This window comes from Spirilliplanes yamanashiensis (assembly GCF_016863475.1).
GTDB classification, from domain to species: Bacteria; Actinomycetota; Actinomycetes; order Mycobacteriales; family Micromonosporaceae; genus Spirilliplanes; species Spirilliplanes yamanashiensis.
In genome coordinates, this window is sequence record NZ_BOOY01000031.1 from 1 (window position 1) to 113626 (window position 113626).

The following is a 113626-nucleotide window of genomic DNA, read 5'->3' on the forward strand; positions in this document are numbered from 1 at the left end:
CCGTCCGAGATCCGCTCGCGCGGCCCTCGTGCGGGGCACTTCGTCAAACTTACTCGCCGGTTTCTGCGGCGTCAAATCGGGGTTTCCGATCTGTCAATGCGATCTTCGGCGTCGCCCACCACAATGGACGCGGAATTGATCCGCGATCTTTGTCGAGGGCTTCGGCAACTCCGTCCGCCCCGCGAAGGGGCGCCCGGTGCAGTGCCGGAGGAAGACTCTACCCGGTCGGTTTCGCCGCTCTCCGCCGGCCCCCCGCTTCCGCCGGGTGCCGCCGGGGCGCTCCGCCCGGCCGCTCCTGCGCCGGCCGCGAGGGCCGGCGTCGTGGAGCGAGTTAGAAAGTTACGTCGTTGTCAGCTCGACCGCAAACCAGCCCTGGGGCGACGCTCGTCACACCATCGATGCCTGCGGTTCGACCAGAGGTCACCCTAGCAGCTCAACCCCGGCGAAGGTCCGCTTTCCGCGACGCAGCACGAGGAACCGGCCGTGCAGCAGCGAGCTCGCCGCCGGTACCTCTTCCGGGTCGGTGGCGCGCTCGTTGTTGACGTACGCGCCGCCGTCCGCGATCGCCCGGCGGGCCTCGTTCATGCTGCTGACCAGGCCGGCGTCCCTCAGAAGGGCGGCGACGGGCGGCAGCTCACCGCGTACCTCGTGCAGTCCGGTCTCCGCCAGCGCGGCCCGCAGCGTGTCCGCGGACAGCTCCGCCAGCGAGCCCCTGCCGAACAGCGCCTGGCTGGCCGCGATGACCTGGGCGCACTCGTCGGCGCCATGCACGAGCGTGGTCAGCTCCTCGGCCAGGGCGCGCTGCGCCAGCCGCGCGGCCGGCTTCTCGGCCGTGGCTGTCTCCAGCTCGGTGATCTCCTCGCGCGGGCGGAAGGAGAAGTACCGCAGGTAGCGGTTGACGTCCTTGTCGTCGCTGTTGAGCCAGAACTGGTAAAAGGCGTACGGCGAGGTCATCGCCGGGTCGAGCCAGACGCTGCCGCCCTCGCTCTTGCCGAACTTCGTGCCGTCGGCCTTCGTGACCAGCGGGGTCGTGAAGGCGTGGACGGGTCCGGCGCCGCGGCGGCGGATGTAGTCGACGCCCGCGGTGATGTTGCCCCACTGGTCGGAGCCGCCGAACTGCAGCCGGCAGCCGTGCCGCTGGTGCAGCTCGTAGTAGTCGTGCGACTGCAGCAGCTGGTAGCTGAACTCGGTGAACGAGATGCCGCTCTCCAGCCGGGCCTTGACGACCTCGCGGGCCAGCATGCGGCTGACCGGGAAGTGCTTGCCGACGTCGCGCAGGAAGTCGACGACCGACATCGGGCCGGTCCAGTCGAGGTTGTTGACCAGCGTGGCGGCGTTGTCGCCCTCGTAGGTGACGAAGGGGGCGAGCTGGTCGCGGATGCGCTGCACCCAGCCCTCGATGACGTCGACCGGGTTGAGCGTGCGCTCGGCGCTCTCGCGCGGGTCGCCGATCTGACCCGTGGCGCCGCCGACGAGCAGCAGCGGCCGGTGCCCGGCCTGCTGGAGCCGGCGGGCGGTGAGCACCTGCATGAGGTGGCCGACGTGCAGGCTGGCCGCCGTCGGGTCGAAGCCCACGTAGTAGGTGAGCGACCCCGCGTCGAGGTGCTTGCGCAGCTCGTCGGCGTCGGTGGAGTCCTGGATCAGGCCCCGCCAGAGCAGGTCGTCGGTCAGCGTGGGTGCGGCACTGTCGGTCACGCCGCCGATTGTCGCGCATCCCCCCGCAAGGCCCGCACCCGATATCCACAGCCCGGTCCGGGGGTACGCCGCCTGTGGACAACCCGTGCCGCGGTCGCCGGCCGGTGCGAGCATGGCGGCATGACACGACTGGCTGACGTCGATCTCACCGCCGCCCTGCCGAAGAAGGAGGCGACCGCCCGCCTCGACGCGGCGCTCGACCGGCTCCTGCGGCTGCGCCTGGTCCTCGGCGGGCAGATCGGCGCCAAGCAGATCGGCCCGCCGCTGTGCGTCGTGTTCGAGGGTTGGGACGCGTCCGGCAAGGGCGGCGCGATCAAGCGCCTGGTCAAGCCGCTCGACCCGCGGCACGTGCGGGTGGCGCAGTTCGCGGCGCCGACCTACGACGAGAAGCGGCACCACTTCCTGTGGCGGTTCTGGCCGGTGCTGCCCGGCTGGGGCGGCATGGCCGTGCTCGACCGGTCCTGGTACGGGCGGGTGCTCGTGGAGCGGGTCGAGGGCTTCGCCGCGGAGCACCAGTGGAAGCGGGCGTACGACGAGATCGTCGAGTTCGAGCGCACCCTGACGGCCGAGGGCATGATCCTGGTCAAGTTCTGGATGCACGTGTCGCCGGAGGAGCAGCTGCGCCGCTTCGAGGACCGGGCGGCCGACCCGCTGCGGCAGTGGAAGCTCACCGACGAGGACTGGCGCAACCGTGAGAAGCGTGAGGCGTACGAGGCGGCGGTCGAGGAGATGCTCGACCGCACCGACCACCCCCGGGCGCCGTGGACCGTGGTCGCGGGTGACGACAAGCGCACCGCCCGGGTGACGGTGGTGGAGGCGGTGTGCGCCGCCGTCGAGCGGGAGTTCGCCGAGCGCGGGATCGCCGTCGAGGAGCGGGGGGTGATCAGCCCGACGGAGTGACGATGCTCAACCCGGGCCCCCGCCGGCCGATGTTCCGCCGCATGGACCACAGACCCGGCGGGACGGGAGGGGCGCGATGGCACGGCGTGGTGTGCTTCGCTCTGCCCTCCTGGCCGTCCTGGTCGGGCTCGGGCCGGCCCTGCTGCCGACGGTGCACGCGCCGCTGGCCGGGACCACCGGCAACCCGGTGAGCACGTTCGCGGCCGCGGCCAGCTTCCTGCCGGTCGGGACGCTGTCGGCGTGGGGGCTCAACTCCGCCGCCCAGCTCGGGCTCGGCGACACCACCCAGCGCACCACGGCCACACCGGTCGGCGCGCTGACGACGTGGCGGGGCCCGGCCGGCGGCACCCAGCACAGCTGCGCCACCCGCACCGACAACACCCTGTGGTGCTGGGGCGGCAACGGCTCGGGGCAGCTCGGCGACGGCACGACCACGCAGCGCACGTCGCCGGTGCAGATCGCCGGGACGGCCTGGTCGGCGGTGAGCGCCGGGGACACCCACTCGTGCGGCGTGCGCACCGACAACACGCTGTGGTGCTGGGGCGCCAACGGCAGCGGGCAGATCGGCGACGGCACGACGACCTCGCGGCCCAACCCCACCCAGGTGCCCGGTGCGGTGTGGCAGAGCGTGTCCGCCGGGATGAGCTACACGTGCGCGGTGCGCACCGACGCCACCCTGTGGTGCTGGGGTGGCAACAGTGGCGCTCAGCTCGGCATCAACACGTGGAACGAGAGCAGCACCCCCGTCCAGCTGACCGGCACGGGGTGGACCTCCGTCAGCGCGGCCTCGACGCACACCTGCGGCACCCGCACCGGCGGGACGCTGTGGTGCTGGGGCACCAACTACGACGGCAAGGTCGGCGACGGCGCCACCACCGACCGGCTCGCCCCCGTGCAGGTCGCCGGGACGTCGTGGCGGAAGGTCGCCACCGGGTCGCAGCACACCTGCGCCACCCGGTCCGACAACACGCTGTGGTGCTGGGGGCTCAACTCCGGCGGGCGGCTCGGGGACGGCACCACCACCCAGCGCAACGCGCCCGTGCAGGTGGCCGGCACGATCTGGACCGATGTCAGCGCCCACGACAGCCACAGCTGCGGGCTCCGGTCGGACCGGACCGCCTGGTGCTGGGGGGTCAACACGAACGGGCGGCTCGGCGACGGGACGACCACGCAGCGGACCGCGCCGGTGCAGGTGACCGGGTTGTCGGCGACGGGGCTGGGGCACGGCGGACGGGCACAGCACACCCTCGCGATCACTCCGCCCCCGTGACGGCCACGCCCGAGACCGAAGGGCGCGCGGCGTGGCAGCAGCGTCCGGGAGGCTCAGGGGGCCGCAGGTCAGGGCTTGGCGGCCGGCAGGCCCAGGGCCTCGCGGATCGCCGCCTGGACCTCGTCCGGCGACGGGCGGGCGTCGATGTCGTGGACGACCTCCTTGCGGCGGAAGATGTCCAGGACCGGGCGGGTCTTCTGGTGGTAGTCGCGCAGGCGGGCGGCGAGCGCCTCCGGGGTGTCGTCGGCGCGGGTGACGAGGTCGCCGCCGCAGATGTCGCAGCGGCCCTCGATCTCGGGGCGGTCGGCGATGAGGTTGTAGTCCATGCCGCAGTCGGTGCACAGGCGCCGGTTCAGGACGCGGCGGCGGACCTCGTCGTCGGGCAGGTCGAGGTGGATGACGCCATCGATGTCGTAGCTCTCGAGAAAGAATTCTGCCTGGCGGCCGTTGCGCGGGAAGCCGTCGATGACGAAGCCGAAGTTCCAGTCGTGCTGGTCGAGGCGTTCGCGGACGATGGCCTCGACGACGTCGTCGCCGATGAGTTCGCCGGCGGCGACGGTGCGGCGGACCTGGGCGCCCACCTTGGTGTGCTGCTGGACGTGCCAGCGGAAGATGTCGCCCACCGAGATGTGGGTGAGGTCGAGGTCGGTGCACAGCATGGTGCTCTGGGTGCCTTTGCCGCTGCCCTGGACGCCCATCATCACGAACTTGCGCATGCGCCCAACCCTGCCAGAGTCAGGCGGCCGCCGCTCGCAACGGTCCGGGCGCCGGGCGGGCGCCGAGGCCGGTCGGGTCGACGCTCCAGGCGTGGGCGACGCGCATGACGTCGTGCTCCGAGACCAGCACGTCCGGTTCCTCGTCGAGTTTCAGCGGCAGGCCCGCGGCGAGCTCGGCGGGGTCGGGTTCGCCGTGCCAGGCGGTGACGAGCTGGCCCACGTACCCGAAGGCTCTGATCAGGCGGCCGTCGACGGCGCGCTGCCAGCGGTGCAGTTCGGTGACGCGGTGGGTGGCGAACAGCTGCACGTCGGTGTGCAGGCGGGCCGACAGGTCGACGAGGTCGACGGCGACGTCGGGGCGCAGGAAGTAGCGGCCGGCGGCCAGCGTCCAGGGGGCGTCGGCGGCGCCCGCCAGGGGCGGGGTGACGACGACGCGGTCGTCGGTGAGGTACGCCAGGTCGACGCCCTCGCGCCACGGGACCTCGCCGAGGTCGCGCAGGCCGAGCGCGTCGAGCAGCGCCTCCGCCGGGGTGTCGCGTGCCGCGAGCCACGCCTGCTTGCCGCCGAAACCGACCATCGCCTCGCCGTCCATGCCCGGAAGGCTAGCGCGGTGGGCGGGCCGGACCGGTCATCTCCACCCGTAGTGCGCGCGCAGCTGCGCGGCGACGGCCTCGAAGCGGCCGCGTTCCAGGATGGCGCCCTCGCGGCGGATGGCGTCCGCGTCGACGGTGAGGACCCGGTCGAGGCGGATCCAGCTGGGGCGGGCCTCGTTGTCCCAGGCGCCCTCGCCCAGCGGGAACCAGTGCCGCTGGCCGTCCCTGTCGGACTGGCTGGACAGCATGAGCGCCAGCACGTCGGCGCCGGTGCGGCCGACGACCAGCACCGGGCGGTCCTTGCCCTGGGTGGCGTCCTCCTCGTAGGGCACCCAGGTCCAGACGACCTCGCCCGGGTCGGCGTCGCCGTCGAGGTTCGGCTGGTACGCCAGGGAGCGGCCGGCCGTCGCGGCGGCGGGCTGCCGGCCCGGCGGGCGGGGGGCGGGGGTGGTGCGCGGGGGCGCCGGCCGGGGGCCGCGCCGCACCGCGCGCTTGACCGTGCCCGCGATGCCCTTCCAGATGCTCGTCACGCGTCCGCACTCTAGTGCAGCGGCGATCGGGCAGGATCATGGTGTGAGGGTCGAGCGGGTCACCACGCGGGCGGGCATGCGGGCGTTCGTCGACTTCCCGGTGCGGCTGCACCCGGCCGGGCGGTACGTGCCGGCGTACGCCTCGACGATCGAGCACCACCACCGGTTCGCCGAGTTCTACCTGGTGCGCGACGACGCCGGGCGGGTGGTGGGGCGCACCGGGGTGCACCGCGACGACGCGTTCGACGCCAAGGTGGGGCCGCGGCAGCTGTTCGGGCACACCGACTTCGTCGACGACGACGCCGTGCTGGCCGCGCTGCTCGGCGTCGTCCAGGACGCGGCGGCGGGGCGGCCGCTGTTCGGGCCGGTCGCGCTGACGCCGATGGAGACCGGCGGGGTCATCACGTCGGGCTTCCACGAGCGCGGGTTCCTGGAGTCGCCGTGGAACCCCGCGTACTACCCGGCGGCGTACGAGCGGCTCGGGTTCGCCCGCCGGTTCGAGTCCGACACGTGGCTGGTGCCGGTGCGGGGCCCCGACGCCGGGTACGTCTTCGACGACGCCCGGATCGCCGCCGAGGACCTGCGGATCCGGTACGCGTCGCGCGCCGACGTGCCGGCGCTGCTGCCGATGCTGCGCGACCTGCTCAACGACAGCTTCGCCCAGCTCGGGTACGCCACGCCGGTCACGCTGGAGCAGCTGCGGGTGCAGACCGAGGGCCTGGAGCACGTGCTGGACGAGCGGCTGCTGCTGTGGCTGGAGCGCGCGGGCCGGCCGGTCGCGTTCATCGTGGTGGTGCCGGACATCTCCGAGTACCTGATGACGATCGGCGGGCGGCTCGGCCTGCTCAACCAGCTGCGGTTCCTCGCCGTGCGGGGGCGCTACCGGCGCGACGCCGTCCTCATCTCCAAGGGTGTGGTGCCCGGCGAGCAGGGCCGCGGCTACCTGACGCTGCTCGCGCGCGAGCTGCACCGCAACCTGGCGGCGGGCGGCTACCGCTACCTGCGCAGCACGTTCGTGGAGCGGGACAACCCGGCGTCGGCGGCGCAGTACCGGCGCGCGGGCGGGCGCCCCTTGCACGGGTTCACGTTCTACGAGCGGGGCTGACTGCGGGCGGTGTGCCGGCGGTACGCGCTGACCGTCGCATCGCCCGGCACCCAGAACCGCCACGGCACGTCGTGCGCACCCGTCACGCCGACCCGCGGGCCGGCGGCAACCTGCGCCGGCGGCTCCCCCGCGGTCAGCCGCACCGGGGACGCCGGGTTGAGCAGATCCAGCCCGTACGCGGCGCGGTCGAGGCCGAGCGCCCGGCACAGCCGCGCGGGACCGCGCGCCAGGTCGGCGTCGCGCCGGGCGGCCGGGCGGCGTTCCCGGGCCGCCTCGGCGCCGTCGACGACCGAACCCGCGCGCAGCAGCACCGCCGAGGCGACCGCGTCCGGGCCGGTCACGACGTTCATGCACCAGTGCATGCCGTACGTGAAGTACAGGTAGGCGTGCCCTGCGGGGCCGAACATCACCGCGTTGCGGGCGGTGGGGCCGCGGTAGGCGTGCGAGGCGGGGTCGGCGGCGCCCGCGTACGCCTCGACCTCGGTCAGCCGGACGGTGACGCCGCCCGCGGTGAGGTGGCAGCCGAGCAGGCCGCGGGCGACCGCCGCCACGTCGGCCGCGGCGAGGGTGGCGCGGTCCATCGGTGCAGCCTGCCACAGCGCGCCGGGCCCGCCCCGGTACGGGGGCGGGCCGGGCGCGTGGGTCAGCGCGGGACGACCTTCTCGATGGCCCACTCGCGCCAGCCGTCGAGCTTGTCCGCCGCGGCGGCGTGCTGGTCGGCCACCGGGCCCGGGCCCGTCGAGCCCGGGGTGGTGCGGGCGGCCAGGGCCGAGCGGACCGACAGGACCTCGCGGACCGACGGGTCGAGGTGCTCGCTGACGCTCTTCAGGTCGTCGTCGGTGACCTCGTCCAGTTCGCACTCGCGGGCCGCGCACAGCGCCACCAGCTTGCCGGTGATCTCGTGCGCGTCGCGGAACGGCACGTCGCGGCGGACCAGCCAGTCCGCCACCTCGGTGGCCAGCGAGTAGCCGACCGGGGCGGCCGCGGCGAGGCGGTCCACCCGGACCGTCATCGTCGAGATCATCCCGGCCAGCGCGGGCAGCAGCAGCTGGAGGGTGTCGACCGCGTCGAACGCGGGCTCCTTGTCCTCCTGCATGTCGCGGTCGTACGCCAGCGGCAGGCCCTTCAGCATCGTCAGCACCGCGACGAGGCCGCCGACGAGCCGGCCGGACTTGCCGCGGGCCAGCTCGGCGATGTCCGCGTTCTTCTTCTGCGGCATGATCGACGAGCCGGTGGCGAACGCGTCGTCCAGCTCGACCCAGCCGAACTCCTGCGACGTCCACAGCACCACCTCCTCGCCGAGGCGGGACAGGTGCACGCCGATCAGCGCGGTGACGAACAGGAACTCGGCGACGAAGTCGCGGTCGCCGACGGCGTCCATCGAGTTCGCGGCGGGCGCCTTGAAGCCCAGCTCCTTGGCCACCGCGGCCGGGTCGAGCGGCAGCGACGAGCCGGCCAGGGCGCCGGAGCCCAGCGGGCAGGTCGCGGCGCGCTCGTCCCAGTCGCGCAGCCGGTCCAGGTCGCGCAGCAGCGGCTGCACGTGGGCCAGCAGCCAGTGGCCGAACGTGACCGGCTGGGCGTGCTGCACGTGCGTCATGCCGGGCGCCGGGGTGTCGATGTGGCGCTCGGCCTGCTCGACGAGGGCGTCGGCCAGCTCGACCAGGCGGGCGGCGACGCCGCGGGCGTGGTCGCGCAGGTACATCCGCAGGTCGGTGGCGACCTGGTCGTTGCGCGAGCGGCCGGCGCGCAGCTTGCCGCCGAGGGCGCCGAGGCGTTCCAGCAGGCCGCGTTCGAGGGCGGTGTGCACGTCCTCGTCCTCGACGGTGGGGCGGAACGCGCCGGACGCGCACGCCGCCTCCAGGTCGTCGAGCGCGGCCAGCATCTGGCCCAACTCGTCCGGGTTCAGCAGGCCCGCGCCGGCCAGCACGCGCGCGTGGGCGCGGGACGCGGCGATGTCGTACGGGGCCAGGCGCCAGTCGAACTGGACGCTGACGGACAGCCGGGCCAGGGCCTCGGCGGGGCCGCCGGCGAACCGGCCGCCCCACAGCGAGGTGCGTTCGTTCTGCTCACTCACGTGATCAGTGTCCCTGAAGCCGGTTGTCGCGCGCCGCGGCCATCCGCGACGGCAGGCCCCACAGCTGCACGAAGCCCTTGGCCAGCGACTGGTCGAACGTGTCGCCCGTGTCGTAGGTGGCCATGCCGAAGTCGTACAGGCTGGCCTCGGAGCGCCGGCCGGTGACGACCGCGCGGCCGCCGTGCAGGGTGAGCCGCACGTCGCCGGACACGGCCTCCTGCGCCGAGTCGATGAACGAGTCCAGCGCGTACTTCAGCGGCGAGAACCACAGGCCGTCGTAGACCAGCTCGGCCCAGCGCTGGTCGACGCCGCGCTTGAACCGGGCCAGGTCGCGCTCGACGGTGACGTTCTCCAGCTCCTGGTGGGCGGTGATGAGCGCGATCGCGCCCGGCGCCTCGTACACCTCGCGGCTCTTGATGCCGACGAGCCGGTCCTCGACCATGTCGAGGCGGCCGACGCCCTGCGCGCCCGCGCGCCGGTTCAGCTCGGCGATGGCCTGCAGCGGGGTGACGGTCTCGCCGTCGATGGCGACCGGGTTGCCGCGGTCGAACGTGATGACGACCTCGTCGGGGTCGCGCTGCACGGCCGGGTCCTGGGTGTAGCTGTAGATGTCCTCGATGGGGCCGTTCCAGATGTCCTCGAGGAAGCCGGTCTCGACGGCGCGTCCCCACAGGTTCTGGTCGATCGAGTACGGCGACTTCGCCGACACCTCGATCGGCAGGCCCTTCTCCTCGGCCAGGGCGATCGCCTTGTCCCGCGTCCAGGCGAAGTCCCGGGCCGGGGCGATGACCTTGAGCGACGGGTCGAGGGCGCCGATGCCGACCTCGAAGCGGACCTGGTCGTTGCCCTTGCCGGTGCAGCCGTGCGACACGATCGTGCCGCCGTGCTGCTTGGCGGCCTCGACCAGGTGCTTCACGATCAGCGGCCGGCTCAGCGCCGACACCAGCGGGTAGCGGTCCATGTAGAGGGCGTTGGCGCGCAGCGCGGGCAGGCAGAAGTCCTGCGCGAACTCGTCGCGCGCGTCGACGACGACGCTCTCGGCGGCGCCGCAGTCCAGCGCGCGCTGCCGGATGACCTCCATGTCCTCGCCGCCCTGGCCCACGTCGAGCGCCACGGCGATGACCTCGCCGCCGGTCTGCTCGGCGAGGTACGGAATGGCCACGGAGGTGTCGAGGCCTCCGGAGAATGCGAGCACGACCCGCTCGGTCACGGGGAACTCCCTTCCAGTGTTTCATCGGTGGTGACGGCCCACCCGGCGAGCTTCGCCGCGAGGTCCCGCCCGCCGGTGGCCTCGCGGGCCACGACGAGGATGGTGTCGTCGCCGGCGATGGTGCCGGCGACCTCGTACAGTCCGGTGCGGTCCAGCGCGCTGGCCAGGTAGTGCGCGGCGCCCGGCGGGGTGCGCAGCACGGCGATGTTGCCGCTGGAGTCGACGCTGGTGAGCAGTTCGCGCAGCAGCCGCTGCAGGCGGGCAGGCGGCTGCTCGGCCTGGCGCAGCGGCCGGTGGCCGTCCTCCGGGATCAGGTAGCTGCCGCTGACCTTGACGGCGCCCAGCTCCTCCAGGTCGCGCGACAGGGTGGCCTGGGTGACCTGGTAGCCGTCGCCGGCGAGCAGGTCGGCCAGTTCCGTCTGCGAGCGCACGTACGTGTTGCGGATCAGCTCCACGATGCGCGCGTGCCGGGCGGTGCGGGTGCCGGGGCCGGTCATGACCGTTCCAGCAGCCAGGCCAGCAGCGCCTTCTGGGCGTGCAGCCGGTTCTCGGCCTGGTCGAACACGGCACTCTGCGGCCCGTCGAGCACCTCGTCGGTGATCTCCTCGCCGCGGTGCGCCGGCAGGCAGTGCAGCACGATCGCGCCGGGCGCGGCCTTGCCGAGCAGGCCGGCGTTGACCTGGTAGGGCCAGAACGGGGTGAGCCGGTCCTTGCCGTCGGCCTCGTGACCCATCGACGTCCACGTGTCGGTGGCCAGCACGTCGGCGCCGTCGGCAGCCTGCGCCGGGTCGCGCAGCAGCTCCACCGAGCCGCCCGTGCCGGCGGCGATCTGGGTGGCCCGGGCCACGACCTCCGGCGCCGGGTCGAACCCGGGCGGGCCGGCGACCCGCACGTGCATGCCCGCGGTGGCGCACGCCAGCAGGTACGAGTGCGCCATGTTGTTCGCCGCGTCGCCCACGTACGCCAGCCGCCGGCCGGCCGTGCCGCCGAGCCGCTCGCGGATCGTCTGCAGGTCGGCGAGCAGCTGGCACGGGTGGAAGCCGTCGCTGAGGGCGTTGATGACCGGCACCCGCACGTCGGACGCCAGCTCGGCCAGCCGCTCGTCGCCGTAGGTGCGCATGACGATCGCCGACACGTACCGGGACACCACCCGGCCGGCGTCGGCGAGGGACTCGCCGCGGCCGAAGTGGGTGGCCTGGGTGTCGACGATGAGCGGGTTGCCGCCCAGCTCGGCGATGCCGGCCTCGAACGACAGCCGGGTGCGCAGGCTGGCCTTGTCGAAGAACACGGCCACCGAGCGGGGGCCCGCCAGCGGGCGCAGGGCGAACCGGTCGGCCTTCATCCGCGCGGCCAGGTCGAGGACCTCGGCCTGCTCGGCGGGGCTCAGGTCGTCGTCACGGAGCAGGTGGCGGGTCATGAGGCGTCCAGGGCGTCCGGGAGCGCGGCGAGGAACGCGTCCGCCTGCTCGGTGGTCAGGATCAGGGGCGGGGCGAGCCGGATGACGTCCGGCTGGATCGGGTTGACGAGGAAGCCGGCCGCCCGCAACGCCGCCGCGGCCGCACCCGACACCGGCCGGGTCAGCTCGATGCCGAGCAGCAGGCCGGCGCCGCGCACCCCGCGCACCGCCGGGTGGGCGAGGGCCTCGACGCCGCGGCGCAGCCGCTCCCCCACCCGCTTGACGTTGTCGAGCAGGCCCTCGCCGGCGATCGTGCGCAGCACCGCCAGGGCGGCGGCGCAGGCGATCGGGTTGCCGCCGAACGTGGTGCCGTGGGCGCCCGGGGTGAACAGGCCGGCCGCCGGGCCGAACGCCAGGCAGGCGCCGATCGGCAGCCCGCCGCCGAGGCCCTTGGCCAGCGTGACGATGTCGGGCTCGACGCCGTCGGCCTGGTGGCCGAACCAGTGGCCGGTGCGCCCGATGCCGGTCTGCACCTCGTCGAGCACCAGCAGGGCGCCCGCGGCGGTGCAGATCTCCCGGGCCGCGGCCAGGTAGCCGGGCGGCGGCACCACGACGCCCTGCTCGCCCTGGATCGGCTCCAGGATCACCATCGCGGTGTGGTCGGTGACGGCGGCGCGCAGCGCGTCCGCGTCGCCGTACGGCACGTGGGTGACGTCGCCCGGCAGCGGCCGGAACGGGTCGGCCTTGGCGGGCTGGCCGGTCAGCGCCAGCGCGCCCATCGTGCGGCCGTGGAAGCCGCCCTGCGCCGCCACGACGTGGGTGCGCCCGGTGAGCCGGGACAGCTTGAACGCGGCCTCGTTGGCCTCCGCGCCGGAGTTGCAGAACAGCACCCGCCCGGGGCGGCCGGCGAGCGCCAGCAGCAGCTCCGCCAGGGCGACGGGCGGCTCCGCCACGTACAGGTTGGACACGTGGCCCAGGGTGGCGACCTGCTGCGAGACGGCCGACACGATCGCCGGGTGGGCGTGGCCGAGCGCGTTGACGGCGATGCCGCCGAGCAGGTCGAGGTACTCCTTGCCGTCCTCGTCGGTCACGACCGCGCCGGCGCCGCGGACCAGCGCGAGCGGCGGGGTGCCGTAGTTGTCCATCATGGCGTGCTGCCACCGGTCGACGAGCGTCATGCCTGGTCCACCACCATCGTGCCGAATCCTTCCGAGGTGAAGACTTCCAGGAGGGTCGAGTGCGGGACGCGGCCGTCGACGACGTGCGCCGCGGGCACCCCGCCCCGCACGGCGCGCAGGCACGCCTCCATCTTCGGGACCATGCCGGCCTCCAGGCGCGGCAGCAGCTTCGCCAGCTCGTCCGCCGTGATCTGGCTGGTCAGCGAGTCGGTGTCCGGCCAGTTCGTGTACAGGCCCGGCACGTCGGTCAGCACCACCAGCTTGCGGGCGCCCAGCGCCACCGCGAGCGCGCCCGCCGCCGTGTCGGCGTTCAGGTTGTGCAGCACGCCGTCGGCGTCCGGGGCGACCGTCGAGATGACCGGGATGCGCCCGGCGGCGATGAGGTCGTCGACGGCGGACGTGTCCACCTCGGCGACGTCGCCGACCTGGCCGATGTCGACCGGCTCGCCGTCGACCACCGCCTGCCGGCGCACCGCCGTGAACAGCCGGGCATCCTCGCCGGACAGGCCCACCGCGAACGGGCCGTGCTCGTTGATGAGCCCGACCAGCTCGCGGCCCACCTGGCCGACCAGCACCATCCGGACGACGTCCATCGCCTCCGGGGTGGTGACCCGCAGGCCGCCCCGGAACTCGCTCTCGATGCCCAGCCGGCCCAGCATCGAGGAGATCTGCGGGCCGCCGCCGTGCACCACGACCGGCTTGAGGCCCGCGTAGCGCAGGAACACCATGTCGGCCGCGAACGCCCGCTGCAGCTGCGCGTCGATCATCGCGTTGCCGCCGTACTTGATGACGACCGTGGCGCCGTGGAACTGCTCGAACCACGGCAGGGCCTCGATGAGGACGGCGGCCTTCTGGTGCGGGGTCATGGTCACGACGAGTACGCCGAGTTCTCGTGCACGTAGGCGTGCGACAGGTCGGTGGTCCAGATCGTCGCCGACATCTCCGCCTCGTGCAGGTGGACGGTGATGCGCACGTCCCGGCCCGACAGGTCCACCTTGGACCGGTCCTCCGCGGCCGCGCCGCCCCGGCACACCCACACTCCGTTGATGGCGACGTCGACCCGGTCGGGCTCGAACACCGCGCTGGTGACGCCGACGGCGGCCAGGATGCGGCCCCAGTTGGGGTCGTTGCCGAACAGCGCGGTCTTCACCAGGTTGTTGCGGGCCACCTCGCGGCCCACCATCACGGCGTCGGACTCGCTCGCCGCGCCCACCACCTCGATCGCGATGTGCTTGGTGGCGCCCTCGGCGTCGGCGATGAGCTGCTGCGCCAGGTCGTGGCACACCGCGGTGACCGCGGCCGTCAGCTCGTCCTGCTCGGGCTGCACCCCGGACGCGCCGCTGGCCAGCAGCAGCACCGTGTCGTTCGTGGACATGCAGCCGTCGGCGTCGATCCGGTCGAACGTCAGCCGGGTCGCCTCGCGCAGCGCGGCGTCGAGGGCGTCCGGCCCGGCCACCGCGTCGGTGGTGACGACGACCAGCATCGTGGCCAGCGCGGGCGCCAGCATGCCGGCGCCCTTGGCGATGCCGCCGACCGTCCAGCCGTCCGCCGAGGTGTGCACCGCGTTCTTGGCGACCGTGTCGGTGGTCATGATGGCCTCGGCGGCCGCCGGGCCGCCGTCGGCGGTCAGGGCCTTCACCGCGGCGGTGACGCCGGGCAGCAGCCGGTCCATCGGCAGCAGCTCGCCGATCAGGCCCGTGGAGCACACCGCGACGTCGCCCGCGCCGATCAGCGTCGGCTTCGGCGCCCCGCGCAGGGCGGCGGCCACGTGCTCGGCGGTGGCGTGGGTGTCCCGGAAGCCCTGGGTGCCGGTGCAGGCGTTGGCGCCGCCCGAGTTGAGCACGACGGCGCGCAGCACCCGGCCCTTGAGGACCTGCTGGCTCCACAGCACCGGCGCCGCCTTGACCCGGTTGCCGGTGAACACGCCGGCGGCGGTGAAGTCGGGGCCGTCGTTGACGACCAGCGCCACGTCGGCGCCGCCGCTGGCCTTCAGCCCGGCGGCCACGCCGCTGGCCCGGAACCCCTTCGGCGTGGTGATCGTCACGGCGCCACCCCGAACACACTCAGGCCGGTGGTCTCCGGCAGGCCGTACATCAGGTTGGCGTTCTGGACGGCCTGGCCAGCGGCGCCCTTGCCGAGGTTGTCGATCGCGCTGACCACGATGATCCGGCCCGAGTCGACGTCGAACGTGGCCTGCAGGTGGGCCGAGTTGGACCCGGCGGTGGCGGCGGTGTGCGGCCACACGTCCTCGGGCAGCACGTGCACGAACGGGCTGTCGGCGTACGCGGCCTGCAGCACCTCGCGCGGGTCGGCGCCGCCGAGCGGGCGGGCCGTGACCGTGGCGAGGATGCCGCGCGGCATCGGCGCGAGGATCGGCGTGAACGACAGCGACAACGCGCCGGTGGCCTGCTTGATCTCGGGGACGTGCTGGTGCGCGCCCACCTTGTACGGGCTGAGATCGCCCATCACCTCGCTGCCGAGCAGGTGCGTCTTGGCGTTCTTGCCCGCGCCGGAGGTGCCGGACGCCGCCACCACGACCACGTCGTCCGCCGCCGCGATGCCGGAGCGCAGCAGCGGGGCGAGCGCCAGGACGGTGGCGACCGCGTAGCAGCCGGTGCTGGCGACCCGGTCGGCGGCGGCGATGCGCTCCCGCTGGCCGGGCAGCTCGGGCAGGCCGTACGTCCAGGTGCCGGCGTGCGCGCTGTTGTAGTAGAGCTCCCAGGCGGCCGCGTCGGCGAGCCGGTGGTCCGCGCCCAGGTCGACGACCTTGGTGCCCGCGGGCAGCTGGGCGGCGAGCGCGCCGCTCTGGCCGTGGGGCAGCGCCAGGAACACCAGGTCGGCGTCGGCCAGCTCGGCCGGCTCGGTCGCGGTGAGCATCAGGTTCAGCCCGGACAGCTGCGGGTGGACGGCCGCGACGGGCCGGCCCGCCTGGGAGTGCGCCGTCGCGGCGACGAGGTCGAACTCGGGGTGGCCGGCGATCAGGCGCAGGAGCTCGCCCCCCGCATACCCACTCGCCCCTGCCACGGCAACCCGGATGCCCATAACCACCTCCGCATGACTATGCAGACGACCGTATCAACCCCGCGGCGGCCCGGCAAGGCGATAAGGGCCGCGTCACCCTGCTCGGGGGAACGGTGGAGGCGGGGTCGGCCGACCGGCCATTTCCATGTGCGGCGCACCCCGCGGCGCGGCTACGAAGAGCGCATGGCCCACGAGCTGACGTACCCCCTGCTCCCCTGCCCCGACATCGACGAGATCGACGCGTTCTACGCGACGCTCGGCTTCGAGCGCACCTACCGGCAGGTGCGCCCCAACCCGTACGTCGCGCTCCGCCGGGAGGACCTGCACCTGCACTTCTTCGGGATGCCCGGCTTCGACCCCGAGCAGTCGTACGGCACCTGCCTCGTGCAGGTGCCGGACGTGCGGGCCCTGTGGACGGCGTTCGCCGACGGCATGCGCGCGGCGCACGGCAAGGTGCTCGTCGCCGGGCGCCCGCGGATGACCCGCCCCCGCCCGCGCCGCAACGACGGCGGCGTCACCGGCTTCAGCCTCGTCGACCCGGGCGGCAACTGGATCCGCGTCTTCCAGCAGCGCGACGCCGGCACCCCGCCCCCGGCGGACCGGCTGGCCCGCGCCGTGGAGAACGCGGTCGTGCTCGCCGACTCGCACGGCGACCACCGGCAGGCGGCGAAGATCCTCGACGGGGCCCTGGCCCGGGCGGGCGCGGACACCGACCCGGCCGCGCTCGCCGAGGCGCTCGCCTACCGGGCCGAGCTGGCGGAGGTCCTGGGCGACGACCCGGGCGCGGCGGAGCCGCCCGACCGGCGCGGCTAGCCCGCGAACCAAGCCGCGGCGATGCGGCGCGGCCGGAAGCCCAGGGCGGTGTAGACGGCGGCCGCGGCCGGGTTGTCGTGGTCGACCATCAGCGCCACCCGGGGGTGGGCGGCCAGCAGCTCGGCGGTGACGAACGCGCACACCGCGCGGGCCAGGCCCCGGCCGCGCGCCGCCGGGTCGGTCGCCACCCCGGCCAGGAAGCCGACCTCCGGGGCGGACCAGGCGTCGGCGGCGACCGCGCGCAGCCCGCCGTCGCCGCCGCGCAGGCCCGCCCAGCGGCGCACCCCGGCGCCGCCGGGACGGGCGTAGGAGTCCGGCGCGGCGGTCTCCAGCAGGGCGGCCACCTCCGGGTCGTCGGCCGGGTCCAGCCACGCCACGCCGGGCGCCGGCGGCACCGGCTCCGCGGTCGACATCCACCCGAACGCGGCCGCGAACGCCAGCCCCGGCACGACGTCGGCCAGCCGCCGCAGCAGCGCCTCGTCGCCGACCGGCCGGAAGCGCGGGCCGACCTCCGGCAGCACCGCCCGCAGCAGCCCGGCGGCGGCGCGGGCACCGCCGGCGACCGCCAGCCGGTCCCGGCGCGACAGCTCCGGGCAGGCGACCGCCACGGCGTCACCAGCGGCCCAGGCGCGCACGCCGGGACGCAGGCCCTGCGCCGCCCACACGATCAGCTCGTCGCCCCCGGCCGCCGCCGCGACGGCGGCCGGGTCACGCAGCTCCCGCAACGCCTCAGGCGCCCCGCAGGACCGCGCCGAAGCGCGCCGCCGCCGCCGCGACCGCCGCGTCGCGGGCCGCGACCGCCTCCTCGCCGGCGAGGGTGCGGTCCGGGGCGCGGAACGTCAGCTTGTACGCCAGCGAGCGCTTGCCCGCGCCGAGGGCGTCGGAGGCGTACACGTCGAACAGGCGCACCGACTCCAGCAGCGGGCCCGCGCCCGCCGCCAGCACCTCCTGCACCTCGGCGGCCGGGACGGTGGCGTCCAGGACCAGGGCCACGTCGATGAGCGCCGGCGGGAAGCCGGACACGGCGGGGCCGGTGGGCAGGTCCGCCGGGCCGATCGCGTCCAGGTCGAGCTCGGCGGCGCAGGTGCGCCTCGGCAGCTCCAGCGTGGCCAGCACCGACGGGTGCAGCTCGCCGGCGTGGCCCACGACGACGTCGCCGACCAGGATCTCCGCGCAGCGGCCCGGGTGCCACGGGGCCCGCTCGGCGGCGCGCACGCGCACCCGGTCGTCGGCGACGCCGGCGGCGGCCACGACGGTGCGGGCGGCCTCGACGGCGTCGGACCAGCTCGCCGGGCGGCCCGCGCCCCACCAGCCGGCCGGGGCGACGTCGCCGGTCAGCACCACCGCGGCGTGCCACGGCTGGCGCGGCACGGTGGCGTCGGCCGCCGCCCAGTCGGCGTCGCTGGGGCGGTGCGCCACGCCCATCGCGGGGGCGGCCGCCGCCACCAGGCGCGGCTCGAAGACCAGGCCCAGCTCGTACAGGGCCAGGTCGCGGTGGCCGCGGCCCAGGTTGCGGCGCAGGGTGGCCAGCATCGGCGGCAGCAGCGACGTGCGCAGCCGCGGCTCCTCCTCCGACAGCGGGTTGGTCAGGCGCACCGCGGAGCGGCGCGGGTCGTCGGCGGGCAGCCCGAACGCGTCGTCGGCGTCGGCCGGCACGAACGGGTACGACGTGATCTCCACGTACCCCTGCTCGGCGAGCGCGCGCCCCACGGACCGGCGGCGGCGCTGGCCCGCGGTGAGCCCGCGCCCGGCCAGGGCCGGGGGCAGCTCGCTGGGGATGTTGTCGTAGCCGTCGATGCGCGCCACCTCCTCGACCAGGTCGGCCGGGTCGGTGAGGTCGGGGCGCCAGCTCGGCGGCTGCACGGTGAGCACGTCGCCGCCGGTGACGGCGCAGCCGATGGTGCCGAGCAGCTGCACCACCCGCTCGCGGGTGTACGGCACGCCGATGCGCCGGGCGGGCAGCGCGGAGTCGAGCGAGACCGGCGGCAGTGGCCGGACGTTGTCGACGTCCAGTACCCGGCCGTCGGGGGTGCCGCCGCCGTGCTCGACGAGCAGCGCGACGGCCCGCTCCAGCGCGACCAGCGGCAGCTGCGGGTCGACGCCGCGCTCCCAGCGCTTGGCGGCCTCGCTGAACAGCCGGTGCCGGCGGGCGGTGCGCCCCACCATGACCGGGTCCCAGTGGGCGGCCTCGAACAGCACGTCCACGGTGGTCGGCTGGACCTCGCTGGTCTCGCCACCCATGACCGCCGCCAGCGAGATGGGCCCGCTGTCGTCGCAGATCACCATGTCCTCGGCGTCGAGCACCCGGGCCACCCCGTCCAGGGTGGTCAGCTTCTCGCCCGCCCGGGCCCGGCGCACCACCAGCGGGCCGGTGAGCAGCCCCAGGTCGAACGCGTGCATCGGCTGGCCCAGCTCGAGCATCAGGTAGTTGGTGATGTCGACCGGCAGGTTGATGGTGCGGATGCCGGCCGTGGTGAGCCGCTGCGCGATGAACGCGGGCGTGGCCGCCGACGGGTCGACCCCGCGCACGGCGCGCGCCGCGAACCGGTCGCAGCCGACGGTGTCCTCGATCCGCACGTCGTACGCGGGCTCGGGCGTCGCCGCCGTCGCCGCGCCCAGGGCCGGGTCGCGGAACGGGGTGCCGAACGCGTGCGACAGCTCGCGGGCGATGCCGCGCACGCTCAGCGCGTACCCGCGGTCGGGGGTGATCTCCAGCTCGAACAGCACGTCGTCGAGGCCGACGACCGGACGGGCGTCCTCGCCGGGGGTGCCGGAGCGCAGGACGATGATGCCGTCGTGGTCGTCGCCCAGGCCGAGCTCGCGCGCCGAGCAGATCATGCCGTGCGAATTGCGGCCGTAGGTCTTGCGCGCGCCGATCGCGAAGCCGCCCGGCAGCACACCGCCCGGCAGGATCACCACGACGAGGTCGCCCTCGGCGAAGTTGCGGGCGCCGCAGACGATCTCCTGCGGCTCGGGGTTGCCGACGTCGACGGTGCAGAACCGGATCGGCTTCTTGAACCCGGTCAGCTCCTCGATGGTCAGCACCCGGCCGACGACCAGGTCGCCGGTGACCGTGGCGCCCTGGTCGACGACGTCGTCCACCTCGATGCCGAGCCCGATCAGCGCCTGCTCGACGTCCGCGCCCGCGGGGATGTCCACGTACTCCTTGAGCCACGACAGCGGGAGCCGCATCTCAGACCTCCATCCCGAAGCCGCGGGTGAACCGGACGTCACCCTCGAAGAAGTGCCGCATGTCGCTGACGTCGTGCCGGATCATCACCGTGCGGTCGACGCCCATGCCGAACGCGAAGCCGGAGTACTCCTCCGGGTCGATGCCGCAGGCGGTGAGCACGCGCGGGTTGACCATGCCGCAGCCGCCCCACTCCACCCACTGCGGGCCGTCGCGGTGCGCCGGGAACCACACGTCGAACTCGGCGGACGGTTCGGTGAACGGGAAGTAGTGCGGGCGCCAGCGGGTGCGCGCGTCCGGGCCGAACATCGCCCGGGCGAAGTGGTCGAGCGTGCCGCGCAGGTGCGCCATCGTGATGCCCTTGTCGACGACCAGGCCCTCGACCTGGTGGAAGACCGGGCTGTGGGTGGCGTCCAGCTCGTCGGTGCGGTACACCCGGCCGGGGCAGATGATCGCGATCGGCGGGGTGCGCTCCAGCATCGTGCGGGCCTGCACGGGCGACGTGTGGGTGCGCAGCACCAGGCCGGGCACGTCCACGTAGAACGTGTCCATCAGGCCGCGCGCCGGGTGGTCGGCGCCGATGTTGAGCGCGTCGAAGTTCGCCCACTCCAGCTCGACCTCGGGGCCCTCGGCGATCTCGTAGCCCATGCCGACGAACAGGTCGCCGATGCGCTCCTGCAGGGTGGTCAGCGGGTGCCGGGCGCCGCGCGGGCGCCGGTCGGCGGGCAGCGTCACGTCGACGCGCTCCTCCGCCAGCACGCGGGCCGCCTGCTCCGCCTCCAGCACGGCCAGGCGCAGGTCGTACGCCTCCTGCACGCGCAGCCGGGCGGCGTTGACGCGCTTGCCGGCCTCGGACTTCGCGGCGGGCGGCAGCGAGCCGATCTCGCGCCGGGCCAGCGACACCGGGCCGCGGTCGCCCAGGTGCTGCGGCTTCGCGGCGGCCAGCGCGTCCAGGTCGGCCGCGCCCGCGAACGCCTTCTCCGCCTGCGCGACGGCGTCGTCGAGCGCGGCCGGGTCGAGCAGGGCAGCCTGCTTCGGGTCGTACGGGTCGTTGCGGTAGGACATGGTCTCCCTCACACCGGATCAGCCATCGGGCAGTCTACGGAGGCACGGCTGGGCCGCCGCCCGCCGGTCGAGGAAGTGCGCGCAGGAGTGAGGTCAGACCCGGCGCCCGCCACCGGCGGGCTCGATAAACGTGCTCATCGGGAACTCCTCTGCGCTCTCGCCGAAGAGTACAAGCAGACGGCGGCGGCCGCAGCCAGGTTCAGGCTCTCGGCGGCGCCGTGGATCGGCACCCGGACCCGCCGGTCGGCGGCGGCGAGCAGGTCGTCGGGCAGGCCGTGCGCCTCCGAGCCGAACAGCCACGCCGTGGGCGCGGCCAGCTCGCCCGCGTCGGCCAGGTCGTCGAGGTCGGCGTCGCCGTAGCCGGTCGCGGCGAGGATCCGCACCCCGGCGCCGCGCAGGGCGGCGACCACGGCGTGCGGGTCGCGCTCGCGGACGACGTCCACATGGAACAGACTGCCGGCGGACGCGCGCACGCACTTGCCGTTGTACGGGTCGACGGCGTCCCCGGCGAACACCACGGCGGCGGCGCCGGCGGCGTCCGCCGTGCGCAGCACCGTGCCGGCGTTGCCCGGGTCGCGGATCTCCGCCAGGACCGCCGTGAGGCGCGGCGTGCGGGCCACCGCCCGGTCGAGCGGGACGTCGGCCGCCTCGCACACCGCCACCAGGCCCTGCGGCTGCACGGTCCCGGCCAGCGACGCCAGGGCGTCCTCGGTGACCGGTGTCGCGTCGCGGGTCAGCTCCGGGTACCGCTCGAACGCGGCGCCGGTGGCGAACAGCTCGCGCACCCGGGACGCCCGCAGCGCCTCGCGGACCGCCTGCGGCCCCTCGGCCAGGAACCGGCCGGTGGCGTCGCGGTCGCGGCGGCGCTGCAGGCGCCGGGCAGCAACAACCCGGGGCGTTCGTTGGGTGAACACCCCGGGTTCCTGGTGCAGAGCCAAATCAGGCGGCCTGCGCGCCACCGGTGCCCTCGGCCGCGACCGCGGCCTTGGCGACCTCGACGAGACCGGCGAACGCCGGCGCGTCGTTCACCGCGAGATCCGCGAGGATCTTGCGGTCGACCTCGATGCCGGCCAGGCGCAGGCCCTGGATCAGCCGGTTGTAGGTCATGCCGTTGGCCCGGGCCGCCGCGTTGATGCGGGTGATCCAGAGCTGACGGAAGTCGCCCTTGCGATCACGGCGGTCACGGTAGGCGTACTGCATCGAGTGCAGCACCTGCTCCTTGGCCTTGCGGTACAGCCGGGAGCGCTGGCCGCGGTAACCGCTGGCGGTCTCCAGCAGGGTGCGGCGCTTCTTCTGGGCGTTCACTGCCCGCTTGACGCGTGCCATTCAACTACTCCTAAGAAAAGGTGTTCAGTGGCGCGCGTCAGCGGCCCAGCAGCTTCTTGATTCGCTTCGTGTCGGCCTTGGCCACCACGACCGTGCCGGTCATCCGGCGGGTCACCTTGGAGGACTTGCCCTCCAGCAGGTGGCGCTTACCGGCCTGCTCGGCAATGATCTTGCCCTTGCCGGTGACCCGCACCCGCTTGCCCATGCCGGTGTGGCTCTTCATCTTCGGCACTTCGAACGCCTCTACTCTCTGAAAACTGTCACTCGCCGCCGGGGGCGGCGGCCGTCTCGGCCGCCGGCGCCTCGGCGCCTTCCGCGCCACGCGGGGCCTTGGCGGCCACCGCGGCCGCCTTGGTCGCCCGGTGCGGCGCCAGAACCATGATCATGTTGCGGCCGTCGAGCTTCGGCTGCGCTTCCACGAAGCCAAGCTCGGAGATCTCCTCGCTCAGGCGGCGCAGCAGGCGCGCGCCCAGCTCGGGGCGGCTCTGCTCACGACCACGGAACATGATCGTGACCTTGACCTTGTCGCCCGCCTTGAGGAACCGCACCACGTGACCCTTCTTGGTCTCGTAGTCGTGCGGGTCGATCTTCGGCCGGAGCTTCATCTCCTTGATGACCGTCTGCTGCTGGTTCCGCCGCGCTTCGCGCGCCTTCAGTGCGCTCTCGTACTTGAACTTGCCGAAGTCCATGAGCTTGCACACCGGCGGGCGCGCCATCGGCGCAACCTCGACCAGGTCCAGGTCGACGTCCGCTGCCAGCTGGAGGGCGCGCTCCAGCGGGACGATGCCCACCTGCTCACCCTCGGGGCCGACCAGTCGGACCTCACGTGCCCGGATCTGTTCGTTCACGCGTGGTTCGACGCTGATGGGGCCTCCTCTAGCCGTGTTGCCGATTGTCGGTCGACCCCGTCACCCGCGGATGTGCGGGCGACCGGGAAAGCAGAAGGCCCCGGCGCATGCCAGGGCCCGCTCGACCGGTCATCGGCGCCCACGACGGGACGCACAGCCCCTCGCGGGGCTTGACCGGACCCGTCCACTCGAGGTGGCGCCGGGTGGGAGCGAGGGCTCCTCTTTCGCGCCGCGCACAGGGCGCGGCGTGGTCGACAACGGGAAGCCTACCAGGTAGGACACCGGACGGCGAAACGGGTCACCGGTGCCCCGCCCGGGCCACCACCCCGGCCGCTCCCCCGCCGCGGCGCGACGGCTCCGCGACCGCGATCATGCGCCCGCCGCGGCGGAACTCGATGGCGGTGGCCGCGCCCAGCTCGGCGGTGTCCGCCGCGCGGAACCGGTGCCCGAGGGCCTCCAGCTGCGGGCCGTACCGGGCGCGGAACGCCGCCTCGGTCTCGATCTCGGCGCTGTTGCGCTGCGACGCGCGCGGCGCCGCCATCGCCTCCGGCAGGCTCATGCCCAGCTCGTAGCGGTTGACCAGCAGCTGCAGCACGGTGGTGATGATGGTGGCGCCGCCGGGCGAGCCCAGCGCCAGCACCGGGCGCCCGTCGCGCAGGACGATCGTCGGCGACATCGAGCTGCGCGGGCGCTTGCCGGGGCCGGGCAGGTTCGGGTCGGCCGCGGTGCCCTGGGTCGGGGCGAAGTTGAAGTCGGTCAGCTCGTTGTTGAGCAGGAAGCCGCGGCCGGGCACCACCATCGCGTTGCCGCCGGTGGCCTCGATGGTGAACGTGTACTCGACGACGTTGCCCCAGCGGTCGGCGACGGTGAGGTTGGTGGTGCTCGTGCCCCTGTCGGGCGCCGCGGTGGGCGCCGCGCCGGCCGGGCACTGGGCGTAGCGGCCGTCGGGCACGCCGGGCGCGACCGGCTTGGGCAGGGCGCGGTCGCCGACCAGGCAGGCGCGCTCGCGGGCGAAGCCCTCACTGGCCAGCTCGCGCAGGACCCGGCGCGGGGTGTCGTCGCCGACGTAGCGGTTGCGGTCGGCGAAGGCGAGCGCGCTGGCCTCCAGGTAGCGGTGCAGCACCGGGCCGTCGGCCTTCTCGATGATGTTCAGCGCCTCGCTGACGGCGGTGCCGCCGCTGGACGGGGCGGCCATGCCGTAGACCTGCATGCCGCGGTACTCGCTGCGGGTCGGCGCGGGCAGCCGCACCCGGTAGCGCGCCAGGTCGCCGACGGTCAGAGCGCCGGGGCGGATCGGGTACGCCCAGTCCGGGGTGGACTCGGCCGGCGGCCGCTGGACGGTGCGCACGATGTCGGCGGCCACCGAGCCGCGGTAGAACACGTCGACGCCGCGCCGGGCGATGAGCCGGTAGGTGTCCGCCAGGTCGGGGTTGCGCTGGACGCTGCCGACCGCGGGCGGGGCGCCGCCCGGCAGGTACAGCTCGGCGGTGGCCGGGAACTGCGCGAACGCGGCGGCGTTGGCGGCCACCTGCGAGCGGAACGTGGCGTCGACGGTGAAGCCGCGGTCGGCGACGTCGGCGGCGGGGCGCAGCAGGCTCGACAGGGGCCGGCTGCCCCACCGGGCCAGGGCGGCGCGCCAGGTCTGCAGGGTGCCGGGCACGCCGACGGACAGGCCGCTGAACCGGGCCTCGTCGAACGCGTACGGCCGCCCGGTGGCCGGGTCGACGAACAGGGTGCTGGTGGCGGCGGCGGGCGCGGCCTCGCGGCCGTCGATCGTCTCCACCCGGCGGGTGCCGGCGTCGTAGTACACGAAGAAGCCGCCGCCGCCGATGCCGGCGGAGAACGGCTCGGTGACGCCGAGGGTGGCGGCCGCGGCGATCGCGGCGTCGACGGCGTTGCCGCCGCGGCGCAGCACGTCCAGCCCGACGGCGGTGGCCGTGGCGTCGACGGTGCTGACGGCGCCGCCGTAGCCGGCGGCGACCCACGCCGGCGTGGCGCGGTCGGCCTGCGCCGGGACGGCGGGGGCGAGCGTGAGGGCCAGCGTGGCGGTGGCGGCCAGCGCGGTCGGACGGCGGTGCCGCATGACGCCTCCCGGGGGCGGTCGGGGGAAACGCGTCAAGCCTTCCGAAACAGCGCGAAGATCACAAGCTGGCAGCGTGTGCTCACGCAGCGTCGACGGACGCCCGGTGCAGCTCGCGCAGCGCCCGGACGCCGTCGACGGCGTACTGCTTGTCGGTGGCCTGCAGGGCGTGCACCGGCACCGTCTCGTCGTCGGCGAGCTCCAGCATCGCCCACGGCGAGTGCCGGTCGAACCGCACGCCGCGCACGACCGCCCACGGCAGCTGGTAGCCGCCGACGACGTTGCGCACCCGGATGCCCTGGGCGTCCGCCCACACCCGCGGCCGGGTGAAGACCAGCACGGCCAGGCCGCCCAGCACGCCGAGGCCGATCATCGCGCCCTGGTCGCCGGGCCGGAACTGGCCGAACCCGCCGCCGGTGGGGCCGGTCAGGCCGAAGCTGATGAACGTGAACAGCGCGACGATCGCGGCCGCGGCCACCCAGCACACGTAACGGATCTTGCGGGGGCGCAGCTCGACGGGGGCCATGGGACGCAGTCTAGAGCCGGCAGTTGTGGATGTCGGTGACGAGGATGGCGCGGGCGCCCAGGTCGTACAGCTCGTCCATGACGCGGTGCACGTCGGCGCGCAGCACCATCGCCTGCACCGCCACCCAGCCCTCGCGGTGCAGCGGCGACACCGTCGGCGACTCGATGCCCGGGGTGAGCGCGGTGGCCTGGTCGAGCAGGTCGGCGCGCACGTCGTAGGCGAGCATCACGTAGCGCCGGGCGACGAGCACCCCGTTGAGCCGGCGCAGCAGCTGGGCGGCCTGCCGGCTGCCCAGGTCGACGTCGGGCTCGCGGCCGATGAGGATGGCCGACGAGCGCATCAGCGGCTCGCCGACCGTGACCAGCCCGGCCTGGCGCAGGGTGGCGCCGGTCTCGACCACGTCGGCGATGACGTCGGCGACGCCGAGCCGGACCGCGTTCTCCACGGCGCCGTCGAGGCGCACCACCTCGGCCTTGACGCCGGCCTCGGCGAGGTAGCGCTCGACCACCCCGGGGTACGCGGTGGCGATGCGCCGGCCCGCCACGTCGGCGACCGCACCGATAGCCTCGGGCCGGGCGGCCCACCGGAACGTGGCGCCGCCGAAGCCGAGGTCGAGCAGCTCGTGCGCGGGCGAGCCGGAGTCGACCAGCAGGTCACGGCCGGTGATGCCCAGGTCGAGGTCGCCGGACGCGACGTAGGTGGCGATGTCGCGCGGGCGCAGGTAGAAGAACTCGACGTCGTTGACCTCGTCCGCGCAGGCGAGATCCTTGGCGTCGGTGCGCTGCCGGTAACCGGCGTCGCGCAGCATCTGGGAGGCGGGCTGGGACAGGGTGCCCTTGTTGGGCACGGCAATGCGGAGCATGCGACTTCCTCAATCTCGTGACGGGGACAGCGGGCCACCGTCAGAGATGTCGGTACACGTCCTTCAGCTCCAGCCCGGTCGCCAGCATGAGGCACTGGGCCTGGTAGAGCAGCTGGGAGATCTCCTCGGCCGCCCGCTCGGGGCCCTCGTGCTCCGCCGCCATCCAGGACTCGGCCGCCTCCTCGACGACCTTCTTGCCGATGAAATGCACGCCGCGGTCCAGGGCGGCGACGGTGCCGGACCCGGGGGCCCGCTCCGCCGCCTTCGCCTGCAACTCGGCGAACAACTCCTCGAAGGTCTTCACGGACAGCGATCCTGCCAGCCCGGCGCCCGTCGATGCACGCCGGGAGACGGACGTCTCACGCCTTGGCGAACCCGGTGGTGGCCTTCGGCGCGGAGATCGACCGCAGGGTGAGCGCCGCGTCGAGCACCGCCACGGTCGTCTGCCAGCCCTTGTCCTCGACCGAGTCCTCCAGGCCGGCCCGGTCGCGGGCCTGGCCGAGCGACTCGACGGTGAGCACGCCATGCCCGATCGGGGTGCCCTCGTCGAGCGCCACCCGGGTGAGCCCGGCGGTGACGGCGTCGCAGACGTAGTCGAAGTGCGCGGTCTCGCCGCGGATGACCACGCCGAGCGCGACGACGGCGTCGTGGCGGCGGGCCAGGGCCTGCGCGACGACGGGCAGCTCCACCGAGCCGGCGACGCGGTGCACCTCGACGGCGGTGACCCCGCACGCCTTGGCCGCCTCGCGGGCCCGCTCGACCATGTGGTCGACGAGCTCGGCGTGCCAGCGGGAGCCGACGATCGCGACGGTCAGCCCGCCCGCGTCGACGGTGGTCAGGTGCGGATCTCCGAAACCGGCCATGTGCGTTCCTCTCAGGCCTCGGCGACTTCGCCGAGCTCGTCGAACAGGTGACCCATTCTGTCCCGCTTCGTGCGCAGATAGTGCACGTTCTCGGGGTGCGGCCGCACCGGCAGCACCTCGCGGCCGGTGATCTGCAGGCCGTAGCCCTCCAGCCCGGCCCGCTTGGCGGGGTTGTTGGTGAGCAGCCGCATGGACCGCACGCCCAGCTCGTAGAGGATCTGCGCGCCGGTGCCGTAGTCGCGGGCGTCGGCGGGCAGGCCCAGCTCCAGGTTCGCGTCGACGGTGTCCAGGCCGCGGTCCTGCAGCTGGTACGCCTGCAGCTTGTGCAGCAGCCCGATTCCGCGCCCCTCGTGACCGCGCATGTACAGCACGACGCCGCGGCCCTCGGCGGCCACCCGGTCGAGGGCGGCGTCGAGCTGCGGGCCGCAGTCGCAGCGCAGCGAGCCCAGCACGTCGCCGGTGAGGCACTCGGAGTGGACCCGCACCAGCACGTCCTCGCCGTCGCCCAGGTCGCCGTGCACCAGGGCGACGTGCTCGGCGCCGTCGGTGAGCGCCCGGTAGCCGACCGCCCGGAACTCGCCGTGCGAGGTGGGCAGCCGCACCTCCACCACGCGCTCCACCTGCTGCTCGTGCCGCCGCCGGTACGCGATGAGGTCGGCGATGCTGATCAGCGCCAGGTCGTGGGTCTCGGCGAACCGCTCCAGGTCGGGCAGCCGCATCATCGTGCCGTCGTCGTTGACCAGCTCGCACAGCACGCCGGCGGGCCGGGCCCCGGCGAGCACGGCCAGGTCGATGGCGGCCTCGGTGTGCCCGGCGCGGCGCAGCACCCCGCCCGGCCGGGCCCGCAGCGGCACCACGTGCCCGGGGCGGGACAGGTCGGACGGCTGGGTGGCCGCGTCGGCGAGCAGGCGGATCGTGTGCGCCCGGTCGGCGGCGGAGATGCCCGTGCTGACGCCGGTGCGGGCGTCCACCGTCACCGTGTACGCGGTGCCGCGCGCGTCCTGGTTGGTGTGGTGCTGCGGCGGCAGGTCGAGGCGGTCGGCCTCCTGCTCGGGCAGCGGCACGCAGACGTAGCCGGAGGTGTAGCGCACCATGAACGCCAGCAGCTCCTGCGTCGCGAACTCCGCCGCGAAGATCAGGTCGCCCTCGTTCTCCCGGTCCTCGTCGTCGACGACCACCACGGGCCGGCCGGCGGCGATGTCCTTGACCGCGCGCTCGATGTCACTGAACATCAGGACCTCCCGACGAGGAGCTTCTCGACGTACTTGGCGACGACGTCGACTTCCAGGTTCACCGGGTCGCCGACCTGCTTGGCGCCCAGCACGGTGAGCTTGAGGGTGGTCGGGATGAGCCCGACCGAGAACGTGTCGCCGGTGACCGCCATGACGGTGAGCGAGACGCCGTCGACGGTGATGGAGCCCTTCTCGACCACGTAGCGGGCCAGCTCGCCGGGCAGCGCGAAGGTCAGCGTCTCCCAGGCCTTGGCGGGCTCGCGGGACAGGATGCGCCCGACGCCGTCGACGTGGCCCTGCACCAGGTGCCCGCCGAGGCGGGTCTGCAGCGTCGCGGCGCGTTCCAGGTTGACCGGGCTGCCCGGCCGCAGCGCGCCGAGAGACGAGCGGCGCAGCGTCTCGCCCATCACGTCGGCGGTGAAGCCGTTCTCGTCGTGGTCGACGACGGTGAGACAGACGCCGTTGACCGCGATGGAGTCGCCGTGCCGGGCGCCGGCGGCCACGAGCGGGCCGCGGACGGCGAGGACGACCGAGTCGCCGCCGGCGTCGGTGACGGCGGCGACCTCCCCGAGCTCCTCGACGATGCCGGTGAACATGGTCAGCCCTCCCTTTTCTGGCGGACGAGCGCGGTGAACCGCAGGTCGGGGCCGACCCGCGTGACGTCGGTCAGGTCGAGGCCGATCGCCTCGGCGATGGTGGGCACGCCCGCGCCGGTCAGCGCGGCCCGGCCGGCGCCGAGCAGCTTCGGCGCCACGTAGCCGACGACCTCGTCGACGAGGCCCGCGGCCAGGAAGCCGCCGGCCAGGGTGGGGCCGCCCTCGAGGAGGGCGACGCGCACCCCGCGGGCGTACAGCCCGGCGGCGAGCGCGGCCAGGTCGACCCGGCCGTCGGCGCCGGTGCCCAGCTCCGCGCCGGTGGCCACCCAGGTGGGCGCGGCGCCGTCGCGGACGCGGGCGCCGGCCGGGGTGCGCCCGGCGGTGTCGGCGACCACCCGCAGCGGCTGGCGGGGCACGGCCGCCCCGGCGGCGCCGCGGACGGTGAGCTGCGGGTCGTCGGCGAGCACGGTGCCGGCCCCGGCGATGATCGCGTCGGCGGTGCCGCGCAGCGCGTGCACGTCGGCGCGCGCCTCCGGCGAGGTGATCCACTTGCTGGTGCCGTCGGCGGCGGCGGAGCGGCCGTCCAGCGTGGCCGCGTACTTCCAGATCACCCACGGGCGGCGCCGGCGCACCGCGGTCAGCCAGTGCAGGTTGCCGGCCTCGGCCTCCTCCTGGCGCACCCCCGACTCGACCCGCACTCCGGCGGCGCGCAGGGTGGCGATGCCGCCGGCCGCCTCCGGGTTCGGGTCGTCGACGGCGATCACCACGCGGGTGACGCCGGCCGCGACGAGCGCCAGCGAGCAGGGCCCGGTGCGCCCGACGTGGTTGCAGGGCTCCAGGGTGACCACGCAGGTGCCGCCGCGGGCCCGCTCGCCGGCCTCGGCCAGCGCCGCGATCTCCGCGTGCGGGCCGCCGGCCACCTCGTGCCAGCCCTCGCCGACGACCTCGCCGGCGGCGTCGAGGATGACGCAGCCGACCACGGGGTTGGGGTGCGTGCGCCCCGCCCCGCGCAGGGCGAGCTCGATCGCGCGATCCATCGCGCGGTCCTCGAGCGGTGTCGCCATGCCTCGTGCCTTTCCCGTGCGGCGTGCGGTCACGCGCGGGAAGGCGGAGAAAGGACACGGAAACGGACATCAGGGGACGACAGGGTCGCCCCTGGACCCGCCCACGGCACGAGGCCGCGACGGGGTCCGTCCGCGCGCTGTCTCCCATCCGGACTGTCTGACCGGGCGACGTGGTCGCCCGCTCAACCGTCGGCCCCGGAGTCTCACCAGGTCCACCGGGCGTCAGGTTCGACGACCGGGTCGCGGGCTTACCTCTGCTTGCGCGGAGGATCACCGCCGGTTCGGAATTTCACCGAGTCCCGCCAGCGCGTGGTGGGTCACCTGCCAGTCTGGCACGCAATCGTGAACACACCAGCGGTAGAGACCTGGGTCACACCGTGGTCACAACTCCGCCGAGTCGGACCTGCGGCGGTCGATCGCCACGTACGAGCCGGGCTGGCTCTTGGCGACCTTCTTCATCTCGGAGGCCACCGCGACCACCTCCCGGGGGTCGCTGAACGTACGCCCGGTGGCCGTCGACTGGGCCACCCCGATCGACAGCGTGACCAGCTGCGCCTTGTGCTTGTTGCCGCGCCGGTCGGGCACCAGGATGTAGCCGCGCCGGCCGTCCTCCGGGTCGTACAGCTGGTCGGCGGCGCGCTCGAAGTCGACCACCGCCCGCTGGGTCAGCGGCAGCACCTGGTCGGGGGTGCAGATGAACACGAAGTCGTCGCCGCCGATGTGGCCGAGGAAGATCGGCGGCAGGCCGGACGCGCTGACCGCACGGTGCAGGCAACGGGCCAGCGAGGTGATGAAGTCGTCGCCGCGGTCGAAGCCGTACACGTCGTTGACGCTCTTGAACCGGTCGATGTCGATGTAGCCGACCGCGTAGTCGGCCCCGGCGCGCATCCGCTCGGCGATCTCGCGCCGGACCCGGGCGTTGCCGGGCAGCCCGGTCAGCGGCGACACCTCCCGGAACTCCTTGTTGCGGCGCAGCGTCGAGACCACCCGGGCGATCAGCTCGGCGGTGTCGAACGGCTTGACCAGGTAGTCGTCGACGCCCGCGGTGAGCCCGACGACCTTGTCGACGGTCATCCCCCGCGCGGTCAGCATGATCACCGGCAGGGCGGAGGTGAGCGGCTGGGCGCGCAGCTTGCGGGTCAGCTCGACGCCGTCCATGCGCGGCATCATCCAGTCGACGACCGCCAGGTCGGGACGGCGCTGCTCGATGGCCTCCAGCGCCTCCTCGCCGTCGCGGGCGCTCATCACCTCGAAGCCCTGGACCTTGAGGTTGAACTCGACGAACCGGGCGATGTCCTCGTCGTCGTCGACGACCAGGATCAGGTCGGGCTTGTCGGCGTCGTCGGTGCTCATCGGGCCCCGGCCGCCAGGGCGCGCAGCCGGCGCACCGCCTCGGCGGGGTCGTCCGCGCCGTAGACCGCGGTGCCCGCCACGAACGCGTCGGCGCCCGCGGCGGCGGCCTGCTCGATGGTATCGGCGGCGATCCCGCCGTCCACCTCCAGCCGGATCTCCAGGCCGTCGCGGCCGATCCGCTCGCGCACCGCCCGCACCTTCGACAGGGTCTCCGGCAGGAACTTCTGGCCGCCGAACCCGGCCTTGATCGTCATGATCAGCACCGTGTCGAGGTGCGGCAGCAGGTCCAGGTACGGGGTCACGTCGGTGTCGCGGTCGATCGCCAGGCCCGCCTTGGACCCGGCGGCGCGCAGGTCCTTGGCCAGCGCGACCGGGTCGTCGCAGGCCTCGGCGTGAAACGTCACGTTGTACGCCCCCGCCTCCGCGTAGCCCGGCGCCCACCGCTGCGGGTCGTCGATCATCAGGTGCACGTCGAACGGGATCTCCGTGGCCTTGCGCAGGCTCTGCACCACCGGCAGGCCGATGGTGAGGTTGGGCACGAAGTGGTTGTCCATGACGTCCACGTGCACCCAGTCGGCCGCGCCCTCGATCGCGCGCACCTCCTCGGCGAGGTGCGCGAAGTCGGCGGCGAGGATGCTCGGGGCGATGATCGGCGCTCGGTCCACGGCGTCAGTCTACGAGCGCCGCCAACCGATCGGGACTGCCCCGCGCACCGGTCCGGAACCGGTTGTTGGCGTGGCGGCGGCCCCATCCGCCGCCACGCCGATCCCATCCGGCGGGGGCTGGGGGTGGCACCTCCCCCGGCCCTGCCGTTCCCCCACACACCCGGGGTCGTGGCACCCATCCTGCGCCGGCCGCCGGTCCCGAAGCGGCGGCGCTGAACACCGCTGAACAGGACGGGGCCGCGACGGGGCCGCGCGGTCACCCGGGCGTGTCGTAAGCTTCGGCGCCGGTCGATCGGGCGCGGGGGACGCGCCGGTCCGCCGGGGGTCTGGGGAGGCACGACGATGCGACGGTGGCCGGCCGCGCCGATGATGATCATGCTGGTGCTGGGGGTCGCCGCGTGCGCGCCGCCGCCCGCCGGCACCGACGGCGCCGTCACCGACGACTGGCCCGCCCTGCCGGCCGCGACGGCGTTCGTGCCCGCCGCCAGCACCTGCCACGAGTCGATCGAGGCCACCGGCGCCCTGGCCGACTACGCGCCGGTCGACTGCTCCGCCACCCACCGCACCGAGACGTTCCACGTCGGCACCTACACCGGCCGGGCCGCCGCCGCGGCCACCACCCCCGCCGACGGCGCCGGGCCCGCCTACGGCGACTGCGCGAAGCGGGCGTCCGGCTACGTCGGCGGCGAGTGGCGCAGCGCCCCGCTCGCCGTGCACGTCACCGTGCCGCCGGATGCGGCGTGGGAGGCGGGTGCCCGGTGGTACCGCTGCGAGCTCACCCTGCGCAACCCCGACGACGGCGAGGCCGTGTACCGCGCCGCCAGCCTGCGGGGCGCGCTGGCGTCCGTGGCGTTCGGCTGCCACCGGCCGGACGCCGACGAGGACATCCTCGGGCCCCGGCTGGACTGCACGAAGGCGCACACCGCGGAGTACGCCGGCGTGTGGACCGCCCGGGCGGGCACCACCTGGGAACGCGTCTGGACGGACGAGGCCGCGATGCAGAACGGCTGCCACACCGCCATCGCCCGGTTCGCGAAGGTGCCTGACGACGACTACATGCGCTACCGCACCGGCTGGTACACGATCATGCCGTTGCGGCAGCAGTGGGAGCAGGGCGAGCGCGGTGTGCGCTGCTTCCTGTGGCTCGACGGCGAGCGGCTGACCCGGTCCATGCGCGGCGCGGGAACCCGGGGCCTGCCGCTCAACTAGGGCGTCAGCTGGTGCGCCGCAGCGCCGCCAGGAACATCGCGTCCGTGCCGTGCCGGTGCGGCCACAGCTGCACCGTCGGCCCGCTGCCCAGGCCCGGCATGCCCGCGGGCAGCAGGGTGCGGGCGTCCACGAAGTCGACGCCGAGGTCGCTGCGCCGGGCCGCCTCCGTGACCGTCACCTGGGTCTCCACCGTGTGCGGCGAGCACGTCACGTACGCCACCACGCCGCCCGGGCGCACCGCGCGCAGCGCCGCCCCCAGCAGCTCGCGCTGCAGCCGGGTCAGCGGCGGCAGGTCCGACGGCCGGCGCCGCCAGCGCGCCTCCGGCCGGCGGCGCAGCGAGCCCAGCCCGGTGCACGGGGCGTCCACCAGCACCCGGTCGAAGCCGCCCGCGGGCAGCCGCGGGTCGTCGCCGACCAGCCGGCCGTCCATCGCGTGCACCGTCACCGGCAGGTTCGCCACCGAGCGCTCGACCAGGCGGGCCCGGTGCTCGGCCACCTCGACGGCGGTCACCCGGGCGCCGCGCTGGGCGGCGAACGCGCCCAGCAGGCCCGCCTTGCCGCCGGGGCCGGCGCACAGGTCGAGCCAGCGCGAGTCCTCGCCCTCGACCTCGGCCGCCACCAGGGCGGACGCCACCAGCTGCGAGCCCTCGTCCTGCACGTGGGCGCGGCCCTCCGCCAGCGCCAGCACGTCGCCGGGGGCGCCGCCGGGCAGGTAGACCGCGTACGGGGAGAACGCGCCGGGCGCGCCGCCCACCTCGTCGGCCAGCTCCGCCGGGTCGATCAGGCCGGGCCGCGCGCACAGGTGCACCGGCGGCGGCTGGTTGTCCTCGACCAGCAGGCGGGCCGTCTCGGCCAGGTCGCCGCCGAGCGCCTCGGAGAACGCCCGCACGATCCACGCCGGGTGCTGGTGGACCAGCGCCAGGTGAGCGACCGGGTCGGCCTCGTAGTCCGGGGCCAGCCGGGTCAGCCACGCGTCCAGGTCGGTGCCCGCGATCTCGCGCATGACCGCGTTCGCGAAGCCGGCGGCGCCCGGCGCGACCGCGCGCACCAGGTCGACCGTCGAGTTGACCGCGGCGTGCGCCGGCACCCGCGTGTGCAGCAGCTGGTAGGCGCCCAGCCGCAGCGCGTCGCGGGCCGGCGGGTCGATGCGGGCCACCTCGCGCCCGGCCGCCGCCGCGATGATCGCGTCGAGCGTGCCGGTGGCGCGCAGCGTGCCGTACGTCAGCTCGGTGGCGAACGCGGCGTCGCGCCCGCCCAGCCGCATGTCGCGCAGGATCTGCGGCAGCACCAGGTTGGCGTACGCGTCGTCGCGGTGCGTCGCCGCGATCGCCTCGTACGCCGCCTGCCGGGCCGGGTCCGACGGCGGGCGGCCGGCCCGCGGCGCCCGTCCCCCCCGGCCGTCGCGGTCCTGCCCGCGGCCCGCGCCGGGGCCGCCGGGGCGCCGCGGCGCCGGGTTGTGGGGGCGCGACGCCCGGTGATCCGTCATGCGAGCCGCTCCCCGGCGTCGATGCGCAGGCCACGCGCCCAGTCGGTGGCGGCCATCGGCTTCTTGCCCGCGGCGCGGACCTCTCCCAGCGCGACCGGCGTGGTCGCCGTGCCGGCCAGCACCTGGTGCCGCTCGACCAGCAGGTCGCCCGGCTCCAGCTGCGGCGCGTTCGCGACCGGCCGCACCGGTCCCAGCTTGATCCGGTCGCCGCGGAACGTCGTCCACGCGCCCGGCGCCGGGGTGCACGCGCGGATGCGCCGGTCGACCGCGAACGACGGGTCGGTCCAGCGCACCTGCGCGTCCTCGACGGTGATCTTCGGCGCGTGCGAGACGCCGTCGGCGGGCTGCGGCTCGGCGCGCACGGTGCCCGCCTCGATCGCGTCGAGCACCGCCACCAGCAGCCCGGCGCCGGACACGGCCAGCCGGTCGAGCAGGTCGCCGGACGTGTCGGTGGGCCGGATGTCCTCGGTCAGCGTGCCGAACACCGGGCCGGTGTCCAGGCCCTCCTCCAGCTGGAACACGCTCGCGCCGGTGACCTCGTCGCCGTGCAGGACGGCGTGCTGCACCGGGGCCGCGCCGCGCCACGCGGGCAGCAGCGAGAAGTGCAGGTTGACCCAGCCGTGCTTCGGGATCTCCAGCGCCGCGGGCGGCACCAGCGCCCCGTACGCGACCACCGGCACGCAGTCGGGCGCCAGCTCGCGCAGCCGGTCGAGGAACTCCGGCTCGCGCGGCCGCTGCGGCGTCAGCACCTCGATGCCGCGCTCGTCGGCCCACGCCGCGGCGGGCGAGCGGACCAGCCGCCGGCCCCGCCCGGCCGGGGCGTCCGGCCGGGACACCACCGCGACCAGCTCGTGGCGGGACGCGGCGAGCGCGTCGAGGGCGGGCAGGACCACGCCCGGCGTGCCGGCGAAGATCAGGCGCACCGGGTCACCGGCCCTTGCCGAACAGCGAGCCGAACGAGTGCGGGCTCGCCTTGACCACGGGCGGGGCGCCCGCGTCGTACCACTCGGCCTGCCGGATCTCCTTCATCGCCGCCTTGCGCGCCTGCGGGTCGAGCCGGTCCACGAACAGCACCCCGTCGAGGTGGTCGGTCTCGTGCTGCACGCAGCGCGCCATCAGCCCGGTGCCGACGAGCTGGATGGGGTCGCCGTGCTCGGTGAAGCCCTTCGCCACCACGTTCTGCCGCCGCTTGGTGTCGAAGTACAGCCCGGGGATGGACAGGCAGCCCTCGGGCCCGTCCTGCTCCTCGTCGTCCGGGAAGTGCAGCACCGGGTTGACGATGTGGCCGACCACGTCGTCGACGTCGAACGCGAACACCCGCAGCCCGACCCCGAGCTGCGGCGCGGCGAGGCCGGCCCCGCCCTCGTCGCGCATGGTCTCGATGAGGTCGGCGACGAGCTTGCGCAGCTCGGCGTCGAAGTCGACGACCGGGTCGGCGGGCGTGCGCAGCACGGGGTCGCCGAACAGGCGGATGGGCTGGACGGTCACGCGGGCTCCCTCGACGACGGCTCGACCGACCAGTCTACGGAGCCGCTACGGAGTCACCGTGACCGGCAGCGACGCGTACCCGCGCAGGGTCAGCCGGGACCGCCGGGCCGCCGGTCCGGCCCGCCGCGGCCGCCGCCGGGCCAGCGCCGGCAGCGCCAGCTGCGCCTCCAGCCGGGCCAGCGGGGCGCCCAGGCAGTAGTGGGCGCCCGCCCCGAACGTGATCGGCGTGTTCTGCGCCCGGGCCGGGTCGAACGCGGCCGGGCCGGCGAACCGCGCCGGGTCCCGGTTCGCCGCGCCCAGCAGCAGCACCACCTGCGACCCGGCCCGCACCGGCACGCCCGCCACCACCGTGTCGCGCAGCGGGATCCGGTCGGTCAGCTGCACCGGGGCGTCCCAGCGCAGCACCTCCTCCACGAACGGCTCCGCGAACGCCTCGTCGTCCGCCAGCCGCCGCGCCAGCTCCGGCCGGTCCAGCAGCACCGCCGTGCCGTTGCCGAGCAGGTTCGCCGTCGTCTCGAACCCGGCCACCAGCAGCAGCATCAGGTTGCCCAGCAGCTCGTCGCCGGTCAGCCGGTCGCCGCCCGCGTCGTACGCCTGCGTCAGCGCGCTCACCAGGTCGTCGCCCGGCTCGGCGCGGCGGCGCGCCGCCAGGTCGGCCAGGTACGCGGCCACCTCCTTGCCCGCCGCGTGCGCCCGCTCCGCCTGGTCCTGCGACACCACCAGCTCCAGCACCGCGGTGAGGTCCACCGCGAGGCGGCGGAACCGGGCGCGGTCGGACGCGGGCACGCCGAGCAGCGCGCAGATCACCGCCACGGGCAGCGGGTACGCCAGCTCCTCCATCACGTCCGCCTCCGGCGGCAGCGCGTCCACCAGCTCCGCCACCTGCCCCGCCACCGTGTCCCGCAGCCGCCCCACCCGGCGCGCCGTGAACACGCCCGCCGCCAGCCGCCGCATCCGGGTGTGCGCCGGCGGGTTGGAGCGCAGCATCGACGTCACGAACAGCGACACCGCCCGGTTGTGCCGCCACTCCGGCCACCGGCCGTCCATGCCGGCGGCGTCGGGCACGCCCAGCGCCGGGTCGCGCAGCGCCGCGTCCACCGCCTCGTAGCCCACCACCAGGTGCAGCGTCTCGCCGAGGGACACCACCGGCCCGTACGGCCGCAGCGCCTCGTACAGCGGGTACGGGTCGCCGGCGCCCTCGGGCGACAGCAGCGCGGTGACGGCGTCCATCGGGTCCATCCGTCCATGTTGGCCCATGGCCGCCGCCCGTTCACCCGGCGTGTCTAGCGTCCGGCCCATGCGACGTCTCGCCACCCTCAGCGCCCTCGCGCTGCTCGCCACCGCGGCCGCGGCCGTGCCCGCCGCCACCGCCACCGCCACCGCCGGCCGGCCGGTCCTCACCGGGTTCGCCGGCCTGCCCGCGCTGACCTTCGTGCCCGGCAGCGAGCCCGCCGGCGCCGCCCTGGGCACCGCCCCGGTCAACGGCATCGCCGCGCCCTGGGCCGACCAGCCCGTGCAGGGCTTCTCCGGCGTCCTGCGCGCCGGCGGCGGCACCTACGAGGTGCTCAGCGACAACGGCTTCGGCAACCGGGCCAACAGCGCCGACTTCCTGCTGCGCATCCACCGCATCGCGCCGGTGCCGCGCACCGGGGCCGTCGACGTGCTCGGCGGCATCAACCTGACCGACCCGGCCGGGCACGTGCCGTTCCCGCTGACCCGGGCCGACCGGGTGCTCACCGGCGCCGACTTCGACGTGGAGTCGATCGTCCGGGACCGCGACGGTTCGTACTGGATCGGCGACGAGTTCGGCCCGTGGCTGCTGCACGCCGACCGGGCCGGCCGGTTGCTCGCCCCGCCGGTGGCGCTGCCCGGCGTGCGCGCCCCGGAGAACCCGGCCGGGTCGCCGAACCTGGGCGGCAGCAAGGGTTTCGAGGGCATGGCCGCCTCCCCCGACGGGCGCTTCCTCTACCCGCTGCTGGAGGGCACCGTCGCCGGTGACACCCCGGGCGACCTGCGGTTCAGCGAGTTCTCGACGCGCACCGGCGGCTACACCGGCACGCAGTTCGTCTACCGCCTCGACAACCCGGCGCACGCCATCGGCGACGCGATCGCCCTGGACGCCCACCGGTTCCTGGTCATCGAGCGCGACAACAACCAGGGCGACGCGGCCGCGGTCAAGCGCCTGTACGTGGCCGACCGGCGCGACCGCGACGGCGACGGCGTGCTCGACAAGACCCTCGTGCTGGACCTGCTCGACATCGCCGACCCGAAGCGGCTGGGCGGCCCCGGCCCGACGTTCCGGTTCCCGTTCGTGACGATCGAGTCGGTCGTGCTGCTCGACGACCGCACCGTGGCGGTCCTCAACGACAACAACTTCCCCGGCTCGTCGGGCCGCACCGCGGGCGTGGCCGACGACAACGAGTTCATCACCGTCCGGCTGCCCCGCTCGCTGCGCCCGGACCCGCGCGTCCTGCGCTGACCGCCGTCGCCCGGCCCCGGGGTGCCGTCGTCCCGGGGCCACCCGCGTCACACCGCGCAGAGCATCCTAGGACAATAGGCGCCTAGAACAGGTCCGCCGGGTCGATCTGGACCCGCACCGGGTGCGGCGCCTTGCGGGCCGACCGGGCCGCCGACGCCGCGTGCAGGTTGCGCGCCAGCTCGGCGAGGTCGCCCCGCGGCACCCGGACCAGCATCCGCTCGTCGTCGCCGCCCGCCGGCACCGGGCCCAGCACGTCGGCCCGCTCGGGCAGCTTCAGCTCGGCGAGCAGCTCGGCCACCGCCTCCGGCTTCCCGGTCAGGCTGGCCATCCGGGCCGCGGGCGGGAAGCCCAGCTCGCGCCGCTCGGCCAGCTCGCGGCCGGCGTGCCACGCCGGGTCCCAGCGCAGCAGCGCCTGCACCACCGGCAGCGACCCGTCGGCCACCACCACGACCCGGCCGCCCGGCCGGGCCAGCGCCGCCGCGGCCGTCCACCGCCGCAGGGTCTCCTCCGCCGCGCGCAGGTCCGCGCGGGTCAGCAGCGCCCACGTGTCGAGCAGCAGCACCGCGCCGTAGCCGGGCGACGCCGCCGGCTCGGCGCCCGGCGTCGCCACCACGACCGCCGCCTCGGCCCCGACCGTGTCGAGCACCTCGTCGCGGCCCGACGTGCGCACCGGCACGCCCGGGAACGCCCGCCCCAGCTCCTCCGCGGTGCGCCGGGCCCCGGTCACGGCCGCGCGCAGCCGCCGCCCGCCGCAGTGCGGGCACGCGAAGCCGGCGCTGACCCGGCCGCACCACCGGCACGCGGGCACCGCCCGCGACGCACTCAGCTGCAGCGGCCCGGCGCAGTGCGGGCACCGGGCGGGCGCGCGGCAGTCGCCGCACGACACCGACGGCAGGTAGCCGCGGCGGGGCACCTGCACCAGCACCGCCGCGCCGTCCTTCAGCGCCTCGCGGGCCGCCTGCCAGGCCAGGCTGGGCAGCCGGGCCGTCGCGGCCGCCGGGTCGCGGGCGAGCTGCGGGTCGTCGCCCGTCGGGGTGACGACGGGGGCTCGGGTGCGCAGGGTGGCCCGGTCGGGCACGATCTCGCGCGCCCAGCCGGTCTCGGCCAGCAGCTGGCCCTCGCCGGTGCGGGTCCAGCCGCCGACCAGCGCCGCCGCGTCGCCGAGCCGGGCCCGGGTGAGCAGCACGTCGCGGGCGTGCGGGTACGGCGCGCGCGGCTCGGCGTGCAGGTCGTCGCCGTCGTCCCAGATGCCGACCAGGCCGAGCCGGGGCACCGGCGCGAACATAGCCGCCCGGGTGCCGGCCACCACCGCGACCCGCCCGCGGCTGGCCGCGAGGAACCGGCGGTAGCGCTCCGACGGGCCGAGCGCCGCGCTGAGCGCCACGTGCCGCCCGGGGCCGAGCGCCGCGGCCAGCGCCCGGTCGAGCCGGTCGAGGTCGCGCGCGTCGGCCACCACGAACACGGCCCCGCGGCCACTGCGGACGGTCTCGGCCGCCGCCTCCGCGTAGCGGGCCGGCCAGTCCTCCCCCGGCATCGCCGACCACACCGCGCGCGGGGGCCGCCCGTCGGCCAGCGCCCGCAGGAACGCCGCGCCCGCCGGGTAGCGCCCCCACCCGGCCGGGTCGACCGGCGGGACCTCCGGGGCGCCGGCGTCGTCGTCCGCCGCGGTCGGCTCCGCCTCGACGCGGGCGTGCCGCGGCGGCACGGCCAGCCGCAGCACGTCGGACAGGTTGCCCGCGTAGCGGTCGGCGACCGCGCGGGCCAGGGTGATCAGCTCCGGCGTCAGCACCCGCTCCGGCGAGACGACCTTCTCCAGCCAGGCCAGCCGGTCGTGGTCGGAGGTCTCGGCGCGGTCCAGCACCCAGCCGTCGGCGACCTTGCCGGCGAACCGCACCTTGACCCGCACCCCGGGCTGGGCCGCCTCGTCGAGCTCGGCGGGCACCCGGTAGTCGAACGGCCGGTCGAGGTGGGCGAGCCCCATGTCGACGCAGACGCGCGCGACGGACAGCCGCCCGGCCGGCTGCCGCTCCCGCTTGGTCACCGTCGTCGCCACCCGGCCATTCTGCCGCCCGCCCCCGACAGTCCCGCCGCGACGCCGCACGACGCGCACAGGGCGCCCCGGCCGAGGCCGGGGCGCCCTGTGGCGCGGTGCGGGCGGGTCAGGCGCCCGCCGCCGCCTTGAGGTCGGTGGCGCGGTCGGTGTTCTCCCAGCGCAGGTCCGGGATCTCGCGGCCGAAGTGGCCGTACGCCGCCGTCTGCTGGTAGATCGGGCGCAGCAGGTCGAGGTCGCGGATGATCGCGGCCGGGCGCAGGTCGAAGACCTCGTTGATGGCCTTCTCGATCTTCTCGACCGCGACGGTCTCGGTGCCGAAGGTCTCGACGAACAGGCTGACCGGGTGCGCCTTGCCGATGGCGTAGGCGACCTGGGTCTCGCAGCGCTCGGCGAGGCCGGCGGCCACGACGTTCTTGGCGACCCAGCGCATCGCGTACGCGGCGGAGCGGTCCACCTTGGACGGGTCCTTGCCGGAGAACGCGCCGCCGCCGTGGCGGGCGTAGCCGCCGTAGGTGTCGACGATGATCTTGCGACCGGTGAGGCCGGCGTCGCCCATCGGGCCGCCGATCTCGAACCGTCCGGTCGGGTTGACCAGCAGGCGGTAACCCTCGGTGTCGAGGCCGAGGCTCTCGAGCTCGGGGGCGATCACGTGCTCGCGCACGTCCGGTGTGAGCAGGCTCTCCAGCGAGATGTCCGCGGCGTGCTGCGACGACACGACGACGGTGTCGAGCCGCACGGGGCGCAGGCCGTCGTACTCGATGGTGACCTGGGTCTTGCCGTCCGGGCGCAGGTACGGGATGGTGCCGTCCTTGCGGGTGGCCGACAGGCGGCGCGCGAGGCGGTGGGCCAGCGCGATCGGCAGCGGCATCAGCTCGGGCGTCTCGTTGCACGCGAAGCCGAACATCATGCCCTGGTCGCCGGCGCCCTGGGTGTCCAGCGCGTCGCCGGCCTCACCCTCGCGCTGCTCGATGGCGGTGTCGACGCCCTGCGCGATGTCGGGCGACTGCGACCCGATCGAGACGCTGACGCCGCAGGACGCGCCGTCGAAGCCCTTCTTCGAGGAGTCGTACCCGATGCCGAGGATGGTCTCGCGGACGATGGTGGGGATGTCCGCGTACGCCTTGGTGGTGACCTCACCGGCGACGTGCACCTGGCCGGTGGTGATCAGCGTCTCCACCGCGACGCGGCTGCGGGGGTCCTGCGTGAGCAGGGCGTCGAGAATGCCGTCGCTGATCTGGTCAGCGATCTTGTCCGGGTGGCCTTCCGTGACCGACTCGGACGTGAACAGGCGGCGTGCCACGGTGCTCCTCAGAATGTCGATGGGGGATGTTCCCGCGGAAGTGTAGTCATCGGCTACCCGATCGACGTGCTTGGGTTGCGTCGTGACTCAGGATGTGACCAGCCGATCTACGACGAGGTCCCAGACCGCGTCGGCCACGGATTCCTTCGGCTGTTCACCGAGCGTAGCCACCACGCCGCGGCCGTCGAGGACCGTCACGGTGTTGGCGTCGGCGCCGAAGACGCGGTCCGCGCCGACCTCGTTGACGACGATCAGGTCGGCGTTCTTGCGGGTCAGCTTGCCGCGGGCGTGCTCCAGCGCGTCGTGCGTCTCGGCGGCGAACGCCACCAGGACCTGACCGGCCGGCTTCGCGGCGCCCAGCTCGGCGGCGATGTCCGGATTGGTCACCAGCTCGACGACGGGCGCGGCGCCACCGGTCTTCTTGATCTTCTGCTCGGCCACGACGGCGGGCCGGAAGTCGGCGGGCGCGGCGGCCATGACGACGGCGTCGGCGCCCTCGGCGGCGGCCAGCGTGGCGGCGCGCAGCTCCAGCGTGGTGCCGACCCGCACGACCTCGACGCCGGCCGGGTCGGGCAGCGAGACGTTGGCGGCGATCAGCGTGACGGCGGCGCCGCGGGCGGCGGCGGTGGCCGCGAAGGCGTACCCCTGCTTGCCGGACGACCGGTTGCCGAGGAACCGCACCGGGTCGAGCGGCTCGCGGGTGCCGCCGGCGGTGACGACGACGCGCCGGCCGGCCAGGTCGCGGCGCGGGGCGCGCAGGACCCGCAGCGCGTACGCGAAGATCGCCGCCGGGTCGGGCAGCCGGCCCTTGCCGGTGTCGGCGCCGGTGAGCCGGCCGACGGCGGGCTCGATGACGTGCGCGCCGCGCCGCCGCAGGGTGGCGACGTTGTCGGCCGTGGCGGCGTGCTCCCACATCTCGGTGTGCATCGCGGGCGCGAACACGACCGGGCAGGTGGCGGTGAGCAGCGTGTTGGTGAGCAGGTCGTCGGCGAGGCCGTGGGCCGCCTTGGCCAGCAGGTCGGCGGTGGCCGGGGCGACCACGACCAGGTCGGCGTGCCGGCCGATGCGCACGTGCGGCACCTCGTGGGCGTCGCTCCACACGTCGGTGGCGACGGGCTGCCCGCTCAGCGCGGCCCAGGTGGGCGCGCCGACGAACGCCAGCGCCGACGCGGTCGGCACGACCCGCACGGCGTGGCCGGACTCGGTGAACAGTCGCAACAGCTCGCAGGCCTTGTAGGCGGCGATCCCGCCGCCCACCCCCAGCACGACGTTCGGCACGGCAGGCTACCCCCGGATACGACGAATCCCGCGCCGGCGGGCGCGGGATCCGGACGGTGTGTGGCTCAGGGCTGGTCGATCGGCTCGGCCGTGAGCAGGCCGGCGTTGATCTCACGCATCGCGATCGACAGCGGCTTCTCCTGCGGCGTCGTCTCGACCAGCGGGCCGACGTACTCCAGGAGGCCCTCGCCGAGCTGGCTGTAGTAGGCGTTGACCTGACGGGCACGCTTGGCCGCGAAGATCACCAGCGAGTACTTCGACGAGGTCTTGTCGAGCAGCTCGTCGATGGGCGGGTTGGTGATGCCTTCGGGGTTGGCGACAGTTCCCACGGAAATCCTCTTGTTGATCTCAAACGCCGGGACGCGGTTGCGCCGGGGCCAGGGATAACGAACCGAGCAATCCTACCAGTTCGTCCGCGGCCCGCTCGACGAAGTCGTTGACGACCGTGCGGTCGAACTCCTTCTCGGCCGCCATCTCCTCGTCGGCGTGGGCCAGGCGGCGCCGGATCGTGTCCTCGTCGTCGGTGCCGCGGCCGACCAGCCGGCGCTTCAGCTCCTCGACGCTCGGCGGGGCGAGGAAGACCAGCTGCGCCTCGGGCATCGTGGCCCGCACCTGGCGGGCGCCCTGCAGGTCGATCTTCAGCAGGACCGGGATGCCGGCGGCGAGCCAGCCCTCGACCTGCGAGCGGGGTGTGCCGTAGAGGTTGCCGGCGAACTCGGCCCACTCCAGCAGCTGACCGCTGTCGACCAGGCGCTGGAACTCCGCGCGGTCGACGAAGTGGTAGTGCACCCCGTCGACCTCGTAGTCGCGCATCTTGCGGGTCGTCACCGAGACCGACAGGCGTATCCACGGCGAGCGCGCCCGGATCAGCTCGATCACGCTGTCCTTGCCGACCCCGGAGGGGCCGGACAGGACGGTGAGGCGAGCTGCCGGGCGCGCGTCGTCATCCATGCTCACGTGCTCATTCCTACACGAGGGCCTGGATCAGTTCGCAGCGAACTCCCCCAGCAGGGCCTTACGCTGCTGCTCGCCGAGGCCGCGCAGGCGACGGCTGTCAGCGATCTTGAGCTTCTCCATGATCTGGGTCGCCCGGATCTTGCCGATGCCCGGCAGCGCCTGCAGCACCGCCGAAACCTTCAGCTTGCCGACGACGTCGTCGCCTTCCGCCCGGTCGAGCACGTCGGCGAGGGTGGTCTTGCCCTGCTTGAGCTGGTCCTTCAGCTCAGCACGGGCCTTACGGATCTCCGCAGCCTTCTCCAGCGCGGCAGCGCGCTGCTCGGGGCTCAGTGACGGGAGCGGCACCAGTTCTCCTCAGGTCCCTATCGCACCGGTATCCCAATACCGGCACTCTGTGAAACGTGGTGTGCCCGGGAACCAAAGGGGCATGTGGTTCCCGGCGCCGGGAAAACTAGCGGTCAACGCCGGTTTCGGCAACGTGGGGGTACCCCCCGACCGGCTCGGGACCCCCCTGGTAAGCAGGCCGTTTCACCCGAGCGCCGCGCGGCAGGCATCGGCCGCGCGCAGGGCCGCGGCGCGCAGGCCGGCGACGTCGGGGCCGGCGTTCAGGACCTCCCGGGAGTACGACGGGAGCACGTGCGGCAGGGCGGCGCCGAAGACGCGGCGCAGGTCGTCAGGGGTGGCGCCCTGCGCGCCGAGGCCCGGCGCGAGCAGCGGGCCGTTGATCGCCGAGAGGTCGTGGCCGGTCTCGCCGATCGTCGCGCCGACCACCGCGCCGACGCTGCCGAGTGGCGTCGCACCCCTGTTGACCTGCGAAATCTCGTCGATGATGGTCTGCGCGACGGTCGCGCCGCCGGGGCCGACGGCGTGCTGCACGGCCGGGCCCTCCGGGTTGGACGTCAGCGCCAGGACGAAGACGCCGGCGCCCTGCTCGGCGGCCAGGTCGAGCGCGGGGCGCAGCGAGCCGAAGCCGAGGAACGGGCTGACCGTGATCGCGTCGGAGGCCAGCGGGCTGGACTGATCGAGATATGCCGATGCGTAGGCGGCCATCGTGGACCCGATGTCACCCCGCTTCACGTCGAGCAGGACGAGCACTCCGGCCTCGCGAAACTGTCGGATAGTTGACTCAAGGACGGCGATGCCGCGTGATCCAAATCTCTCGAAAAATGCCGACTGCGGCTTCACCACGGCGACGTGATCGGCCACCGCCTCGACCACCGTTCCGGCGAACCGGGCCAGGCCCTCGACGTCGTCGGACAGGCCCCAGCGGGCCAGCAGGGCGCTGTGCGGGTCGACCCCGACACACAGCGGCCCGCGCTTGCTCACGGCCGCCGCGAGGCGGCTCCCGAACGGTTCCACGATGTACCCCTTTCGTGTTCAGCCCGCCGCCGCGGCGGCCGCGATGCCGCGCGCGATCAGGGCCAGGTCCGCGTCGCCGGTGACGTACGGCGGCATGGTGTAGATCAGGTCGCGGAACGGGCGCACCCACACGCCCGCGGCGACGGCGGCGGCGGTCGCCGCGGCCACGTCGACCGGGTGGTCGAGCTGGACGACGCCGATGCCGCCCAGCACCCGCACGTCCGCCACCCCGGGCGCGCCGCGCAGCGGCTCCAGGCCGGCCGTGAGGCCCCGTTCGAGCCGGCGGACGTCCTCGGCCCAGTCACCGCCCGTGAGCAGCCCGAGGGACGCCGAGGCGACCGCGCACGCCAGCGGGTTCGCCATGAACGTCGGCCCGTGCGCCAGGCCGCCGCCCTCCCCCGCCGACACGGCCGCCGCCACCTCGGTGGTGCACAGCGCCGCCGCCAGGGTCAGGTAGCCGCCGGTGAGCGCCTTGCCCACGCAGAGGACGTCCGGCGCGACGCCGGCGTGGTCCGCGGCGAACAGCGCGCCGGTGCGGCCGAAGCCGGTGGCGATCTCGTCGAGGATCAGCAGCACGCCGTGCGCGGCCGTGACCTCGCGCAGCGCCCGCACGTACGCCGGGTGGTGGAAGCGCATCCCGCCCGCGCCCTGCACCACCGGCTCGACGATCACGGCGGCCAGCTCGCCCGCGTGGGCCTCGACCGTCGCGGTGAGATGGTCGACGTAGGCCGCGGAGACCGGCGCGGCGAAGCCGTCCGGGGGCGCGTCGGCGAACACCTGACGCGGCAGCACGCCCGTCCACAGCTGGTGCATGCCGCCGACCGGGTCGCACACGCTCATCGGCTGGAACGTGTCGCCGTGGTAGCCGCCGCGCCAGGTGGCCAGCCGCCGGCGCTCGGGGCGGCCCACCGCCCGCTGGTACTGCAGGGCCATCTTCGCGGCCACCTCGACGCTCACCGAGCCGGAGTCGCACAGGAACACGTGCTCCAGCCCCGCCGGCGTCAGCTCGACCAGCGTGCGGGCCAGCCGGATCGCGGGCTCGTGGGTCAGCCCGCCGAACATCACGTGGCTCATCGCGGCGGCCTGCTCGGCGAGGGCGGCGTCGAGCACCGGGTGCCGGTAGCCGTGGATCGCCGCCCACCACGACGACATGCCGTCGACCAGCTCGGTGCCGTCGGCGAGCGTCAGCCGCACCCCGGCCGCGCTGCGCACCAGGTACGGCGTGGCGCGCGACGGCATCGGGCCGTAGGGGTGCCAGACGTGCGCCCGGTCGTACGCGAGCAGCTCGTCCGGCCGCATCAGTCGTGCCCGGGGATCGCCCGCGCGACCGCCTTCACCAGGCCGGGGCCGCGGTAGATGAAGCCGGTGTACAGCTGCACCAGGTCCGCGCCCGCGTCGATCAGGCGGGTGGCGTCGTCCGGGTCGAGGATGCCCCCCACACCGATGATCGGCAGCCGGCCGCCGGTCTCCCGGTGCACGAAGTCGACGACCTTGTGCGCCCGCTCGGTCAGCGGCCGCCCCGACAGGCCGCCGGCCTCGCCCGCGCGGTGCTGGTCGGCCGGGGCGAGCCCGTCGCGCGACAGCGTGGTGTTGGTGGCGATCACGCCGGCCGCGCCGTGGTCGGCGCACGCCTGCAGCACCTCGGCGATGGCCGGCTCGGTGAGGTCCGGGGCGATCTTCACCAGCACCGGGACCTTGCCGACGAGCGCGCCCAGCAGCCCCTCCAGGTGCGCCCGGTCCTGCAGCGAGCGCAGGCCGGGGGTGTTCGGCGACGACACGTTCACGGCGATGTAGTCGGCGAACGGCCGGACCAGCTCGTAGGACGCCAGGTAGTCCTGCACGGCCTCCTCGATCGGCGTCACCTTCGACTTGCCGAGCGAGACGCCCAGCGGCACCGGCAGCGCGCCCAGGTCGCGCAGGCGCTCGGCGAGGGCCGCGGCGCCGGCGTTGTTGAAGCCCATCCGGTTGATGACGGCCTCGCTGGCGCGCAGCCGGAACAGCCGTGGCCGGTCGTTGCCCGGCTGGGCGTGCGCGGTCACCGTGCCGACCTCGACGAAGCCGAAGCCGAGCGCGGGCCACGCGGGCAGCGCCACACCGTTCTTGTCCATCCCGGCGGCCAGCCCGACGGCGTTCGGGAACCGCACCCCGAACACCGTGCGCGGCGCGCTGACGAAGTTCTGCCGGTGCAGCGCCCGCCGGGCGGCCGGCGCCAGGCCGGCGAGGCGGCGCAGCGTCCACTCGTGCGCCGCCTCGGCGTCGCCGCCGCCGACCCGGAACAGCACGGGCCGGACGGCGGCGGTGAACAGACTCACGACTCCTGCCGGAGCGCGGCGTGCAGCTCCTGCAGCGGGCGGACGGTCATGTCGCCGTTGATCAGCGCCTCGATGCCCATCACGGCCGCCGCCGCGCCCGGCACCGTGGTGATGCACGGGATGTCGGCGGTGACCGCCGCGCTGCGGATCTCGTAGCCGTCGGAGCGGGCGCTGGCGCCCGACCCCTGCGGCGTGTTGATGACCAGCGCGATCTCGCCCTCGGCGATGAGCGTCACGGCGTTCTTGCCGGGCGCCTCGAAGTGCTTCGGCACGATCGTGCAGTCGATGCCGTAGCGCTGCAGCACCTGGCCGGTGCCCGCCGTCGAGACGATCTCGAAGCCGAGGTCGGCCAGCCGCTTGACCGGGAACACCATCGAGCGCTTGTCCCGGTTGGCGACGGTCACGAAGACCTTGCCGGACGTCGGCAGCGACCCGTACGCCGCGGCCTGGCTCTTGGCGAACGCCTGCCCGAAGCCGGTGTCGATGCCCATGACCTCGCCGGTGGACTTCATCTCCGGGCCGAGCAGGCTGTCGACGCCCTGGCCGGCGGGGGTGCGGAACCGCTTGAACGGCAGCACCGCCTCCTTGACGGCGATCGGCGCGCCCGCGGGCACGTCGCCGCCGTCGCCGGAGGGCAGCAGGATCCCCTCGGCGCGCAGCTCGGCGATGGTGGCGCCCAGCATGATCCGGGCGGCCGCCTTCGCCAGCGGCACCGCCGTGGCCTTGGAGACGAACGGGACCGTGCGCGACGCCCGCGGGTTGGCCTCCAGCACGTACAGCGCGTCGTCCTTGAGGGCGTACTGGACGTTGAGCAGGCCGCGCACCCCGACGCCGCGGGCGATCTCCGCGGTGTAGCGGCGCACCTCGGCGATGTGCGAGGCCGCCAGGGTGATCGGCGGCAGCACGCAGGACGAGTCGCCGGAGTGGATGCCGGCCTCCTCGATGTGCTCCATCACGCCGCCGAGGTAGACCTCGCCGGTGGCGTCGCAGAGCGCGTCCACGTCGATCTCGATGGCGTCGTCGAGGAACCGGTCGACCAGCACCGGGTGGTCCGGGCTGATCTCGGTGGCCCGCTCGATGTAGCCGGCCAGGGTGGGCTCGTCGTAGACGATCTCCATGCCGCGGCCGCCCAGCACGTACGACGGCCGGACCAGCACCGGGTAGCCGATCTCGTCGGCGATGGCCTTGGCCTCGTCGAAGCTGACCGCGGTGCCGTGGGCGGGCGCCCGCAGGCCGGCCTTGGCCAGCACCTTGCCGAACGCGCCGCGCTCCTCGGCGAGGTGGATCGCCTCGGGCGACGTGCCGACGATGGGCACGCCCGCCGCCTTGAGCCGCCGCGCCAGGCCGAGCGGGGTCTGGCCGCCGAGCTGCACGATCACGCCGACGACGCCGGGGCCGCCGGCCGCCTCGCCGGACGTCTGCTCCGAGTGCACGACCTCCAGGACGTCCTCGAAGGTGAGCGGCTCGAAGTACAGCCGGTCGGCGGTGTCGTAGTCGGTGCTGACGGTCTCCGGGTTGCAGTTGACCATGACGGTCTCGTAGCCGGCCGCCCGCAGCGCCATGACGGCGTGCACGCAGGAGTAGTCGAACTCGATGCCCTGGCCGATGCGGTTCGGCCCGGAGCCCAGGATGAGCACCTTCGGCCGGTCGCTCGGCGCGACCTCGGTCTCGTCGTCGTACGACGAGTAGTGGTACGGCGTCTTCGCGGCGAACTCGGCGGCGCACGTGTCGACCGTCTTGTAGACCGGGCGCACCCCGAGCCGGTGGCGCAGCGTGCGCACCCCGTCCTCGCCGGCCAGCTCCGGCCGCAGCGCGGCGAGCTGGCGGTCGGAGACGCCGGCGCGCTTGGCGGCGCGCAGCAGCTCCTCGCTGAGCACCGGCGCGTCCAGGATCTCCTGGCGCAGGGCGACCAGCGCGGCGATCTCGTCGAGGAACCAGGGGTCGATGCCGCCGGACGCCTCGTGCACCTGCTCGACGGTGGCGCCCAGCCGCAGCGCCCGCTCGACGGTGTAGAGCCGGCCGTCGTGCGGCATCCGCAGGTCGGCCAGGGTGGACTCCACCGTGGAGCCCGCCGGGTCCGGCACGGTCCAGAAGCCGCCCGCCTTGTCCTCCATCGAGCGCATCGCCTTGTTCAGCGCCTCGGTGAAGTTGCGGCCCAGGCTCATCGCCTCGCCGACCGACTTCATCGTCGTGGTCAGCTCCGGGTCGGCGCCCGGGAACTTCTCGAACGCGAACCGCGGGATCTTCACCACCACGTAGTCGAGGCTCGGCTCGAACGCGGCCGGCGTCTCCGCGGTGATGTCGTTCGGGATCTCGTCGAGGGTGTAGCCGATGGCCAGCTTCGCCGCGATCTTCGCGATCGGGAAGCCGGTCGCCTTCGACGCCAGCGCGGAGGACCGGCTGACCCGCGGGTTCATCTCGATGACGACCAGGCGCCCGTCGCGTGGGTTGATCGCGAACTGGACGTTGCAGCCGCCCGTGTCGACGCCGACCTCGCGCAGCACGGCGATGCCCATGTCGCGCAGGTCCTGGTACTCGCGGTCGGTGAGGGTCATCGCCGGGGCGACGGTGACGGAGTCGCCGGTGTGCACGCCCATCGGGTCGAGGTTCTCGATGGAGCACACGACCACCACGTTGTCGTGCCGGTCGCGCAGCAGCTCGAGCTCGTACTCCTTCCAGCCGAGCACGCTCTCCTCGATGAGCACCTCGGTGACCGGGGACGCGGCCAGGCCGGTGCCGGCGATGCGCTCCAGGTCGTCGAGCGTGTGCGCCATGCCCGAGCCCAGCCCGCCCATGGTGAACGACGGCCGGATGACGACCGGCAGGCCCAGCTCCGCCACGGTCGCGCGGACCTCGTCCATCGAGTGGCAGACGCGGCTGCGCGGGGTCTCGCCGCCGGCCTTCGCCACGATCTCCTTGAACAGCTGCCGGTCCTCGCCGCGGCGGATCGACTCGACGTTCGCGCCGATCAGCTCGACGCCGTACTTGTCCAGCACACCGCTCTCGTGCAGCGCGATCGCCGTGTTCAGCGCGGTCTGCCCGCCCAGCGTCGGCAGGATCGCGTCCGGGCGCTCCTTGGCAATGACCTGCTCGACGAACTCCGGGGTGATCGGCTCGACGTAGGTGGCGTCGGCGAACTCCGGGTCCGTCATGATCGTGGCCGGGTTGGAGTTGACCAGCGAGACGCGGATCCCCTCGGCGCGCAGCACCCGGCACGCCTGGGTGCCGGAGTAGTCGAACTCGCAGGCCTGCCCGATGACGATGGGGCCGGAGCCGATGACCAGGATGTGCCGTAGATCGTCGCGCTTAGGCATGCTGCTTACCTTCGATCAGGTCCTTGAAGCGGTCGAACAGGTAGTCCGCGTCGTGCGGGCCGGCCGCCGCCTCCGGGTGGTACTGGACGGTGAAGGCGGGCACCTCGAGCGCCCGCAGCCCTTCGACCACGTTGTCGTTGAGGCACACGTGGCTGACCTCGACGCCGCCGAAGTCCGTGTCGATGACGGTGTTCAGCGGGGCGTCGACGGCGAAGCCGTGGTTGTGGCTGGTCACCTCGACCTTGCCGGTGGTCCGGTCGACGACCGGCTGGTTGATGCCGCGGTGGCCGTACCCCAGCTTGTAGGTGCCGAAGCCGAGCGCGCGGCCGAGGATCTGGCTGCCGAAGCAGATGCCGAACAGCGGGATCTCGCGGCGCAGCACCTCGCGGGCCAGGGCGACCGGGTGGTCGGCGGTGGCCGGGTCGCCGGGGCCGGGCGAGAAGAACACCGCGTCCGGGCCGACGGCCAGGATCTCGTCCAGGGTGGACGTGGCGGGCAGCACGTGGGTGGTGACGCCGCGGGCGGCCAGCCGCCGCGGCACGTTGCGCTTGATGCCCAGGTCGAGCGCGGCGACGGTGTAGCGGTGCTCGCCGATCGCCTCGACCGTGTACGGCCGGGCGGTGGTCACCTCCGCCGACAGGTCCGCGCCCACCATCTGCGGCGACGCCTGCACCTTGGCCAGCAGGGCGGCCGGGTCGAGGTCGGCGCTGGAGATGCCGACCCGCATCGCGCCGCGCTCGCGCAGGTGCCGGGTCAGCGCCCGGGTGTCGATGCCGCTGATGCCGACGACGCCCTCGGCGGCCAGCCGCTCGCCCAGGTCGCCGGTGGCGCGCCAGTTCGACGGCCGGCGGGCCGGGTCGCGGACCACGTAGCCCGCGACCCAGATCCGCGCCGACTCGTCGTCCTCCAGGTTCACGCCGGTGTTGCCGATGTGCGGGGCGGTCTGCACGACGACCTGCCGGTGGTACGACGGGTCGGTCAGCGTCTCCTGGTAGCCGGTCATGCCGGTGGTGAAGACGGCCTCGCCGAACGTCTCGCCGACGGCGCCGTACGCCTCCCCCCGGAAGGTGCGCCCGTCCTCGAGGACGAGAATCGCTGGTGTCCTGGTCACTTCACGGCCTTTCCGTCGAGCACCGTGGCCTCGCCACGAAGGAAGGTCGCGACGATGCGACCCGGCAGGGTCATCCCCGCGTACGGGGTGTTGCGGCTGCGGCTGGCCAGCTCCGCGGCGTCCACCTGGCGGCGGGCGGCGGGGTCGACCAGCGTCACGTTGGCGGGGTCGCCGACGGCGAGCGAGCCGCCGTGGCCGTCGAGCCCGGCGATGCGGGCCGGGGTGCGCGACATCCGGTCGGCGATCAGCTCCCACCGCTCGCCGAGCACGCTCAGCACGATCGGCAGGGCCGTCTCCAGGCCGAGCATCCCGGGGCGCGCGTACGCCCACTCGCACTCCTTGTCCTCCACGGCGTGCGGGGCGTGGTCCGTGGCGACGATGTCGATGACGCCCTCGACCAGGGCCTCGCGCAGGGCCTGCACGTCGGCGGCGGTGCGCAGCGGCGGGTTCACCTTGTACACCGGGTCGTAGCTGGCGGCCAGCTCGTCGGTGAGCAGCAGGTGGTGCGGGGTGACCTCGGCGGTGACCCGCACGCCGCGGGCCTTGGCGTGCCGCAGCACCTCGACCGACCCGGCGGTGGAGACGTGGCAGACGTGCAGGCGGCTGCCGACGTGCTCGGCGAGCAGCACGTCGCGGGCGATGATCGCCTCCTCGGCGACGGCGGGCCAGCCGGTCAGCCCCAGGCGGGTGGACACCTCGCCCTCGTGCATCTGCGCGCCCTCGGTGAGCCGCGGCTCCTCGGCGTGCTGCGCGATGACCCCGTCGAACGCCTTCACGTACTCCAGGGCCCGGCGCATGAGCCGCGGGTCGGCGACGCATTGGCCGTCGTCGGAGAAGATCCGCACGGTGGCGGCGGAGGTGGCCATCGCGCCCAGCTCGGCCAGGCGCTCGCCGGCCAGGCCGACGGTGACGGCGCCGATCGGCTGCACGTCGACCAGGCCCGCCTCGCGGCCGAGGCGCCACACCTGCTCGACGACGCCCGCGGTGTCGGCGACCGGCGAGGTGTTCGCCATCGCGCAGACCGCGGTGTAGCCGCCCAGCGCCGCGGCGCGCGAGCCGGTCTCGACCGTCTCGGCGTCCTCGCGGCCGGGCTCGCGCAGATGGGTGTGCAGGTCGACCAGGCCGGGCAGGGCCACCAGGCCGGTGCCGTCGATCGTCTCGTCGGCGGCGCCGCCGGGCTCGGCGATGCGGCCGTCGCGGATCAGCAGGTCGGCGGGCTCGCCGCCGAGGATCCGGGCGCCCCTGATGAGGTAACTCGTCACGCTTTGCCTCCGAGCAGCAGGTAGAGGACGGCCATCCGGGCGCTGACGCCGTTGGCGACCTGTTCGACGATCGTGGAGCGGGGCGAGTCGGCCACCTCGGGCGCGATCTCCATGCCCCGGTTCATCGGGCCCGGGTGCATGACGATGGCGTGCTCGGGCAGCTTGCGCATGCGCGGCACGTCGAGGCCGTAGCGGCGGGCGTACTCGCGCGCGCTGGGGAAGTAGCTGTCCTGCATGCGCTCGGTCTGCACCCGCAGCATCATGACGACGTCGGCGTCGGGCAGCACGCTGTCCAGGTCGTAGCTCACCCGCGTGGTCTTGCTCAGGGCGGCGGCGATGTCCACCGGGATCAGGGTGGGCGGGCCGACCAGCGTCACGTTGGCGCCGAGCGTCGACAGCAGCAGCACGTTCGAGCGGGCCACCCGGCTGTGCAGCACGTCGCCGACGATCGCCACGTTCAGCCCGTCGAGGCGGCCGAGCCGGGCGCGCATCGTGTACGCGTCGAGCAGCGCCTGCGTGGGGTGCTCGTGGGTGCCGTCGCCGGCGTTGACCACCGAACCGTCCACCCAGGACGACAGCCGGTGCGGGGCGCCGCTGGCCGGGTGCCGGATGACGACCGCGTCGGCGCCCATCGCCTGCAGGGTCAGCGCCGTGTCCTTCAGGCTCTCGCCCTTGCTGACGCTGGAGCCCTTCGCGGAGAAGTTGATGACGTCGGCGCTGAGCCGCTTCGCCGCCGCCTCGAACGAGATGCGGGTGCGGGTGGAGTCCTCGTAGAAGAGGTTGACCACGGTGCGCCCGCGCAGCGTCGGCAGCTTCTTGACCTCGCGGCCGGCCAGCGCGGCCATCTCCGCGGCGGTGTCGAGGATCAGCGTGGCGGTCTCGGCGTCCAGGTCGGCGGCGCTCAGCAGGTGCCGGATCATGCGGTCCTCCCCAGGAGCTTGACCTCGTCCGTGCCGCCGTCGCATTCGGCGAGGCGGACCCGCACCTTCTCGGCCAGGGCGGTCGGGATGTTCTTGCCGACGTAGTCGGCGCGGATGGGCAGCTGCCGGTGGCCGCGGTCGACGAGCACCGCGAGCTGCACCGAGCTGGGCCGGCCGACGTCGTTGAGGGCGTCGAGCGCGGCGCGCACCGTGCGCCCGGAGTAGAGGACGTCGTCGACGAGGATCACCCGCCGGCCGTCGATGCCGCCGCCGGGCAGCTCGGTCTTGCCGATCGCCCGGGTGGCCTGCAGGCGCAGGTCGTCGCGGTAGAGCGTGATGTCGAGCGCGCCGACCGGCACGTCGATGCCCTCGAAGGCGTGGATGCGGGCCGCGAGCCGGCGGGCCAGCGGGACGCCCCGGGTCGGGATGCCGAGCAGCACCGTGCCGGTGGCGCCGGAGGTCTTCTCGAGGATCTGGTGCGCGATGCGGTCGACGACGCGCTGGATGTCGGCGGCCGAGAGGATGACCTTCTCGGAGGCGGGCACATCGGGCAAAGCCGTCGAAGGCGGGTGGGCAGCCTGAGAATAGGCCACGATGGACTCCTTCCCCGCCTCACGGGACGGGTCGTTAAAGGATGTCGGTCGGCCCGGGCGCCGCAACGCCTGGCCGATGGCTGACGCTACGTTACCAGCGGCCCGGAGATTGACCATGGTGACGTGCCTGACGTCGCCCTGCGGCACGGATCACGGGGACGAAAGGGTCAAGTGCCGAACCCGCCGCGACTGTCCGGTGACCAGCACTTGACCGGGCGTCGCTTCCGCCGTACCGTCACGCAGCGTAGCGATCGCCGGGGCCCGTACGCCCCGGGCCAGCCGAGCTAACGGGAGTGTGGCGAATGCCTTCTGAGTACGCCAAGTCGTTGGGGGCGCGCCTGCGCTCCATCCGCCAGCAGCAGGGCCTGTCGTTGCAGGGGGTGGAGGAGAAGTCGAACGGCCGGTGGAAGGCCGTCGTCGTCGGTTCGTACGAGCGCGGCGACCGCGCCGTCACCGTCTCCCGCCTCGCCGAGCTCGCGGACTTCTACCGCGTTCCCGTCTCCGAGCTGCTGCCCGACGGCAGCGGCGTGCGCCTGGAGGCGACCAACAAGATCGTGCTGGACCTGGAGAAGCTGTACGACGCGGCCGGCGAGGACCTGGCCTACGTCGCGCGCTACGCCCGGGCGATCCAGCAGCAGCGCGGCGACTACAACGGCCGCGTCCTGTCGATAAGGGCGGACGACCTGCGCGCCCTGGCGATCGTGTACGACATCTCGCCGTCCGGCCTCATCGAGCGCCTGACCGAGCAGGGTGTGCTCGTCGCCGACCCCCGGGCGTTCTTCGCCTCCTGAGGCTCCCGCCGCTGCCCGGCCGCCGCCACCGGCCCCGCAGCCGTACGACGAGGAACTCGCGCCGCATCAGCGGCGCGAGTTCTTCGTTGTGTGCGGGTTTCAGCGGGTGGCGAACTCGGCGATGCGGCCGAGGATGCCGTTGAGGAACCGCGGCGAGTCGTCCGTGGACATCTGCTTGGCCAGCTCGACGGCCTCGCTGATCGCCACCGGGTCGTCGATCTCGTCGACGTACAGCAGCTCGTGGATCGCGATGCGGGCCAGGTTGCGGTCGACGACCGGCATGCGGTCGATCGTCCAGCCCTCGGCGTAGCTCGCGATCAGCTCGTCGATCCGGTCGAGGTGCGCGGCGACGCCCTCGACCAGGCTCGTCGTGTAGTCGATGTGGTCCGGCAGCGGCCGCTCGATGCGCTGCAGATAGCCCGCGAGGACCTCCACCGGGGGCTGGTCGCGCATGTCGGCCTCGTAGAGCACGTCCAGCGCCCGCTTGCGCGCCTTGCGGCGGGCGGGCATCGAGACCTTCGGGCCCTCACCCATGGTCAGCTGCGGCCGAGGTAGCGGCCGTCGCGGGTGTCGACCTTGATCTTCTCACCGGTGGTGATGAACAGCGGGACGTTGACCGTCGCGCCGGTCTCGACCGTGGCCGGCTTGGTGCCGCCGGTCGACCGGTCGCCCTGCAGGCCCGGCTCGGTGTAGGTGACCTCGAGGAAGACGCTCGTCGGCAGCTCGATGTACAGCGGCACGCCCTCGTGCGTGGCGACGGTGGCCTCGGCCTCGGGCAGCAGGTAGTTGGCGGCCTCGCCGACGGTGCCCGACGGGACGGGGATCTGGTCGAAGGTGCTCAGATCCATGAAGATGAAGTCGTCGCCGTCCTGGTACAGGTACTGCATCGTGCGCTTGTCGACCGTGGCCGTCTCGACCTTGGTACCGGCGTTGAACGTCTTGTCGACGACCTTGCCGGAGAGGACGTTCTTCAGCGTGGTGCGCACGAACGCCCCGCCCTTGCCCGGCTTGACGTGCTGGAACTCCACGACGGCCCACAGCTCGCCGTCGAGGTTGAGCACCAGGCCGTTCTTCAGGTCGTTGGTGGAAGCCATGTCCTACCTTGCTTGTGCCGCGGATGAGTTCTGGACCGGTCGAGCTTACGCGACGCTACGGTGCCTGTGCGATGTGCCTCAGTGCCAGCACGTAGCCGTGCACCCCGAGCCCGGCGACCACGCCGGTGGCCACCGCGGAGATCACCGAGTGGTGCCGGAACGCCTCGCGGGCGTGGATGTTCGAGATGTGCACCTCGACGAGCGGCGCGCGCAGCATCGAGCAGGCGTCGCGCACCGCGAGGTTGTAGTGCGACCAGGCGCCCGGGTTGAGCACCACCGGCACCTGCTCGTCGGCGGCGGCGTGCAGCCAGGCCAGCATCTCGTGCTCGGCGTCGGTCTGCCGGACGGTCACGTCGAGGCCCAGCTCCTCGCCCGCCCGCTCGCACAGCGCGACGAGGTCGGCGTAGGTGGTGGAGCCGTACACCGCGGGCTCGCGGGTGCCGAGCCGGCCGAGGTTCGGGCCGTTGAGGACGTGCACGGCGGTCATGCCGCCACCGCCGCGTAGGCGCGCTCCAGCAGCGCGTCGTCCGGCCCGTCCAGGATGCCCGGCTTCGCCAGGCCGTCGAGCACCACGAACCGCAGCCGGTCGGCGCGCGCCTTCTTGTCCACCCGCATGGTCTTCAGCAGCCCGGCCCACTCCCCCGCGTACGACGTCGGCAGGCCCAACAGCTCCAGCACCGCGCGGTGCCGGGCGGCGGTCGCGTCGTCGAGCCGGCCGGCCAGCCGCGACAGCTCGCCCGCGTAGACGGTGCCGACGGCGACCGCGTGGCCGTGCCGCCAGGTGTAGCCCTCGACCTTCTCGATCGCGTGGGCCAGGGTGTGGCCGTAGTTGAGGATCTCGCGCAGGCCGGACTCGCGCAGGTCGGCGCCGACCACGTGGGCCTTGACCCGGATGGCGCGCTCGATCAGCTCGCGCACGACCGCGCCGTGCGGGTCGGCGGCCGCCGCCGGGTCGCGCTCGACCAGGTCGAGGATGGCCGGGTCGGCGATGAAGCCGCACTTGACCACCTCGGCGAGCCCGGCCGCCAGGTCGACCGGCGGCAGCGTGTCGAGGGCGTCGAGGTCGCACAGCACCCCGGCCGGCGGGTGGAACGCGCCGACCAGGTTCTTGCCCGCGGCGATGTTCACGCCGGTCTTGCCGCCGACGGCCGCGTCGACCATGCCGAGCAGCGACGTCGACACCGGCACCCAGCGCACGCCGCGCAGCCACGCCGCGGCGACGTAGCCCGCGAGGTCGGTGACGGCGCCGCCGCCGACGCCGACCACGACGTCCGTGCGGGTGAAGCCGGCGGCGCCGAGGGCGTCCCAGCAGCGCGCGGCCACCTCGACCGTCTTGCCGGCCTCGGCGTCGGGCACCTCGATCGGCAGCGGGCGGGCCCCCGCCGCGGCCAGCCCGGCGGCGATCGCCTCGGCGCGGGCGCGCAGCGGGGCCGAGTACAGGACCGCGGCGCGGGCGGCGCCGTCGACCAGGGCGGGCAGCGCGCCGGGCAGGTCGCGGCCGACCAGGACGTCGTACGGCCGCTCGCCGGCCACGTTGATGCGGGTCACGTCGGTGTTCATCACGGCCGAGCCTAGTCTCGCCGCCATGGGGTTATAGACACCTAACCCCACTAGGGGTACACATGGCGCATGCCCAAAATCAACGTGTACCTGCCCGACGACCTCGCCGAGGCCGTCCGCGACACCGGCGTCCCGGTCTCCGCCGTCTGCCAGCGCGCCCTCGAGCAGGCCGTGCGGCGCGTCACCGCGATCCGCTCCACCGTCCTCGGCGAGGCCGACGCCGACGACCTGGCCGAGCGGCTGCCCCTGTTCACCGCCCGCGCCGTGACCGTCCTGACCGGCGCCGTCGCCGCCGCCCGCGGCACCGGCGCGGCGGCCGTCGGCACCGGCCACCTGCTGCGCTCGCTCGTCGACGAGGGCGGCAACCTCGCGCTGGAGGTGCTGCGCGCGATGGAGATCGAGCCCGCCCGCCTCGCCGGCGCCCTGCGCGACGCCGACCTCGCCGAGCCGGCGGGCGGCGAGCCCGGCCTGCGCTGGAGCACCCCCGCCGCCAACGCGCTGGAGGCGCCCGTCGCCGAGGCGGCCGCCCTCGGGCACAACTACGTCGGCTGCGAGCACCTGCTGATCGGGCTGGCCGCCGAGCCCGACGGCGCGGCCGGCCGGGTGCTGCGCGCCGCCGGCGCCGACGCGCGGGCCGTCCGGCGCGCCGTCGCCGCCGCGCTCGCCGGCTACTCGCACCTGCGCGCCTCCACCGGCGCCCTGGCCGGGTACGCACACCTGCGCGGCTCGGCCGCCTCCCCCGTCCCCGCCGGGCGCGCCGGGCCCGACGCGCTGCTGGCCGCCGTGCGGGCCGAGCTCGCGCCGCTCGTCGAGCGCATCGAGCGGCTCGAGGCCCGCACCTGACGGGGGAACCGTCGCCTTCCGGCGTACGCGCGGCCGGGCCCGCGGCGCCTAGCATCGGGGCGTGGCGGCGCGGCTGGGGTGGCGGGCGGACGTCGCGCCGGCGATCGGCGTGGCCGCCGCCCTCGTGGTGGTCGCCGCGGCCGGGCAGGCCGCCGAGGGCGACACCGGCCCCGGCGCCTACGCCGGCGCCGCCGCCCTGGGCGTGCTCATGCTCTGGCGCCGCCGCTACGCGCGCACCGTGCTGCTGCTCACCGCCACCGGCCTGTTCGCCTACTACGCCGCCGGGTTCCCCGCGCTCGGCGTGGCCGTGCCCGTCGCGGCGGCCCTCTACTCCGCCGCCGAGGCGGGCCACCGGCGCACCGCCGTCGCCGTCGCCGTCGCCGTGCTGGCCGGCTCCATCGGCTACCGGCTCGCCACCGGCCAGAGCTTCCGCTACGTCGTGCTGTACGACGCCGTCGGCCACGTCGCGCTGATGGGCGCCGCCGTCGCGCTCGGCGAGCTGGTCCGCGCCCGCCGCCGCATCGACGCCCTGACCGGCGCGCAGATCGCCCTGGCCGCCGACCGCCGCCTGCACGAGCACCGCCAGGAGCTGTCCCGCGACCTGCACGACTCCATCGGCCACACGCTCACCGTGGCCGCCGTGCACGCCAACGTCGCCCGGCAGGAGGCGCACCGCTCCCCCGCCGCCACGGCCGCCGCCCTCGACCACGTCAGCGCCGCCGTGTCACGGGCCCTGGACGAGCTGCGCGCCACCGTCCGCGAGCTGCGCCCGACCCTCGCCGACGTGACCGCCCTGGCCGGCACCGCCCGCACCGCCGGCTTCACCGTCCACCTCGACGTGCGCCCCGGCGCGGTCCCCGACGGGGTGTCCGCGACGGCGTTCCGCCTCGTCCAGGAGGCCGTCACGAACGCGCTGCGGCACTCCGACGGCGGCACCCTCACCGTCAGCGTCCGCCGCGCCGGCGACGACCTGCTCGTCGACGTCCACGACGACGGCACCGTCACCGCGCCCGCCGCCGAGCACGCCGGCCTCACCGGCATGCGGGAACGCATCACCGCCCTCGGCGGCACCCTGACCGCGGGCCCGGCCCGCCCGGGCTGGCGGGTCGCCGCGACCCTGCCCGTGGGGACGCACCATGGCTGACGTGCGCGTCGTGGTCGTCGACGACCAGCCGCTCATCCGCGCCGGCATCGTCGCCCTGCTGACCGGCGATCCCGGCGGCGGCATCGCCGTCGCGGGCGAGGCGTCCGACGGCGCGGCCGGCGTCGCCCTCGCCCGCCGGGTGGCCCCCGACGTGGTGCTCATGGACATCCGCATGCCCGGCCTCGACGGCATCGCCGCCACCCGGCAGCTGCGCGCGGCGTGCCCGGGCACCGCCGTGCTCATGCTCACCACGTTCGACACCGACGACGAGGTGCTCGGCGCGCTGCGCGCGGGCGCCCACGGCTACCTGCTCAAGGACGCCTCCGGCGAGGCGCTGCGCGCCGCCGTGCACGCCGCCGCCCGCGGCGAGCCCGCCCTGGCCCCCGGCGTCGCCCGCCGGGTCATGGACCGGGCCGTGGCCGCGCCGGTCGCCGCGCCCGACCCGCGCATCGGGCTGCTCACGGCGCGGGAGCTGGAGGTGCTGCGGGAGGTGGCCCGCGGCGACGACAACGCGGCGGTCGCGGCGCGGCTGCGGCTCAGCCCCGACACGGTCCGCACGTACGTCAGCCGCATCCTGACGAAGCTGGGGGCGGCGAGCCGGGCGCAGGCCGTCGCCATCGCGCACCGCAGCGGCCTCGGGCAGTGAGCCCGGTCAGGCGGGCCGCGAGGCGTACCCGGTCAGGGCGTCGGCCAGCTCGCGGACCGCGCCGCGCAGCGCGTCCGGCTTCAGCACCGTGAACGGCCAGCCGAGGCCCGCCAGCATCGTGGCCATGCCGGGCAGGCTGTTGGCGTTGGCGCGCAGCAGCACCCCGTCCGCCGTCTCGGTCAGCTCGGCGACCGTGGCCGGGATGCGGCGGCGGGCCTGGGTCAGGTCGGTCTCCAGCAGCACCTCGACGGCGTGCTCCCAGGGCAGCCCGGCGAGCGTCTTCGTGACGTGGCCGACGGCGTCGAAGTTCGGCGGGGCCTCGAAGGCCTCGGTGGACGACGACACCGCCGTGATGCGGTCGAGGCGGAAGGTGCGGATCTCGTCGCGCAGGTGGTCGTGGCCCACCAGGTACCACCGGCCCGCGTGGAACACCAGGCCGTACGGGTCGACCTCGCGCAGCTTGACCGGGGACGGGCGGTCGCCGGGCCAGCGCCGGTCGCCGCCGGTGGGCTTCGCCGAGCGGTACGTGATGGTGACGCGGTGGTGGGCGCGGGTGGCGGCGCCCAGGGTGAGCAGGGTGCCGGTGGCGGGGCGGGCGGCGCCGTCGCGGCGGGCCGCGGTGAAGCCCAGGGTGGACTCCAGGGCGCCCAGCCGCTCCGCCAGGGGGCGGGGCAGCACGCGGGTGATCTTGTCGTGGGCGGCGGCGGTGGCCGGGGCCTCGGTGTGCAGGCCGAGCTGGTCGGCGGCGAGCAGCCCGAGGACGACGGCGACGGCCTCCTCGTCGGTGAGCATCAGCGGGGGCAGCTTGAAGCCGGGTTCCAGCCGGTAGCCGCCGTACCGGCCGCGGGCGGCGGTGACGGGGATGCCCAGCTCGGCGAGGTTGCCCGCGTACCGGCGGACGGTGCGGTCGTCGACGCCGAGGCGGGCGGCCAGGTCGGCGCCCGTGAGGCGGTGGTGGGTCTGGAGCAGTTCGAGCATCGCGAGCACGCGTGACGCCGGTCGGGACATGGCGGAAAACCTCCCCGGATACCGGACTGGTTACGTCCGGAAACCATCGTACGGTGCTGGCATCGACGACGGAAGGAATCACCCATGAGCACGTTCGTCCTGGTACCCGGCATGTGGATCGGCGCTTGGGCGTGGCGCGGTGTCACCGCCGAGCTGCGCGCCGCCGGGCACGACGTCTTCCCGCTCACGCTCACCGGGGTGGCGGACCGCGACCACCTGCCCGGCGCCGACCTGGAGACGCACGTCGCCGACATCGTCCGGCTGATCGAGGTGGAGGACCTGCGCGACGTGGTGCTGGTCGGGCACAGCTACGGCGGGTTCCCGGTGACGGTGGCCGCCGAGCGGATCCCGGGGCGGCTGTCCCGGGTGGTGTACGTCGACAGCGGCCCGCTGCCGGCCGGCACCACGCAGCTCGACCAGCTCGACGTCGCGGTCACCGGCCCGGCGGTGCCGCCGCGGGAGTGGGACCCGGCGGCCGACCCGCAGCTGCTCGCCGGGCTCGACGACGCCGCGCTGGAGCTGCTGCGCACCCGCGCGACGCCGCATCCGGCCGCCTCGGTGACCGCGCCGCTGCCGCGCACCGGCGCGGGCCTGGCGGTGCCGCTGACGCTGGTGACGTGCGCGCTGCCGGCGGAGCAGGTGGCGCAGATGATCGCCGCCGGCCACCCGTGGTTCGCCGAGCTGACGGACGCGACGGTGGTGGCCGTGCCGACCGGGCACTGGCCGATGCTGAGCGAGCCGGTGGCGCTGGCCCGCGCGCTGGCGGGCCAGCCCGGCAGTTAGCCCGGCAGTTGGCCCAGCAGCGCGGCGACCTCGTCGGCGACGTCGGCGGGGGTGCGGCCGTCGGTGCGCACGGTGTGCGTGGCGACTTCCCGGTAGAGCGGGCGGCGCTGGTCCATCAGGTACTTCAGCGTCGCCCGCGGGTTGACCGTGAGCAGCGGGCGGCCCGCGCCCAGCCCGACCCGCTTGACCGCGTCGGACAGCTCGACCGACAGGAACACGACGGGGTGCCCGGCCAGCAGCGCCCGGGTCTCCGGCGCCAGCACCGCGCCGCCGCCCAGGGCGAGGACCCCGTCGAACGACGCCAGCGCATGCGCCACCGCCGCGCGTTCCAGCTCGCGGAAGTGCGGCTCGCCGTCGTCGAGGAAGATCTCGGGGATCGGCTTGCCGGCCGTGCGCTCGATCGCCGCGTCGGTGTCGTCGAACGCGACGCCGAGCCGCTCGGCGAGCAGCCGGCCGGTGGTGGTCTTACCCGCGCCGGGCACGCCGACGAGCACGCAGACCGGGGCCATCAGCGGATCAGCAGGTTGTCGACGTAGGCGGCCAGGTTGCGGCGGATCTCGGCCACCGAGTCGCCGCCGAACTTCTCCGTCGCCGCCTCGGCCAGCACCAGCGCCACCATCGCCTCGGCGACGACGGCGCCCGCGGGCACCGCGCACACGTCCGAGCGCTGGTTGATGGCGGTGGCGACCTCGCCGGTGGTGACGTCGATGGTCTGCAGGGCGCGGTTCAGCGACGAGATGGGCTTGAGCGCGGCGCGCACCCGCAGCGGCTCGCCGTTGGTGATGCCGCCCTCCAGGCCGCCGGCCCGGTCGGTGATGCGCTTGACGCCGGCGTCCGTCGGGATGATCTCGTCGTGCGCCACCGAGCCGCGCGAGCGGGCCTGGGTGAAGCCGTCGCCGATCTCGACGCCCTTCACGGACTGGATGCTCATCAGCGCGGCGGCGAGGCGGCCGTCGAGCTTGCGGTCCCACTGCACGTGCGAGCCCAGGCCCGGGGGCACCCCGTACGCCAGCACCTCCACGATGCCGCCGAGGGTGTCGGCGTCCTTCTTCGCGGCGTCGACCTCGGCGACCATCCGGGCGCTGGCCTCGGGGTCGAGGCAGCGCAGCGGGTCGGCGTCGATGCGGTCGAAGTCCTCGGGGACGGGCACCACGCCGGGCTTGGCGGCGACCGAGCCCAGCTCGATGACGTGCGAGACGATGTCGATGCCGAGGGCCTGCTTGATCAGCGCCTTGGCGACGGTGCCGACGGCGACGCGGGCCGCGGTCTCGCGGGCGCTGGCGCGCTCGAGGATCGGGCGGGCGTCGGTGTGGCCGTACTTCTGCATGCCGGCCAGGTCGGCGTGGCCGGGACGCGGGCGGGTCAGCGGCGCGTTGCGGGCCTGCGAGGCCAGCTCGGCGGGGTCGACCGGGTCGGCCGCCATCACGGTCTGCCACTTGGGCCACTCGCTGTTGCCGACGCGGATCGCGACCGGGCTGCCCTGGGTGACGCCGTGCCGGATGCCGCCGATCAGCTCCAGCTCGTCCTGCTCGAACGCCATGCGCGCGCCGCGGCCGTAGCCGAGCCGCCGGCGGGCGAGCTCGCGCCCGATCTCGGCACTCGTCACCTCGACGCCGGCGGGCACGCCCTCCAGCATGGCGACGAGCGCGGGTCCGTGGGATTCACCTGCGGTCAGCCAGCGCAACACGGGCGTAAGTGTGGCACGCCCCGGCGGTGGCCCGCGGCGCCCCCGGCGATGTCCCGCGGTACGGACGATCTAGCCCTGCCCGCCGAGCAGTTCGGCGAGCCGGCGCAGGTGCGGCACGGCCGCGGCCAGCTCCCGGCGGGCCTCCGGCGGCAGCTCGCCGAGCCCGACGGCGACCAGCGTGCGGCGCAGGTCGCGGTACCGCTCGAGGCGCCGGCGGGCCTCGTCGGTGAGCAGCAGCCGCACGGTGCGCCGGTCGCCGGTGTCGCGCTCGCGGGTGACCAGGCCCGCCGCGACGGCCTCGCCGACCAGGGTGCTGGCCGTGTTCGGCGCGATGCCCAGCTGTTCGGCGGCCGCCGTGACGCCGATGCCGGGCCGGCGCTCGACGAGCTTGAGCAGCTCGTTCTGGGCGGCCGGCAGCTCGGGCCGGCCGGTGGCGCGCACCGTGGCGCGGCGCAGCGCGTGGTGCAGGGTGGCGACCGCCTCGCCGAGGTCGCCCGCGTGGTCGCCCATGGCGCACCTCCCGCCCTTCCAAGGGTTACTTGCAGGATGCAGCAGTTCTGCTCTCAGAGGTATTGTGCACCGGTGCGCGACCGTCCGCCGAGGCCCGGCCTCCTGCTCGTCCTGCTGGGCTCGCTGACCGCGATCGGCCCGCTGTCCATCGACATGTACCTGCCCGCGTTCCCCGACATCGCCGCGGAGTTCGGCGCCTCCGCCAGCCAGGTGCAGCTGTCGCTCACCGCCTGCCTCGTCGGCCTGGCCGCCGGGCAGATCCTCACCGGGCCGCTCAGCGACCGGTACGGCCGGCGGGTGCCCGTCCTCGTCGGCGTCACCGCGTACGCGCTCGCCTCGCTCGCCTGCGCCGCCGCGCCCACCGCCCCGCTGTTCGCCGGCGCCCGGCTGCTGCAGGGCATGGCCGGCGGCGTCGGCATCGTGGTGGCCCGGGCGGTGGTGCGCGACCTGTACGCGGGCGTCGAGGGCGCGAAGTACTTCTCCCGGCTCACCCTCGTCTTCGGCGTCGCCCCGATCGCCGCGCCCAGCCTCGGCGCGGCCGTCCTGCGGTTCACCGGCTGGCACGGGGTGTTCGTCGCGCTCGCCGTCATCGCCGCCCTGCTCGCCGCGCTGGCAGCCTGGCAGCTGCCCGAGACGCTGCCCGCGCACCGGCGCAGCGACGGTGGCCTGCGCGACGTCGCCCGCACCGCCCGCGAGCTGGTCACCGACCGGGCCTTCGCCGGGTACGCCCTGGCGCAGGCGTTCGCGTTCGCCGGGCTGTTCGCCTACATCGGCGGCTCGCCGTTCGCCCTGCAGGACGGGTTCGGGCTGTCCGGCACCGCGTACGGGGTGCTGTTCGGCGTGAACGCCCTCGGCCTCATCGCCCTGTCGCAGGCCAACGGCCGGCTGCTCGACCGGTGGCCGCCGCGCGCCCTGCTCGTGGCGACCCTGGTGGCCGGGTGCGCGGCGGCCGCGGCGGTGCTGGGCGCGGCGCTGGCCGGGGTGCTGGCGCTGCTCGCCGTGGCGATGTTCGCGTTCGTGTCGACCGTCGGCATGGTGGCCCCCAACGGCACCGCCCTGGCCCTGGACCGGCACGGCCGCCGGGCGGGCACCGCGGCGGCGCTGCTCGGCGGCGTGCAGTCGGCGATCGGCGCGGCCGTCGCGCCGCTGGTGGGCGCGTTCGGCGACCCCGCGACCGGGGTGCCGATGGCGGCCGTCATCCTGGCGTGCGCCGCCGCGGCGCTGCTGTCGGTGCTGGTGCTGGCCCGCGAGCGCGAGCCCGTGCCGGCCTGACACCCGCTCAGCGGGTGGCGGCCGCCGCCAGCAGGGCGTTGCGCATGGCCGCCTCCGGCGCCGGTGCGACGCCGGTGAACTGCTCGAACTGGCCCAGCGCCTGCGCCAGCAGCAGGTCGAGGCCCGACGCCACCCGGGCGCCCGCGGCCGCAGCCGCGGCGGCGAGCGGGGTCGGCCACGGGTCGTAGATGGCGTCGAACAGCACCGCGCCGCGCCGCCACGGCACGGCCGCGGCCAGCGGGTCGGCGGCGCCCTTCGGGACGGTGGCCACGGCCACGTCGGCGGCGGCCAGCGCGGCCGGGGCGTCCGCCCAGGCCGCGGTGAGCAGCCGGACGCCGAGCGCCGCGCCCACCCCGGCCAGCTCCGCCGCCGCCTCCGGGCGGCGCGCGACGACCGTCACGGCGGGCGCGCCGAGCGCGGCGGCCGCGGCGACGGCGGCCCGGGCCGTGCCGCCCGCGCCGAGCACCGCCACGGCGGGCGCGTCGCCCACCCCGGCGTCGCGCAGCACCCGCACCATGCCCGCCACGTCGGTGTTGTCGGCGTGCCACGCGCCGTCCGGGCGCCGGACGAGCGTGTTCGCCGCGCCCACGGCGGTCGCCACGGCGGACGCGCTCGCGGCGAGCGACAGCGCGACCTCCTTCAGCGGCATCGTCACCGACAGGCCCGCCCACTCCGGCCCGAGGCCCGCCACCAGGGCGGGCAGCTCGGACTCGGCGCACTCGACCGCCTCGTACGACCAGTCGAACAGCCCGGCCGCGGCGAACCCGGCGCTGTGGATCACGGGCGACAGCGAGTGCCCGATGGGCTTGCCGAGGACGGCGGCCCGGTGCGCCACCGTCACAGGATGCCGTTCTTGCGCGCCAGCGCCTTGTTCTTCTCGTGCTCGGCGTCCGTCGCGGCGAAGGCCGAGTGGCCCTCCTTGTCGATCGCCACGAAGAACAGCCACGGCCCGGCCGGCGGCTTCAGCGCGCCCTCGAGCGCCTGCTTGCCCGGGTTGTTGATCGGCGTGGGGGGCAGGCCCTCCTTGCCGTGCAGCCGGTACGGGTTCTTCGGGTCGTACAGCTCGGCGCGCGTCATGTCCTTCGACGCCTTCTTCGGCTTGCCGTTGAGCTGGTAGTAGTAGTTGATCCCGACGTCGAACTCCAGGCAGTTGCACGGGAAGTTGCCGCTGTAGATGCGGTTGTAGGCCACCCGCGCGACCTTGCCGAGGTCCTCGGCGTTGCCCGCCTCCGCCTGGGCCAGCGACGCCACGGTCAGCACCTCGTACGGGGTGATCTTGCGGACCTTCTGCGACTGGTCCGCGAACTGCATCTCGCCGGTCACCGTGAGGAACCGGCCCACCATCAGCCGCAGGTGGTCGACGGCGGTGGCGTTCGGGTCGAACTCGTAGGTGTCCGGGAACAGGAAGCCCTCGATCGACTTGGTGACCTTCTGGCCGTCGTCGCGGGTGAACCACCAGTCCGGGATGCCCAGCGCCTCCGGGTCCTTCGCGGCGGCCCGGTACTCCTCCACGGGCCGGCCCGTCTTCTCCGAGACCTTCTGGTAGATCTCGAACGACGTCAGGCCCTCCTGGATCGTCACGCCGCTGGTGATCCGGCTCGCCCGGTCCAGCATCGCCACGACGACGTCCTTGGCCCGCATCTGCGTGCGCAGCTTGTACGAGCCCTCCTGGATGTTCTGGCCCTGGGGGTGCTCGGCGGCGGCCTCGACGAACGCGGCGGCGCTCTTGACGACGTCGGCCTCCACCAGCGTGTTGCCGATGTCGGTGATCGTGTCGCCCTTCTTCACCTGCACCGTGACCTCGGTGCTGCCCGGCCCGTCGTAGTCGGCGGCGGTGAAGAAGCCCTTGACCTTGTCGTAGCCGTACCAGACCCCGCCGGCGAGCGCGCCGAGCAGCAGGAAGACCAGCACGAAGGCGATCGCGGACTTGCCGCCGCCGCCCCCGCCCTTCTTGCGCCGGTGCCGCGAGGGGCCCTTCTCGCCCTGGTCCTCGAATGCGAGGTCAAGCTCGTCGATCATCGCTACTGCCTCCGCTGTGCGTTCAGCCAGCTCTGCAGGATCTCCACCGCGGCCGCCTGGTCGACGACCGCTCGCTGCTTGCGTCCCCGCACGCCGCGCTCGGCCAGCCTACGGGTGGCCACCACGGTCGACATCCGCTCGTCGGAGAGGACGACGGGCACCGCCACGGCCCGGGCCAGCGTATCCGCCCACGCACGCGCGTCGATGGCGGCGGGCCCCTCGGCGCCGGTGAGGCGCACCGGGAGCCCGACCACCACGCCGACCGCCTCGTTGTCCGTCACGAGGCGGGCGATCTCGGCGATGTCGGCAGGCACGGCATCAGCGTCCGTGGTCAGGTCGCGGGGCACAGTCACGAGCGGGGTGGCCAGGATTCCGTCGGGGTCGCTCACAGCAACCCCGACGCGCACCTTACCCACGTCGACGCCCAGTCGTCTCCCCCTCGGGGATCCCGTCACGGACAGCTACCTCTCGCCTACAGCCGGATCAGCGGGTCTCGTCGACCGCCTTCTCGACCGCCGCCAGCAGCGCCGGCGCCTGCCCGGCGGGCACGCCGCCGCCCTGCGCCAGGTCCGCGTTGCCGCCGCCCCGGCCCGACAGGGCGCCCTTGACCAGGTCGGCCGCCGACACGCCGCGGCCCTTCGCCGCCGCGTTCACGGACACCACCAGCGACGCCTTGCCACCCGCGCGGGCCGCCACCGCCACGACCGCCGGCCGCGCCGCGTCGATCTTGCCGCGGATCTCCTGCGCCAGCGTGCGCACGTCGTTGCCGCCGGCGCCCTCGGGCGCCTCCGTGCCCACGTACGCGATGCCGTGCAGGTCCTTGGCCTGCGCCGCGAGCGTCGCCGCGCCGCCCAGCACCATCTGCGCCCGGAGCTTCTCCAGCTCCTTCTCCGCGTCGCGCAGCGCCGTCACGGTCTGCTCGACCCGGTCCGCGACCTGGTCGCCCGGCACCCGGAACAGCTCCGCCAGCCGGCTCACCAGCAGGTGCTCCTTCGCCAGGAAGCCGAACGCGTCGATGCCGACCAGCGCCTCGACCCGGCGCACGCCCGAGCCGACCGAGCCCTCCGACAGGATCTTCACCAGGCCCAGCTGCCCCGACCGGGCGACGTGGGTGCCGCCGCACAGCTCGCGGGCGTAGTCGCCGACCTCGACGACCCGCACCTCGTCGCCGTACTTCTCGCCGAACAGCGCCATCGCCCCGATGCGCCGCGCCTCCTCCTGCGAGGTGATGAACGCGGTCACCTCCAGGTCGCGCAGCAGCACCTCGTTGACCTGCTGCTCCACGTCGTGCAGCACGCTCGGCGCCACCGCGCCCGGGGTGTTGAAGTCGAACCGCAGCCGGCCCGGCGCGTTCAGCGAACCCGCCTGGGTCGCCGCGTCGCCGAGGAAGTTGCGCATCGTCTGGTGGATCAGGTGCGTCGCCGTGTGCGACCGCGAGATCGCCCGGCGGCGGTTCACGTCGATCTCCGCGAAACCCGCCTCACCCGAGCGCACCTCGCCGCGCAGCACCCGCGCCTTGTGCACGATCAGGCCCGGCAGCGGCTGCTGCACGTCGAGCACCTCGACCTGGCCGCCGCCCACGTTGATGACGCCCCAGTCGGCCTGCTGGCCGCCGCCCTCCGCGTAGAACGGGGTCGTGTCCAGCACCAGCTCGATCAGGTCGCCCTCGCCCGCCGCGGGCACGTTGACGCCGCCCGTGGTCAGCAGCGCGCGCACCGTCGACTCGCGCGACACCTCCGCGTAGCCGGTGAACTGCACCGCGCCGCCGTCGTCCAGCACTGCCCGGTACGCCGACAGGTCGACGTGACCCGTCTTGCGCGCCTGCGCGTCCGCCTTCGCCCGGGTGCGCTGCTCCGCCATCAGCCGGCGGAAACCGTCCTGGTCGACCTGGAGGCCCTGCTCCGCCGCGATCTCCAGCGTCAGGTCGATCGGGAAGCCGTACGTGTCGTGCAGCTGGAACGCCTTGTCCGCCGCCAGGCTCGGCCCGCCCGCCCGCTTCGTGTCCGCGATCGCGGTGTCCAGGATCGTCGTGCCCGCGCGCAGCGTGCCGAGGAACTGGTCCTCCTCCGCGTACGCGTACGTCGAGATGCGGTCGAAGTCGGTCGCCAGCTCCGGGTACGACGGCGCCATGCAGTCGCGCGCGATCGGCAGCAGCTCCGGCAGCGCCCGGTCCTGCCAGCCCAGCAGCCGCATCGCCCGGATCGCCCGGCGCATGATGCGGCGCAGCACGTACCCGCGGCCCTCGTTCGACGGCGTCACGCCGTCGCCGATCAGCATCAGCGACGTGCGCACGTGGTCGGCGATGACGCGCAGCCGCACGTCGTCCGGGTGCGACTGGTTCGCCGCGTGCCCCGACTGGGTGCCGTACGACTTGCCGGTCAGCTCCGCCGCCCGCGCCAGGATCGGGCGCACCTCGTCGATCTCGTACAGGTTGTCGACGCCCTGCAGGATCGAGGCGATGCGCTCCAGCCCCATGCCGGTGTCGATGTTCTTGTTCGGCAGGTCGCCGACGATGCGGAAGTCCTCCTTGGACCGCACGTCCGCGATCTCGTGCTGCATGAAGACCAGGTTCCAGAACTCCAGGTACCGGTCCTCGTCGACCTCCGGGCCGCCCTCCGGGCCGTACGCCGGGCCGCGGTCGTAGTACAGCTCCGAGCACGGGCCCGCCGGCCCCGGGATGCCCATCGACCAGAAGTTGTCCTTCTTGCCGCGGCGCACGATGCGCTCGGCCGGCAGGCCCGTCTGCCGCCAGATGTCGATGGCCTCGTCGTCGTCCAGGTAGACCGTCGCCCAGATCTTCTCCGGGTCCAGGCCGAAACCGCCCTGCTCCACCGGCTTCGTGCTCAGCTCCCACGCCAGCGGGATCGCGCCCGCCTTGAAGTAGTCGCCGAACGAGAAGTTGCCGTTCATCTGGAAGAACGTGCCGTGCCGGCTCGTCTTGCCGACCTCGTCGATGTCCGGGGTGCGGATGCACTTCTGCACGCTCGCCGCCGTGCGCCACGGCGGGGTCCGCTGACCCAGGAAGTACGGCACGAACTGCACCATGCCGGCGTTGATGAACAGCAGGTTCGGGTCGTCGATGGCCGGCAGCGGGGCGCTCGGCACGACCGCGTGCCCGTTCGCCTCGAAGTGCGCCAGGAAGCGCCGCTTGATCTCCGCCGTCTTCATCGCTTGCCGTCTCCCGGTTCATCGCGCCGGTGCGAGCCCACCCGGCGCTCCTCCACGTCGTCGTCGCGCAGGTCGGCGAACTCGTCTTCGTACAGCACGCCCTCGGCGAAGGCGGCGTGGATCTCCTGCTCGCGCTCCGCCATGCCCGCGCGGACGTCGTCCACGAAGCTACGCATCGACTCGACGAGCCCGCCAGCCGATTCCGACAGCGACGAGGCGATGCCCGTCGGGGTGAACTGCTGCGCGGCGCGGTTCATCTTGCGCACCACCACGACACCGACGGCCAGGCCGATGCCCAGCCAGAGCAGACGCTTCACGGTTCGGTCCTCCCCGGCCTCAGCGGCCCGCGCGACGGGACTTGCGCTGCGACTTCAGCGCGGCGCGCACCTCGCGCTCCTCCTCGGCGTGCCGGCGGGCGCCGGCCGCCTTGCGCAGCCCGTAGCCGAACGACGCCACCTTGACCAGCGGGTTCGCCGCCGCCGCCGACACGACCGTCGCCAGGTTCGCGACGTTCGCCGTCACGTTCTGGGCGTGCGACGTCATCGTGTCGATCTTCGCGAGCTGCACGTTCACCCCGTCCAGCGACACCTGGACCTGGCCCAGCGCCGTGTTGACGTTGTCCACCGTGGTCGTCACGTTCGACAGCAGCGGCGCGGCCTGCGCGTTCACGTCGTTGATCGCCCGGGTGGCGGCATCGACCGTGTGCCGCAGCCGCAGGATCGGCACGGCCAGCACGAGCACCAGCATGAGGAACGCCCCGGCCGCCACCAGCGCAGCGATCTCCCCGGCACTAACGTCCACGACTTACTCCCCCTCCAGCGGCCTGCGGCAGGCCGACCACCCGGGCGGCATCCCCGCCCCCGGCACCGTGCAGACCCTACCGTCAGTGACCGCGCGCCGCGTCACGACGGGGCGGGTGTCGGCGTCCCCAACGGATCGTCCGTGATGACCGGGTCGGGCGTCTCGCCCACCAGATCCGGGTCCGGCGTCACCTCCGGGCGCCCGCGCTCGTCCGAGATCGCGTTGCGCACCTTGATCGACACCAGCGACCCGGCGCACGCCGCGGCCGGCGTCGCCGGGGCGGCACCCACCTCGCCCGGCTCGGCCGTCACCGCACCCGGCTCGGCCTCCGGCTCGCACGCCGGCGCCCGCACCCACAGGTCGAGCGTGAACTCGTCGCGCCGCCAGCAGGACGCGTCGCCCTCGGTGCCCGGCGGCACGCAGTCCGCCACGTCCCAGCGCCGCCAGCCCGCGTCCGCCAGCGCCCGCTCGTACTCCCCGGCGGTCGGCTGCACGTCCTGACCCGACCGGGCCGTCCGCTCCCGGAACCGGCACTCCGAGAAGCACCACAGGCTGCCGCTGCTGTTGTCCTCGACCCCGGCGGACGCCCACCCGGGCACGCTCAGCTCGTCGAGCGCGGCGAACACCGGGTCCCGCGTCGCCGACCGGATCAGGAAGAACATCGGCAACGCCGCCAGCAGCACCAGCGTCACCGCCAGCAGGGTGACCATCCGCAACCGGCGCTGCTCGCGCATCGTGCGCCGCAGCTCCGCCCGCATCCCGGTGGCCGGCTCGTCGGGCGCGGACCCGTCCGGGGCCGGCGACACCGGCCGCGCGGGCGCCTCGACCGGGGCCACCACGGCGGCTCCCCGCCCGGCGGCACCGGCGGCCACCGAACCGACCACCGTCCCCGGCGGGGCGACAGCCTCCGGCGGGCGCACGGCGGCGCGCGCGGCGCCCTTGGCGGGCGCCTCGTCGGGCGCGCGCACCGCGGCCCGGGCGGCGGTCCCGGCCTCGAACGCCGACGGCGGCCGCACGGCCGCCCGCGCCACCGGCGCCTCGTCGGGCCGGGGCCCCTGCTGAGCCGGCGGCACGGCGACGCGGCCGGAGGTCTGGGCGGTGGCGCGGCCGGGGGTCACCCGGGCGGCGCCGGCCATCGGGGGCGGGACCGCCGCTGCCGCCACCGCGCCGGCGGCGCCGGCGGCGCGGGCGGCGCCGGGGGCTGGGCGGCGGCCGTGCGGGTCGTTCTGGGCCGGGGGGTTCGAGGCCTGGGCGGCGGCGCGGTTGCGGGGGTCGCGCGGGTGGTCGGGGTCGTGGGGGTCGCGCTGATCGCGCAGGTCCCGCACGTCGCCTTGCGGGCCCCGTGGGTCATGCGGGTCGTGGGGGTCGCGGCGACCGCGCGGATCGCGTGGGTCGTCGTGAGGGTCGCGCTGGCCATATGAGTCGCGCGGGTCGTCGCCGGGGTCGAAGCCCGGGTTCCGGCCCTGGTCCTGCAGGCGGGCGCCCGGCTGGCCGGGTCGGATCGTGCCGGACCGCTCGCCGGGGTGGTGGGTCATGCCATCGGGGCTGCCGCCCGGCACTCCGCCCGGCACCCCTGCAGGGCCGCTTCCGGGCATGCCGCCGGGGACGCCACCCGGCACGCCGCCGGGAGGCACGGGGGTTGCTCGGCCGGGGACCGCCGCCTGGCCCGGGATCGCCGCCTGCCCGGGACGGGCAGCACCGGGGTGCAGGGCGCCGGGACGGCCCGAATCGTGCGGGCCCGCCGGGCCCGGGTGACCGGGCTGACCCGCGGTGCCAGGGCGACCGGGCTGGCCGACGCCCGGCTGGCCCGGGTGGCCCGGAGCGCCGGGGTGGCCTGTGGCGCCGGGGTGGCCCGGGTGCGGGGCCGGGGCCTGGACGCGGGCCTGGACGGGGCGCTGGTCCGGTCGCTGGGCGGGGGCCATCGCGCCGGCCCGGCCGGGGACGACCGGGGCGCGGGCGCCCTGCGGGCCCGGCACGACCGGGACCTCGGTGATCGCGGTGACCTGTTCGACGGGGTCGGCGACGCCGTGCCGGGCCACCGGCGCCGGGCCGGCCGGGACGCCGAAGGCGCCCGGGCTGACCGGGCCGCTCGGGCCGATGCTGTAGGAGCCGGGGCTGACGGGTCCGGCGGGGGTGCCGTAGCCGGCGGGCGGCGCGGCGGCGCGGCCCGGGCCGGCCGGGGGCCGGGGCGACGGGCGGGGGCCGGTCTGGTCGCCCGGGGGCGTGGCGCGGGCGCCGGGGCGCGGCACGGGGCCGGTGCCGGCGTCGCCGGGGGCGCGGCCGGGCGCGGCGGCGCGGGCCGCCGGTGGTTCGGGGGCGTTGCCGCTGCGCGGCACGGCGACCTCGGGGCCGGCGTGGCGGCCGGGCGGCTCGGGGGCGTTGCCGCTGCGCGGCACGACCACGTCGCCGCCGAACCGGCCGCCCGCGGGCGGAGCGGACCGCGGCGCGACCGACGGGTACTCCCCCGACGCGTGCCGGGGCCCGGTCCGCTCGGGGCGGGGCGCGGCGGCGCCGGGGTCGATCCGGCCGGACGCGTGGCCGGGCTCGGCCCGCCCGGGGACCTGACCGGGGTCGAGCCGGCGCGAGCCGTGGCCGGGCCCCTGGCCCGGCCCCTGGCCGGGGGTCACTCGGCCGGGCATCTGGCCGGGGTCGATCCGGCCCGACATCTGGCCGGGGTCGATGCGGCCCGAGGCGTGGCCCGGGTCGATGCGGCCGGAGGCGTGGCCCGGGTCGATGCGGCCGGGCAGCTGGCCCGGGTCGATGCGGCCGGGCAGCTGGCCCGGGTCGATGCGGCCCGAGGCGTGCCCCGGGTCGTGGCGGCCCGGGGCCGGCGGGTAGCCGGGGTCGGCCGGGAAGCGGTCGGCGGCCGGGGGGCGGGGGTCGTCGGCGGTGCCGTGGCGGGGGCGCGGCGGGACCGGCGAGACCGGCGCGGCCGGGCCGGCGGGCATGCCCGACACCGGGCGGGGGGCGCCGGAGACCGGGCGGGGGGCGCCCGACGTGGGGGCGACCGGCGGCGCGACGATCGGGGCGCCGCCGGGGCCCGCGGTGGGCGGTGGCGCCTGGTGCGGGGGCTGGTGCGGGGGCTGGTGCGGGGCCGGCCGGCGGGTGGCGCCCGGGTCGGCGGGCGGTGCGGCGCCGCGCGACGGGCCGGTGCCGCGGGGCGGCCCGGCGGCGCGCGGCGGCTCGGCCGCGTGGGAACCGGCGAGACCGCCGTGCGGGGCACCGGGGCCACCGCGCGGCGGGGAGTCGGGTGCGCCGCGCGGTGGGGCGTCGGCGGGCTGGTCGTCGTCGGCGCGGGGGGCCCGGCTGTAGGCGGACGGGACGGCGGCGGCGCCGCCCGGGCCGAGGGCGGTGGTGTCCTCCTTGGCCGAGCGCAGGTCGTCGAGCCAGCCGGTCTCCTCGCCGCTGACCTCCTCCGCGGGCGGCGGCTCCGGCTTGGCGCGCCCGAACAGGCGCCGGCTGCGGCCGGCCTGATCCTGCCGGTCGTCGTCGGGCCGTTCGGGTCCGCGGGCTCTCACAGGTCGTCCTTCCCGGCGGGTGCGCCGCCGACTTCGCCGGCGGGCGTCGTTGCCCGGGCGCGGCCGTTCGCCGTGCGGCGTCCTGCCGACTGACGACGATTGCCGACCGCCGGCGTGCCCGCAACCCGCCCGGTCCCGTCCGGGACCGCCGGGGCGGGTGTGTCGTCGCCAGTCTCGACGGTGCCCGCAACCCCGGGCCCGGGCGCTTCCCCAGCCGTGGCAGGGGCTTCGGCCGCAGCGGGGCCGCCGGCCGGGACGGGCTCGGGCACGTCGGCGGCGGCCGGCGTGGTCTCGGTCACGACGGAGCCGGTAGCGGCGGCGGAAGCAGCAGGCTCAACCCCGTCCGGCGCGGCGACAGAGGCATCAGGCCCGGAAGCGGGCGACGCGGGGGGCCCGAAAGCGGGCGCGGCGGCGGGCGCGGGCGCAGCGGCTGCCGGAGGTGCGGCGGGGGCCGGGAGGCCGCGGACGATGCGGCGCAGGCGGGGCAGGCGGTCGGCGACCGCGCGTTCCGCGCCGTGGGCCGTCGGGGTGTAGTAGTCGACGCCGACGAGGTCGTCCGGTGCGTACTGCTGGGTGGCGACGCCCAGCGGTTCGTCGTGCGGGTAGCGGTAGCCGCGGCCGTGGCCGAGGCCCTTGGAGCCGGCGTAGTGGGCGTCGCGCAGGGCCGGGGGCACCGCGCCGCCGACGCCCTTGCGGACATCGGCCAGGGCGGCGCCGATGGCGGTGGTGACGGCGTTGCTCTTGGGGGCGGTGGCGCAGTGGACGACGGCGTGCGCCAGGTTGAGGCCGGCCTCGGGCAGGCCGATGAGCTGCACGGCCTGGGCGGCGGCGGTGGCGACGAGCAGGGCCTGCGGGTCGGCCATGCCGACGTCCTCGCTGGCGAAGATGACGATGCGGCGGGCGATGAACCGGGGGTCCTCGCCGGCGACGAGCATCCGGGCCAGCCAGTGCAGGGCGGCGTCGGGGTCGCTGCCGCGCATGCTCTTGATGAACGCGCTGGTGACGTCGTAGTGGGCGTCGCCGTCGCGGTCGTAGCGGACGGCGGCGACGTCGACGGCGCGTTCGGCGGTGGCCAGGTCGATCTCGGTGGCGCCGGCGGCCTGGGCGGAGCCTGCGGCCGCCTCGAGCGCGGTGAGGGCCTTGCGGACGTCGCCGCTCGCGAGGCGTACCAGGTGGTCCTCGGCCTCGGCGGTGAGGGTGACCTCGCCGGCGAGGCCGCGTTCGTCGGCGACGGCGCGCCGGACGAGGTCGCGGACGGCGGCGTCGTCGAGGGGTTGCAAGGTGAGCAGCACGCACCGGGACAGCAGCGGCGAGATGACCGAGAAGTACGGGTTCTCGGTGGTGGCGGCGAGCAGGGTGACGGTGCGGTCCTCGACGGCGGCGAGCAGCGAGTCCTGCTGCGTCTTGGAGAAGCGGTGCACCTCGTCGATGAACAGGACGGTGGGCGAGCCGCCGGTGCGGCGCCGGCGGCGGGCCTCGTCGATGACGGCGCGGACGTCCTTGACGCCGGCGGTGAGCGCGGACAGCGCGACGAACACGCGGTCGGTGGCGCCGGCGACGAGGTGCGCGATGGTGGTCTTGCCGCTGCCGGGCGGGCCCCACAGGATGACGGACAGCGGGCTGGCGCCGGTGACGAGCTGGCGCAGCGGGGCGCCGGGGGCGAGCAGGTGGGCCTGGCCGACGAGCTCGTCGAGGGTGCGCGGACGCATGCGCACGGGCAGCGGCGAGTCGGCCCGGACCGCGGTGAAGGCGGTGCCGGACGGGTGAGCCACGGGCGGTGCCGCTGCGGCGGGCTCGGCCAGGGGGAAGAGGCCGTCGACGTCCATCGGCACGAAGAGTACCGGCCCCGCCTCGGCGGCCGGAACAGCCGAGGCGGGGCCGGGTGTCGGAAATCTCAGGACTTAGCGGGATCAGCCCCGGCCGGGGCGGCGGCCGTAGAAGCGGCGGCCGCTGCCGGAGCCGGAGCCGGCGCGCGGGCCGCTGCCGACGCCCGCCAGGTACAGGGCCAGCAGGAGCAGGCCGAGCGACGCCATGGTCGGGAAGTTGAACAGGTCCGGGGCGCCCAGGTTGGTGTCGAGCAGGTCGAGCAGCAGGTAGACGCCGAACACGACGGCGGCGGCGATGGCGAGCATGGTGTCCTCCGGGGGTGGTGAAGCGTTGGGCCTGCTGTTACCCGGATGCGGGCGACTCCGAAACTCCACTGTCGACCGGAACTGATCGGCGGGCCGCCAGGTAGAGCGGGGCGGCCGCGGCGAGCACCCCGGCGCCGGTCAGCATGGCCGCCTCGACCGACACGGCGGCGGCCAGCGCGGTCAGGGCGATCCCGCCGATCGCCCCGGCCGGCTGGCTGACCATCGAGTTGAGCGACACCACGCTGGCCCGGTACGGCCCCTCGACCTGGCGGTGCAGCAGCCCGGAGTGCACCGGGTTCGCGGCGCCGTGCACGGCGTAGCAGAGCAGGAACGCCGCGAGCACCCCGGCGGGCCCGGCGGACAGGGCCATGCCGGCCACGGCCAGCCCCTGGGCGACGCGCAGCCAGAACCCGCTCCACGGCGCCCCGATGCGCCGGGCGAGCAGCGGCACGGCGGCCGCCCCGGCGGCGCTGACCAGCCAGGCCGCCGACGAGGCCGGGCCGAGCAGCGCGGCGGCCGCGTCCCGGCCGCCGGCCATGACCTCGGCCAGCTTCACCGCCGTCAGGGCCTCGAACGTGACCATGCCGAAGCCCCAGAACAGCTCCACCGCGATCAGCGCCAGCAGCACCCGTGACCGCTTGACCAGCCCGAACGCCCCGCCGACGGCCGTGGGCACCCCGGTGATCGAGGCGCGCAGCGCGGACGTGCCGCGCGGCGGGCGGACCTCGCGCAGCAGCAGCGCGACGGCCACCAGCGCGACGACCTCCAGCGCGATCGCGACCAGCACCGGGGCGGTGAGCGCGGTGACCGGGCCGTACGGCCCGAGCGCGATGATGCCGCCGCCGGCCAGCGCGCCCGCGCCGATCGCCCCGCTCAGTGCCGCGCTCCCCCGGCTGAGGCCGGTCTCGATGTCGGCGGCCGGGTCGGCGGCCAGCGCGGTCTCCACGTACCAGGCCTCCAGCGGGCCGCTGTCCAGCGCCCGGTACACGCCCTGCAGCACGAAGCAGGCCAGGAACAGCGCCATGGAGTCGGCGAGGGCGAGCAGGGTCAGCGAGCCGAGCTGCACCACGACGGCGGCCAGCAGCACGGGCCGGCGCCCGATGGCGTCGGACAGCCCGCCGGTCGGCAGCTCCAGGAACAGCACGACGAAGCCCTGCGCCGCCGCGACCAGCCCGAACTGGGCGAGGGTGAGGCCGCGCTCCAGCGGCAGCAGCACGAAGATCGGGATGAGCAGGCCGGTGGGCAGCCAGCGCAGGGCGTTCAGCACCAGGTAGCGGCGGCGCACGGCGGCCGGCGTCAGAGGGCTCATGCGTCGCCCTGGCGCGGGAAGGCGTGCAGGTACAGCAGTACCTGCCGGGTGTCGTCGGTGGCGGGCGCGGCGTCGGCGGCCGCGCGGTGCCGGGCGACGACCTCGCCGAGCTCGTCCACGAGGGCCCGCAGCCGGGCGGCGTCGAGCGACAGGATGTAGTCGGAGCCGGACGCGGCGTCGCGCCATTGCCTCGGCCAGGTGGGGGCGGTCTCGGCCCACCGCCGGGCGTGGTCGGCGAACCGGCGCACGGCGTTGGCGTCGAGCCAGCGCACGGCGGCGGCCGCGTCCGGGTCGTCGTCGTAGTCGCTCGGGAAGAAGCTGCTGATGTCGTGCTCGGCCCGCCACCAGCGCTCGCGCCCGCGCCCGGCGCCGGCGTCCTCGGCGACCAGGCCGGCGGCGGCCAGCTGGCGCAGGTGGTAGCTGGTGGCGCCGGTGTTGGTGCCGAACGTGGCGGCCAGCCGGGTGGCGGTGGCCGGGCCGTCGAGGCGCAGCTGGGCGAGCAGGCGCGAGCGCAGCGGGTGGGCGAGCGCGCGCACCTGCTCGCCGCTGAGCCGCACCACGCGGGGATGAGCGTCCATGCCGTGCACAATACTTGTGCACAGATATTGTGCAAGGTCTCCGGTCAGGCGCGCTGCCGCTCCGCGCGGCGCCGGACCAGCTCCTCGACGGCGGACGGCAGCGTCGTCTCGAAGTCGATGAGCTTCACCCAGGTGGGGGTCACGACGATGCGCACCATGGCGTCGTAGAGCGAGCGCACCTCGGCCTCCCACGCCACCCGCTGCTCGGGCGTCATCGCGTAGCTGCCGTTCATCCGCAGGTACTCGGCCGGGATGCCGTCCACCACGTCCAGCTCCGCCCGGCCCCGCACGAGCAGGATCGTGGGCGGGTGCACCTCGGTGTCGACGGTCAGGGCGACCGCCGGATTGCGGCGCAGGGCGGGCAGCTTCGGCGCGTTCGTCGTGGTGCACATGACGATCTCGGCGCCGTTCCACGTGAACGCGATCGGCACGCAGCGCGGGGTGCCGTCCGCCGCCACGTAGGCCAGCCGGGCCAGGTCACGGGCCAGCAGCTCCTGGCTGAGCGGCCGGTTCAGGATGTCGGTGATCTCGCTGGGTCGCATGGCCGGGTCCTCCGCGGTGCCGTCGGGCGGCCCGTGCGCCGCCGCTCGCGCACCGGGGACGGAGCCCGCCCGGCGTTCTCGACATCGGCCGCCTATTCGGCCAGCCGGAACGCCAGCTCCGTGCGCCACTGCGACAGGTCCGGCTCCTCCGCCGGGTCGCTCAGGTACGTCTCCAGCCGGGCGCCCCACTGCTCGCCGTCCGGGCCGGGCGCCACGTCGAAGGCCAGCCCCTGCGCGGCCGCCCAGTCGAGCAGGTCGCGGGTGGCAGCCTCGAGGGTGTCGGGGTGGCCGGTGTGCAGGGCGACGACGTAGCGGCCCGCGGGCAGCTCGCCGGCCACCACCTCGCCGTCGCCGGTGACCGGCTGCGCCACGGGCACGCCGGCGGCGATGGCCAGGACGCCGACCATGTCGATGACCTCGTACCGCAGGAAGGGGGCGCCGGCCGCGTCGATGCCGCGCTCGCCGAGCCAGTCGAACACCTCGCTGACGCGCGCGGCGACGTGGCCGACGGTCTGCATGGTGACGTGGCCGCGCACGGCGACGTAGGGCTGGGCGGCGCGCTGCTCGACCGTCGGCATGGCCCTCACCCTAGGTCAGCGGGCGGGCCAGGATCTCGGAGACGGGCCGCAGCGGGGTGGCCAGCAGGCCCGCGGCGCGCGACGCGTCGAGGCGCACGTCGGCGGGCCGGTGCAGGCCGCGAGCGGCGACCGTGTCGACCGGGATGCGGGCAGGGTCGAGGCCCCACCGGGCGGCGACCAGCTCGCCGAGGCGGACCCGGCTGACCGGCTCGGGGCCGGCCACGTTGAGGGTGCCGGCGACGTCCGAGGCCGCGAGTTCCAGGACGGCGGCCGCCAGGTCCCCCACGTCGACCGGGCAGCGGTACTCGTCGGCGAACAGGGCGCCGCCCGGGATCCGGCCCTCGATCATGTCGCGGCACAGCGCGATCTGCTTGCTCCGGCCGTCGCCGTCGACGATGAGCGAGGTGCGCACCAGCACGGCGGACGGGTCGATCGCGGTCACGGCGGTCTCGGCGGCGGCCTTCGCGGCGCCGTACATGTGCACCGGCGTCGGCGGCTCGGCGTCGCCGTACGGGGTGGGCCGGCCGCCGTGCAGCGCATCGGTGCTCACGTGCACCAGGCGCGCGCCGACGGCCGCGGCGGCCAGGGCCACGTGCGCCGCGCCGTCCGCGCAGACGGCCCACGAGTCGTTGCGGTACGCGCAGTTGACGACCACCCGGGGGCGGACCGCCGACACCAGGGCGAGCACCGCGGCCCGGTCGGTGATGTCCAGGTCGGCGCTGCGGGTGCCGACCACGTCGCGGCCGGCGCGGGCGGCGACCTCGCTGCCGAGGTAGCCGCTCGCGCCGACGACGAGCGTGGTCAGTTGGACTTCTCCACCGGCGCCGCGACACCGGCCGAGCCGGCGGCCGGCGCGGGCGCCTTCGGCTTGGCGTCGACGCCGGCCTCGAGGCGCTGCTGCGCGGTGATCGGCGTCGGCGCGCTGGTCAGCGGGTCGAAGCCGCCGCGGGTCTTCGGGAACGCGATGACCTCGCGGATGGAGTCGTTGCCGGACAGCAGCATGCAGGTGCGGTCCCAGCCCAGCGCGATGCCGGCGTGCGGCGGGGGGCCGTACTTGAACGCCTCGAGCAGGAAGCCGAACTTGTCCTGCGCCTCGTCCGGCGCGATGCCGAGCAGGTCGAACACCCGCGACTGCACGTCGCCGCGGTGGATACGGACGCTGCCGCCGCCGATCTCGTTGCCGTTGACGACGATGTCGTACGCGTACGCCAGGGCGCGGTCCGGGGCCTCCTCGAACCGGTCGAGCCACTCGGAGTTCGGCGACGTGAACGGGTGGTGCACGGCCGTCCAGCCGCCGTCGTCGGTGCGCTCGAACATGGGTGCGTCGACCACCCAGCAGAACGCCCACGCGTCGGCGTCGATCAGCCCGGTCCGCTTGGCGATCTCGATGCGGGCGGCGCCGAGCAGCTCCTGCGCCTCGCGGCGGTGCGCCGACGCGGCGAAGAAGATCGCGTCGCCGGGCTTGGCGCCGACCTGGTCGGCCAGGCCGGTCAGGTGGTCCGCGGACAGGTTCTTCGCGACCGGGCCGCGGGGCTCGCCCGTCGACTCGTCGAGCACCACGTAGGCCAGGCCGCGGGCGCCGCGCGCCTTGGCCCAGTCCTGCCAGCCGTCCAGCTCCTTGCGGGACTGGGCCGCGCCGCCCGGCATGACGACCGCGCCGACGTAGCCGCCGGCGTCGATCGCGCCGGCGAACACCCGGAACTCGGTGCCGCGCAGGTAGTCGGTGAGCTCGTTGAGCTCGACGCCGTAGCGCAGGTCGGGCTTGTCGGAGCCGTAGCGGTTCATCGCGTCGGTCCAGGTGATGCGCGGGATCGGCAGCTGCACCTGGTGGCCGGCCAGCTCGCCCCACAGCTTCGCGACGAGCTCCTCGCCGAGCGCGATGACGTCGTCCTGCGTCACGAACGACATCTCGATGTCGAGCTGGGTGAACTCGGGCTGCCGGTCGGCGCGGAAGTCCTCGTCGCGGTAGCAGCGGGCGATCTGGTAGTACCGCTCCAGGCCGGCCACCATCAGCAGCTGCTTGAACAGCTGCGGCGACTGCGGCAGCGCGTACCAGGTGCCGGGCTGCAGCCGGACGGGCACCAGGAAGTCGCGGGCGCCCTCGGGCGTCGAGCGGGTCAGCGTCGGCGTCTCGATCTCGTGGAAGCCGTGGCCGTGCAGGACCTCGCGGGCGATCTGGTTGGCGCGGCTGCGCAGCTTGAGCGCGTTCGCCGGGCCGGAGCGGCGCAGGTCGAGGTAGCGGTACTTGAGCCGGATGTCGTCGCCCGCGTCGACGTTGTCGTCGATCGGGATGGGCAGCGGCGCGGCCTCGCTGAGCACCTCGAGCGCGCTGGCGGTCACCTCGATCTCGCCGGTGGCCAGGTCGGGGTTCTCGTTGCCGGCCGGGCGGCGGGTGACCTCGCCGGTGACCTTGACGCAGAACTCATTGCGCAGCGCGTGGGCGTCCTCCTCGCGGAAGACGACCTGGGCGATGCCGGAGCCGTCGCGCAGGTCGACGAAGATGACGCCGCCGTGGTCGCGCCGGCGGGCCACCCACCCGGCGAGCGTCACCGTCGTGCCGGCGTCGCTCGCGCGCAGGCTGCCGGCGTCATGGGTACGGATCACGGGACGAACTCCTCGGGACTCTTCGGGGCACGGGGCGCCCGGCCATTCTGTCAGGGGAGCCGCCCGCGGCGTGGCACGGGGCGCGACACAGCGCGGCGCCGTGGCCGGGACCGCCACGGCGCCGCGCGTTCCGGGGGGCCGGTCAGTCGGAGGTCCAGGAGGTGGCGCGCAGCGTCACCGTGCCGTCGGCGGCGGTGGCGCCGGCCTGCAGCAGCACGACGCTGCCCGGCTCGCCCTCGGCGCCGGTGCGCACGCACAGGGCCAGCCCGTCGCGCAGCGGGATCGCGGTGACCGGGTCGAGCGGGTCGGACAGCAGCCGCTCCTCGCAGGTGGCGGCGGTGGGGCTGGCGCCCGGCTCGGCCGACGACGAGCGCAGCAGCGCGCCGCCGCCCGCGCCGGGGCCCAGCCGCAGCACCGCCGACCGCCCGGCGCAGGCGGTCTGCACGTCGGAGCCGGTGGTGGCGGCCGGGACGGCGCGCGGCTCGTCGAGGTCGAGGTACACGGCGGTGGCGCAGCCGGCCCGCACCGGCACGGCCTTGCCGGCGTAGCGCACGACGCCGGCGGCCGGCGGGCCCGCCGCGTCGGCGGGCGCGGTGGCCGAGGGGGCCGGGGTGGCGGCGGACGGGTCGATGAGGACGGTCGGCTCGCCGGGCGGCGGCGCGACCGCCGCCGACACCACCGCCGATGCGGCGGCCGAGGGGGTGACCGTGGGGGCGGCCGTGGGGGCCGCTCCCCCGGTGCCGGCCACCGGGACCGGGGCGGCGGCCGAGGCGGCGTCGAGCGCCTGCCGGCCGAGCCAGACGGCGTAGCCCGCCGCGAGCATCGCGAACACGGCCAGGAACACGGCGAAGGCGGCCGCCCGGCCGCCGCGTCTGCGGGGCGCGGCGGCGGGCGGCCCGTCGTCGTGCAGGCGCACCGTCGGACCGTCGTCGACGGGCCCGTCGAACGGGATGAAGTCGGGGTCACGGCCGTGGGGCGGGCGGTGACCGTTGCCCGGGGGCGCCGAGGGCCAGTCGGCGGGGATGGCCGGGGGCTGCGAGGGCACGGTGAACTCCTACGGCGTGTGGGGGTGGGAGCCGCCCGCCGGTGTTGCGGAGTCAGGGGGTCGCGCCATTGCGGACAAAACAGGTCCGAGGCGGGCGTAGCACCACGATAAGCGCAGCCCGGGCCGCAGACGATCCCCCGGCCCGGTGACCTGGGCGCGGGACCTAGGCGCCGTCCAGGTTGGCCGTCATCTCCGCCACCTCCGCCAGGCGCTCGGCGCGGCTGCGCGGCCGGCCCGGGGCGTCCGGGCGGGCGTGCCACGGCCGGGGCCCGTCGAGCGGCCGGTACTCCACGCCGAGGGCGTCGAGGCGGGCCAGGTGCGCACCGAGCCGGGCGGCGAAGCCGGCGTAGTCGCCCCCCGTGCCCCAGGCCACCTCGGCGAAGGCGCACAGCCGGGGGAACGCCATGTAGTCGATGCGCCGGGCCGACTCCATGTGCTCGGTCCAGACGTTCGCCTGGGCGCCGATTACGCGCGGCGTCAGCTCCGGCGGCAGGCCCGGCGGCACCGGGTCGAAGGCGTACACGTCGGCGAGGGTCAGCTCGGTGCCGACCGGGGTGGGCTCGCCGGGGTCGGCGGACTGGCGGTAGTCCAGGTAGACCGCCGTGTCCGGGCAGGCCACCACGTCGTGGCCGGCGCGGGCGGCCAGCACCGCCGGGCCGGGGCCGCGCCACGCGGCGACCGTGGCGCCGGGCGGGGCGCCGCCCTCCAGGATCTCGTCCCAGCCGTAGACCCGGCGGCCGCGCGACGCCAGGTGCTCGGCGACGCGGCCGAGGAACCAGCTCTGCAGCGCGTCCTCGTCCGGCAGGCCGAGCGCGCGCATCCGCTCCTGCGCGGCCGGGCTGGCGCGCCACTCGTCCTTGGGGCACTCGTCGCCGCCGATGCCGACGTAGTCGCCGGGGAACAGCGCGCACACCTGGTCGAGCACGTCGCGGCAGAAGCCGAGCGCGGTGTCGGAGACGTTCAGCACCTGGGTCGCGATGCCCCAGGCCGTGCGCACCCGCGGGTCCGCGGCCAGGCCGTTGCCCAGTTCGGGGTACGCGGCGATCGCCGCCTGCATGTGCCCGGGCAGGTCGACCTCCGGCACGACGGTGATGTGCCGCTCGGCCGCGTACGCGACGATCTCGCGCAGGTCGTCCTCGCTGTACGCGCCGCCGTGCGGGCGGCCGTCGTCGCGGCCGTGCCGCCAGTCGCCCAGCGACGACGACGCCCGCCAGGCGCCGACGGTGGTCAGCCGCGGCCAGCCCGGCACGGGCAGCCGCCAGCCCTGGTCGTCGGTCAGGTGCAGGTGCAGCACGTTGAGCTGGTGGAACGCGGCCAGGTCGACGAAGCGCAGCACGTCGGCCGGCGGCAGGAAGTGCCGGGCGACGTCGAGCAGGACGCCGCGCCAGGCGAACCGGGGCGCGTCGGCGATCCGCACGCCGGGCAGCGGCCACGGCCCGGCGGCGACCGCGGCGCGGCGCAGGGCCGCGGGCGGCAGCAGCTGGCGCAGGGTCTGCAGGCCGCGGAACACCCCGGCGGGCGAGCCGCCGGCCAGGTCCACGCCGGACGGCCCGACGCGCAGCGCGTACCCCTCGTGGGGCCGGCCCGGGTCGAGGCGCAGCGTGACGCCCCCCGCACCCGGCGGGAACGCGCAGCCGGTGGCGGGGCCCACGGTCCGGCGCCACCAGGCGGCCTCGCGCTCGCAGCCGGGCGCGGCGGACAGCGGCGTGTCGGGCCGCAGCACGAAACCCGGCCCGCCGGACACGGCGGAGACGGGTGCGGGAACGGTGGAGATCGTCATCGCCGGCCTGCTCAGAAGTAGGTCTCGAGGACGTCGCGCACGACGTCGTCGTCGTCGACCACCGGCAGCGCGCGCCACTTGTCGAACGCGGTGCAGGGGTGCGAGATGCCGAACCGGACCAGGTCGCCGATGCGCAGCCCGCTGCCCTCGACGTAGCAGTGCTGGTCCTGCAGCCGGGTCACCACCAGGCCGTCGGCGGAGCGCAGCACGCCGGCGCGCCGGATGACCTGCGGCTCGGGCAGGCCCTCGTCGAACGGGGCGTCCCGCTTGCCCATGCCGACGATCGCCAGGCCGGGCTCCGGTGTGGACAGCACCTGCGCCCACACGGCCAGGGCGGGGCGCAGCTCGCCGGCGATCCGGGCGAACGGGGTGTGCTCGCGGTAGTAGCCGTCGTCGTGGGTGACGTAGGCGCCGCTGCGCAGCACCCGCAGCGAACCCTCGGGCGCGTGCGACAGCTTCTCGGCGACGACGTCGAACCAGGCGCTGCCGCCCGCGCTGACGATGCCCGCCCCGGTGGCGTGCGCGGCGGCGACGAGGTCGTCCAGGAAGCCGGGCACGTCGGCCGCGCCGCCCTCGTAGCCGGTGACCCCGGCGAACCGGGTGCCGGGCGCCTCGGCGGCGGCGTCGGCCACGGCGCGCAGCCGGTCCAGGCCGCGGGCGCCGGTGCGGCCGCCGTCGTGCCCCAGCTCCACCAGCACGGGTACGGGCGCCGAGCGCGCGGCCCGGCTCGCCGCCTCCACCCCCTCGACGGAGTCGACCTGCAGGTAGGCGTCGAACCCGGCCTCGATCTCGCGGGCCAGCCAGCCCAGCGCCGCCGGGTCGAGCAGCAGGTTGGCCAGCAGCACCCGGGGGGCGCCCAGCCGGCGCAGCACCAGCGCCTGGTGGGCGGTGGCGACGGTGCACGCCCACGCGCCGGCCGCCAGCTGCGCGGCGATCAGCCCGGGCGCCATCGACGTCTTCATGTGCGGCGCCAGTTCGAGGCCGTGCCGGGCGGCGAAGGCGGCCATCGTGGCGATGTTGTGCTCGACGGCGCTGCGCCGCAGGGTCAGCACCGGCCAGGTGAAGCCGCCGCCGAACAGGCTCTCCCCCACCGGCGCGGGGCCGCCGTCGGGGCGCCAGAACCCTTTTGCCCGCCAGTCGATGCCGACTTCTGGAACGTCCACTGTCGCCTCCCCTTGACCGGGCACGCATGATCGCGCACGCTGTGCAAGTTACTACGAACCATTAACGAACCCTGTTCGCGAGTGTGAGGAACCGTCCCGTGCCGGTGGCGATGGTGATCGGCCTGGTGGTGCACGCCAGCCACCGGGCCCGCTTCGAGGAGGCCGCCCGCACCCTCAGCGGCGTGAGCCTCGCCTGGGCCGTCTACGACAACGAGGACGAGATCCACCAGCGCGTCGAGTCGCTGCTGCGCAGCACCGGCGTCGACGGCGTGCTGCTCGGCCCGCTGCCGTACGTGCGGGTGCGCGACCTGCTGCCGCCCGACCTGCCCGTCGCCGTCACCCGCTCCGCCGCCCTCGACCTGGCGCTGGCCTGGTGCCGGGCGCTGGCCAGCGGCTGGCCCACCACCCCCGTCAGCGTCGACACGTTCGCCCAGGAGACCGTCGACGAGGTCGCCGAGGCGCTCGGCATCGACCCGGCCGGGGTGTCCTGCCTGCCGTTCGACCCCGAGCGCACCGTCGACGACATCGTCGCGTTCCACCGCGCCGCCCTGGCGCGCACCGGCGCCCCGTACGTCATCAGCGTGCGCACCGCCGTCGCCGCCGCCCTCGACGGCGAGGTGGAGGTGCTGTCCGGGCTGCCCGGGCCCATCACCATCCGCGCCGAGCTGCACGAGCTGGCCCACCGCATCCGCACCCGCCGGGCCACCGGGCGCCGGTTCGCGGCCGGGGTGTTCCTCGTCGCCAAGCCGTCCGGCGCCGGTGCCGGCCCGCACGAGGCCACCGCCCTCGACCGCGCCCGCGTCGGCCTGATGAACCTGCTGCTCAACACCCCCGAGTTCGCCGACGCGTGGATCGAGAACCGCGGCCGGCGCGGCGTCGTCGTGTTCGCCCACGCCGCCCTGTTCGAGGAGCTGACCTCGCAGTGGGTGGCGCTGCCGGTGCTCGGCCAGGCCGAGGAGGCGCTCGGCGTGCGGGCCGCCGCCGGGTTCGGCATCGGCGCGTCCGCCCGCATCTGCGTCGCGCTCGCCGAGCGGGCCGCCGCCCGCGCCGAGCAGGACGACGTGCCCGGCGCGTACCTCATCGAGGACAGCGGCGTCATGATCGGGCCGATGGGCGGCGCCGGGCCGGCGCTGTCGTTCACCTACCGCGAGCACGGCACCGGGCTGGAGGCCCTCGCCGGACGGGCCCGGCTGTCCCCCGCGACGCTGTCGCGCCTGGCCGCCCTGGAACGCTCCCTGGCCGGGCAGCCCATCTCGCCCAGCGACCTCGCCAGCTCGCTCGGCATCACCGACCCCAGCGGGCGGCGCCTCATCCGCAAGCTCACCGAGTCCGGGCTCGTCACCGCCGACGGCAGCGCCCAGGTGCACCGCAAGGGCCGCCCGACGCGCCTCTACCGCCTCGCCATCGGCGCGGCGCTCGACGAGAAGTAGGAGAACCCTTGCCCCACGACCTGCTGCTGACCGGCGGTCACGTCATCGACGTGGGCGGCGGCCGCACCGGTTGCTTCGACGTGGCGGTGCGCGACGGGCGCATCGCCGACGTCGCGCCCGCGCTGCCCCGCGACGCCCACGAGATCGTGGACGTGTCCGGGCGGGTCGTCACCCCGGGGCTGGTGGACCTGCACACCCACGTGCACCCCGGAGCCACCTACTGGGGCATCGACCCCGACCCGGTGGCCTGGTACTCGGGCGTCACCACGTGGGTCGACGCCGGGTCCGCCGGGGCGTACACGCTGGACGGGCTGCGCGGCGCCGCCCGGCGCGCCGCCGTGCGGGTGCCCGCCCTGCTCAACATCGCCGCGCCCGGGCTGGCCGCGCGCACCGGCGAGGGCCGCGACCTCGCGCACTGCGACGTCGACCTGGCCGTGGCCACCGTCAGCGCGAACCGCGACCTCGTCGCCGGCATCAAGGTGCGCATCGACGCCGAGACCGTCGGCGCGAACGGCGTCGAGCCGCTGCGCCGGGGCCTGCGGGCGGCCGCGGCGTGCGCCGTGCCGGTCATGGTGCACATCGGCGCCGCCCCGCCCGCCCTGGGCGAGGTGCTCGACCTGCTGCGGCCCGGCGACATCGTCACCCACTGCGCCAGCGCCATCGCCGCCGTCTCCGACTCCGGCGCGGTCGCCCCGGCCGTGCGCGACGCCCACGCGCGCGGCGTGCTGTTCGACATCGGGCACGGCTCCGGCGGGTTCGCGTTCGACGTGCTGGAGGCGCAGCTCGCCGCCGGGATCGTGCCGCACACCGTCTCCACCGACCTGCACGCGCGCAGCGTCTACGGGCCGGCGTTCGACCTGCCCACCACGATGGCCAAGCTGCTCGCCGTCGGGATGGCGCTGGACGACGTGGTGGCCGCCGCCACCGTGCGGCCCGCGCGGGCGCTCGCCCTGCCCGGCGGCGCCGGCACCCTGACGCCGGGCGCGGCCGCCGACATCGCCGTGTTCCGCCTGGAGGACGGCCCGTTCGAGCTGGTCGACGCGCACCGGCAGCTGCGCCGCGCGCCCCGGCGGCTCGTCAACGAGGCCACCTACGTGGCCGGCCGGCGGCTGCCGCCGCGGCTGCCCGCCCCGCCGCCGCCGTGGATCCCGCTCACCGACGCCCAGCGCAAGGCGCTGCGGCAGCGCGAGGACGCCCTGCGCGTGCTGCTCACCGACCCGCTCGTCGACGCCGACGGCCTCGCCGAGCAGTTCCCCCGGCCCCGGCCGGTCCACTAGAAGAGGAGAGACATGCCCAAGCGCGTCGTCAACACCCCCGACGCCGGCCCGCCCGGCGGCCCGTACTCGCACGCGGTCGTCGCCGGCGACACCATCTACCTGGCCGGCGCGTGCCCCGTCCTGCCGGATGGCACCTGGGTCAGGGGCGACTTCGCCGAGCAGGCGCACGCCACCTTCCGCAACCTGCGCATCGTCGCGGAGGCGGCCGGCGGCAGCCTCGACCAGGCCGTCCGGGTCGGCGTGTACCTGCGCGACTTCGCCGACTTCCCGGCGATGAACGAGATCTGGAAGGAGTACTTCCCCGCCGACGCGCTGCCCGTGCGCACCACGCTGCCGGTGGCGCTGAACGGCTTCGACATCGAGGTCGACGCGATCCTCTACACGGGCGACTGATCCTCCGCGCCGGTTCGGCGCGTACGGCCGGGCGCCCGCCGCGACCGGCGTGGCGTTCATGGCGCCCGCCGCGATCGACGCGATGCCTGGCGACCGGATCGGCATCCGCCGCCCGCTCGTCCCGGTCGCCGACACCCGCTCGCGCGGCAAGGCCGACCTGCCGCTCAACGACGCCACGCCGCGCAGCGAGGTGGACCCCGACACTGGCTCGCCTGGCGCGACGACCTGATCTGCGGCCGGCACGGCGAGGACCCCGGCGACGCCGCGGTGGACACCACGGTGCGGTGGGCCGGCGTGACCGTGCACCGGCACCGGCTGGCGGTCGGCCCGGCGGCGCCCGGCTGGGACTCCCCCGCGGTGCTCGGCACGGCCCGCGCGACCGGCACGCTGCTGCTCATCACCGACGACCCGCCGGCGCCCGGCCCGCTCGGCCCCGGCGCCGCCGTCATGCCGCTGGCCGCCCGCGGTCCCGGCGCCGCGGTGCTGGCGCAGGCCGTCGGGGCCGACATGCGCGCGGTGCGGGCCGCGCTCGACCCGCTCACCGTGGGGGTGCCGGCGCCCGCCGCCTGACCCGTATCGTGGCGCGATGCCCGCCGCCCGGACCACCGACCGCCTGGCCTGGCTGGACGGGCTGCGCGCGGTGGCCGCCCTGCTGGTGCTGTACGCGCACCTGAGCCACCACCTGCTGCGCCCCGCCCGTGCGGTGTCCGCGGAGTGGCTGCACGCCGGCACCGCCGGGGTCCTGCTGTTCTTCCTCGTCAGCGGCTACATCGTCCCGGCGTCGCTGGAGCGGCACGGCGACCTGCGGTCGTTCTGGGTCAACCGGGTGTTCCGCCTGTTCCCGCTGTACCTGGCGGTCGGCGGGCTGGTCGCCGCCCTCGGCGCGGCGGGCCTCGTGCCGGTCGACCCGTATCTGGCCGCCCACCCGGGCACCGCGGCGCTGGCGCACGCCACCATGCTGCCGCACCTGCTCGGCGTGCCGCTGCTGACGGCGGTGTTCTGGACGCTCACCTTCGAGATGGTGTTCTACCTGCTCATCAGCGCGCTGTGGGCGCTGCGGCTGCGCCGGGCGGCCGCCCCGGTGGCGCTCGCCCTGGGCGGGGCCGGGGTGCTGAGCGCCCCGCTGCCGGCGACGCTGCCGCCGCCCGCGGTGGCGGTGCCCGCCGCCGCCGTCGTGCTGGTGCTGGGGCTGGCCGCCGTCACGAGCGGGCGGCGGTGGGCGGCGCCCGCGGGCGGGCTGCTGCTGGCCGGGCTCGCCGGGACGCTGCTGGCCGCCGGCCAGGACCCGGCGCACGCCTGGGACGGCCTGCTGATCGTGGCGGTGATGTTCGCCGGGGCGACGCTGCACCGGGCGGACCACGCCCGCACCGGCCGGCGCCGCGCGGCGCTCGTGGCGGCGCTGGCCTGCGCGGCGGTCGGCGCCGCGCTGGTCGTCGTGTGGTTCGCCGAGCTGGCCGCGCTGGGCGCGCCCACCGCGACGTACCGGGCCCGGGCGGTGCTCACCCTGGCCGTCGTGGCGGGCGCGTTCGCGCTGGCCCGGTGGGCGGGCCGCGCGCCGCGCCCGCTCGCCGCGCTGGGCCGGATCAGCTACTCCGTCTACCTGCTGCACGTGGTGCTGATCCAGCTGCTGGCGCCGGTGCTGGGCCGGCTCGCCGACCGGCTCCCGCTCGCGGCGGAGGCGGTGGCCGCGGCCGCGTTCACCGGGCTGCTGGCCGGCCTGTCGTGGCTGACCTGGCGGTACGTGGAGCTGCCGGGCCAGCGGCTGGGCCGCCACCTGAGCCGCCACCTGAGCGGCCGCCGGAGCAGCCGCCGGGCCGGGCGCCGCGGGGGCGCCCGGCCGGAACCGCCCTCAGGCGGCGACGGCGATCGGGACGCCGTGGTGGTCCGTCAGCGCCAGCCGGGTCCGCAGGTTGCCGTTCTCGGCGATCCGCTGGAAGTAGTCCGAGCGGCGGCGGCCGAGCAGCGTGTCCGTGCGCGCCGGGGCGATGAGCTCCGGTGACAGGGTGCTGTTCAGGCCGTCGCGCAGCAGCCGCAGCGCCTCGGTGCGCATCTGGGAGATGCGCGACTCGGTGACGCCGAGCTGCTGGGCGATCTCCTGGATCGGCCGCTCCTGCAGGAACGAGCCGGTCACCACCTCGCGCAGCCGCTCGGGCAGCGCCTGCACCGCCTGGTGCAGGTAGCCGAGCTTCTCGCGGCGCAGCAGCAGGTCCTCCGGGCCGTCGGCCTGCTCGGTGACCATCTCGTCGGCGACGCCGCTGGCGAACCCCTGCAGGCTGAGCAGGGCGGCCTTCTGGACGTCGTCGTCGTGGCCGGCCACCTCGTCCACCGAGATGCCGAGCATCTGCGCGACCTCGGCGTTGGTCGGGGTGCGGCCCAGGGCCGCCGTCAGCTCCTGCCGGGCGCCGTCGATGCGGCGGGCGCGGCTGCGCACCGAGCGGCTGGCCCAGTCCTGGCCGCGCAGCTCGTCGAGCAGGGCGCCGCGGATGCGGACAGCGGCGTAGCGGTGGAAGGGGATGCCCCGCTCCGGGTCGAAGGAGCGGGCCGCGCCCAGCAGGGCGGCGAATCCGGCGGAGCACAGGTCGTCGGCGTGGATGTGCGCCGGAACCCGGGAGAGCAGCTCCCGGACCAGGTGCCCCACCACGGGCATGTTGTCGCGAACCAGTTCCTCGATCTCGCGCGTGTTCGGCGCGGCGACGGTGAGGTCCCTGGTGTCGGCGGGGCGCTCGAGTGTGCCGTTCACGTGGTCCTCCTCTTCGTGCGAGCCGGCGGGCTGACCGGCTGACGAGAAGGACTCTTGGCGTCCCAAGGTGCAAGGACGGGTGAATTCGGTTGCTAATCGGTTGTAAACCGGTGAGAAGGCTCAGGCCCGCGCGTGTCGGAATTGCGACGTGTCGTGTCCCGGGCACGCGCGGGCGCTACGGCCGCTCGCCGGGGGAGGCCCTCACCGGGTGGCGGCGGTCCGCTGCGTGATCGGCGCGATCTGGGCGACCTGCTTGCGGGCCCACCCCATGCGGCACACCGCGGCCTCCGGGTGGTCGCCGAACTCGGCGGCGACCGCGGCGGCACAGCCGTCACTGCCCAGGCGCAGGATCGTCGCGGTGACGGCGTCCTGCACGTCGGTGCGGGACGGCTCGTCGGACGGCTGCACGTGCGAGACGAACAGCGCCTCGGCGGCGAGGTCCTGGACGGTGCTGATCATGGTGCCCCCCGGTGTCGGACTTCCCTTCCCTGTGATGTACATAACCGCTTCCTAGGTGCGCATTCGATGATCGGACGGTTGCCACGCGGTTGTGTCGCAAAAATCGCACACACTTCCGCACGACAGCGCCTCGTCCGACGCTAGCGCGCCGTGCGGCGGATCGTCCTGAACCGACTCAGACGATGCCGGGCAGCAGGCTGCCCCCGTCGCTGGGCTCGGGCTCGACCACGGGGGTGGGGTTGCCCGCCTTGGGGGTGCGGGAGGCCTTCTTGGAGGCGCGCAGCTTCTTCAGCTCCTCCTTGAGCTTCTTCTTCAGCTTGGCCTCCTCCTCCGGTGTGGTGGTGGGGCCGCCGGTGGGGGTCGGCTCGACGATGCCGGTGCGGCTCGTCGTCGGGGTGGGCTGCCCGCCGGGGGTGCCGCCGGGACCACCCGTGCCGGTGGTGCCGTCCGGGGGGACGACGACGCCGCCGGGCTGGCCCGGCAGGCCGGGCGCGCCGGGCAGTCCGGGGGCGCCGGGCTGGCCGGGCTGACCGGGCAGGCCGGCGCCGCCGTTCGCGAGCACCCGGCCGTCGGCGTCGGTGGGCTGCGGGACCTTCGTCGGCTTCACGCCGGGGGTCGCCGACAGGTACACCTCGCACAGCGAGCCGTTGAGGGCGAAGGATGACGGCAGCGCGTTGCTCTTGTCGTAGACGCCGACCACCTCGGCCTCCGCCCAGCCACCGGCCGCGATCGGCGTCATCGAGGTGGCGGTGACCATCCGGTCCGCCTGCTCGACCTTCAGGCCGTCGCTCGTGATGACCTGGTCGCCGGGCAGGCCGAAGCGCAGCTTCCACTCCGACACCGGGGTGGCGAGGCGGTTCTGCACGGTCAGCGCGGCCGTGAACGCCTTGTCCTGCTCCTTGGTGACCGCCCACGTGACGATGCACGAGCTGGGCCGCGCCACCCCGTCGGGCGGCGCCGCCTGCGACGAGTCGTTGCCGGCCTGGACGCGGCTGTAGGCGTAGCCGCCGGACGCGACGAGCAGGGCCGCGGCGGCGACGACCAGCGCGGCGCGCCGGCCACGGTCGGACGGCGGGGAGACCGGCGGCGCCGGCGGCTTGGGCGGGCCGGGCGGGCCGGACGGGCCGCGCTGCACCGGCACCGCGGCACCGGCGGCGGGCCCGGAGCGGCCGTCGGGCCGGGGCTGGTGGCCGTTGGCGGCGGACCCCGCGCCGGCGGCGCGGCGCAGGCGGCGGGAGGTGGACTCGCCCGGCGCCAGCACGGCGACGCCGCCGGACGGCGCCCGCAGCGCCCCCGACGGCGGCGGCTCGGCGCCGGCGGCCGGGGCAGGCTCGCGCAGGCCCTTGGCGGCCGCGGCGGCGCGGGCGGCGAGGTCGCCGGAGACGGCCTCCTTGGCGACCCGCCCGGCGGCACCGGCAGCAGCGGCACCGGCAGCAGCACCGGCGGCCGGGGCCGCGCCCGACGCGGCCACGACGGACTCACCGGGCCGGGGCGGACCGGCGGGACCGGCGGGCGGGCCGTCCGGGATCTCGCCCGAGCCGGCCACGGCCAGCGCCGACGCCTCGACCCGCCACGGCAGGATCGTGGTGTGGCCGTCGGCCGCGGCGGCCTCGGTGGTGACGAGCGGCAGCGGGGTGGCCGGGGCGGTCTGGGCGACCCGGATCAGCAGGCGGGCCAGCTCGCTGCTGGACGGCCGCAGGTCGGGCTGCTTCTGCAGGCTGCGGCGGCACACCTCGGCGACGGCGTCCGGCAGGCCCTCGATGGGCGGCAGCGGCTCCGGCTCGGTGTACTGGTGGGCGCGCAGCAGCGCCGTGGTGGTGCCGGCGTCCCACGGCAGCATGCCGGTGAGCATGCGGTAGAGCAGCAGGCCGACCGCGTACACGTCGGTGGCCGCGCTCACCTGGCCGCCCTCGAGGCGCTCGGGGGCCAGGTAGGCGGGGGTGCCGAGCAGGCTGCCGTCGGCGTCGAGGTCGTTCTCGCCGACGAGTGCGCTGATGCCGAAGTCCACGACCTTGGCGCCGGCCGTGGTGAGCATGACGTTGGCCGGGGCGATGTCGCGGTGCACGATGCCGCGGGCGTGGGCCGCGGACAGCGCGGCGGCGACCTCGGCGCAGGTGCGCACGGCAGCCGGCCAGGGCAGCTTGCGCAGCCGGGCCAGGACGGCCGACAGCGCCTCGCCGTCGACGAGCTCCATGACCACGTAGGGCACGGCGGTGCCGTCGGCCGCGGCGGACTCGCCGTAGTCGTAGACGTTGGTGATGTGCGGGTGGCTCAGCCGCGCCGCGGCCTGGGCCTCGGTGCGCAGCCGCCGCCGGAAGACCGGGTCGTCACTGGAGGCCGTCGGCAGCACCTTGACCGCCACCTGCCGGCCGAGCACCTCGTCGAAGCCCCGCCACACCACTGCCATGCCGCCGGCGCCGAGTCGCTCGACGAGCCGGTACCTGCCACCGAGCAGGCTCGAGGCCGGCAGATCCGCCGCGCTCATGTGCCCCCACACGCGCACAATCGTCGTCCGTCGAACACGCACCGCCATGCGCACGCGACGTGGGGCGAGGTCCGCCCGCCACAGCATTCACTACTGACGGGCCTGACGGAAGCCGGGACGAGGTGACGATGACCGATCGTTGCGGTGTGACATCCATCAATCGGTCACCCTGCGCCCCGGGCCTCTCACATATTGATCACATCAACGGGCCCCGACCAGCCCCGCGCGGGCCGGAACGGCACCCAGTTCGTCCAGGAGCGCCAGCATAGGACCGATTTCCTCGTAGCAGACGAGCACCACCTCGCCCGGCTGCGCCATGGACAGCGCCGTGGCCAACGCCTCACGGGCGTGCGTCACACGTTCGCACCGGGCGTCGGCCCGGCGGGCGCGGATCTCGCGCTGCACGAGGGCCGGCACCTCACCCGGCGTGCGGCCGCGCAGGTCCTCGTCCTCGTACACGACGACCCGGGCGAAGCCGTCGGCGATCACCTGCGCGGAGGCGGCGAGCAGGTCGTCGCGGCGGTCGCCGGGCAGGGTCACCGCGGCCACGCAGCGGTCGCGGCCGAACAGCCGGTGCAGGGTACGGGTGGCGGCGGCCAGCGCGGCCGGGTTGTGCGCGTAGTCGACGAACAGGTGGACGTCGTCGCGGCGCAGCAGCATGCCGCGGCCCGGGTTGTCCTGCCGCGGGTCGAACGCGGCCAGCCGCTCGACCACGACGTCGTGCGGCGTGCCGAGGGCGCGGGCCGCGGCGACGGCGGCCAGCGCGTTGCCGGGGGCGTGCGGCGCGGCGCCGCCGAAGGAGCCGGGCAGCTCCGCGGCGCGCAGCAGCGGCGTGCGCCGCGAGCCGACGGCCTGCACCAGCCAGCCGTCCTCCAGCAGGTACGCGGTGCCACCCCGGCCGAGGTGCGCGGCCAGCACCGGGTTCTGCGGGTCGGTGCCGAACCAGACGACGCGCTTGCGGTCGGCCCGCACCCGGGGCCGCTCGACCAGGCTGCGCACCCACGGGTCGTCGGCGTTGAGCACGAGCGTGCCGCCGTCGCGGACCCGCTCGGCCACCAGCGCCTTGACGTGCGCGACGTCCTCGACGCTCTCGATGCCGTCCTGGCCGAGGTGGTCGGCGGTGATGTTGGTGACCACGCCGACGTCGGTCCAGTCGTAGCCCAGCCCGCGGCGCAGGATGCCGCCGCGCGCGGTCTCCAGGACGGCGACCTGCACGGCCGGGTCGCCGAGGACGGTCTGCGCCGAGCGCGGCCCGGTGGCGTCGGCGCGCAGCACCTGACGGCCGCCGATGCGCACGTCGTCGCTGGACGCCACGCCGACGGTCTGGCCGGTGCCGGCGAGCAGGTGGGCCGCGAGCCGGGTGACGGTGGTCTTGCCGTTCGTGCCGGTGACCGCGACGGTGGGGATGCGCCCGTCGGCGCCGCCCGGGAACATCGCCCCGACGACGGCGTCGCCGACGGCGCGGGCGCGGCCCTGCACGGGCGCCAGGTGCATGCGCAGCCCGGGGACGGCGTTGACCTCGATGATCCCGGCGTCGGGCTCGGCGGGCTCGGCGACGGCGGGCAGCGGCGCGGCGATGTCGGCCAGCCGCAGGTCGATGCCGGCGATGTCCAGGCCGACGAGGGCGGCGGCGCGCACGCACAGCCGGGCCACGTCGGGGTGCACCCGGTCGGTGACGTCGCGGCTGGTGCCGCCGGTGGACAGGTTGGCGTTGGCGCGCAGCCACACGGTGCGGCCGGCCTGCGGCACGCTGTCCAGGCCGTAGCCCTGGTCGGCGAGCAGCGCGCGGGCGTGGTCGTCGACGATCAGGCGGGTCAGCGTGCGGGTGTGCCCGTCGCCGCGGCGCGGGTCGGCGTTGGCGGCGCCGATGAGCCCCTGCACGGTGTGCTCGCCGTCGCCGACGACGTGCGCGGCGACCCGCTCGGCCGCCGCGGCGACCTCGCCCGCCACGACGAGCACCCGGTAGTCGCGGCCGCCGAGCTCGCGCTCGACGATGACGTCGCCGCCGACCTCGCCGTACGCGCGGCGCACCTCGTCGGGTCCGCGCAGGCCCAGGTGGACGCCGCGGCCGTGCCGGCCGTGCCGGGGCTTGAGCACCACGGGCCCGCCGAGGTCGGCGGCGAGCCGGGCGGCCGCGTCGGCGTCCGCGGCGAGGCCGCCGGCCGGCACCGGGACGCCGGCGTCGCCGAGCAGCTGCCGGGTGAGGTGCTTGTCGCAGGCGATGTCGACGCCGACGGCGCTGGTGCGGTCGGTCATCGCGGCGCAGGCGAGCCGCCGCCGGGCGCCCCAGCCGAGCCGCAGGAGGCTGTCGTCGCCGAGCCGCTCGACGGGGATGCCGCGGCGGCGGGCGGCGGCGATGATCGCCTCGGTGCTCGGGCCGGCGGCCTCGGCGTCGCGCAGCTCGCGCAGGGCGGCCAGCCGGGCGCGCACCTGCTCGGCCAGGCCGGCCTGCGCCGGGGCGTCCCCGCCGCCGTCGACCAGCGAGGTGACCAGGTGCACGGCCAGATCCAGCAGCTCGCCGGGCAGGGTCGAGCCGGCGGCCTCGTCGACCGGGCACTCGACGATGACGTCGTACAGGCCGGGCTCGCCGGCGGACACGGTGCGGCCGAAGCTGACGTCGCGGCCGATCAGCTGGGACAGCTCGATGCACGCGTGCTCGGCGATGTGGCCGAAGTAGGTGCCGCCGCGCAGCCGGCTGACGAACCCGCCGGGGGCGCCGGCGGCGCAGTGGTGCTCGGTGAGGCCGGGCAGGATCCGCAGCAGCCGCTCGGTGAACCCGGCGACCTCCGTGCTCTCACGCCCGGCCAGCTCGTCCAGGCGCAGGCGGGCGACGACGGCGGGCCGGGAGAGGTACACGTTAGGTCCGCGCAGGTGCCGGATGTGCAGGATCTTCATGCCACTTCCCTCATTCCCCGTTCCCGGCGGCCGCGTCGGGAGTCGACGGGCTACGGCCGGTCAGATCGAAGGTGCAGCCCGCGGGCAGGACGTGGATCCGCGCGTCGGTCAGCGCGAACGGGCCGTGGGCGGGGGCGCTGATCCGGTCGGCGAGGCCCGCGTCGATGACGGTGACCGAGCCGTCCCCGATCACCTCGAAGCGGTCGCCCTCGACCAGGATCGCGGTGCCCTCGTCGATGCCGAGGGCCAGTTCGTGCGGGTAGAGCGCGACGGCGCTGAGCAGCCGGTTGAGCCGCCCGCGCTCGCCGAAGTGCATGTCGACCAGCACGCCGGGCAGGAACTCCAGGCCGGGGCCGGTCTCGACGCTGGCCGCGGAGACGCCGGGCTGGTCGCCGCCGACGATCATGGTGCCGGCCATCATGGCCGCGCCGGCGCTGGTGCCGCCGAGGATGATCTCGCCGGCCTCGACCCGCGCCTGCAGCAGCTGGTCGGACCGGGTGCCGCCGATGATCGCGGCGATCCGGCGCTGGTCGCCGCCGGTGAAGTACACGGCGGTGGCGTCGTCGAGCACCTCCAGGGCGGCGTTGCCGTTGGCCTGGCCGCGCCCGGTGAGCCGCAGCGCCTCGACCTGCTTGGCGCCGAGGCGCTCGAACGCGTCGGCGTACTCGGCCTCGAGGACGTCGGGTTCCTCGCTGGCGGTGGCGATGACGACGATGCGGGCGTCGGGCCCGCCCGCCAGCTCGACGAAGCGGCCGAGGATGGCCGCCCCGGCGGGCGCGTGCCGTTCGGCGCCGCCGATGACCAGCAGCCGTCGCCGGCTGCGGGTCGCTGCCCTGCTCTGCACGGTCCTCGTGCTCTGCCTGCGCGCCACGTCCAGTCCCCCGTTCCCGCCCTCGCGGGCGGCGGGGCTTAATCGGAGGCTAAACGCCCGAAACGCGAGACATGATGCAAATGTGGGTTTCCTTCGCGATACCGGCACGTGAACCGGCACGTCCGCCGGGCGGCACCAGGTGGGTCACCTCCGGTTCGCCGTCGGCGAAGGACCGCGCCCGCGCCTCCAGGTCGCGGTCCCGCCGCGAGCGACGCCGCCGCCAGCAGCGCCGCCGGCAGGCCGGCGACCTGCGCCACCGCGCCCGGGCCAGGGCGCCCAGCGCGCCTGGCAGCCGCCGACCACGATCTGGTACGTGGCCAGCCCGCGCGCCCACACCCAGCCCGGCAGGAACAACTGCAGCGACGCGTCGACCGTCGAGATCACCAGCGCCGAGCAGCAGGCCGTAGCCGCCGGCGCCCAGGCCGAGGCGGCGGCTGGCGACCAGCGGCAGCAGCGCCCACAGCGCGCCGGCCGGCGCCACGAACAGCCCGACCCGCAGCAGCACCCGCCGCACGACGGGCGAGCAGCACCCCCGCGGCGGCCAGGCCGAGGCCGGGTGTCGGTGCTCACCCCGCCATCCTGGGGTCAGCGGCGGCGGCGCGCCCCCGGACCGGGCCGCGGCACGACGTCGCGCGGGGTGTCCAGCCGGTGCCCGGCGGCGCAGTGCAGCTCGGCGTGCACCTCGGCCTCGCAGCCGCGGTGCACGGTGCGCAACGGGGGGCCGTCCGGGCCGGCGAGGTGCCGGTCGCCCCACTCGCGCAGCGCGACGAGGATCGGCCACAGCTCGAGGCCCTTGTCGGTGAGCCGGTACTCGTGCCGCTCGCGGGCGCCCGGCTCCCGGTACGGCTCGCGGCGCAGGATCCCCTGCTCGACGAGCCGGGCCAGCCGGTTGGCGAGCACCTGCCGCGGGATGCCGGTGCGCGCGCGCATGTCGTCGAAGCGGCGCACGCCGGTGAACACCTCCCGGCACACCACGACGGTCCACTTCTCGCCGAGCACGGCCATCGCGCCGCCGATCGTGCAGCCGTCGACGGTCCAGTCGGCGGCACTGCCCGGAGCGCTGTCGGGGGTGGTGCCCGTCACGGCGGTCATCCGCCCAGGCTAAGTCTCATTGACAGACCCAGCAACCCGGTGCGAGGCTGCGTCCATGACGCAGACCCAGGACGACACCCGCACCCGCACGTTCAGCTGGAGCGACCCCGCCGCCCTCACCCGCCTGCGCCACCTCACCGGCCTGGAGGTCCTGCAGGCGATGAGCCGCGGCGAGGCGCCCCCGCCGCCGATCATGCACACGATCGGCGCCGACGGGTTCGAGGCCGAGGAGGGCCGCGTCACCGTCCTGCTCCAGCCGCAGGAGTTCCACTACAACCCGCTCGGCACGGTGCACGGCGGCATCCTGTCCACCCTGCTCGACACCGCGGCGGCCTGCGCGGTGCACAGCACCCTGCCCGCCGGGGTCGGCTACACGTCGCTCGACCTCAGCGTGAAGTTCCTGCGCCCCGTCACCCTCGCCTCCGGGCGCCTGCGCTGCGAGGGCACCGTGCTGCAGCGCGGCCGGCGCACCGCCCTCGCCGAGGCGCGCCTCCACGACGGCGCCGGCAAGCTCGCCGCGCACGCCACGTCGACCTGCCTCATCTTCGACGCCACCGGCGCGTAGCCCGGCGCGCCGTTTCAGCGCCCCGGGCGCGGGCACCCATCGATCCACATCGGGAGGTGGGGCGATGACCGACGCGCGGGACCGGCTCGACGACGACGAGCGGCAGCGGCTCGACGAGCAGGAGGCCGAGCAGGTCGAGCCCCTCCGCCCGCCCGACCTCAACCAGGAGTCCGACCGCTCCGCCACCCGGCTGGAGCTGTTCTTCGACCTGGCCTTCGTGCTGTTCGTCGCCCGCTGCGCCGACGTGCTCGCCAAGGACGAGACCTGGCACGGCGGGCTGGTGTTCGCGGCCGTGCTGACCGCCGGGTGGTGGGCGTGGGCCAGCACCACCCTGTACGCGAACCGGTTCGACACCGACGACGCCGTGTTCCGGCTGCTCACCCTCGCCGGCATGGCCGGGGTCGTCGGGATGGCGGCCGCCGCCGACAGCATCGCCAAGCCGGAGGGACGGTGGTTCGCCCTCGCCTACGTGGTGCTGCGGCTCGCCCTGATCGCCGGCTACCTGCGCGCCTGGCGGCACATCCCCGACGCCCGGCCCACGATCCTGCCGTACCTGGCCGGGCACTCCGCCGGGGCGCTGCTGTGGACCGTGTCCATCGTCGTGCCCACCCCCGCCCGGTACTGGCTGTGGGCCGCCGGCGTCCTCGTCGACCTGGCCGGGCCGACCCTGGCCGCCCGGCTGCGCGACGCCGTGCCGCTGCACATGGAACACCTGCCGGAACGCTTCGGGCTGTTCGTCATCCTGGTGCTCGGCGAGTCCGTCGCCGCCACCGTCACCGGGGTGCACGACGGCGGCTGGAAGGCACCGGTGGTGACGGCGGCGCTGTTCGCGTTCGTCGTGGCCGCCGCGCTGTGGTGGATCTACTTCGACCTGTCGGGCGGCGCCGCGAAGCGCCGCCTGCTCGAGGAGGGCGACGGCGGCACCCGGCAGGGCGTGCACGACTTCTACGTGTACGCCCACCTGCCCGTGGCCGTGTCGCTCGCCGCGGTGGCGGTCGGCCTGGAGCACGCGGTGCTGCACGGCGCCGACGACCACCTCTCGGCCGGCACCCGCGGGGTCCTCGCGGCCGGGCTGGGCGGGTACCTGCTCAGCACCACGCTGCTGCAGGGCGGGCTGAGCCGGCAGCCGCGGTCGGCGCTGCTGTGGCCGGGCGCCGGCGTCCCCGTGACGGTGGTGATCTGCCTGCTGGACCTCGGCCCCGTGCTGACCCTCGGCCTGCTGGCGCTGCTCGTGGCGGCCGGTGTCGTCACCGGGTTCCTGCTGCACCGCGCCGGCGAGGTGCGCACCGCCAAGGTCTGAGCGCCCCCTCCCCCTCGGGTCGGGCCCCGGATCGTCCTGTGGGCCGACGAGCCGGGCCGCCCGGCCGAACAGGATGAACGGGACCGCACGCATCGAGGGGGAGACATGTTACGCAGACTGCTGTCCGGGCTGACGGCGCTCGCCGTGACCACCGGCCTGCTGACCGTCGCCGCACCCGCGGGCGCCGCGCCGCCGGTCGACGACACCCGCGCCCGCCTGCAGGCGCTGCTCGACGCGGAGGTGGCCGCCGGCATGCCGGGCGTGGTCGCCGAGGTCCGCGACGGCCGCCGCACCCACCGGCTCGCGAGCGGCCTGGCCGACCCGCTCGCCGGCCGGCCCGCGAAGCCGGACATGCGGCACCGCGCCGGCAGCATCACCAAGACCTTCGTCGCCACCGTCGTGCTCCAGCTCGCCGCCGAGCGGCGGCTGCGGCTGGACGCGCCCGCCGGCCGGTACCTGCGCGACGTCCCGCCCGGCGTGACCGTGCGGATGCTGCTCAACCACACCAGCGGCATCGGCAACTACACCGACGCGCTGCTGGCCACGCCCGAGGCGATCATCGACAACGCCGACACCGAGTTCCGGCCCCGGCAGCTGGCCCGCATCGGCCTCGGCCTGCCCGCGACCGGCGCGCCCGGCGAGCGGTACTCGTACTCCAACACGAACTACGTGCTGCTCGGGCTCATCGTCGAGCGGCTCACCGGCCGGCCGTTCGAGGCCGAGGTGGCCCGGCGCATCCTGCGGCCCCTCGGCCTGCGCGACACCTACGTGCAGGGCGCCGAGGAGCGGCTGCGCGGCCCGCACATGGGCGCCTACGCCCCGTACGAGGGCGGGCTGTACGACTTCAGCGCGTACAACGGCACCTGGGCGTGGGCGGCCGGCGCGCTGATCTCGACCCCGTCGGACCTCAACCGCTTCTACCGCGCGCTGCTCGGCGGCCGGCTGCTGCCGAGCGCCCAGCTGGCCGAGATGCGCCGCACCGTCGTGCAGGACCCGGCGTACCCGGACGCGGGCGGCTACGGCCTCGGCCTGTACTTCGTGCAGCTGCCGTGCGGCCGGGTCTGGGGCCACGACGGCGGCACCATCGGCCACGCCATGATCTCGTGGCACCGCGAGGACGGCACGCGGCAGCTGACCCTGTCGGAGAACATGCGCTTCTACAGCCTGCCCGGCGAGGCCCACCCGATCGACGAGGCCCGCGCGGCGTTCCTGATCACGGCGCTGTGCGGCGACGCGCCGGCCGCGGCCACCCGGTCGGCGGGCGGCCCGCTGCCCGGCCCCGTCACCCCGGACGTGGCGCGCTTCTAGGCGCCACCGCCGCCGGCCCGGATGGTGCCACCCGGGCCGGCGGCACGGTCGCCCTCAGGACCCTGCGGTGACCGCCGCCGACACCACCGGCAGCAGGTCGGCCGCCGGCGGCTGCCACACCGCCGCGTCGGCGTCGACCTGCTCGCCGCTGCGGATGTCCTTCACCGAGTCGGCCGCGCCGTCCGCGCCCGGGAACCACACGAACGGGATGCCGCGCCGCTCCGCGTACCGGATCTGCTTGCCGAACTTCGCCGCCGCCGGCGCCACCTCGGTGGCGATGCCGCGCGAGCGCAGCGCCCCCGCGACCCGGCCGGCGGCGGGCCGGGCGTCCTCGTCGGTCAGCGCCACCAGCACGCAGGTGGGCACCGCGCGGGACACGGTCAGCGCGGACCGGCCGAACAGCAGGCCGAGCAGCCGGGACACCCCGATGGAGATGCCGACGCCCGGGAACCGCTCGGCGCCCGAGCTGGCCAGGTTGTCGTAGCGGCCACCCGAGCAGATCGAGCCGGAGCTCTCGTACCCGGCCAGCACGGTCTCGTAGACGGTGCCGGTGTAGTAGTCGAGCCCGCGGGCGATCTTCAGGTCGGCCACCACCAGGCCGGGGCTGTGCGCGGCGGCCGCGTCGACGACCCGGACCAGCTCGTCGAGGCCCTCGTCGAGCAGCGGGTCCGTGACGCCGAGCGCGCGCACCCGGTCGGCGAACGAGGCGTCCGGCGCCGCGATCGCCGCCAGCTCCAGGCAGGCGGCGGCCTGCGCGTCGGTGGCGCCCGCCGTCTCCGTCAGCAGCGCCGCGACCTTGCCGGGGCCGATCTTGTCCAGCTTGTCGACGGCGCGCAGCACCGGCTCCGGGTCGGCCAGGCCGAGGCCGCGGTAGAAGCCCTCGCAGACCTTCCGGTTGTTGACCATGATGGTGACCGGCGGGATCGGTAGGCCGCGCAGGGCGTCGCCGACGACCAGCGGCATCTCCGCGTCGTAGTGGAACGGCAGCGTGTCCCGGTCGACGATGTCGATGTCGGCCTGCAGGAACTCGCGGTAGCGGCCCTCCTGCGGCCGCTCGCCCCGCCACACCTTCTGGATCTGGTAGCGGCGGAACGGGAACTGCAGCCGGCCCGCGTTCTCCAGCACGAAACGGGCGAACGGCACGGTCAGGTCGAAGTGCAGGCCGAGGTCGGCGTCGCCGCCGGAGTCCTGCAGCCGGCGCAGGACGTACACCTCCTTGGAGGTCTCCCCCTTGCGCAGCAGCTGGTCCAGCGGCTCGACCGCGCGGGTCTCCAGCGGCGCGAAGCCGTACAGCTCGAACGTGCGCGCGATGCGGGCGAGCAGCTGCTGCTCGATCATGCGCTGCGGCGGCAGCCACTCCGGGAAGCCGGACAGCGGCGTGGGCTTGCTCATGGTTCTCCTGACGAGTTACAGGCCGCGGTGCGGCGCGCTCTGCAGACCCCGCAGGAACGGGTTCGCGGCGCGCTCGCGGCCGATGGTGGTCTCGGGGCCGTGGCCGGGCAGCACGACGGTGTCGTCGGCCAGCGGCAGGACCTTGTCCCGCAGGGTGGCCTGCATCGCCGCGTCGTCGCCGCCCAGGTCGGTGCGTCCGATGGAGCCCGCGAACAGCACGTCCCCGGACAGGCAGAGCTGCTCCGCCTCCCAGGGTGAGCCCGCGGCCGGCAGCCGGAACATCACCGACCCGCCGGTATGGCCCGGGGCGTGGTCGACGGTGATCTCCAGCCCCGCCAGCACCAGCGCCTCGCCGTCGGTCAGCTCGGCCACGTCGTCCGGCTCGGTGTAGCGCAGGCGGCCGCCGAACAGCGCGTCCAGCGTCGTGCCGAACGGCCGGGCCGGGTCGGCGAGCAGGTCGGCGTCGGCCGGGTGGATGTACGCCGGGATGCCCCGCGCGCCGCACACCGGCGCCACGGAGAAGGTGTGGTCGACGTGACCGTGGGTGAGAAGCACCGCGGCCGGGTGCAGCCGGTGCTCGGCGAAGACCTCCTCCAGCCGGTCGGCCACGCCGATGCCGGGGTCGACGACGACGCACTGCTCGCCGGGCCCGGTGGCCACGACGTAGCAGTTGGTGCCGAAGGCGTCGGCCGGGACGGCGGTCACGAGCACGGGCTGACCTCACTGACGGGGCGGGGGTTCACGCACGAGACTAGTCGGCCACCCGGGCGGCCCCGACACCGTACACACCGTGACGGAACCTCGCACACCACATTCCCAGCCGATACCCGTACACTCTGGCGGGCGTGTGGCGTGGCGCACCCGGTGTGCGACGAACGGCACGCCCGGGTGAGGGATGAGGAGGAGCACTCGGTGGCATCCACCAGGGACAGGGCGCGCAAGCTCGCGCGCTTGAAGCTCGACCGTCAGCAGGCGCGCCGCGCCGCGAGGGCGCGCCGCCGCCGGCAGCTCCAGGCGGGCATCGGTGCGGCGGTCGCGTTGCTCCTGGTCGTGCTGGGGGCCGTGTGGTTCACGGGCGGCTTCGACGGCGACGACCCCGCGGACACCACCGCGCAGGACGTCTGCACCTGGACCCCACAGGACGCGGCGTCGAACGACAAGCTCAAGGACGTCGGCACGCCGCCCACCACCGGCATCGCGCAGGCCGGCACCCGGCCCATGACGGTCACCACCAACCAGGGTGCGCCGATCACGGCGTCGCTGGACCTGGCGGGGGCGCCCTGCGCCGGCACCAGCCTGGCGTTCCTGGCGGGCAAGAACTTCTTCGACAACACGAAGTGCCACGAGATCACCGCCGAGGGCGCGCTGCGCTGCGGCGACCCGAGCGGCACCGGCCTGGGCGGCCCCACGTACTCGTTCTTCAACGAGAACGTGCCCTCGGCGCCCGAGCCGCAGCCGTCCGCGTCCGCCGCGCCGGCGCCCGCCGCCCCGCTGTACCCCAAGGGCACGGTGGCGATGGCCGGCACCACGCCCGGCGCGAACGGCAGCCAGTTCCTGATCTTCCTCAAGGACTTCACGCCCGCTGCCGACGCCGCCCCGCAGTACCCGATCGTCGGCACGGTCACCGCCGGCCAGGCCACCCTCGACGCGATCGCCAAGATCCCGACGGTGGACAACGGCAGCGGCGCCAAGACCAAGCCGAAGACCGACGTCGTCGTGCAGTCCCTGACCGTCGGCGGCATCGACACGGGCCTCGAGGCACCACCCTCGTCCGCCCCGTCGTCCGCCCCCGCTTCCTGAACACACCCCACCCGGGAGGAACACCGTGTCGTCGATCAAGGACCGGCAGCAGCGCGCGGCCGCGCGTGCCCGGCTCGAGCGGGAGATGGCGGAGCGCGCCGCCGGCGCCAAGAAGCGCCGCCAGACCCTGACCATCGTCGGCTCCGGCCTGGCGCTGCTGCTGGTCGTGGCCGGCTCCGTCTGGCTCGTGTCCACCCTCGGCTCCGACGACGAGGGGGACGGCACCCAGACCGTGGCGTCGAAGCCCGGCGAGACCCCGTGCGTCTGGAACCCGGACTCCAGCGGCGGCCAGAACCCGATGATCAAGGACGTCGGCACCCCGCCGCCGAGCGTCCCGAACGTCGGCACCCGCGTCATGACGATCGACACCAACCTCGGGCCGATCACCACCACGCTCGACCTGAGCAAGGTGCCGTGCGCCGGCGCCAGCTTCGAGTTCCTGGCGAGCAAGAACTTCTTCGACGGCAGCAAGTGCCACCGCCTCGTCACGGAGAACATCCACGTGCTGCAGTGCGGCGACCCGAGCGCCCGGGGCGCGGGCTACCGCGACACCGACGGCACCGGCGGCCCCAGCTACCGCTACGCCGAGGAGAACCTGCCGCGCACCGCGCCGGAGGGCCAGGCGTACCCCAAGGGCAGCATCGCGATGGCGAAGACGCAGGAGGCGTCCAGCACCGGCTCGCAGTTCTTCATCAACTACGAGGCGTCGCCGCTGCCGCCGCAGTACACGCTGCTCGGCACCATCAGCTCCGGCCTCGACATCGTCGAGAAGGTCGCCAAGGCCGGCCACCTGCCGGGCGCGCAGCAGGGCGACGGCAAGCCGAAGCAGGAGCTGGTCATCAACAAGCTGACGGTCGCCGCCGGCTGACCACCGCCGCTCACCGAAGGGCCGTCCCCGCCACGGGGGCGGCCCTTCGCCGTGACCCGGGTCACACCGCTCACCGTCCACATGGGACAACGCGCGACCCGCCCGGCGTGACAGGCTTCCCTCGTCATCGGGGGGTGTCGATCCCCCGACCGATCACGGGGGATTCATGAGAAGACTGTGGTACGCCGCCGCGGCCCTGACGCTGACGTCGGCACTGACGGTCGGCATCGGCGGGCCGGCGCACGCCTACTGCTCGACGCCGTACAAGTGGACGACGCCGAGCGCCGTCAAGGTCCGCAACGGCGCCGGCATCCCGACGCCCTGGGACGCCATCCTCACCGCGTCGGCGGGCCAGTGGTCCGGCATCAGCGGCTCGACGTTCCGGATGACCGCCGTGGCGCGCAACTTCAACGGCCCCATCTACGGCGGCTCGGTCACCCACGGCGCGAGCAGCTCGCACCGCCCGGAGGCCCCGGGGGTCACCCTCATCTCGCGCAACGGCAACACCATCACCAGCGTGCGCACCATCTTCAACCCGCGCTGGCACTTCAACGACACCGGCTCGTTCAACCAGAGCAGCAACCCGCCCCGGGCCGACGTGCGCACCGTGCTGGTGCACGAGCTGGGCCACTGGCTCGTCCTCAACCACCCGAGCGCCTGCGCCGGCGCGATGACGGCCTCGGAGAAGGCGTCCTCGATGAACCCGAACTTCACCAAGAAGTGGAACACCAACGCCGACGACAAAGCCGGCGCGGCCGCCAAGTACTGACCAACCCAGCGCATCGGAGTTTCGCATCGTGAAGAGAACATCCGCGCCGCTGCTGCTGATCGCGGCCGTCGCCACCGTCCTGTCGTCCGGCTGCGCCGGCGCACCCGCCGCGGCCCCGCAGCAGCCCGCCGGCGCCTCCACCGATTTCCTGGTCGAGGGCTACCCGCTGGACCGCAGCCTCGACGGCGTGTCGCAGTTCGGCATGCTGGAGAGCGCCGTCGTGCTCACCAAGCTGTCCGCCGCCCCCGGCGTCTGGCTGACCGACGACGGCCGCAAGCCCGCCCTCAACACCGTCGACGGCGAGCTCGTCAACCCCGACGAGCCGCTGGCACTCGCCACCCCCGTCAAGGGGCACGTGAAAGAGGTGCTGTGGGGCGCCGGCGAGGCCGGCACGTCCGGCATCGTCTACCTGGACGGCGGCGAGGCCGACGGCTACACCGTCGAAGCCGCCGGCGAGATCGCGGTCAGCGGTGCCGACCTGGCGGCGAAGGGCACCGTCGTCGCGGCGGGCACCCTCGTCGACAAGGGCGGCTACAAGGGCCTGCAGGCCTCGTTCCTCTACGAGGTCGGCGCCGACGGCGAGACCCTGACCAGCCTGCTCGAGAGCGCCAGCGAGGACACCCACCCGGTGTTCACCCTGACCGAGCTGCGCCAGCGCCTGCGCGACCGGACCTGCGCGCTGCCCGAGGGCGAGCAGCCGGCCGGGCTCGACTGCTGATCACCTGAACGCGGAGGGCCGTCCCGGTTCGGGGCGGCCCTTCGTCGCGGGTCAGGCGCCCGAGGTGACCCGGTAGGCGTCGAAGACGCCGTCGACCTTGCGGACGGCCGCCAGCAGGTGGTTCAGGTGCTTCGGGTCGGCCATCTCGAAGCTGAACCGGCTCACCGCCACCCGGTCGCGGGTCGTGGTGACCGTCGCGGACAGGATGTTCACCCGCTCCTCGCTCAGCACCTTCGTCACGTCGGCGAGCAGCTTGTGCCGGTCGAGGGCCTCCACCTGGATCGCCACCAGGAACGTCGACGCGCTCGTCGGCTTCCAGCTGACCTCGACGACCCGCTCGCTCTGCTGGCGCAGCTCCTCGGCGTTCGCGCAGTCGTCGCGGTGCACGCTGACGCCACCCGACCGGGTCACGAAACCGAACACCGTGTCGCCCGGCACCGGGGTGCAGCAGCGGGCCAGCTTCACCCACACGTCGCTGACGTTCTTCACCACGACGCCCGGGTCGCTGGCGGCGCTGCGGTTGCGCGGCGGCCGCGTCGCGACGGCGGTCTCGGCGATGTCCTCGACCGCGCCCTCCTCGCCGCCGTAGCCGACGACGAGCTTCTGCACCACCGACTGCGCGGAGACCTGGTTCTCCCCCACCGCCGCGTACAGCGACGCCACGTCGGCCAGGTGCAGGTCGCGGGCGATCGCCAGCAACGCCTCGCTGGTGAGCAGCCGCTGCAGGGGCAGGCCCTGCTTGCGCATCGCCTTGACGATCGACTCCTTGCCCTCCTCGATCGCCTCCTCGCGCCGCTCCTTGTTGAAGTACTGGCGGATCTTCGTGCGCGCCCGCGGCGACTTCACGAAGCCCAGCCAGTCCTGCGTCGGACCGGCCGTCGCCGACTTCGACGTGAAGATCTCGATCACGTCGCCGTTGGACAGCGTCGACTCCAGCGGCACCAGCTTGCCGTTGACGCGGGCGCCGATGCACTTGTGCCCCACCTCGGTGTGCACCGCGTACGCGAAGTCCACCGGCGTCGAGCCCGTCGGCAGGGGGATGACGTCGCCCTTGGGCGTGAAGACGTACACCTCCTGACTGGACAGGTCGAAGCGCAGCGCGTCCAGGAACTCGCTCGGGTCGCTCGCCTCGCGCTGCCAGTCCAGCAGCTGCCGCAGCCACGTCATCTCGTCGATGTGCGCCGGCGGCCCGACGATCGTCGCGCCCTTCTGCTCCTTGTACTTCCAGTGCGCGGCGATGCCGAACTCGGCGGTGCGGTGCATCGCGTACGTGCGGATCTGCATCTCGACCGGCTTGCCGGTCGGGCCGATCACCGTCGTGTGCAGCGACTGGTACATGTTGAACTTCGGCATCGCGATGTAGTCCTTGAAACGGCCCGGCACCGGCTGCCAGTTCGCGTGGATCACCCCGAGCGCCGCGTAGCAGTCGCGCACCGTGTCGACCAGGATCCGCACCCCGACCAGGTCGTAGATGTCGTTGAAGTCGCGGCCCCGCACGATCATCTTCTGGTAGATCGAGTACAGGTGCTTCGGCCGGCCCGTCGTCTCGGCCTTGATCTTCGCCGACTTCAGATCCAGCTGAACCTTGTTCGTCACCTGGCGCAGCAGCGCCTCACGCTGCGGCTGGTGCTCCCCGATCAGCCGGTTGATCTCCTCGAACCGCTTCGGGAACAGCGTCGCGAACGCGAGATCCTCGAGCTCCCACTTGATCGTGTTCATACCGAGGCGGTGCGCCAGCGGCGCCAGGATCTCGAGCGTCTCCTTCGCCTTCTGCTCCTGCTTCGGCCGCGGCAGGAACGTCAGCGTGCGCATGTTGTGCAACCGGTCGGCCAGCTTGATGACCAGCACCCGCGGGTCCTTGGCCATCGCCACGACCATCTTGCGGATCGTCTCCGCCTTGGCCGCGTCGCCCAGCTTCACCCGGTCGAGCTTCGTCACGCCGTCGACGAGCAGCGCCACCTCGGGCCCGAAGTCGGCCCGCATCGCCTCGAGGTCGTACTCGGTGTCCTCGATCGTGTCGTGCAGCAGCGCCGCCACCAGCGTGGTGGTGTCCATGCCCAGGTTGGCAAGAATGGTCGCCACCGCGAGCGGATGCGTGATGTACGGGTCGCCGGACTTGCGGTACTGCCCCGAGTGCCACCGCGCCGCCACGTCGAACGCCCGCTGCAACTGCCGGCCGTCCGCCTTCGGGTGGCTGGCCCGGTGGGTGGCGATGAGCGGCTCGAGCACCTCGCTGACCTGCGGCGTCTGCCACGGCGCGTTGAACCGGGCGAGCCGGGCCCGCACCCGGCGGCCGGTGGGCGCCTGCGCCAGGCCGAACGGCGAGGCGGGCGAGACGGGCTCGACACCGCCGTCGGCCGGCGGGGTGGTGGCGCCGGCGTCGGCCGCGGCGGGCCGGGAAGGCGTGGGGGCGGGCCTCGCCGCCGGGCTGGGGGTGGCCGGCTTCGCGGCCGGGCCAGACGTGGCCTGCGGGGCGGGCTTCGGCGCCGGGCCGGGCGTGGCGGGCGGGGCCGGTTTTTCCGCCGGGCCTGGCGTTGCGGGCTTCGAGGCCGGGCCCGACGTAGCGGGCGGGGCCGGCTTCACCGCCGGGCCAGGCGTGGCGGGCTTCGCGGCCGGGCCCGACGTAGCGGGCGGGGCCGGCTTCGCCGCCGGGCCGGGCATGGTCGGCGGCGTGGTCTTCGGCGCCGAGCCGGGATCGGGTGCCGGGTTCGCGGCTGGGCCGGGCGCTGTGGCGCCCTTCGCACCCGGGCTGGAGGTCGCGCCGGGCTTCGCGGTCCCGGCCCGCTGGGGGTTCGCGGGCGGCTGGGAATTCGCAGCACCACCGACGTTCGGCGCCGCCTCCCCCGTTGCGGCCGTGACCGCCCCACCCTGCGCGGCCTCGGCCGACGCGGGCTGCGAGGGCCCCGACGTCTCGGCCCTCGCGGTGCCCGTCGACTCCGCCCGCGGTCCCGCCGCGGGCCCGGACGTCGCCGGTTGCGCGGTCGCGCCGGCCTGCGCACTCGCGACCGGCGTCGAGTCCGCGGACCCGCCCCCCGTCGCGGGCGGCACGGCGGGATTCGAACCCGCGTCACCGCCGGCGGCCGCTGCCGCCGGGACACGGTCCGGTCCCCCGGCCTTAGGCGGGCGTGCCGTCCCGGCGCCGCCGTTCGCGGACGCACCGTCCACGGCGGCCGGGCCGCCGTTCGATTGCGCCGTGCTCGGCTGGGCTCGGTTCGCGGGGGCGCGCTCGTGAACGGCGCCCGCGGGCGTGGTGGCGCCGTCAGCGCTCGTCGATGGAACCGTGCCCTCCGCCTGAGGGGCGACGTCGCCGGACACCGGCCTCCTCACACCTTCGCCGGGGACCGGAACACGCCCTGAGCGGCGCGAACCAGTCCGTCATCACCGGGAAAAACACTTC

Annotated in this window: 108 protein-coding genes, 1 pseudogene and 1 riboswitch; of the genes and pseudogenes, 25 read left to right on the forward strand and 84 right to left on the reverse strand. The window is 75.1% G+C overall.

Annotated features, from left to right (window positions below; all coding sequences use genetic code 11):
• Positions 1 to 420 precede the first annotated feature (420 nt).
• Complete coding sequence (tyrS, locus tag Sya03_RS21865) at positions 421 to 1695, reverse strand: tyrosine--tRNA ligase (RefSeq protein WP_203940244.1); 1275 nt, start codon at positions 1693 to 1695, stop codon at positions 421 to 423.
• Positions 1696 to 1815: 120 nt separating this feature from the next.
• Between tyrS and Sya03_RS21870 the strand changes: the two genes are divergently transcribed.
• Together Sya03_RS21870 and Sya03_RS21875 are read left to right on the forward strand one after the other, a co-directional pair.
• Positions 1816 to 2595, forward strand: a complete 780-nt coding sequence (locus Sya03_RS21870) for a polyphosphate kinase 2 family protein (RefSeq protein WP_203940245.1) — start codon at positions 1816 to 1818, stop codon at positions 2593 to 2595.
• A 91-nt stretch (positions 2596 to 2686) separates the two neighbouring features.
• Positions 2687 to 3865: an RCC1 domain-containing protein gene (locus Sya03_RS21875; RefSeq protein WP_203940246.1), complete on the forward strand. Its 1179-nt coding sequence runs from the start codon at positions 2687 to 2689 to the stop codon at positions 3863 to 3865.
• A 68-nt stretch (positions 3866 to 3933) separates the two neighbouring features.
• Here Sya03_RS21875 and Sya03_RS21880 read toward each other — a convergent pair whose 3' ends face one another.
• Genes Sya03_RS21880 through Sya03_RS21890 form a run of 3 tightly spaced genes read right to left on the reverse strand, consistent with a single transcriptional unit; the run spans position 3934 to position 5704 of the window.
• The gene (locus Sya03_RS21880) at positions 3934 to 4581 is read right to left on the reverse strand and encodes an adenylate kinase family protein (RefSeq protein WP_203940247.1); all 648 of its coding nucleotides are present in this window, start codon (positions 4579 to 4581) and stop codon (positions 3934 to 3936) included.
• Positions 4582 to 4600: 19 nt separating this feature from the next.
• Positions 4601 to 5173, reverse strand: coding sequence for a hypothetical protein (locus Sya03_RS21885; RefSeq protein ID WP_239107754.1), 573 nt, complete (start codon positions 5171 to 5173; stop codon positions 4601 to 4603).
• A gap of 36 nt (positions 5174 to 5209) precedes the next feature.
• Positions 5210 to 5704 (reverse strand): type II toxin-antitoxin system PemK/MazF family toxin, encoded by a 495-nt coding sequence (locus Sya03_RS21890; RefSeq protein ID WP_203940248.1) that lies wholly within the window; start codon positions 5702 to 5704, stop codon positions 5210 to 5212.
• Positions 5705 to 5747: 43 nt separating this feature from the next.
• Here Sya03_RS21890 and Sya03_RS21895 point away from each other — a divergent pair, with 43 nt between their 5' ends.
• Complete coding sequence (locus tag Sya03_RS21895) at positions 5748 to 6809, forward strand: GNAT family N-acetyltransferase (protein WP_239107755.1); 1062 nt, start codon at positions 5748 to 5750, stop codon at positions 6807 to 6809.
• Here Sya03_RS21895 and Sya03_RS21900 read toward each other — a convergent pair.
• The 9 genes from Sya03_RS21900 to argC form a co-directional block, all read right to left on the reverse strand.
• Positions 6794 to 7390: a DNA-3-methyladenine glycosylase gene (locus Sya03_RS21900; RefSeq protein ID WP_203940249.1), complete on the reverse strand. Its 597-nt coding sequence runs from the start codon at positions 7388 to 7390 to the stop codon at positions 6794 to 6796. The genes Sya03_RS21895 and Sya03_RS21900 overlap by 16 nt on opposite strands.
• Positions 7391 to 7452: 62 nt before the next feature.
• Entirely contained in the window at positions 7453 to 8883 is a 1431-nt protein-coding gene (gene argH / locus Sya03_RS21905; protein ID WP_203940250.1) for an argininosuccinate lyase, read from the reverse strand.
• Between the two features lie 4 nt (positions 8884 to 8887).
• Positions 8888 to 10093: an argininosuccinate synthase gene (locus Sya03_RS21910; protein ID WP_203940251.1), complete on the reverse strand. Its 1206-nt coding sequence runs from the start codon at positions 10091 to 10093 to the stop codon at positions 8888 to 8890.
• Complete coding sequence (locus Sya03_RS21915; RefSeq protein WP_203940252.1) at positions 10090 to 10590, reverse strand: arginine repressor; 501 nt, start codon at positions 10588 to 10590, stop codon at positions 10090 to 10092. Before Sya03_RS21915 ends, Sya03_RS21910 begins: the two co-directional genes overlap by 4 nt.
• Positions 10587 to 11510 (reverse strand): ornithine carbamoyltransferase, encoded by a 924-nt coding sequence (gene argF / locus Sya03_RS21920; RefSeq protein ID WP_203940253.1) that lies wholly within the window; start codon positions 11508 to 11510, stop codon positions 10587 to 10589. The genes Sya03_RS21915 and argF overlap by 4 nt, the downstream gene beginning before the upstream one ends.
• Entirely contained in the window at positions 11507 to 12667 is a 1161-nt protein-coding gene (locus Sya03_RS21925; protein WP_203940254.1) for an acetylornithine transaminase, read from the reverse strand. The genes argF and Sya03_RS21925 overlap by 4 nt, the downstream gene beginning before the upstream one ends.
• Complete coding sequence (gene argB, locus Sya03_RS21930; RefSeq protein WP_203940354.1) at positions 12664 to 13533, reverse strand: acetylglutamate kinase; 870 nt, start codon at positions 13531 to 13533, stop codon at positions 12664 to 12666. Before argB ends, Sya03_RS21925 begins: the two co-directional genes overlap by 4 nt.
• A gap of 2 nt (positions 13534 to 13535) precedes the next feature.
• Positions 13536 to 14711 (reverse strand): bifunctional glutamate N-acetyltransferase/amino-acid acetyltransferase ArgJ, encoded by a 1176-nt coding sequence (argJ, locus tag Sya03_RS21935; protein ID WP_203940255.1) that lies wholly within the window; start codon positions 14709 to 14711, stop codon positions 13536 to 13538.
• Positions 14708 to 15709 carry an N-acetyl-gamma-glutamyl-phosphate reductase gene (gene argC, locus Sya03_RS21940; RefSeq protein WP_203940256.1) on the reverse strand — a complete coding sequence of 334 codons (1002 nt, stop codon included), beginning with the start codon at positions 15707 to 15709 and terminating at the stop codon, positions 14708 to 14710. The genes argJ and argC overlap by 4 nt, the downstream gene beginning before the upstream one ends.
• Positions 15710 to 15871: 162 nt before the next feature.
• On the opposite strand from argC, the gene Sya03_RS21945 reads away from it, so the two are divergent.
• Entirely contained in the window at positions 15872 to 16501 is a 630-nt protein-coding gene (locus Sya03_RS21945) for a DUF8817 family protein (protein WP_203940257.1), read from the forward strand.
• On the opposite strand, the gene Sya03_RS21950 is transcribed toward Sya03_RS21945, so the two are convergent.
• From Sya03_RS21950 to rpe, 17 genes are all read right to left on the reverse strand, one after another.
• Positions 16498 to 17226: a GNAT family N-acetyltransferase gene (locus tag Sya03_RS21950; protein ID WP_239107756.1), complete on the reverse strand. Its 729-nt coding sequence runs from the start codon at positions 17224 to 17226 to the stop codon at positions 16498 to 16500. The two genes, Sya03_RS21945 and Sya03_RS21950, sit on opposite strands and share 4 nt — an antisense overlap.
• A gap of 4 nt (positions 17227 to 17230) precedes the next feature.
• Entirely contained in the window at positions 17231 to 19693 is a 2463-nt protein-coding gene (gene pheT / locus Sya03_RS21955) for a phenylalanine--tRNA ligase subunit beta (protein WP_203940258.1), read from the reverse strand.
• A gap of 1 nt (position 19694) precedes the next feature.
• Positions 19695 to 20756, reverse strand: coding sequence for a phenylalanine--tRNA ligase subunit alpha (gene pheS / locus Sya03_RS21960; RefSeq protein WP_203940259.1), 1062 nt, complete (start codon positions 20754 to 20756; stop codon positions 19695 to 19697).
• A 134-nt stretch (positions 20757 to 20890) separates the two neighbouring features.
• Positions 20891 to 21715, reverse strand: a complete 825-nt coding sequence (locus Sya03_RS21965; protein ID WP_370872059.1) for a TrmH family RNA methyltransferase — start codon at positions 21713 to 21715, stop codon at positions 20891 to 20893.
• Positions 21696 to 22082 (reverse strand): 50S ribosomal protein L20, encoded by a 387-nt coding sequence (gene rplT, locus Sya03_RS21970; RefSeq protein ID WP_203940261.1) that lies wholly within the window; start codon positions 22080 to 22082, stop codon positions 21696 to 21698. The genes Sya03_RS21965 and rplT overlap by 20 nt, the downstream gene beginning before the upstream one ends.
• Positions 22083 to 22119: 37 nt before the next feature.
• On the reverse strand, positions 22120 to 22314 hold the full coding sequence (gene rpmI / locus Sya03_RS21975) for a 50S ribosomal protein L35 (RefSeq protein ID WP_203940262.1): 195 nt from the start codon (positions 22312 to 22314) through the stop codon (positions 22120 to 22122).
• Between the two features lie 28 nt (positions 22315 to 22342).
• Positions 22343 to 22930, reverse strand: a complete 588-nt coding sequence (gene infC / locus Sya03_RS21980) for a translation initiation factor IF-3 (RefSeq protein ID WP_203940263.1) — start codon at positions 22928 to 22930, stop codon at positions 22343 to 22345.
• Between the two features lie 298 nt (positions 22931 to 23228).
• On the reverse strand, positions 23229 to 25013 hold the full coding sequence (gene ggt / locus Sya03_RS21985; RefSeq protein WP_203940264.1) for a gamma-glutamyltransferase: 1785 nt from the start codon (positions 25011 to 25013) through the stop codon (positions 23229 to 23231).
• 79 nt (positions 25014 to 25092) lie between these two features.
• Complete coding sequence (locus tag Sya03_RS21990; RefSeq protein WP_203940265.1) at positions 25093 to 25536, reverse strand: PH domain-containing protein; 444 nt, start codon at positions 25534 to 25536, stop codon at positions 25093 to 25095.
• Positions 25537 to 25546: 10 nt separating this feature from the next.
• Positions 25547 to 26398, reverse strand: coding sequence for an ATP phosphoribosyltransferase (gene hisG / locus Sya03_RS21995; protein ID WP_203940266.1), 852 nt, complete (start codon positions 26396 to 26398; stop codon positions 25547 to 25549).
• 40 nt (positions 26399 to 26438) lie between these two features.
• Complete coding sequence (locus Sya03_RS22000) at positions 26439 to 26702, reverse strand: phosphoribosyl-ATP diphosphatase (protein WP_203940267.1); 264 nt, start codon at positions 26700 to 26702, stop codon at positions 26439 to 26441.
• Between the two features lie 55 nt (positions 26703 to 26757).
• Complete coding sequence (gene ribH, locus Sya03_RS22005) at positions 26758 to 27261, reverse strand: 6,7-dimethyl-8-ribityllumazine synthase (protein ID WP_203940268.1); 504 nt, start codon at positions 27259 to 27261, stop codon at positions 26758 to 26760.
• A gap of 11 nt (positions 27262 to 27272) precedes the next feature.
• Positions 27273 to 28493, reverse strand: coding sequence for a bifunctional 3,4-dihydroxy-2-butanone-4-phosphate synthase/GTP cyclohydrolase II (locus Sya03_RS22010; protein WP_203940269.1), 1221 nt, complete (start codon positions 28491 to 28493; stop codon positions 27273 to 27275).
• Positions 28493 to 29089 carry a riboflavin synthase gene (locus Sya03_RS22015; protein WP_203940270.1) on the reverse strand — a complete coding sequence of 199 codons (597 nt, stop codon included), beginning with the start codon at positions 29087 to 29089 and terminating at the stop codon, positions 28493 to 28495. The genes Sya03_RS22010 and Sya03_RS22015 overlap by 1 nt, the downstream gene beginning before the upstream one ends.
• Positions 29090 to 29091: 2 nt before the next feature.
• Positions 29092 to 30153, reverse strand: a complete 1062-nt coding sequence (gene ribD, locus Sya03_RS22020; RefSeq protein ID WP_203940271.1) for a bifunctional diaminohydroxyphosphoribosylaminopyrimidine deaminase/5-amino-6-(5-phosphoribosylamino)uracil reductase RibD — start codon at positions 30151 to 30153, stop codon at positions 29092 to 29094.
• A 132-nt stretch (positions 30154 to 30285) separates the two neighbouring features.
• A riboswitch (FMN riboswitch) is annotated at positions 30286 to 30464 on the reverse strand.
• A gap of 70 nt (positions 30465 to 30534) precedes the next feature.
• Positions 30535 to 31506 (reverse strand): GGDEF domain-containing response regulator, encoded by a 972-nt coding sequence (locus tag Sya03_RS22025; RefSeq protein ID WP_203940272.1) that lies wholly within the window; start codon positions 31504 to 31506, stop codon positions 30535 to 30537.
• Positions 31503 to 32171 carry a ribulose-phosphate 3-epimerase gene (gene rpe, locus Sya03_RS22030; protein ID WP_203940273.1) on the reverse strand — a complete coding sequence of 223 codons (669 nt, stop codon included), beginning with the start codon at positions 32169 to 32171 and terminating at the stop codon, positions 31503 to 31505. The genes Sya03_RS22025 and rpe overlap by 4 nt, the downstream gene beginning before the upstream one ends.
• Before the next feature lie 342 nt (positions 32172 to 32513).
• Here rpe and Sya03_RS22035 point away from each other — a divergent pair, with 342 nt between their 5' ends.
• Entirely contained in the window at positions 32514 to 33380 is an 867-nt protein-coding gene (locus Sya03_RS22035; protein ID WP_203940274.1) for a septum formation family protein, read from the forward strand.
• A gap of 4 nt (positions 33381 to 33384) precedes the next feature.
• Here the strand turns inward: Sya03_RS22035 and Sya03_RS22040 are convergent, their stop codons facing one another.
• From Sya03_RS22040 to Sya03_RS22055, 4 genes are read right to left on the reverse strand one after another with little or no spacing between them, the layout of a single operon-like run.
• A complete protein-coding gene (locus Sya03_RS22040; RefSeq protein WP_203940275.1) occupies positions 33385 to 34866 on the reverse strand; it encodes an RsmB/NOP family class I SAM-dependent RNA methyltransferase in 1482 nt (493 codons plus the stop codon).
• Complete coding sequence (gene fmt, locus Sya03_RS22045) at positions 34863 to 35789, reverse strand: methionyl-tRNA formyltransferase (protein ID WP_203940276.1); 927 nt, start codon at positions 35787 to 35789, stop codon at positions 34863 to 34865. Before fmt ends, Sya03_RS22040 begins: the two co-directional genes overlap by 4 nt.
• A 4-nt stretch (positions 35790 to 35793) precedes the next feature.
• Positions 35794 to 36354, reverse strand: a complete 561-nt coding sequence (def, locus tag Sya03_RS22050) for a peptide deformylase (protein ID WP_203940277.1) — start codon at positions 36352 to 36354, stop codon at positions 35794 to 35796.
• Between the two features lie 45 nt (positions 36355 to 36399).
• Positions 36400 to 37593, reverse strand: a complete 1194-nt coding sequence (locus Sya03_RS22055; protein ID WP_203940278.1) for a cytochrome P450 — start codon at positions 37591 to 37593, stop codon at positions 36400 to 36402.
• A 58-nt stretch (positions 37594 to 37651) separates the two neighbouring features.
• Between Sya03_RS22055 and Sya03_RS22060 the strand changes: the two genes are divergently transcribed.
• On the forward strand, positions 37652 to 38833 hold the full coding sequence (locus Sya03_RS22060) for an esterase-like activity of phytase family protein (protein ID WP_203940279.1): 1182 nt from the start codon (positions 37652 to 37654) through the stop codon (positions 38831 to 38833).
• Positions 38834 to 38915: 82 nt separating this feature from the next.
• Here Sya03_RS22060 and Sya03_RS22065 read toward each other — a convergent pair whose 3' ends face one another.
• From Sya03_RS22065 to pyrR, 14 genes are all read right to left on the reverse strand, one after another.
• The gene (locus Sya03_RS22065; protein ID WP_486387573.1) at positions 38916 to 40841 is read right to left on the reverse strand and encodes a primosomal protein N'; all 1926 of its coding nucleotides are present in this window, start codon (positions 40839 to 40841) and stop codon (positions 38916 to 38918) included.
• A gap of 151 nt (positions 40842 to 40992) precedes the next feature.
• On the reverse strand, positions 40993 to 42186 hold the full coding sequence (gene metK / locus Sya03_RS22070) for a methionine adenosyltransferase (protein WP_203940280.1): 1194 nt from the start codon (positions 42184 to 42186) through the stop codon (positions 40993 to 40995).
• An 87-nt stretch (positions 42187 to 42273) separates the two neighbouring features.
• Entirely contained in the window at positions 42274 to 43464 is a 1191-nt protein-coding gene (gene coaBC, locus Sya03_RS22075; RefSeq protein ID WP_203940281.1) for a bifunctional phosphopantothenoylcysteine decarboxylase/phosphopantothenate--cysteine ligase CoaBC, read from the reverse strand.
• 65 nt (positions 43465 to 43529) lie between these two features.
• Positions 43530 to 43793 (reverse strand): DNA-directed RNA polymerase subunit omega, encoded by a 264-nt coding sequence (rpoZ, locus tag Sya03_RS22080; RefSeq protein ID WP_203940282.1) that lies wholly within the window; start codon positions 43791 to 43793, stop codon positions 43530 to 43532.
• Positions 43794 to 43812: 19 nt separating this feature from the next.
• On the reverse strand, positions 43813 to 44421 hold the full coding sequence (gene gmk, locus Sya03_RS22085; RefSeq protein ID WP_425543768.1) for a guanylate kinase: 609 nt from the start codon (positions 44419 to 44421) through the stop codon (positions 43813 to 43815).
• A 27-nt stretch (positions 44422 to 44448) separates the two neighbouring features.
• Positions 44449 to 44766 (reverse strand): integration host factor, actinobacterial type, encoded by a 318-nt coding sequence (gene mihF / locus Sya03_RS22090; RefSeq protein ID WP_203940284.1) that lies wholly within the window; start codon positions 44764 to 44766, stop codon positions 44449 to 44451.
• Positions 44767 to 44949: 183 nt separating this feature from the next.
• The gene (gene pyrF, locus Sya03_RS22095) at positions 44950 to 45780 is read right to left on the reverse strand and encodes an orotidine-5'-phosphate decarboxylase (RefSeq protein ID WP_203940285.1); all 831 of its coding nucleotides are present in this window, start codon (positions 45778 to 45780) and stop codon (positions 44950 to 44952) included.
• Positions 45781 to 45798: 18 nt separating this feature from the next.
• On the reverse strand, positions 45799 to 47079 hold the full coding sequence (locus Sya03_RS22100; RefSeq protein ID WP_203940286.1) for an adenosylmethionine--8-amino-7-oxononanoate transaminase: 1281 nt from the start codon (positions 47077 to 47079) through the stop codon (positions 45799 to 45801).
• Positions 47079 to 48092, reverse strand: coding sequence for a quinone-dependent dihydroorotate dehydrogenase (locus tag Sya03_RS22105; protein ID WP_203940287.1), 1014 nt, complete (start codon positions 48090 to 48092; stop codon positions 47079 to 47081). Before Sya03_RS22105 ends, Sya03_RS22100 begins: the two co-directional genes overlap by 1 nt.
• Positions 48089 to 51406 carry a carbamoyl-phosphate synthase large subunit gene (gene carB, locus Sya03_RS22110; protein WP_203940288.1) on the reverse strand — a complete coding sequence of 1106 codons (3318 nt, stop codon included), beginning with the start codon at positions 51404 to 51406 and terminating at the stop codon, positions 48089 to 48091. The genes Sya03_RS22105 and carB overlap by 4 nt, the downstream gene beginning before the upstream one ends.
• Positions 51399 to 52517 carry a glutamine-hydrolyzing carbamoyl-phosphate synthase small subunit gene (gene carA, locus Sya03_RS22115; RefSeq protein WP_203940289.1) on the reverse strand — a complete coding sequence of 373 codons (1119 nt, stop codon included), beginning with the start codon at positions 52515 to 52517 and terminating at the stop codon, positions 51399 to 51401. Before carA ends, carB begins: the two co-directional genes overlap by 8 nt.
• Positions 52514 to 53779, reverse strand: coding sequence for a dihydroorotase (locus tag Sya03_RS22120; protein WP_203940290.1), 1266 nt, complete (start codon positions 53777 to 53779; stop codon positions 52514 to 52516). Before Sya03_RS22120 ends, carA begins: the two co-directional genes overlap by 4 nt.
• Positions 53776 to 54699: an aspartate carbamoyltransferase catalytic subunit gene (locus Sya03_RS22125; protein WP_203940291.1), complete on the reverse strand. Its 924-nt coding sequence runs from the start codon at positions 54697 to 54699 to the stop codon at positions 53776 to 53778. Before Sya03_RS22125 ends, Sya03_RS22120 begins: the two co-directional genes overlap by 4 nt.
• Positions 54696 to 55253, reverse strand: coding sequence for a bifunctional pyr operon transcriptional regulator/uracil phosphoribosyltransferase PyrR (gene pyrR / locus Sya03_RS22130; RefSeq protein ID WP_203940357.1), 558 nt, complete (start codon positions 55251 to 55253; stop codon positions 54696 to 54698). Before pyrR ends, Sya03_RS22125 begins: the two co-directional genes overlap by 4 nt.
• Positions 55254 to 55594: 341 nt before the next feature.
• On the opposite strand from pyrR, the gene bldD reads away from it, so the two are divergent.
• Entirely contained in the window at positions 55595 to 56083 is a 489-nt protein-coding gene (bldD, locus tag Sya03_RS22135; RefSeq protein WP_015624001.1) for a transcriptional regulator BldD, read from the forward strand.
• 99 nt (positions 56084 to 56182) lie between these two features.
• Here the strand turns inward: bldD and nusB are convergent, their stop codons facing one another.
• Genes nusB through aroB form a run of 4 tightly spaced genes read right to left on the reverse strand, consistent with a single transcriptional unit; the run spans position 56183 to position 58737 of the window.
• The gene (nusB, locus tag Sya03_RS22140) at positions 56183 to 56593 is read right to left on the reverse strand and encodes a transcription antitermination factor NusB (RefSeq protein ID WP_203940358.1); all 411 of its coding nucleotides are present in this window, start codon (positions 56591 to 56593) and stop codon (positions 56183 to 56185) included.
• Positions 56594 to 56619: 26 nt separating this feature from the next.
• Positions 56620 to 57177: an elongation factor P gene (efp, locus tag Sya03_RS22145; protein ID WP_203940292.1), complete on the reverse strand. Its 558-nt coding sequence runs from the start codon at positions 57175 to 57177 to the stop codon at positions 56620 to 56622.
• Between the two features lie 55 nt (positions 57178 to 57232).
• The gene (gene aroQ / locus Sya03_RS22150) at positions 57233 to 57664 is read right to left on the reverse strand and encodes a type II 3-dehydroquinate dehydratase (protein ID WP_203940293.1); all 432 of its coding nucleotides are present in this window, start codon (positions 57662 to 57664) and stop codon (positions 57233 to 57235) included.
• Entirely contained in the window at positions 57661 to 58737 is a 1077-nt protein-coding gene (aroB, locus tag Sya03_RS22155) for a 3-dehydroquinate synthase (RefSeq protein WP_203940294.1), read from the reverse strand. Before aroB ends, aroQ begins: the two co-directional genes overlap by 4 nt.
• A 69-nt stretch (positions 58738 to 58806) precedes the next feature.
• Between aroB and Sya03_RS22160 the strand changes: the two genes are divergently transcribed.
• The 3 genes from Sya03_RS22160 (at position 58807) to Sya03_RS22170 (ending at position 61370) form a co-directional block, all read left to right on the forward strand.
• Positions 58807 to 59580 (forward strand): Clp protease N-terminal domain-containing protein, encoded by a 774-nt coding sequence (locus Sya03_RS22160; protein WP_203940295.1) that lies wholly within the window; start codon positions 58807 to 58809, stop codon positions 59578 to 59580.
• A gap of 61 nt (positions 59581 to 59641) precedes the next feature.
• A complete protein-coding gene (locus Sya03_RS22165) occupies positions 59642 to 60724 on the forward strand; it encodes a sensor histidine kinase (RefSeq protein WP_203940296.1) in 1083 nt (360 codons plus the stop codon).
• Complete coding sequence (locus tag Sya03_RS22170) at positions 60717 to 61370, forward strand: response regulator transcription factor (protein ID WP_203940297.1); 654 nt, start codon at positions 60717 to 60719, stop codon at positions 61368 to 61370. The genes Sya03_RS22165 and Sya03_RS22170 overlap by 8 nt, the downstream gene beginning before the upstream one ends.
• A 6-nt stretch (positions 61371 to 61376) precedes the next feature.
• On the opposite strand, the gene Sya03_RS22175 is transcribed toward Sya03_RS22170, so the two are convergent.
• Positions 61377 to 62378, reverse strand: a complete 1002-nt coding sequence (locus tag Sya03_RS22175) for a helix-turn-helix transcriptional regulator (protein ID WP_203940298.1) — start codon at positions 62376 to 62378, stop codon at positions 61377 to 61379.
• 84 nt (positions 62379 to 62462) lie between these two features.
• On the opposite strand from Sya03_RS22175, the gene Sya03_RS22180 reads away from it, so the two are divergent.
• On the forward strand, positions 62463 to 63161 hold the full coding sequence (locus Sya03_RS22180) for an alpha/beta fold hydrolase (protein ID WP_203940299.1): 699 nt from the start codon (positions 62463 to 62465) through the stop codon (positions 63159 to 63161).
• Here the strand turns inward: Sya03_RS22180 and Sya03_RS22185 are convergent.
• The 3 genes from Sya03_RS22185 to Sya03_RS22195 form a co-directional block, all read right to left on the reverse strand.
• The gene (locus Sya03_RS22185; protein WP_203940300.1) at positions 63158 to 63670 is read right to left on the reverse strand and encodes a shikimate kinase; all 513 of its coding nucleotides are present in this window, start codon (positions 63668 to 63670) and stop codon (positions 63158 to 63160) included. The two genes, Sya03_RS22180 and Sya03_RS22185, sit on opposite strands and share 4 nt — an antisense overlap.
• Positions 63670 to 64848 carry a chorismate synthase gene (aroC, locus tag Sya03_RS22190; protein ID WP_203940301.1) on the reverse strand — a complete coding sequence of 393 codons (1179 nt, stop codon included), beginning with the start codon at positions 64846 to 64848 and terminating at the stop codon, positions 63670 to 63672. The genes Sya03_RS22185 and aroC overlap by 1 nt, the downstream gene beginning before the upstream one ends.
• A gap of 69 nt (positions 64849 to 64917) precedes the next feature.
• On the reverse strand, positions 64918 to 65358 hold the full coding sequence (locus tag Sya03_RS22195; RefSeq protein ID WP_203940302.1) for a MarR family winged helix-turn-helix transcriptional regulator: 441 nt from the start codon (positions 65356 to 65358) through the stop codon (positions 64918 to 64920).
• A gap of 36 nt (positions 65359 to 65394) precedes the next feature.
• Between Sya03_RS22195 and Sya03_RS22200 the strand changes: the two genes are divergently transcribed.
• Positions 65395 to 66630 (forward strand): multidrug effflux MFS transporter, encoded by a 1236-nt coding sequence (locus tag Sya03_RS22200; protein ID WP_203940303.1) that lies wholly within the window; start codon positions 65395 to 65397, stop codon positions 66628 to 66630.
• 7 nt (positions 66631 to 66637) lie between these two features.
• Here the strand turns inward: Sya03_RS22200 and Sya03_RS22205 are convergent, their stop codons facing one another.
• From Sya03_RS22205 to Sya03_RS22290, 18 genes are all read right to left on the reverse strand, one after another.
• On the reverse strand, positions 66638 to 67465 hold the full coding sequence (locus Sya03_RS22205; protein ID WP_239107758.1) for a shikimate dehydrogenase: 828 nt from the start codon (positions 67463 to 67465) through the stop codon (positions 66638 to 66640).
• A 2-nt stretch (positions 67466 to 67467) separates the two neighbouring features.
• Complete coding sequence (mltG, locus tag Sya03_RS22210) at positions 67468 to 68649, reverse strand: endolytic transglycosylase MltG (RefSeq protein WP_203940305.1); 1182 nt, start codon at positions 68647 to 68649, stop codon at positions 67468 to 67470.
• 2 nt (positions 68650 to 68651) lie between these two features.
• Positions 68652 to 69104, reverse strand: a complete 453-nt coding sequence (gene ruvX / locus Sya03_RS22215; protein WP_203940306.1) for a Holliday junction resolvase RuvX — start codon at positions 69102 to 69104, stop codon at positions 68652 to 68654.
• Positions 69105 to 69132: 28 nt separating this feature from the next.
• Positions 69133 to 71817 (reverse strand): alanine--tRNA ligase, encoded by a 2685-nt coding sequence (alaS, locus tag Sya03_RS22220; protein WP_203940307.1) that lies wholly within the window; start codon positions 71815 to 71817, stop codon positions 69133 to 69135.
• Positions 71814 to 72134 carry a DUF6167 family protein gene (locus tag Sya03_RS22225; RefSeq protein ID WP_239107759.1) on the reverse strand — a complete coding sequence of 107 codons (321 nt, stop codon included), beginning with the start codon at positions 72132 to 72134 and terminating at the stop codon, positions 71814 to 71816. The genes alaS and Sya03_RS22225 overlap by 4 nt, the downstream gene beginning before the upstream one ends.
• A 19-nt stretch (positions 72135 to 72153) precedes the next feature.
• A complete protein-coding gene (locus Sya03_RS22230; protein WP_275411469.1) occupies positions 72154 to 72618 on the reverse strand; it encodes a DUF948 domain-containing protein in 465 nt (154 codons plus the stop codon).
• A gap of 101 nt (positions 72619 to 72719) precedes the next feature.
• On the reverse strand, positions 72720 to 76136 hold the full coding sequence (locus Sya03_RS31175; RefSeq protein ID WP_239107760.1) for a hypothetical protein: 3417 nt from the start codon (positions 76134 to 76136) through the stop codon (positions 72720 to 72722).
• Positions 76133 to 77962 (reverse strand): replication-associated recombination protein A, encoded by a 1830-nt coding sequence (locus Sya03_RS22240; RefSeq protein ID WP_239107761.1) that lies wholly within the window; start codon positions 77960 to 77962, stop codon positions 76133 to 76135. The genes Sya03_RS31175 and Sya03_RS22240 overlap by 4 nt, the downstream gene beginning before the upstream one ends.
• A gap of 84 nt (positions 77963 to 78046) precedes the next feature.
• Entirely contained in the window at positions 78047 to 78268 is a 222-nt protein-coding gene (locus Sya03_RS22245) for a hypothetical protein (RefSeq protein ID WP_203940308.1), read from the reverse strand.
• 37 nt (positions 78269 to 78305) lie between these two features.
• Positions 78306 to 79577 carry an MFS transporter gene (locus Sya03_RS22250; protein ID WP_203940309.1) on the reverse strand — a complete coding sequence of 424 codons (1272 nt, stop codon included), beginning with the start codon at positions 79575 to 79577 and terminating at the stop codon, positions 78306 to 78308.
• Positions 79574 to 80155 carry an ArsR/SmtB family transcription factor gene (locus tag Sya03_RS22255; protein WP_203940310.1) on the reverse strand — a complete coding sequence of 194 codons (582 nt, stop codon included), beginning with the start codon at positions 80153 to 80155 and terminating at the stop codon, positions 79574 to 79576. Before Sya03_RS22255 ends, Sya03_RS22250 begins: the two co-directional genes overlap by 4 nt.
• Before the next feature lie 44 nt (positions 80156 to 80199).
• Positions 80200 to 80697 (reverse strand): pyridoxamine 5'-phosphate oxidase family protein, encoded by a 498-nt coding sequence (locus Sya03_RS22260; RefSeq protein ID WP_203940311.1) that lies wholly within the window; start codon positions 80695 to 80697, stop codon positions 80200 to 80202.
• Positions 80698 to 80789: 92 nt separating this feature from the next.
• Positions 80790 to 81275 carry a GyrI-like domain-containing protein gene (locus tag Sya03_RS22265; protein WP_203940312.1) on the reverse strand — a complete coding sequence of 162 codons (486 nt, stop codon included), beginning with the start codon at positions 81273 to 81275 and terminating at the stop codon, positions 80790 to 80792.
• A 10-nt stretch (positions 81276 to 81285) separates the two neighbouring features.
• Positions 81286 to 82080, reverse strand: coding sequence for a sugar nucleotide-binding protein (locus Sya03_RS22270; protein WP_203940361.1), 795 nt, complete (start codon positions 82078 to 82080; stop codon positions 81286 to 81288).
• Positions 82077 to 83879 carry an aspartate--tRNA ligase gene (aspS, locus tag Sya03_RS22275; RefSeq protein WP_203940313.1) on the reverse strand — a complete coding sequence of 601 codons (1803 nt, stop codon included), beginning with the start codon at positions 83877 to 83879 and terminating at the stop codon, positions 82077 to 82079. The genes Sya03_RS22270 and aspS overlap by 4 nt, the downstream gene beginning before the upstream one ends.
• A 142-nt stretch (positions 83880 to 84021) precedes the next feature.
• Positions 84022 to 84924: a hypothetical protein gene (locus Sya03_RS22280; protein WP_203940314.1), complete on the reverse strand. Its 903-nt coding sequence runs from the start codon at positions 84922 to 84924 to the stop codon at positions 84022 to 84024.
• 163 nt (positions 84925 to 85087) lie between these two features.
• Positions 85088 to 86704, reverse strand: coding sequence for a beta-N-acetylhexosaminidase (locus tag Sya03_RS22285; RefSeq protein WP_203940315.1), 1617 nt, complete (start codon positions 86702 to 86704; stop codon positions 85088 to 85090).
• An 11-nt stretch (positions 86705 to 86715) separates the two neighbouring features.
• Entirely contained in the window at positions 86716 to 87867 is a 1152-nt protein-coding gene (locus Sya03_RS22290; protein WP_239107762.1) for an alanine racemase, read from the reverse strand.
• A gap of 83 nt (positions 87868 to 87950) precedes the next feature.
• Between Sya03_RS22290 and Sya03_RS22295 the strand changes: the two genes are divergently transcribed.
• From Sya03_RS22295 to Sya03_RS31180, 6 genes and pseudogenes are all read left to right on the forward strand, one after another.
• The gene (locus Sya03_RS22295) at positions 87951 to 89297 is read left to right on the forward strand and encodes a helix-turn-helix domain-containing protein (protein WP_239107763.1); all 1347 of its coding nucleotides are present in this window, start codon (positions 87951 to 87953) and stop codon (positions 89295 to 89297) included.
• Positions 89298 to 89305: 8 nt separating this feature from the next.
• Positions 89306 to 90574: an amidohydrolase/deacetylase family metallohydrolase gene (locus tag Sya03_RS22300; protein ID WP_203940316.1), complete on the forward strand. Its 1269-nt coding sequence runs from the start codon at positions 89306 to 89308 to the stop codon at positions 90572 to 90574.
• Positions 90575 to 90586: 12 nt separating this feature from the next.
• Positions 90587 to 90967, forward strand: coding sequence for a RidA family protein (locus tag Sya03_RS22305; RefSeq protein WP_203940317.1), 381 nt, complete (start codon positions 90587 to 90589; stop codon positions 90965 to 90967).
• Positions 90968 to 91025: 58 nt separating this feature from the next.
• Positions 91026 to 91196, forward strand: a complete 171-nt coding sequence (locus Sya03_RS22310; protein ID WP_306892144.1) for a hypothetical protein — start codon at positions 91026 to 91028, stop codon at positions 91194 to 91196.
• Between the two features lie 38 nt (positions 91197 to 91234).
• The gene (locus tag Sya03_RS22315) at positions 91235 to 91537 is read left to right on the forward strand and encodes a hypothetical protein (protein ID WP_203940318.1); all 303 of its coding nucleotides are present in this window, start codon (positions 91235 to 91237) and stop codon (positions 91535 to 91537) included.
• A 16-nt stretch (positions 91538 to 91553) separates the two neighbouring features.
• A pseudogene (locus Sya03_RS31180) lies at positions 91554 to 92681 on the forward strand (acyltransferase family protein); the annotation flags it as partial.
• A 135-nt stretch (positions 92682 to 92816) separates the two neighbouring features.
• On the opposite strand, the gene Sya03_RS22320 reads toward Sya03_RS31180, so the two are convergent.
• The 7 genes from Sya03_RS22320 to Sya03_RS22350 all read right to left on the reverse strand — a co-directional run bounded on the left by Sya03_RS22320 (position 92817) and on the right by Sya03_RS22350 (position 101509).
• Positions 92817 to 93707, reverse strand: a complete 891-nt coding sequence (locus Sya03_RS22320) for a sigma-70 family RNA polymerase sigma factor (protein WP_275411470.1) — start codon at positions 93705 to 93707, stop codon at positions 92817 to 92819.
• Between the two features lie 201 nt (positions 93708 to 93908).
• Positions 93909 to 94166: a hypothetical protein gene (locus Sya03_RS22325; protein ID WP_203940320.1), complete on the reverse strand. Its 258-nt coding sequence runs from the start codon at positions 94164 to 94166 to the stop codon at positions 93909 to 93911.
• 175 nt (positions 94167 to 94341) lie between these two features.
• Positions 94342 to 96651: a protein kinase domain-containing protein gene (locus tag Sya03_RS31735; protein ID WP_203940321.1), complete on the reverse strand. Its 2310-nt coding sequence runs from the start codon at positions 96649 to 96651 to the stop codon at positions 94342 to 94344.
• Between the two features lie 201 nt (positions 96652 to 96852).
• Positions 96853 to 99546 carry a cyanophycin synthetase gene (cphA, locus tag Sya03_RS22335; protein ID WP_203940322.1) on the reverse strand — a complete coding sequence of 898 codons (2694 nt, stop codon included), beginning with the start codon at positions 99544 to 99546 and terminating at the stop codon, positions 96853 to 96855.
• 10 nt (positions 99547 to 99556) lie between these two features.
• Entirely contained in the window at positions 99557 to 100390 is an 834-nt protein-coding gene (locus tag Sya03_RS22340) for a cyanophycinase (RefSeq protein WP_203940323.1), read from the reverse strand.
• A gap of 76 nt (positions 100391 to 100466) precedes the next feature.
• Positions 100467 to 100922, reverse strand: a complete 456-nt coding sequence (locus tag Sya03_RS22345; protein WP_239107764.1) for an MFS transporter — start codon at positions 100920 to 100922, stop codon at positions 100467 to 100469.
• Positions 100923 to 101002: 80 nt separating this feature from the next.
• Complete coding sequence (locus Sya03_RS22350) at positions 101003 to 101509, reverse strand: winged helix-turn-helix transcriptional regulator (protein ID WP_203940324.1); 507 nt, start codon at positions 101507 to 101509, stop codon at positions 101003 to 101005.
• Positions 101510 to 101564: 55 nt separating this feature from the next.
• Between Sya03_RS22350 and Sya03_RS22355 the strand changes: the two genes are divergently transcribed.
• The 3 genes from Sya03_RS22355 (at position 101565) to Sya03_RS22365 (ending at position 104682) form a co-directional block, all read left to right on the forward strand.
• Positions 101565 to 102074 (forward strand): PaaI family thioesterase, encoded by a 510-nt coding sequence (locus Sya03_RS22355; protein WP_203940325.1) that lies wholly within the window; start codon positions 101565 to 101567, stop codon positions 102072 to 102074.
• 64 nt (positions 102075 to 102138) lie between these two features.
• Positions 102139 to 103374 (forward strand): low temperature requirement protein A, encoded by a 1236-nt coding sequence (locus Sya03_RS22360; RefSeq protein WP_203940326.1) that lies wholly within the window; start codon positions 102139 to 102141, stop codon positions 103372 to 103374.
• Positions 103375 to 103479: 105 nt separating this feature from the next.
• Entirely contained in the window at positions 103480 to 104682 is a 1203-nt protein-coding gene (locus Sya03_RS22365) for a serine hydrolase domain-containing protein (protein WP_203940327.1), read from the forward strand.
• 54 nt (positions 104683 to 104736) lie between these two features.
• Here the strand turns inward: Sya03_RS22365 and hisS are convergent, their stop codons facing one another.
• Positions 104737 to 106074 carry a histidine--tRNA ligase gene (hisS, locus tag Sya03_RS22370; protein WP_203940328.1) on the reverse strand — a complete coding sequence of 446 codons (1338 nt, stop codon included), beginning with the start codon at positions 106072 to 106074 and terminating at the stop codon, positions 104737 to 104739.
• A 15-nt stretch (positions 106075 to 106089) separates the two neighbouring features.
• Positions 106090 to 106785, reverse strand: coding sequence for an MBL fold metallo-hydrolase (locus tag Sya03_RS22375; RefSeq protein WP_203940329.1), 696 nt, complete (start codon positions 106783 to 106785; stop codon positions 106090 to 106092).
• A gap of 201 nt (positions 106786 to 106986) precedes the next feature.
• On the opposite strand from Sya03_RS22375, the gene Sya03_RS22380 reads away from it, so the two are divergent.
• The 4 genes from Sya03_RS22380 (at position 106987) to Sya03_RS22395 (ending at position 110229) form a co-directional block, all read left to right on the forward strand.
• Positions 106987 to 107874, forward strand: a complete 888-nt coding sequence (locus tag Sya03_RS22380) for a peptidylprolyl isomerase (protein WP_203940330.1) — start codon at positions 106987 to 106989, stop codon at positions 107872 to 107874.
• 25 nt (positions 107875 to 107899) lie between these two features.
• The gene (locus Sya03_RS22385) at positions 107900 to 108742 is read left to right on the forward strand and encodes a peptidylprolyl isomerase (protein ID WP_239107765.1); all 843 of its coding nucleotides are present in this window, start codon (positions 107900 to 107902) and stop codon (positions 108740 to 108742) included.
• Positions 108743 to 108908: 166 nt separating this feature from the next.
• Positions 108909 to 109511, forward strand: coding sequence for a matrixin family metalloprotease (locus Sya03_RS22390; RefSeq protein WP_203940331.1), 603 nt, complete (start codon positions 108909 to 108911; stop codon positions 109509 to 109511).
• Positions 109512 to 109539: 28 nt separating this feature from the next.
• Positions 109540 to 110229, forward strand: coding sequence for a hypothetical protein (locus Sya03_RS22395; RefSeq protein ID WP_203940332.1), 690 nt, complete (start codon positions 109540 to 109542; stop codon positions 110227 to 110229).
• 51 nt (positions 110230 to 110280) lie between these two features.
• On the opposite strand, the gene Sya03_RS22400 is transcribed toward Sya03_RS22395, so the two are convergent.
• Positions 110281 to 112890 carry a RelA/SpoT family protein gene (locus Sya03_RS22400; protein WP_275411471.1) on the reverse strand — a complete coding sequence of 870 codons (2610 nt, stop codon included), beginning with the start codon at positions 112888 to 112890 and terminating at the stop codon, positions 110281 to 110283.
• Between the last annotated feature and the right edge of the window lie 736 nt (positions 112891 to 113626).

Coding starts and splice junctions, on each gene's coding strand:
- Sya03_RS21900 (WP_203940249.1), bottom strand. CDS start 7,390: ATGGACCGCGCCACCCTCGCCGCGGCCGACGTGGCGGCGGTCGCCCGC.
- Sya03_RS22310 (WP_306892144.1), top strand. CDS start 91,026: ATGGCGCCCGCCGCGATCGACGCGATGCCTGGCGACCGGATCGGCATC.
- Sya03_RS31735 (WP_203940321.1), bottom strand. CDS start 96,651: ATGAGCGCGGCGGATCTGCCGGCCTCGAGCCTGCTCGGTGGCAGGTAC.
- Sya03_RS22200 (WP_203940303.1), top strand. CDS start 65,395: ATGCAGCAGTTCTGCTCTCAGAGGTATTGTGCACCGGTGCGCGACCGT.
- ggt (WP_203940264.1), bottom strand. CDS start 25,013: ATGCGGCACCGCCGTCCGACCGCGCTGGCCGCCACCGCCACGCTGGCC.
- argF (WP_203940253.1), bottom strand. CDS start 11,510: ATGACCCGCCACCTGCTCCGTGACGACGACCTGAGCCCCGCCGAGCAG.
- Sya03_RS22255 (WP_203940310.1), bottom strand. CDS start 80,155: ATGGACGCTCATCCCCGCGTGGTGCGGCTCAGCGGCGAGCAGGTGCGC.
- rplT (WP_203940261.1), bottom strand. CDS start 22,082: ATGGCACGCGTCAAGCGGGCAGTGAACGCCCAGAAGAAGCGCCGCACC.
- bldD (WP_015624001.1), top strand. CDS start 55,595: ATGCCTTCTGAGTACGCCAAGTCGTTGGGGGCGCGCCTGCGCTCCATC.
- Sya03_RS22265 (WP_203940312.1), bottom strand. CDS start 81,275: ATGCCGACGGTCGAGCAGCGCGCCGCCCAGCCCTACGTCGCCGTGCGC.
- Sya03_RS22390 (WP_203940331.1), top strand. CDS start 108,909: ATGAGAAGACTGTGGTACGCCGCCGCGGCCCTGACGCTGACGTCGGCA.
- argC (WP_203940256.1), bottom strand. CDS start 15,709: ATGGGCATCCGGGTTGCCGTGGCAGGGGCGAGTGGGTATGCGGGGGGC.
- Sya03_RS22360 (WP_203940326.1), top strand. CDS start 102,139: ATGACCGACGCGCGGGACCGGCTCGACGACGACGAGCGGCAGCGGCTC.
- Sya03_RS22015 (WP_203940270.1), bottom strand. CDS start 29,089: ATGTTCACCGGCATCGTCGAGGAGCTCGGGGAGGTCGCCGCCGTCACC.
- Sya03_RS21880 (WP_203940247.1), bottom strand. CDS start 4,581: ATGCGCAAGTTCGTGATGATGGGCGTCCAGGGCAGCGGCAAAGGCACC.
- Sya03_RS22285 (WP_203940315.1), bottom strand. CDS start 86,704: ATGACGATCTCCACCGTTCCCGCACCCGTCTCCGCCGTGTCCGGCGGG.
- Sya03_RS22325 (WP_203940320.1), bottom strand. CDS start 94,166: ATGATCAGCACCGTCCAGGACCTCGCCGCCGAGGCGCTGTTCGTCTCG.
- hisG (WP_203940266.1), bottom strand. CDS start 26,398: ATGCTCCGCATTGCCGTGCCCAACAAGGGCACCCTGTCCCAGCCCGCC.
- efp (WP_203940292.1), bottom strand. CDS start 57,177: ATGGCTTCCACCAACGACCTGAAGAACGGCCTGGTGCTCAACCTCGAC.
- Sya03_RS22125 (WP_203940291.1), bottom strand. CDS start 54,699: ATGATCCGGCACCTGCTGAGCGCCGCCGACCTGGACGCCGAGACCGCC.
- Sya03_RS22260 (WP_203940311.1), bottom strand. CDS start 80,697: ATGCGACCCAGCGAGATCACCGACATCCTGAACCGGCCGCTCAGCCAG.
- Sya03_RS22250 (WP_203940309.1), bottom strand. CDS start 79,577: ATGAGCCCTCTGACGCCGGCCGCCGTGCGCCGCCGCTACCTGGTGCTG.
- aroQ (WP_203940293.1), bottom strand. CDS start 57,664: ATGACCGCCGTGCACGTCCTCAACGGCCCGAACCTCGGCCGGCTCGGC.
- Sya03_RS22400 (WP_275411471.1), bottom strand. CDS start 112,890: ATGCCCGGCCCGGCGGCGAAGCCGGCCCCGCCCGCTACGTCGGGCCCG.
- Sya03_RS22160 (WP_203940295.1), top strand. CDS start 58,807: ATGCCCAAAATCAACGTGTACCTGCCCGACGACCTCGCCGAGGCCGTC.
- ribD (WP_203940271.1), bottom strand. CDS start 30,153: ATGGCGACACCGCTCGAGGACCGCGCGATGGATCGCGCGATCGAGCTC.
- Sya03_RS21990 (WP_203940265.1), bottom strand. CDS start 25,536: ATGGCCCCCGTCGAGCTGCGCCCCCGCAAGATCCGTTACGTGTGCTGG.
- Sya03_RS22245 (WP_203940308.1), bottom strand. CDS start 78,268: ATGCTCGCCATCGCCGCCGCCGTCGTGTTCGGCGTCTACCTGCTGCTC.
- ribH (WP_203940268.1), bottom strand. CDS start 27,261: ATGGCCGGTTTCGGAGATCCGCACCTGACCACCGTCGACGCGGGCGGG.
- Sya03_RS22055 (WP_203940278.1), bottom strand. CDS start 37,593: ATGGACCCGATGGACGCCGTCACCGCGCTGCTGTCGCCCGAGGGCGCC.
- Sya03_RS22170 (WP_203940297.1), top strand. CDS start 60,717: ATGGCTGACGTGCGCGTCGTGGTCGTCGACGACCAGCCGCTCATCCGC.
- Sya03_RS22185 (WP_203940300.1), bottom strand. CDS start 63,670: ATGGCCCCGGTCTGCGTGCTCGTCGGCGTGCCCGGCGCGGGTAAGACC.
- Sya03_RS22175 (WP_203940298.1), bottom strand. CDS start 62,378: ATGTCCCGACCGGCGTCACGCGTGCTCGCGATGCTCGAACTGCTCCAG.
- Sya03_RS21925 (WP_203940254.1), bottom strand. CDS start 12,667: ATGACGCTCGTCGACCGGTGGCAGCACGCCATGATGGACAACTACGGC.
- pheS (WP_203940259.1), bottom strand. CDS start 20,756: ATGTCCTACCGCAACGACCCGTACGACCCGAAGCAGGCTGCCCTGCTC.
- Sya03_RS22060 (WP_203940279.1), top strand. CDS start 37,652: ATGCGACGTCTCGCCACCCTCAGCGCCCTCGCGCTGCTCGCCACCGCG.
- pheT (WP_203940258.1), bottom strand. CDS start 19,693: ATGCGGCTCCCGCTGTCGTGGCTCAAGGAGTACGTGGACATCCCCGCG.
- Sya03_RS22305 (WP_203940317.1), top strand. CDS start 90,587: ATGCCCAAGCGCGTCGTCAACACCCCCGACGCCGGCCCGCCCGGCGGC.
- Sya03_RS22350 (WP_203940324.1), bottom strand. CDS start 101,509: ATGACCGCCGTGACGGGCACCACCCCCGACAGCGCTCCGGGCAGTGCC.
- Sya03_RS22035 (WP_203940274.1), top strand. CDS start 32,514: ATGCGACGGTGGCCGGCCGCGCCGATGATGATCATGCTGGTGCTGGGG.
- hisS (WP_203940328.1), bottom strand. CDS start 106,074: ATGAGCAAGCCCACGCCGCTGTCCGGCTTCCCGGAGTGGCTGCCGCCG.
- mltG (WP_203940305.1), bottom strand. CDS start 68,649: ATGATCGACGAGCTTGACCTCGCATTCGAGGACCAGGGCGAGAAGGGC.
- Sya03_RS21915 (WP_203940252.1), bottom strand. CDS start 10,590: ATGACCGGCCCCGGCACCCGCACCGCCCGGCACGCGCGCATCGTGGAG.
- Sya03_RS22040 (WP_203940275.1), bottom strand. CDS start 34,866: ATGACGGATCACCGGGCGTCGCGCCCCCACAACCCGGCGCCGCGGCGC.
- Sya03_RS21945 (WP_203940257.1), top strand. CDS start 15,872: ATGGCCCACGAGCTGACGTACCCCCTGCTCCCCTGCCCCGACATCGAC.
- Sya03_RS21885 (WP_239107754.1), bottom strand. CDS start 5,173: ATGGACGGCGAGGCGATGGTCGGTTTCGGCGGCAAGCAGGCGTGGCTC.
- Sya03_RS22355 (WP_203940325.1), top strand. CDS start 101,565: ATGACGCAGACCCAGGACGACACCCGCACCCGCACGTTCAGCTGGAGC.
- Sya03_RS22010 (WP_203940269.1), bottom strand. CDS start 28,493: ATGTTCAGTGACATCGAGCGCGCGGTCAAGGACATCGCCGCCGGCCGG.
- cphA (WP_203940322.1), bottom strand. CDS start 99,546: ATGAAGATCCTGCACATCCGGCACCTGCGCGGACCTAACGTGTACCTC.
- Sya03_RS21870 (WP_203940245.1), top strand. CDS start 1,816: ATGACACGACTGGCTGACGTCGATCTCACCGCCGCCCTGCCGAAGAAG.
- Sya03_RS22240 (WP_239107761.1), bottom strand. CDS start 77,962: ATGGACGTCGACGGCCTCTTCCCCCTGGCCGAGCCCGCCGCAGCGGCA.
- Sya03_RS22180 (WP_203940299.1), top strand. CDS start 62,463: ATGAGCACGTTCGTCCTGGTACCCGGCATGTGGATCGGCGCTTGGGCG.
- carB (WP_203940288.1), bottom strand. CDS start 51,406: ATGCCTAAGCGCGACGATCTACGGCACATCCTGGTCATCGGCTCCGGC.
- Sya03_RS22100 (WP_203940286.1), bottom strand. CDS start 47,079: ATGCGGCCGGACGAGCTGCTCGCGTACGACCGGGCGCACGTCTGGCAC.
- Sya03_RS22195 (WP_203940302.1), bottom strand. CDS start 65,358: ATGGGCGACCACGCGGGCGACCTCGGCGAGGCGGTCGCCACCCTGCAC.
- Sya03_RS22025 (WP_203940272.1), bottom strand. CDS start 31,506: ATGAGCACCGACGACGCCGACAAGCCCGACCTGATCCTGGTCGTCGAC.
- aroB (WP_203940294.1), bottom strand. CDS start 58,737: ATGAACACCGACGTGACCCGCATCAACGTGGCCGGCGAGCGGCCGTAC.
- nusB (WP_203940358.1), bottom strand. CDS start 56,593: ATGCCCGCCCGCCGCAAGGCGCGCAAGCGGGCGCTGGACGTGCTCTAC.
- alaS (WP_203940307.1), bottom strand. CDS start 71,817: ATGAAGACGGCGGAGATCAAGCGGCGCTTCCTGGCGCACTTCGAGGCG.
- argB (WP_203940354.1), bottom strand. CDS start 13,533: ATGACCCCGCACCAGAAGGCCGCCGTCCTCATCGAGGCCCTGCCGTGG.
- Sya03_RS22365 (WP_203940327.1), top strand. CDS start 103,480: ATGTTACGCAGACTGCTGTCCGGGCTGACGGCGCTCGCCGTGACCACC.